This window comes from Neolewinella persica DSM 23188 (genome assembly GCF_000373105.1).
GTDB classification, from domain to species: Bacteria; Bacteroidota; Bacteroidia; order Chitinophagales; family Saprospiraceae; genus Neolewinella; species Neolewinella persica.
The window spans coordinates 1-85,278 of sequence record NZ_KB890441.1 but is presented as its reverse complement, the minus strand read 5'-3'; the positions used below and the strand labels follow the sequence as shown (position 1 = coordinate 85,278).

The 85,278-nt window shown below is 53.0% G+C and carries 60 protein-coding genes; 28 read left to right on the top strand and 32 right to left on the bottom strand.

Going from position 1 to position 85,278, the window contains the following annotated elements; all coding sequences use genetic code 11:
- A partial coding sequence (locus B036_RS32295; protein WP_455014822.1) for a M14 family zinc carboxypeptidase occupies window positions 1–2,765 on the bottom strand: 2,765 nt, incomplete at its 3' end.
- Between the two features lie 1,129 nt (window positions 2,766–3,894).
- Window positions 3,895–5,106: a sterol desaturase family protein gene (locus tag B036_RS29875; protein ID WP_020570070.1), complete on the bottom strand. Its 1,212-nt coding sequence runs from the start codon at window positions 5,104–5,106 to the stop codon at window positions 3,895–3,897.
- Between the two features lie 573 nt (window positions 5,107–5,679).
- On the opposite strand from B036_RS29875, the gene B036_RS0117690 reads away from it, so the two are divergent.
- Window positions 5,680–6,360 (top strand): transposase, encoded by a 681-nt coding sequence (locus B036_RS0117690; protein WP_157472201.1) that lies wholly within the window; start codon window positions 5,680–5,682, stop codon window positions 6,358–6,360.
- 214 nt (window positions 6,361–6,574) lie between these two features.
- Here B036_RS0117690 and B036_RS0117685 read toward each other — a convergent pair whose 3' ends face one another.
- From B036_RS0117685 to B036_RS0117670, 4 genes are all read right to left on the bottom strand, one after another.
- A complete protein-coding gene (locus tag B036_RS0117685) occupies window positions 6,575–9,115 on the bottom strand; it encodes a ribonucleoside-diphosphate reductase subunit alpha (RefSeq protein WP_020570068.1) in 2,541 nt (846 codons plus the stop codon).
- Window positions 9,116–9,415: 300 nt separating this feature from the next.
- Window positions 9,416–10,393, bottom strand: a complete 978-nt coding sequence (locus B036_RS0117680) for a ribonucleotide-diphosphate reductase subunit beta (protein WP_020570067.1) — start codon at window positions 10,391–10,393, stop codon at window positions 9,416–9,418.
- A gap of 598 nt (window positions 10,394–10,991) precedes the next feature.
- Window positions 10,992–12,038 (bottom strand): Gfo/Idh/MocA family protein, encoded by a 1,047-nt coding sequence (locus B036_RS29870; protein WP_020570066.1) that lies wholly within the window; start codon window positions 12,036–12,038, stop codon window positions 10,992–10,994.
- 114 nt (window positions 12,039–12,152) lie between these two features.
- Window positions 12,153–12,584 (bottom strand): hypothetical protein, encoded by a 432-nt coding sequence (locus B036_RS0117670; RefSeq protein ID WP_020570065.1) that lies wholly within the window; start codon window positions 12,582–12,584, stop codon window positions 12,153–12,155.
- A gap of 105 nt (window positions 12,585–12,689) precedes the next feature.
- Between B036_RS0117670 and B036_RS0117665 the strand changes: the two genes are divergently transcribed.
- The gene (locus tag B036_RS0117665) at window positions 12,690–13,031 is read left to right on the top strand and encodes a hypothetical protein (protein WP_157472200.1); all 342 of its coding nucleotides are present in this window, start codon (window positions 12,690–12,692) and stop codon (window positions 13,029–13,031) included.
- A 327-nt stretch (window positions 13,032–13,358) separates the two neighbouring features.
- On the opposite strand, the gene B036_RS0117660 is transcribed toward B036_RS0117665, so the two are convergent.
- The 12 genes from B036_RS0117660 to B036_RS0117605 all read right to left on the bottom strand — a co-directional run bounded on the left by B036_RS0117660 (window position 13,359) and on the right by B036_RS0117605 (window position 27,129).
- Window positions 13,359–14,654: a T9SS type A sorting domain-containing protein gene (locus tag B036_RS0117660; protein ID WP_020570063.1), complete on the bottom strand. Its 1,296-nt coding sequence runs from the start codon at window positions 14,652–14,654 to the stop codon at window positions 13,359–13,361.
- 215 nt (window positions 14,655–14,869) lie between these two features.
- Complete coding sequence (gene tsf, locus B036_RS0117655) at window positions 14,870–15,700, bottom strand: translation elongation factor Ts (protein ID WP_020570062.1); 831 nt, start codon at window positions 15,698–15,700, stop codon at window positions 14,870–14,872.
- Between the two features lie 92 nt (window positions 15,701–15,792).
- The gene (gene rpsB, locus B036_RS0117650) at window positions 15,793–16,566 is read right to left on the bottom strand and encodes a 30S ribosomal protein S2 (protein WP_020570061.1); all 774 of its coding nucleotides are present in this window, start codon (window positions 16,564–16,566) and stop codon (window positions 15,793–15,795) included.
- A 145-nt stretch (window positions 16,567–16,711) separates the two neighbouring features.
- Window positions 16,712–17,101, bottom strand: coding sequence for a 30S ribosomal protein S9 (rpsI, locus tag B036_RS0117645; protein ID WP_020570060.1), 390 nt, complete (start codon window positions 17,099–17,101; stop codon window positions 16,712–16,714).
- A gap of 147 nt (window positions 17,102–17,248) precedes the next feature.
- A complete protein-coding gene (gene rplM, locus B036_RS0117640; protein ID WP_020570059.1) occupies window positions 17,249–17,689 on the bottom strand; it encodes a 50S ribosomal protein L13 in 441 nt (146 codons plus the stop codon).
- Window positions 17,690–18,033: 344 nt separating this feature from the next.
- Entirely contained in the window at window positions 18,034–20,136 is a 2,103-nt protein-coding gene (locus B036_RS0117635) for a 3-hydroxyacyl-CoA dehydrogenase NAD-binding domain-containing protein (protein ID WP_020570058.1), read from the bottom strand.
- A 123-nt stretch (window positions 20,137–20,259) separates the two neighbouring features.
- Window positions 20,260–21,471 carry an acetyl-CoA C-acyltransferase gene (locus B036_RS0117630; RefSeq protein WP_020570057.1) on the bottom strand — a complete coding sequence of 404 codons (1,212 nt, stop codon included), beginning with the start codon at window positions 21,469–21,471 and terminating at the stop codon, window positions 20,260–20,262.
- A 460-nt stretch (window positions 21,472–21,931) separates the two neighbouring features.
- Window positions 21,932–22,171 (bottom strand): CDGSH iron-sulfur domain-containing protein, encoded by a 240-nt coding sequence (locus B036_RS0117625; RefSeq protein ID WP_020570056.1) that lies wholly within the window; start codon window positions 22,169–22,171, stop codon window positions 21,932–21,934.
- Between the two features lie 735 nt (window positions 22,172–22,906).
- Window positions 22,907–24,694: a translation elongation factor 4 gene (lepA, locus tag B036_RS0117620; RefSeq protein WP_020570055.1), complete on the bottom strand. Its 1,788-nt coding sequence runs from the start codon at window positions 24,692–24,694 to the stop codon at window positions 22,907–22,909.
- 206 nt (window positions 24,695–24,900) lie between these two features.
- The gene (locus tag B036_RS0117615) at window positions 24,901–25,482 is read right to left on the bottom strand and encodes a hypothetical protein (RefSeq protein ID WP_026232085.1); all 582 of its coding nucleotides are present in this window, start codon (window positions 25,480–25,482) and stop codon (window positions 24,901–24,903) included.
- 172 nt (window positions 25,483–25,654) lie between these two features.
- A complete protein-coding gene (locus B036_RS0117610) occupies window positions 25,655–26,260 on the bottom strand; it encodes a hypothetical protein (protein ID WP_020570053.1) in 606 nt (201 codons plus the stop codon).
- A gap of 284 nt (window positions 26,261–26,544) precedes the next feature.
- Window positions 26,545–27,129, bottom strand: a complete 585-nt coding sequence (locus tag B036_RS0117605) for a DUF6992 family protein (RefSeq protein ID WP_020570052.1) — start codon at window positions 27,127–27,129, stop codon at window positions 26,545–26,547.
- A 344-nt stretch (window positions 27,130–27,473) separates the two neighbouring features.
- Here B036_RS0117605 and B036_RS0117595 point away from each other — a divergent pair, with 344 nt between their 5' ends.
- From B036_RS0117595 to B036_RS0117535, 13 genes are all read left to right on the top strand, one after another.
- Window positions 27,474–29,087 (top strand): patatin-like phospholipase family protein, encoded by a 1,614-nt coding sequence (locus B036_RS0117595; protein WP_020570051.1) that lies wholly within the window; start codon window positions 27,474–27,476, stop codon window positions 29,085–29,087.
- A 177-nt stretch (window positions 29,088–29,264) separates the two neighbouring features.
- Window positions 29,265–30,866 carry a CotH kinase family protein gene (locus B036_RS0117590; RefSeq protein ID WP_083926246.1) on the top strand — a complete coding sequence of 534 codons (1,602 nt, stop codon included), beginning with the start codon at window positions 29,265–29,267 and terminating at the stop codon, window positions 30,864–30,866.
- Window positions 30,867–30,874: 8 nt separating this feature from the next.
- Window positions 30,875–31,081: a hypothetical protein gene (locus tag B036_RS0117585; RefSeq protein ID WP_020570049.1), complete on the top strand. Its 207-nt coding sequence runs from the start codon at window positions 30,875–30,877 to the stop codon at window positions 31,079–31,081.
- Between the two features lie 54 nt (window positions 31,082–31,135).
- Window positions 31,136–32,074, top strand: a complete 939-nt coding sequence (locus B036_RS0117580; protein WP_020570048.1) for a YheT family hydrolase — start codon at window positions 31,136–31,138, stop codon at window positions 32,072–32,074.
- 306 nt (window positions 32,075–32,380) lie between these two features.
- Window positions 32,381–33,874, top strand: a complete 1,494-nt coding sequence (locus tag B036_RS32290; protein WP_020570047.1) for a DUF6503 family protein — start codon at window positions 32,381–32,383, stop codon at window positions 33,872–33,874.
- A gap of 171 nt (window positions 33,875–34,045) precedes the next feature.
- The gene (purD, locus tag B036_RS0117570; RefSeq protein ID WP_020570046.1) at window positions 34,046–35,317 is read left to right on the top strand and encodes a phosphoribosylamine--glycine ligase; all 1,272 of its coding nucleotides are present in this window, start codon (window positions 34,046–34,048) and stop codon (window positions 35,315–35,317) included.
- A gap of 316 nt (window positions 35,318–35,633) precedes the next feature.
- Window positions 35,634–36,305 (top strand): ribulose-phosphate 3-epimerase, encoded by a 672-nt coding sequence (gene rpe / locus B036_RS0117565; protein ID WP_020570045.1) that lies wholly within the window; start codon window positions 35,634–35,636, stop codon window positions 36,303–36,305.
- 254 nt (window positions 36,306–36,559) lie between these two features.
- Entirely contained in the window at window positions 36,560–37,837 is a 1,278-nt protein-coding gene (locus B036_RS0117560; RefSeq protein WP_020570044.1) for a M16 family metallopeptidase, read from the top strand.
- A gap of 806 nt (window positions 37,838–38,643) precedes the next feature.
- Window positions 38,644–39,681: a rod shape-determining protein gene (locus tag B036_RS0117555; RefSeq protein ID WP_020570043.1), complete on the top strand. Its 1,038-nt coding sequence runs from the start codon at window positions 38,644–38,646 to the stop codon at window positions 39,679–39,681.
- 370 nt (window positions 39,682–40,051) lie between these two features.
- On the top strand, window positions 40,052–40,867 hold the full coding sequence (mreC, locus tag B036_RS0117550; RefSeq protein WP_020570042.1) for a rod shape-determining protein MreC: 816 nt from the start codon (window positions 40,052–40,054) through the stop codon (window positions 40,865–40,867).
- Between the two features lie 5 nt (window positions 40,868–40,872).
- Window positions 40,873–41,397 carry a hypothetical protein gene (locus tag B036_RS0117545; protein WP_020570041.1) on the top strand — a complete coding sequence of 175 codons (525 nt, stop codon included), beginning with the start codon at window positions 40,873–40,875 and terminating at the stop codon, window positions 41,395–41,397.
- Window positions 41,398–41,402: 5 nt separating this feature from the next.
- The gene (gene mrdA / locus B036_RS0117540; RefSeq protein WP_020570040.1) at window positions 41,403–43,283 is read left to right on the top strand and encodes a penicillin-binding protein 2; all 1,881 of its coding nucleotides are present in this window, start codon (window positions 41,403–41,405) and stop codon (window positions 43,281–43,283) included.
- Between the two features lie 329 nt (window positions 43,284–43,612).
- Window positions 43,613–45,100 carry a bifunctional ADP-dependent NAD(P)H-hydrate dehydratase/NAD(P)H-hydrate epimerase gene (locus tag B036_RS0117535; protein WP_026232082.1) on the top strand — a complete coding sequence of 496 codons (1,488 nt, stop codon included), beginning with the start codon at window positions 43,613–43,615 and terminating at the stop codon, window positions 45,098–45,100.
- A gap of 154 nt (window positions 45,101–45,254) precedes the next feature.
- On the opposite strand, the gene B036_RS0117530 is transcribed toward B036_RS0117535, so the two are convergent.
- Window positions 45,255–46,583 (bottom strand): T9SS type A sorting domain-containing protein, encoded by a 1,329-nt coding sequence (locus B036_RS0117530; protein WP_020570038.1) that lies wholly within the window; start codon window positions 46,581–46,583, stop codon window positions 45,255–45,257.
- 283 nt (window positions 46,584–46,866) lie between these two features.
- On the opposite strand from B036_RS0117530, the gene B036_RS0117525 reads away from it, so the two are divergent.
- Genes B036_RS0117525 through B036_RS0117515 form a run of 3 tightly spaced genes read left to right on the top strand, consistent with a single transcriptional unit; the run spans window position 46,867 to window position 49,371 of the window.
- On the top strand, window positions 46,867–47,400 hold the full coding sequence (locus tag B036_RS0117525) for a hypothetical protein (RefSeq protein ID WP_020570037.1): 534 nt from the start codon (window positions 46,867–46,869) through the stop codon (window positions 47,398–47,400).
- A 14-nt stretch (window positions 47,401–47,414) separates the two neighbouring features.
- Window positions 47,415–47,978, top strand: coding sequence for an RNA polymerase sigma factor (locus B036_RS29860; RefSeq protein ID WP_020570036.1), 564 nt, complete (start codon window positions 47,415–47,417; stop codon window positions 47,976–47,978).
- Window positions 47,971–49,371 (top strand): hypothetical protein, encoded by a 1,401-nt coding sequence (locus tag B036_RS0117515; RefSeq protein WP_020570035.1) that lies wholly within the window; start codon window positions 47,971–47,973, stop codon window positions 49,369–49,371. Before B036_RS29860 ends, B036_RS0117515 begins: the two co-directional genes overlap by 8 nt.
- Before the next feature lie 143 nt (window positions 49,372–49,514).
- Here B036_RS0117515 and B036_RS0117510 read toward each other — a convergent pair whose 3' ends face one another.
- The 3 genes from B036_RS0117510 to B036_RS0117500 form a co-directional block, all read right to left on the bottom strand.
- Window positions 49,515–52,244, bottom strand: a complete 2,730-nt coding sequence (locus tag B036_RS0117510) for a M16 family metallopeptidase (protein WP_020570034.1) — start codon at window positions 52,242–52,244, stop codon at window positions 49,515–49,517.
- Window positions 52,245–52,379: 135 nt separating this feature from the next.
- Entirely contained in the window at window positions 52,380–52,835 is a 456-nt protein-coding gene (locus B036_RS0117505) for a GNAT family N-acetyltransferase (RefSeq protein ID WP_020570033.1), read from the bottom strand.
- Window positions 52,832–53,989 carry a TlpA disulfide reductase family protein gene (locus tag B036_RS0117500; RefSeq protein ID WP_026232081.1) on the bottom strand — a complete coding sequence of 386 codons (1,158 nt, stop codon included), beginning with the start codon at window positions 53,987–53,989 and terminating at the stop codon, window positions 52,832–52,834. Before B036_RS0117500 ends, B036_RS0117505 begins: the two co-directional genes overlap by 4 nt.
- Window positions 53,990–54,239: 250 nt before the next feature.
- Here B036_RS0117500 and B036_RS0117495 point away from each other — a divergent pair, with 250 nt between their 5' ends.
- Together B036_RS0117495 and B036_RS0117490 are read left to right on the top strand one after the other, a co-directional pair.
- Window positions 54,240–55,727 (top strand): Na+/H+ antiporter NhaC family protein, encoded by a 1,488-nt coding sequence (locus B036_RS0117495; protein ID WP_020570031.1) that lies wholly within the window; start codon window positions 54,240–54,242, stop codon window positions 55,725–55,727.
- A 388-nt stretch (window positions 55,728–56,115) separates the two neighbouring features.
- Window positions 56,116–56,682: a RidA family protein gene (locus tag B036_RS0117490; protein WP_020570030.1), complete on the top strand. Its 567-nt coding sequence runs from the start codon at window positions 56,116–56,118 to the stop codon at window positions 56,680–56,682.
- Between the two features lie 24 nt (window positions 56,683–56,706).
- Here the strand turns inward: B036_RS0117490 and B036_RS0117485 are convergent, their stop codons facing one another.
- The gene (locus B036_RS0117485; protein WP_020570029.1) at window positions 56,707–58,203 is read right to left on the bottom strand and encodes a leucine-rich repeat domain-containing protein; all 1,497 of its coding nucleotides are present in this window, start codon (window positions 58,201–58,203) and stop codon (window positions 56,707–56,709) included.
- A gap of 147 nt (window positions 58,204–58,350) precedes the next feature.
- Between B036_RS0117485 and B036_RS0117480 the strand changes: the two genes are divergently transcribed.
- The gene (locus B036_RS0117480) at window positions 58,351–59,517 is read left to right on the top strand and encodes a cytochrome-c peroxidase (RefSeq protein ID WP_020570028.1); all 1,167 of its coding nucleotides are present in this window, start codon (window positions 58,351–58,353) and stop codon (window positions 59,515–59,517) included.
- Between the two features lie 208 nt (window positions 59,518–59,725).
- Here B036_RS0117480 and B036_RS0117475 read toward each other — a convergent pair whose 3' ends face one another.
- From B036_RS0117475 to B036_RS0117445, 7 genes are all read right to left on the bottom strand, one after another.
- Window positions 59,726–62,002, bottom strand: a complete 2,277-nt coding sequence (locus B036_RS0117475; RefSeq protein ID WP_020570027.1) for a T9SS type B sorting domain-containing protein — start codon at window positions 62,000–62,002, stop codon at window positions 59,726–59,728.
- A 234-nt stretch (window positions 62,003–62,236) separates the two neighbouring features.
- Window positions 62,237–63,457: a glycosyltransferase family 4 protein gene (locus tag B036_RS0117470; protein ID WP_020570026.1), complete on the bottom strand. Its 1,221-nt coding sequence runs from the start codon at window positions 63,455–63,457 to the stop codon at window positions 62,237–62,239.
- Between the two features lie 304 nt (window positions 63,458–63,761).
- Complete coding sequence (locus tag B036_RS0117465) at window positions 63,762–65,597, bottom strand: M1 family metallopeptidase (protein WP_020570025.1); 1,836 nt, start codon at window positions 65,595–65,597, stop codon at window positions 63,762–63,764.
- 182 nt (window positions 65,598–65,779) lie between these two features.
- Window positions 65,780–66,874, bottom strand: coding sequence for an ABC transporter substrate-binding protein (locus tag B036_RS0117460; RefSeq protein WP_020570024.1), 1,095 nt, complete (start codon window positions 66,872–66,874; stop codon window positions 65,780–65,782).
- A 45-nt stretch (window positions 66,875–66,919) separates the two neighbouring features.
- Window positions 66,920–68,779, bottom strand: a complete 1,860-nt coding sequence (locus B036_RS0117455; RefSeq protein WP_020570023.1) for a T9SS C-terminal target domain-containing protein — start codon at window positions 68,777–68,779, stop codon at window positions 66,920–66,922.
- Window positions 68,780–68,935: 156 nt separating this feature from the next.
- The gene (locus tag B036_RS0117450; RefSeq protein ID WP_020570022.1) at window positions 68,936–70,039 is read right to left on the bottom strand and encodes a glycosyltransferase; all 1,104 of its coding nucleotides are present in this window, start codon (window positions 70,037–70,039) and stop codon (window positions 68,936–68,938) included.
- Window positions 70,040–70,339: 300 nt separating this feature from the next.
- Window positions 70,340–70,828, bottom strand: a complete 489-nt coding sequence (locus B036_RS0117445; RefSeq protein ID WP_020570021.1) for a hypothetical protein — start codon at window positions 70,826–70,828, stop codon at window positions 70,340–70,342.
- A gap of 246 nt (window positions 70,829–71,074) precedes the next feature.
- Between B036_RS0117445 and B036_RS32285 the strand changes: the two genes are divergently transcribed.
- The 6 genes from B036_RS32285 (at window position 71,075) to B036_RS0117410 (ending at window position 80,860) form a co-directional block, all read left to right on the top strand.
- Complete coding sequence (locus B036_RS32285) at window positions 71,075–72,430, top strand: TlpA family protein disulfide reductase (protein ID WP_020570020.1); 1,356 nt, start codon at window positions 71,075–71,077, stop codon at window positions 72,428–72,430.
- Window positions 72,431–72,520: 90 nt separating this feature from the next.
- Window positions 72,521–73,087 (top strand): signal peptidase II, encoded by a 567-nt coding sequence (gene lspA / locus B036_RS0117435; RefSeq protein ID WP_020570019.1) that lies wholly within the window; start codon window positions 72,521–72,523, stop codon window positions 73,085–73,087.
- 15 nt (window positions 73,088–73,102) lie between these two features.
- The gene (locus B036_RS0117430; RefSeq protein ID WP_020570018.1) at window positions 73,103–75,328 is read left to right on the top strand and encodes a T9SS C-terminal target domain-containing protein; all 2,226 of its coding nucleotides are present in this window, start codon (window positions 73,103–73,105) and stop codon (window positions 75,326–75,328) included.
- A 133-nt stretch (window positions 75,329–75,461) separates the two neighbouring features.
- Window positions 75,462–77,987, top strand: coding sequence for a TonB-dependent receptor (locus B036_RS0117425; RefSeq protein WP_020570017.1), 2,526 nt, complete (start codon window positions 75,462–75,464; stop codon window positions 77,985–77,987).
- Window positions 77,988–78,220: 233 nt separating this feature from the next.
- Complete coding sequence (gene queE / locus B036_RS0117415) at window positions 78,221–78,862, top strand: 7-carboxy-7-deazaguanine synthase (RefSeq protein WP_020570016.1); 642 nt, start codon at window positions 78,221–78,223, stop codon at window positions 78,860–78,862.
- Between the two features lie 228 nt (window positions 78,863–79,090).
- Complete coding sequence (locus B036_RS0117410) at window positions 79,091–80,860, top strand: sodium:solute symporter family protein (RefSeq protein ID WP_020570015.1); 1,770 nt, start codon at window positions 79,091–79,093, stop codon at window positions 80,858–80,860.
- Between the two features lie 58 nt (window positions 80,861–80,918).
- Here the strand turns inward: B036_RS0117410 and treF are convergent, their stop codons facing one another.
- On the bottom strand, window positions 80,919–82,532 hold the full coding sequence (gene treF / locus B036_RS0117405) for an alpha,alpha-trehalase TreF (protein ID WP_020570014.1): 1,614 nt from the start codon (window positions 82,530–82,532) through the stop codon (window positions 80,919–80,921).
- A gap of 314 nt (window positions 82,533–82,846) precedes the next feature.
- Here treF and B036_RS0117400 point away from each other — a divergent pair, with 314 nt between their 5' ends.
- A complete protein-coding gene (locus tag B036_RS0117400; RefSeq protein ID WP_245557484.1) occupies window positions 82,847–84,055 on the top strand; it encodes an amidohydrolase family protein in 1,209 nt (402 codons plus the stop codon).
- Between the two features lie 221 nt (window positions 84,056–84,276).
- Here the strand turns inward: B036_RS0117400 and B036_RS0117395 are convergent, their stop codons facing one another.
- Window positions 84,277–84,873 carry a hypothetical protein gene (locus tag B036_RS0117395; RefSeq protein ID WP_020570012.1) on the bottom strand — a complete coding sequence of 199 codons (597 nt, stop codon included), beginning with the start codon at window positions 84,871–84,873 and terminating at the stop codon, window positions 84,277–84,279.
- Window positions 84,874–85,278: the final 405 nt, after the last annotated feature.

Below are 85,278 nucleotides of genomic sequence, written 5' to 3'. Positions count from 1 at the left end.
CCACAGTCGACGCCCGTTTCGTTACCGTTCTGGATGCCGTCCGTACAGGTCGGACAAGCAGCACAATCAGGGCCACCACAGTCGACGCCCGTTTCATTACCATTCTGGATACCGTCGAAACAAGTTATACAGGCAGCACAATCAGGACCGCCACAGTCGACGCCCGTTTCATTGCCATTCTGGATACCGTCCGTACAGGTCGGACAAGCAGCACAGTCAGGACCGCCACAGTCGACGCCCGTCTCATTGCCATTCTGGATACCGTCCGTACAGGTCGGACAAGCAGCACAATCCGGTCCGCCACAGTCGACGCCCGTTTCATTACCATTCTGAATGCCGTCCGTACAGGTAGGACAAGCAGCACAATCAGGGCCGCCACAGTCGACGCCCGTTTCGTTACCGTTCTGGATGCCGTCCGTACAGGTAGGGCAAGCAGCACAATCAGGGCCGCCACAGTCGACGCCCGTCTCATTGCCATTCTGGATGCCATCAGAACAAGTTATACAAGCAGCACAATCCGGTCCTCCACAGTCGACGCCCGTTTCATTACCATTCTGGATACCNATACAAGCAGCACAATCCGGTCCTCCACAGTCGACGCCCGTTTCATTACCATTCTGGATACCGTCCGTACAGGTAGGGCAAGCAGCACAATCAGGGCCACCACAGTCGACGCCCGTTTCATTGCCATTCTGGATGCCATCAGAACAAGTTATACAAGCAGCACAATCCGGTCCNCAAGCAGCACAATCAGGGCCACCACAGTCGACGCCCGTTTCATTGCCATTCTGGATGCCATCAGAACAAGTTATACAAGCAGCACAATCCGGTCCGCCACAGTCGACGCCCGTTTCATTACCATTCTGGATGCCGTCCGTACAGGTCGGGCAAGCAGCACAATCAGGGCCGCCACAGTCGACGCCCGTTTCGTTACCGTTCTGGATGCCGTCCGTACAGGTAGGACAAGCGGCACAGTCGGGGCCGCCACAGTCGACGCCCGTCTCATTGCCGTTCTGAATACCGTCCGAACACGTAGGACAAGCAGCACAATCAGGGCCACCACAGTCGACGTCCGTCTCATTACCATTTTGGATACCGTCTGAACAAGTCGGAGCGGTTACATAATCCACCACTTTAAAATCGTCAAAATAAAAGCCATCCGGGTTGGTACCTCCGCCAAAATTAGCGAAACGGAACCGTACAGATTGACCTGCGAAAGAACTCAGATCTATTACCTGATAAGTCCACCGCTCATTACCAACGTAAGCAGGACCACCATTGGCGGTGCCCATTCCGGAGGCCGATAGGTTAGACCAACCGCCACCATTGACTGAAATCTGTAAGCGCGTATATTTTTGGTACATCGACCATTTTGCCGCAAATTCCAGCTGAGGATTGGTAGTTCCAGCGAGCGAGATGGCAGCGTTAGTAGAGAAATTTCTGTTTCCGGAAGCATGGCTGATGCGTGAATCAACGAAACAGCTTGAACCGGTGTAGGCATCCTCCGTAGAGGTTTGCCACGTTGATCCGCTACCACCATTACTCCATGCACCACTACCAGATTCCGCATCGTCGCTGAAAAGAATTGTTGGTGTGCCTACGGTAAGTTGGAAGGAATCCGAATCAGAAATAACACCATCCTGGCTAACGTCAACAAAGAAGGTAACCACCGTTCCCGCAGGGACGGAAGGGTCTACGTTAAAGCTGAAAGAAGAAGCGTTGGTTGCAAATGCTCTGGATGCAATATTGCCGTAAGACTGGCTACCTGCGGCAGCCGTTACACCGGCATTATCCGTCGTTACTACAACATTTACCCCTTGAGCGGTACGCGTCAAGCCTTTATTCTTGATAGTAATATCGAAATCAAGCGGGGCGACACTTGAGAGCCCCTGGCTGCTTGTCACCGTAAAGCCTTGGTAGTCAGCAAGTGCACCAGCAACCCAACAAGCATACTCGTAGGGCTTAATCTGTTCATTAACCAGTGGAAGTATTTCAGGAATAGAGGGCCAAAATCCGGTTGTACCGATTTCCGGTGTCCAGGTTAATGCGCCTAATTCTTCGTACAACCAGCCTTGCGTCGTTCCGCTTACGTAGCCCAGGATGATGTCCGCGTCTCCGTGGATGTACTCGTTTTCTTGCATACAGTCGTTCATCAACTCAGCGTGGATGGCAAAGTCAGCACGATTGTTACTAAAGTCGGGTCCCAACCAGTATCCCCCCGAAGTATGCGTTGTGTAGGCAATTGGAGCGGCTACAGACGTTGCGAAATCACGAATAGCCTGGGCTTCTGGTTCAGAAAAAGGAGCGGTTCCATGGTAGCTATCGGAACAAGGATTACTGCTTGACGCATTTGACCAATCAGTATCATAATTACGGTTAATGTCTACACCGCGGCAGGAGGACCCGGAATTGACCCGGCGATTTTTCCGCCAAAGGCCTCCCCCATTAGGGTTGGTAGAGCGGTTGTACTCATAGCCATCAGGGTTAACGACGGGGACCACAAAAATTTCCCGGTTTTCGACAATGTACTGAAGGCCAGGGTCCGTGGAGTACCCCTCCAGCAAGTGGAACATATAATTAATGACCGTAGCCATTGCTGCTGGCTCACGGGCGTGATGCAGTGCATCAAAGTATACGGGTGCTTCGGCAGCGCTTTCATCTGTGTCTGGGTTATCGGAGATTTTCACTGCCCAAATGGTACGTCCCTGACCGGAGGTACCGATGCTGAATTTATCCGTGATCAACGTAGGATAAAGTGCCTTCATTTCATCCAACTGGGCCACCACTTCAGCGTACGTGTAAAAGCCTCCCATACTGCCTAGTTCAAAACCGGAGGTAGTCTTTTCCGATTCCAGGATTGGGTTGGCGGCCAGGTAATCGAGGTTTCTACGCTCGATGGCACTCGCCATATCGTCAACCGTTACTTTGAAAGTAACGCCGTTATTCCGTAAAATCTGGAGTTCCCCCTTAGGCAGTAAGACGCGGTTAACACCAAGTTCAGGGTGGAAGTGATCCAGGTCCAGGCCTAACTGAAGGAAGGTCTCTACCTCTGATTTGTCCTGAAATACAACTTCGACCTCCGAATAAATTTCGGGGTCATTTCCAAATGCCACGTCAGCTTTTTCCACCGACCAAATCAGTGCGTCGGGGTAAACGGCGGCCGTGGCCTGAGCAGGATAATGGATGTCGCCAGCTGCTTCAAACAGGAAGGACCTTATGAGATCGTTACCGTTAAGTGCGGGAGCTAAAATGCCGCCAACAAACAGGCTAAGCAACAGGAGTTTGAGCGTCCACTGGCCTGAGCCTGTGGGATAAATAGGTAAAACTTTCTTCACGAGAGACACTGTTTTAGAGCTGCAAATAGCTCCGATTACACTAAAATAAAGACAACTAACCAAATAATTGAAAAGATAAACCTCTGATTTGCAATCACGGACGGTGTTTACACATACAGAATTACTTGCATGACCTGGACAAGGTCAAAAACAAGGTCAAATCAACCATCACAAAAAAAGAAAAGGTACCTCTGAGGACAGATTTGAGGTAATTAGGTAAGCTTAATTTTTCATGATATATGGCCAAATGCCTAAAATTCAATGATAAAAGTAACATTAAATTCCGTATCAAAAAAAGAAAAGCAGATTTCTCGGTTGATTTTAAGGTCATAGACAACAGAAAAACTTGTTTTATTTAACCTTTTCTAAAAAAATCAATGGCTACCAAAATCACTTTGGCGGGGCCGCAGGTAAAAAAGCCGGACCAGAGCGATGCGTAAAATTTCTTCTGTCAGGTCGTTAGGCGGACCAGGGATTGTTGCCCGGCTGGAAAGCGTAGCAGCAGGCCACACCTACTTTGCTCCATAACACTTTTTGCACCTGCGCGCCGTCGCCCAAATCAAACCATCAGGCGCATGCTGTAAAAGTAACTGCGAAACAGCACCAAGGCTGATGCAGCATACATTGTTGCCAAGATCATTAGGAGCACCACCGGCAAGGTTAACCAGAAGTATAGCAGGCCCAGAACCAGTAAAGTGGCCAGGAGCCGGATGACCTCGGACCACAAGATTGCCTCAATATTTCTTTCCAGGATATTCCCTACCTGTGCGGCGGTCCAAAGTACCCATATAACGCCAATGATAAGAATCGGCAGTGGTAAATCGGAACCATACCGAAGTAAGCCATAAACGGCACCGATGGCACCGCTGAACTGGGCTAAAGCATACCACCTGAGGTCTGCCTGCGGCCCCTGGTTGATGGTCGGGCTACCGCCACTGGCCTTAGGCAGGTATTCGGGTAGTTCATCAGGCCGGCCGAAGAGGACACGGCCAGCATCCGACCAGGTGCGGCTGCTGCGCAGCCAGGTAACCAGGTTGCCGTAGTAAACCAGGTTGGCCGTAATCGGATTCAGGCTCGCCGTTGCCTCAGTAGTGCCATATACCGGTTGTAATTCTTCGTCGGCAAAGGTACCGAATAGCCGGTCCCACAAAATGATCAGCGAACCGTAGTTTTTATCAAGGTGTTCCTCCCGGCAGCTGTGGTGGACCCGGTGGTGCGAGGGCGTATTGAGGACAAATTCCGCCCAGGCCGGCAGCTTCCGGACATGCTCGGTATGTAAAAAGAACTGGTAGCCCAAAGACACCGCCTTGCAGCCGATGTATACCGCCGGCGTAATGCCTAGCATGGCCATCGGTATGTAAAAGACAATATCATATAATGGGGAGCTGGAACTCAGCCTGGCGCCCGTGGTAAAGTTCATCTCCTCACTCTGGTGATGTACGATGTGCCCGGCCCACATGAAATTGACCTCGTGGCCCAGCCGGTGCTTCCAGTAATAACAGAATTCATACAGTACAAAGGCCAGCAATATGCCGGGAACATTAGCTGGCAAGGTCACTACGCTGATGTTTTCGTATTGCAATACGTAGGCAATTACAACGATGACGTGGGTCCCAACGCCAACGGCGTACTCCACCATCCCGGCATTGAGGTTGGCCAGGGCGCCCTGAAAAGTATAGGTACCGCCTCCGTGACTTCGTTCGTGCCATAGTTCCATGGCGACGAGTAATAAGAGAACCGGGATAACCATGTAGGTGGGGAAAGAAGCCATTTTATGGGTAGGAATTGGTGGTCATGTAAAAGTGATGACCTGCTCCTCTACGGTAAAATCATTTTTGCAGTGTGTCGAATATGTTTTTATTTAATATCAATTCCACAGCACTTACAATTCTCCGCAAAATGGGTTTATCATCATGGTTCGGCCCTGGATGCTGGCTTTGCTGCACGTTCACCCTGAACCTATTATTGATTAAGGACAGCTTTTATTGGGTAAGAAAGAGCAGACTCGTGGGAAAACCACGTAGATATCGGTAGTGGATTGGGTAGAAATACTCGGTTTAGATATTGTCGCGAACAGGGGCCAGGGTCAATGACTCAAATTATCTTGTATGCGGCAAGTGGCCGATTGGTTCCTGACATAGTACCTACGGGCGACGGCGCGCGGGTGCAGGAGGAAGGCTTAAAGAGCAGGGTAAATTGGCTGCAGATTGCTGGCTCCAGGGAGGGTGGTAAGGCTACCCCATCCTCCATTAAACACAAAAATGGGTTTTTAAAATTTAAAAACTTAATTTGCTTTAATATTGCTTGTAACCTACTTTCACTGAAACGCCCTAACCCATTAACCATGAGAACCCGCAAAGCTATCCGGCTCTCCGGCTACGATTACAGCCGTCCTAATGCCTTCTTCATTACCATCTGCTGTGACCAACACAGGCACCTTTTCGGACCTATTACCAACGGCATGATACACCTCAATGCTTATGGCCACTTTGCGCATGACCAATGGCTTGCCTTGGCGGCTGCTTACCCACATATTGATCTCGGCGAATTCGTGATTATGCCTAACCATATGCATGGGGTGATATATTTGGGGGAATGGGATGCTGCTGATGGGGGCGATGGGGGGCATGGCGATGGCCGCAATGGTGGCAATGGGCGCGCGCGCGATACGGCCGGCGGGGACGATGGGCGCAATGCAGGCGATGTCGATGGGGACGATAAAGCGGGAGGGGGCAAGCCCCTCCCCTACGAGATAAACGATGATGGTGGGGTATGGGAGGGGCTTACCCCTGCCCGTGATATCGCCCCCCCCCCCACCCTATCCGCCATCATCGGTGCCTACAAATCCCTGACCTACCGCGACTGCATGGCCCTCGCCAACACCAACAACGAATGCCTCGGCAAACTCTGGCACCGCAGCTTCTACGAAATCATCATCCGCACGCCGGAGGCGGCCCGGCGCATCCGGCATTACATCCGCAATAATGTGCAGACCTGGGCGCGGGATAAATTTCATGGGGGATGATTTGGGGGCTGGGCTGGGCGGGCATTGCGGGAGGGGGCAAGCCCCTCTCCTACAGGCAAAACAAATGATTGCACGTACGGGAGGGGCTTGCCCCCTCCCGCATTGCACCCGCCTCCCACATTGCGCGCGCCTCCCGCATTGCACCCGCCCAAAAAAATCCCGAAGCCAAAATCATTGGCTCCGGGATTTTTCTTCTAATCAATTTGGGCGATATCTACGCACTACAAGCAATACAATCCGGATCATCCAGACTACAAGCCTTGCCAACGTTCTCCACATCGGCAGCGGTAAGCTCCTCGAAGCCGGCGGCAGCGGGGGAAGGCTTGGCCTCCGCCTTTACTTCCGGTACTTCAGCTAAAGCGACGACGACGGCAGGTTCTGCAACCACTGCATTTGCCTGGGCATCATCACTTTGCACCTGCGGCCCCGCCTTCAGGTTACGCTTGCCTTGCTTCACTTCGCCGTTGCCTTCCTCGCCCTGCTTTGTGAGCGTCTTATCAACGGTGAACTGGATGGCATCGCGCGCAGCCTTGGTACGGAGGTAGTACATGCCGGTTTTGAGGCCCTTAGACCAGGCGTAAAAGTGCATGCTGCTAAGTTTACCGTGGTTGACGTCCTCTACGAAGAGGTTCATCGACTGGCTCTGGCAGATGTAGGCACCACGGTCAGCGGCCATGTCGATCACCACTTTCTGGCTGATCTCCCAGACCGTCTTGTACAGGTCGCGGAGGTGTTGTGGTACGTCGGTGAACGACGCGATGGAACCGTTGGATTGCATCAGGCGGTTACGCATGCTGTTATCCCAGAGGCCAAGGCCGATCAGGTCGTGCAGCAGGTGCTTATTGACGACCACAAACTCACCGGAAAGCGTCCGGCGGGTGTACATGTTGGAACTGTAAGCCTCGAAACATTCGTTGTTACCAAGGATCTGGCTGGTGGAGGCCGTCGGCATTGGTGCAACAAGCAAGCTGTTGCGCATACCGTGCTTGGCGAGGTCCTTTTTCAGACCGGCCCAGTCCCAGCGGTCGCTGGGGGTTACGCCCCAAAGATCGAACTGAAGTTCGCCCTTGCTGGCAGGACTACCGGGGTAAGTTTGGTAGTGTCCTTCTTTCTTAGCCAACTCGATGGACTCCGTACAGGCTGCAAAGTACATCGCTTCGAAGATATCCTTGTTCATCTGCCGCGCCTCCGGAGAGTCGAACGGCATGCGCATCATGATGAAGGCATCTGCCAGCCCCTGAACGCCGAGGCCGATCGGGCGGTGGCGCATGTTGGAGGTACGCGCCTCCTCGATAGGGTAGTAGTTCCGGTCAATGACCTTGTTCAGGTTACGGGTCACCACGCGGGTGATTTCCACGAGGCGATCAAAATCGTAGGTCTTGTCTTCCTTCACGTACTTGGGCAGCGCCAGGCTGGCCAGGTTACACACGGCCACCTCGTCGGGGCTGGTGTATTCCATGATCTCCGTACAGAGATTTGAGCTCCGGATGGTACCGAGGTTCTGCTGGTTGGATTTCTTGTTGGCCGCGTCCTTATATAGGATGTAAGGCGTACCGGTTTCGATCTGACTGTCGAGGATGGCCGTCCACAGGTCACGGGCCTTGACGGTCTTGACCGCCTTGCCCTCGGCTTCGTACTGGTGGTACAGGGCTTCGAATTCGCCGGAGTGCACATCGAACAAGCCTTTCGCTTCACTGGGGTCGAAGAGGCTCCAGTCGGCGTCAGCCTTGATGCGCTCCATGAACAGGTCATTCATCCACAAGGCGTAGAAGAGGTCGCGCGCGCGCATTTCTTCCTTACCGTGGTTCTTCTTCAGTTCCAGGAACTCGAACATATCAGCGTGCCATGGTTCCAGGTAAACGGCGAAGGCGCCCTTGCGCTTGCCACCACCCTGGTCAACGTAGCGCGCGGTATCGTTAAATACCTTCAGCATCGGCACGATGCCGTTGGAGGTACCACCGGTACCTTTGATGTAACTGCCCGTAGCCCGGATGTTGTGGATGCTGAGACCAATACCGCCAGCACTCTGGCTGATGCGCGCACAGCGGCGCAGTGTTTCGAAGATCCCCTCGATGCTGTCGTCCGTCATACTGAGGAGGAAGCAGGAGCTCATCTGTGGCTTTGGCGTACCTGAGTTGAACAGGGTAGGCGTAGCGTGGATGAACCACTTCTCGCTCATCAGCTGGTAAGTCTGGATGACGGAGTCAATGTCTTCCTGGTGGATGCCGACGGCAACGCGCATCAGCATTTGCTGGGGGCGTTCCACCACGGCACCGTCCATGCGCATCAGGTAGCTGCGCTCGAGGGTTTTGTAGCCAAAGTAGTCGAATTCGAAGTCGCGGTCGTAGATGATGGCCGCGTCGAGCTTCGCTTCATTGTCGCGGATCACCTGCATGGTATCGTCACCGATGAGGCCGGCAGCTTCGCCGGTCTTGGGGTCAACGTAGTTGTACAGAGCCTCCATGGTAGCGGAGAACGACTTGTCGGTTTCTTTGTGCAGGTTAGAGATCGCGATACGGGCAGCGAGTTGCGCGTAGTCGGGGTGCACGGTGCTCATACTGGCGGCCGTTTCGGCTGCGAGGTTGTCGAGCTCGACGGTGGTAACGCCGTCGTAGAGGCCCTGGATGACCTTCTTGGTTACGTTGATGTGGTCGACGAAGTTCTCGTCAAGCCCGTAACAAAGCTTCTTGATGCGGGCGGTGATTTTATCGAAGGAGACGTCCTCGGGACGGCCGGAGCGCTTGATGACTTTCATTGAGTTGGTGTGTTTTTGAGTCGCTGAGTTGGTGAGTTGCTACCGCACGAGGCAGGCGGGGCAGGTGTGAGGAGTGAGTTAGCGAGCTGTGCGTCGCTGAGTTGCTCCGCATGTGGTAGGCGGGGCAGGTGTGAGAAGTTAGGCAAGCGTTGCATTATGGGCGCGGCCGCAGGTGCAAAGTGGGTTTTTGAGTCACTGAGTTGGTGAGTTGCTGCCGTACGAGGTAGGCGAACGAGCGAAGCAAAGTGAGTGGAAGCAGCGGTAGCCACTCGGCAACTCACCAACTCAGCAATTCAATGACTAGAAGTCCTCGTCGAGGCTAAAGACCTGCTTATCCCGGTCAGAGGTAACACCAGCTTTCTGGTACTCCCCTACCCGCTTCTCGAAGAAGTTGGTCTTCCCCTGCAGGTTGATCATGTCCATCCATGGGAAAGGATTTTCAGCATTCCATACTTTCTGTTCGCCAAGTTCCACCAGAAGGCGGTCGGCAACGAACTCAATGTACTGGCACATCATGTCGGCGTTCATGCCGATCAGGTTAACTGGCAGGGAATCTGAGACAAATTCTTTTTCGATTTCCACCGCATCTTTAATGATACCGGTAACTACGCCCGGGGCCAGCTGATTAACGATGTGCTTGGTGTAGAGCAGGCAGGCAAAATCGCAGTGCATACCCTCGTCCCGGCTGATCAGTTCATTGGAGAAGGTCAGTCCTGGCATCAGGCCACGCTTCTTAAGCCAGAAGATAGAGCAGAACGATCCGGAGAAGAAGATACCCTCAACGGCGGCAAAGGCAATAATTCGCTCGGCGAAGTTGCCATTGTCGATCCAGCGCAGGGCCCATTCGGCCTTTTTCTGCACGCAGGGCATTGTTTCGATGGCGTTGAAGAGGTAGTCTTTCTCTTTAGGATCGCTGATGTAGGTATCGATCAGTAGACTATAAGTCTCGGAATGGATATTTTCCATCATGATCTGGAACCCATAGAAGAACTTGGCTTCGGTGTACTGAACTTCTGAAAGGAAGTTCTCCGCCAGATTTTCGTTCACGATGCCGTCGGAGGCAGCGAAGAAAGCCAGCACATGTTTGATGAAGTGCCGCTCGTTGTCGTTGAGTTTATTGTTCCAGTCGGCAAGGTCGGCACTGAGGTCGATCTCTTCGGCGGTCCAGAAACAAGCTTCGTTGTCTTTGTAGTATTTCCAGATGTCGTCGTGCTCGATGGGAAAGAGGACGAAACGACCATCATTTTCGGTGAGGATTGGCTCTAGCTTTGCATTCATTAGGCAGAAACAGGTAAAAAGATGATAAAAATCGAATTAAAAAATCTTGGTATCAGTAAGAAAGAACGAGCCGTCGGAAGTCTACCTGCTTCATGACCGGATGGCCAGCGGAAGAAAGAATAGTAAAAACCGAGGTCGTGAGAAAAGTGTGAATGTAGAAGCCGCAGCCAATAAGGGCTTAGGCTAACTAAGGCGGCATCCATTCCGGAGAGGGAGTATGCCGCCTTAGCCTAAGTGGTATCAGTAATAAAGAACAGCGAAGAAAAACATAAAAAATGTTGTTTTCCCTCGTACAATGGCTAAGGTAAACTAAAGATTAAGAGATTTTCACCTTAGTTTTCCACACCGTGTGGAAAAAACATGCTTTTGCGCTGATTATCAATCACTTAACATTTTATCTAATTTTATCCACAATGTGGAAAACGTTTTCAACATGTGGAAAACTCGTCTTTTAGGTGGAAAAACAGCCTAATCAACTGACTAGCACCGTGTTGATTGTAAAGGGAACGGTATCATTTCGAAAGAAAGCGGTAGGCGACCGACCTGTGGAATTCCGCCCGAAAAAAGTAAAGATCAGAAAAACAGGGTGTTTAACCCGTCAATCAGTAATGGTAAAACCGCTATCGGGGCTGGTCACCCCTACCGTTTCAATGATCTCCAGTTGCGCAATCACTTCTTCCAAGGTTACCGCAGGTTTTGCCTTGCCCGTGATCGAGTCGTACATGTTTTCAAATAAGCCCAGCCACCTACCGGCGATGGTCGGGATGGTGCTCCGAAAGACCTCATTGGCCCGCTCCGTATGCAGTATCCCATCCTGCGCTGCCGGTTCCCGGCCGAAATCTGTCGCTAAGGGAGACATACCAGCCTTTAGTTGATCTTCCTGTACGTCGATACCGTATTTGACGTAAGCACCGAGTGTTCCGTGCAGCCGATAGCGTGGAGTGGGTTCCCGTACCAGCAGGCTACAGGACAAGTCAGCGGTAAAGCCATCGTATCTCATTTGGAGGTCAAAAGCATCGGGGATGGTGGAAAATGATCGCTGTATCCAGGTCCGGCCGCTAACTTGGTCGGGAATACCAAAGCAAGCGATCGCCTGGTCAATCAGGTGAGATCCCAGATCGTAGAGCATCCCTGCACCGGGGCCGGGGGTTTCTTTCCAGGCCTTGGCGTTTGGTTCCGGTTTCCAACGATCGTAGCGGGCTTCAAAGGCAACCAACTGGCCAAGTTCTCCGCTCTTTAGTACTTGCCGTACGGTGAGAAAGTCACTGTCCCACCGCCTATTCTGGAAAACAAAAAGCTGAAGCCTACTGGCTTCCGCCAGGTCCCGCAATTCCCGTAGTTCTGCAGCCGTGGCGCAGGCAGGTTTGTCGACCAGTACGTGCTTTCCAGCTTTCAATGCTGCGCGGGCCAATTCGTAGTGGGTGGCATTAGGTGTTGCGATGGCAACCAGGTCGATGGTCTTATCAGAAAAAACCTCCTCCGCAGTTGCCGTTGGCGTGAGGTTGGAGAATACTTCGTGCAACTCCTTTGTCCGACTGGTCATTACCCTGGTTACCCGAAATCCGGAATGGGCTTTAAAAAAAGGAGCCTGCAGGTAGCGACCGGAGAGGCCGTAGCCGAGCAGGGCGACGTTAATGGTGGACATGTAAGTTAGTTGGTTGATTCCAGTAAGATAATATAGAAAGGGGGAAAAACCAGCGCCGGTTATTCCCCCTTTCAATTCTATGATACTTTCAGGTTAGCCTTAACATCCCCCCCCTTACTCAATACTAAACGACAGACCAGTATCCAGTAAGGAAAATTGAGTCGGCAAAACTTCATCGGTCAGGTAGTTGCTGAGGTCAAATTCATAGGTAGCCTGAATTTCCGCCTGGCAGGTAATGCCTCCTGCTGCGGGGTCAGTAAACAACAAGCGGGCCGCACTTTGTGTCGGTAAGCTTTCACCGATCGCACCATCGGTGACCAGGTCCAACTGCCAGGCTTGTGAACCGCATCCGGTTGCGGCAATAGTTACGGTCAGGCATTTACCCGCTACGTTGGCGTCAAGGAGAGCGAAGTTATCGGTGGCATCGTTTGCCCGGTCCGCATTGATGTCAATGGCCGGTCCGCAGCCTGGTAAGGGCGAATCAATTTCGGCTTTATCACAAGCGGTGAATAAGACCAGGAGTAAGAATAGAATCAGATGCTTCATTGTTGTTTGACAATTTGTTGATATCTTGTAAGACGTAAAATGTGAACATCTGCGTTGGCAACTTTTTCTGTATGGGCCCCGGTTTGTGGTTAAATAATTCTTAAGATGACGAGTAAATACTTTACCTGCCCCAAGTGTCATGAGAACACCCCCTTCAAGTCAATGGCCACCGACCGGGTTGAGTTGGAACGAGACAAAGGGGAGAAATTACGCGTTGCTTGTGACCACTGCTACGAGCAAATGACCGTTCACGTCAACGACATCAAAGCAGCGCCCAATAAGGTGATCGCGGGTATCGGCGTTGCTGCCGGAGTGGCCGCTACCGCAGCGCTTTGGCACCTCGGGTTCGTAGCCTGGATCGCGGGTGCGCTCCCCGTCATCATCTACGGTGCTCAGCGAAAGGCCGCAGACACCTTTAACAGCTACAGTATTCGCCGTTCCGAATAGCCATTATGCGGGGTTGTTGCCTGCAATCAACCGTTCCCTGTACCTGCGATCGCGCCTCCTGTTCCACGTTATGGTAGGAGCTACTCAACTGGCATAAAAAACGGGGTGCCACCAAATAGGCAACACCCCGTTCAAATCAAACGAATAGGATCTAGTGTTCTGTCTGGTCAATCTTGTCACATTGCCTGCGGCGTCTTTTCTCCGTTGGCTGCTTTGCTTGAATCCTCATTTAGCTACGGCTAAATTCCGGTTCAAGCGCCTTGCCAGCGGAGAAAACTCACCAGCATTCAATGCGACAGAATTGACCTGACAGAGCACTAGTGTTCATTAACGAATCACCTTTCGGCAAACTGTTTGTTCTTTTCCCGCAACCCGGATCAGGTAGGCACCTACCGGATGCTTTACCAGGTTGAGAGGAACCAGGTTATAGCCTGCCGCCAGGGTATGCTTAGTTTCGGTCAGTACCTTTCCGTTGACATCTATCACGGTTACCATCCAGTCACCTGCTTCCGTTGGATACAGTTCAATATTACTCTGCCCCGAAACTGCCGGATTAGGGAAGAGCTGCCCGGCAACATCCCGGTTCGTTTCGCCTACCAGGGTGATGTCTACGATGGAGGAATAAGCAAAAGCACCGTCGAAGTCCTCCTGACGCAGGCGGTAGTAGTACGCCTGCCCCATCCGCACGTTGCTGTCTTCAAATTCATAATTAATCTGCGTCTCCGCCTCACCGGAGCCATCAACCCAACCAATTGGCGTAAACGAACGCCCATCGGTACTACGCTCCACGGAGAAGCCCCGGTTGTCGGTTTCAGTGGCCGTTGCCCAATCGAGGACCACAGCATCTTTGCGCTGGTTGGCGGCGATATCCATGAATTCAACGGGAAGGGCAGTGCCGGCGGTGAATACGATGTTATCGATGGCAAATTCTTCCGTACTGCTATCGTTATCTACAGTGATTTTTAATTGTGCCCTACATCCTTGATAAGCAGCGAGGTTTTGTGACACAGGAAACCAGGTATCATCAGTTATTCCATTAAGATTTGTTGCTCCGCCACTACCATCTCCATTCGCAAATAGCGGGGTAAGAGTAGTTGCTGAAGGGCAGCCAGTAATTTCAATTTCAATAAGCAGCAGGTCGTTTACGCCGGAAGTCACTTCAAAACCACCGCTAACGATATAATCCATGCTAAACATTGCGTTATTCACTCCGGAGAGGTCAACCAGATCAAAAGTGAGCGTTATCTCCCCATCTGTATCTTCCATCATATATGCCTGAGCGCCTTCGGTTGGGTTTTGTCCCAAATCATCGCTAACCGTAGCGGCACCTGCATACCCGAAAAATTGCCCATCGCTGAACTCAGCAATGTTAGGTCGGGAAGGCGTAAATCTTGCGGAAAATCCCAGGGTAGTTCCTGAAGTCGGAGAAGAAACGGGGACTCCCCCAGCATCTTGAAGATCATGGGCTGAAAAGCGGCTGTCAGGGTCAACGTACTGGCAAATAACCGTAGTACAAGTCTGGGTAGTGGTCAGGTTTTCAAACCCCATAGTGGCCTGGGCCTGAACCCCCTGGCTGCCAGCTATTACAAAAGCAAAAGATATAATTAGGTAAATGTATTTCATGGCACTTGAATTAAAGTTTAGAATCAAAACTAACCAGCCCAATTCCATAAACCTTCTTTACCTCCTAATTTTCAGGTGTTTACCCATATTACAATAGGTAGAAACACCTACTTCTCTTACGATACCTTTCATACAAAAGTCCCCGCTACAGTATTTGTAACGGGGACTCTCAAGTCGTTTCGGCACAAGGCCGTACAGCTAATGTATCGGTGGTTCTAGACCAAGGTTACGTGCTTGAAACTGGTGGCCGCGAGGCCTTTCTCAGACTCCTTAAGGTATTGCGCCACGGTCTTCTTGTTGTCCTTCACGAACATCTGGTTGACCAGCGTATTTTCCTTGTAGAACTTGTTCAGCTTACCCATCGCGATCTTTTCGATCATCGCCTCTGGCTTGCCTTCCTGGCGAGCGAGGTCCTTACCGATTTCGATCTCAGTAGCAATGGTTTTTGCGTCAACGCCATCTTTATCGAGGGCGATCGGCTTCATTGCCGCCACCTGCATGGCTACGTCACGACCAGCGTCGTAGGCAGCGTCAGAAGACTTGCTCAGGCCAACCAGTACACCTGCACGGTTACCCGCGTGGATGTATTCAGCCACCAAAGGAGCTTCCACCTGCTCGTAAGCAGTGACGTTGATCTTTTCGTTGATTTTACCAACCATTTCAGTCACTTTGTCCTGGATAGTGAGGTCACCTTCCATTGGCAGAGCAAAAAGCGCGTCCATATCAGCTGGCTTATTGGCCAGTGCAATGTCTGCAACCTTGTTTGCAAAAGCGATAAAGTCTTCATTCTTAGAAACGAAGTCAGTTTCGCTGCTCAGGCGGATGATGATACCGTAATCCTTGGCATCGTTGATCTTAGCGATAACGGCACCTTCGTTGGCATCGCGATCATCGCGCTTGGCGGCTACTTTTTCGCCACGCTTGCGCAGCACTTCAATGGCCTTTTCGAAATCACCATCGGCTTCAGCCAGTGCTTTCTTACAGTCCATCATTCCGGAACCGGTCATGTCCCGCAATTTCTTTACGTCTTGGGCGGTGATTGCCATAGCGTATAATAATTTTTGTATTTCTAATTTGATTTTGGGGGGAGAATCAGGAACCAGGAGCTAATTTCTAGCTTCTGGTTCCTGATTCTACTCTACTCTGCAGTCGGAGCCGCAGGCTCTGCAGCCGGAGCTGCAGCATCAGGCTTTGCGCCTTCAGCTTTAGCATCTTTCTCTTCACTACGCTCAGCGAGACCCTGCTTAATGCATTCGGTGAGGTAGTTGATGAGGATACCGACAGACTTGCTGGCGTCGTCATTTCCTGGAATCGGGTAGTCGACGCTGCTGGGGTCGGCATTGGTATCAACGATACCGAAAGTCCGCATACCAAGCTTCTTAGCTTCGGCCACGGCGAGGTGCTCGTGTACGATGTCAACCACGAAAATGGCGTTAGGGATACGTCCCATTTCAGAAATACCGCCAAGAACTTTGCTCATCTTCTCATGCTCACGCGTGAGGGTCAGGCGTTCCTTCTTGGTTACGCTGTCCAGGGTACCGTCTGCGAGCATACGCTCGATGTTCTGCATCTTGCGAATAGAACGACGGATGGTGTTGAAGTTGGTCAACATACCACCCTGCCACCGATCGGTAACGTAAGGCATGTTTACTTCCTGGGCGCAGGCCGTAACAACGTCACGGGCTTGCTTCTTGGTAGCAACGAAAAGGATCTTCTTGCCAGCACGGGCGATCTGCCGCATTGCATTACCGGCACGGTCCATAGTGGTCAGCGTGCTGTTCAGATCAATAAGGTGAATACCGTTCTTCTCGCCGAAGATGTAGTTAGACATCTTTGGATTCCACTTGCGGCGCAGGTGGCCGAAGTGAACACCGGCTTCGAGCAGCTCCTGGTGGGTGGGCTTAGTAGCCATGGGTTATTTATTTTCGGTCCGTAGCTGCGATGGAGCTTTGGACTTGGATTAGAGATTGTTCGCCGAGAGGCGAAAATGGTTGCAGTAGTTGCAGGGGTTGCAATTGTTACGCGGCTGCAACACTTGCAACCATTGCAACAACTGTTTAACGCTTGGAGAACTGGAAGCTCTTACGTGCCTTAGGCTTACCGTACTTCTTACGTTCTACGACGCGAGCGTCACGAGTAAGCATTTTCTGGTGCTTCAGGGGTGTTTTGAAATCTTCGTTCAACTTCACCAAAGCGCGGCTGATACCCATACGGATCGCTTCCGCCTGACCTTTGATGCCGCCACCTTTTACGTTCACAGTGATGTCGTAAATGGCATTGTCCACATCAATAATCTGGAAAGGCTGGATAACCCGTGGCTGAATGTGCTTCTGAGGAAAGTGATCTTTGTAGTCCTTACCGTTTACAGTGATCTTTCCAGATCCCTGGGTAAGGTAAACGCGGGCTACGGAAGCCTTGCGTCGGCCGATGGCATTAATTTGCTCCATCTTATTGAATAATTGAATGAGTGAATAATTGAATAACCCTTTCAGGATCAGCTAATCACTCGTGGTTTTTTAATGCGGGAACGCAGGTGCAAAAGAAAGATAGATGAGCGATGCTTCATTCTCTCCTTCTCTCATTCCTCCATTCACTTACTTGAGTACCTCTGGCTTCTGCGCAGCGTGCGGGTGCTCAGCACCAGCGTAAATGTGCAGTTTCTTAACCTGTGCCCGACCAAGCTTGGTCTTAGGAAGCATACCTTTCACGGCTACTTCAATAACACGCTCTGGCTTCTTGGCGAAGAGGTCACGGGGAGTAGCCTTGCGCTGTCCACCGGGGTAACCAGTGTGGCGGAGGTATTCCTTATCCGTTAACTTCTCACCAGTAAACCGACAGAGGTGAGCATTGAGCACGATCACGTGATCGCCGTTGTCGAAGTGAGGGGTAAAGTCAGGCTTGTGCTTACCACGAAGAACGGTAGCGATCTTGCTGGCCACACGGCCAACGATCTCACCTTCCACGTCAATCACGTGCCACTTACGCTCTACCGATGCGGCATTGGCCGACTTGGTTTTGTAGCTTAGTGTATCCACTGTATTGCTTAGTTTTGTTTGCGTTATCGCCCTCACTTCGTCCTCCTGTTTCGGGGGTCATTGCTTAAGCGGCTGCAAAGGTAGCCGCATCTTTGTTCTCCTCCAAGCCTTTTACAACTTATTTTTTGCCCCGGACCTTTGTAACTAACTGAAAAACAGTCGAAATTTCGCACAAGCTTGAAAACAAGCGCTTTCCGGGGCTTTTTTAAATCCGGACGGGACGTAAAATTTCCCACACAATTGCCCACAGGTAAGCCTTTGCCACACTAAGCGCCCTGCTTTTATCTCAATGTAGATACTTGATGTATATCCTCGATCAGGCAAAACTGCCGTCATCTGAATTATTACCGCAGGTACTTAGGCACCGTGAAGCGCTGCCCATAGCGTTCCGCCAATTCCTTGGCTCGTTTTTCAAATGCCGCTCTGCCGTAGCTTTCCACGTACCGCAGTACACCACCCGTATACCCCGGAAAGCCCCAGGCATACACACTGGCCAGGTTGGCAGCGGCGGGTTCCGTAATCACTTTTTCCTGCAGGCACCAACCAGATTCGATGACCTGACTAAAAAGGAAACGGTCTTTCATTCTCCGGCGGTCGTAGTCTGTTTTGGTTACCGGAAAGTGGTCATCGATACCCGTCCAGAGGCGCGCAGTTCCATCAGCGTTATAGGCATAGAACCCAGCGCGCTTTTGCTCTCCACCCCGCCCCAGATCGTCGAGCATCGTTTTTAGCGCCGGAACTGCCGGATGTTGCTGGTATTTGTCTCCGTAGTGAGCGGCGGCCTGCTTTTCATAACGCATCACCAGGGCCAACCCAAGTTTATCGGCCAGCGCGAGGGGCCCCAGGGCCATACCTGCCTGTCGGCCCATGTTCTCCACCAGGGCGGCAGGGTACCCTTCGTTCAGCATCGTGACACCTTCCAGGATGTAGGTATTCTGTACCCGGGCGGCAAAAAATCCCCAACTGTCTTTTACGACCAGGGGAATCTTCCGGATGGTGGTGGCAAAGTCAAATGCCCGGGCGATGGTCTCCTCGCTGGTCCGCCCTCCTTTAATAACCTCCACGACGGAAGAAGTCTCCGCGGGGGAGAAGAAATGAATCCCCACGTAATTTTCTGGCCGGAGGCTCTCCTTCCCTAATTCGGTAATTGGAATGGATATTGTATTCGTTGCAAAAACGGCGAATTCATCCAGCTGCTCTTCCGCCTCACGGGTAACTTTTTGTTTAACGGCCTTGTTTTCAAACACTGCTTCTACGACCAGGTCACAACCAACAAACTCGGTGCTTTTATCTGTCGTCGTGATTCTGCTCAGAAGCTCTTCCCGCTCTGAAGGCTGGAAGGTGCCCCGCTCGATGTACTCGTCGATCCGTTCGGTCACGTAGGCTTTGCCCCGCTCTGCAATGGGCTGGCTAACGTCTTTCAACACCACTTCTAACCCGTTACGAAGGCAAAGAAAGGCGATACCCGACCCCATCCTTCCGGCACCGATCACCCCCACCCTGCGCGGGCGAAATTTACCGTAACCTTTCGGTCGGCCAAGGCCGTTAGTCCGAATGGCCTGCTTATCAAACCAGAAGGTTGAGATCATATTATTACTTACCTCTCCGGTTGCTACCCGGGCATAGTACCGGCTGTCTATACGCAGGGCCGTTTCGAAATCAACTTTCGATGCCTCGGCCAGCAGGTCAATGATGGCGCGCTGGGCGGGGTATAGATCGTAGGTATTGGCCGACAGCCTGGCGGTAAGCAGCCGGATGCGATGGCCAAGGTTGGGCTCGGCGGCGGAGCCGCCGGGAATCTCCCCATCCTCCGCATCCCAGGGCCGGTGGGTGGGCGGGTTAGAAAGCAACCAGGCTTTAGCCTTTCGGATCAGGTCTACCGGATCAGCCGCCAACTCATCCACAAGACCAACCTTGAGGGCTTCCTGGGGGCTGTACCTCCGGCCCTCCAGCAATAGCGGGTAGGCCCGTTCTATGCCCAATAGCCACATCAGGCGGATCACCGCTCCTCCACTTGGAATTAGGCCGATCCGCACCTCAGGGTGCCCCAGACGAATTTTTGGGTTTACCGTAACGATGCGCCGATGGCAAGCCAGGGCAAGCTCAAAACCTGTCCCGATAGCATCTCCGTCTATCGCCGCAACTACCGGTACGCCGGGAACTTCCAGGTCTCGCAAAAAAGCTTTGAGCAATTGGGCGGCATTAAAGGCTTCTTCAGCGTCCTTCAACTTCAGCATATAGGCCAGGTCCCCTCCCTGGAGGAAATCTTTTTTTGCCGACGAGATGATCACCCCCCGTAGCCGACCTGCAGCTTTCTCTTTTTGCAAATGCGCAATCACTGGCCGAAAAGCCGCCACCAACTCATGGTTAAGCAAATTACTTGCCCGCCCCGACATGTCAAGGATGAGGGTAACAATATCATCGGTGTCTTTGCGGTAGTTAATCATAACAGGTTGCAGGTTGCAGGTTGCAGGTTGCAAAGTCACTGTGCTCCGTTGCAGGGGTTGCAAGTTGCGGACTTTGTAGATGGCAAGAATGTAAAGGTAGTTGAGTGGGGAGGTAAATCTCCCCTATACTCGCTCAAAAATCGTTGATACCGCCAAACCAGCACCCGCATCAATCGTGAGGCTGCCCAGGGTAAAGTCCTGTCGTTCCAGTTCGTCAAGGAGGTGGCAAAGCATCATTCCACCGACGGCCCCCAGGGGTTCACCCAGGGCAATCGCCCCGCCCAGTACGTTGAAGCGGTCGTCTGCTATTCCGACTCCACGTTGGAAACGGATAGCCGGGGCAGCAAAGGATTCGTTGAATTCCCACAGGTCAATGTCTTTACGCTCAAGGCCGGCTTGTTGCAACGCAAGGTCCGCAGCATTAACACCTCCGGTTAATAAGGTGGCGTCAACGGCACTCATCGCTACGGCACGAATACGCGCTCTGGGTTTCAATCCCAGGGATTTCCCCGCCTGGTCGCTTCCAAGCAACGCAAGTGCACACCCATCGGCGGCTTTACTCGTATTGCCAAAGGAATGGAGGTGATCAACGTGGTCGACCAAAGGGAAACGATGCAGGGCCATTTCGTCGAAACCCGATAAGCCCATTTCGGCAAAGCGGGGAGGCAGATCAGCCAGGTCTTCCGTCGTAAGGTTGGGGCGGGGGATGCTATCTTCGGCCAGAATAACGAGCCCATTCGAATCCGTGATGGTTTCCAGGCTTCCCCGAAAATGTCCGGCTTTGGCTGCGGCAACGGCCTTGGCGTGGCTACCTACCGCATATTCATCCAGCTCGGCCCGGCTAAGACCGTGTGAACTGGCCACGAGATCGGCCGCTACCCCCTGCGGAATGTAATGACTGTTGATAACTGTAGCGGGGTCATTCATCATTGGTCCGCCATTGAGGTAAGTCGGCACCCGGCTCATGCACTCCAGACCGCCGGCGATCATTACTTCGCCATAGCCAGCGTGAATACGGGCAGCCGCAAGGTTGATCGCCTCCAGGCCGGAAGTGTTGAAGCGGTTGATCTGCAGACCACCACGCGCCTGCCCCCACCCTGCATTCAACAAGGCCGCCCGGGCAATATTATAGCCCTGGTCTCCGGCCGGGGTATTACATCCTATTATAAGGTCATCGATGCTGGCGGGAAGATCCTCCCTTCCGGTCCGGCGTTGAAAGGCCTTCAGGCACTGACTGAGCAAGTCAATGGGCTTCACCTCATACATATCAGCGGTGCTGCCGTCGGCACGGCCGCGGGGAGAACGTAGGGCTTGGTAAATGTAAGCTTGAGGCATATTAGTCTGGTAGTCTAGTAGTCGATAGTCTAGTAGTACCGGCACGGATGCTAGCTGCGCTCGTCGGGCAAGCGCAAACTCAGGTACTGACCTGCCGTAAAGCTAGGGCTAGTTGTTGGTATAGTGGTAGTTATTGATGGGCGGATTTAGCTGTGCCAGTACAATGCTTGACTGCTTTGGGAGATGGGCGCGGACGCAGGTGCAGAGAAAGGAACTTATAAGCAAGGAAATCACACTGGCTGAACCGCCGATGGCAGACGTAACCGCCATTGCCAGCCCCGAAGGACACAGCAACTGATGGTACACGTAGCTCTGTGCTCCCTCTGCGCCTCCCTCCGTGCGAACCTCTGTGAGAAAAATAGCTGCGTAGCAGTCCCTTGCCGCTCCGACCAAAAAGCTGTTTCTCTTTCTAAAAATTAATTAGCCGGATAGCTCAAAGGTTGAACTACGCGAAAGCTAATTAAAGGTTCTTATGCGCTCCGTCGCAAAATCCAGGATTTGCGGTCTGCTTACACTGGCACATATAAGCCGTCTTCGTCTCCTCGGCTACAAATACCTTCGGTGCAAAACCGGTCCCTTTATGGGCACCGTTGCAAAACGGTTGCTTATCTGACAACCCACAGGTACACCAGGCGTAGGTGCTACCCGCTACGAGTTCGACGGGAATGGGGTTGGGAGCAGCTACTTTGGGTAAATCCATGGATAGGTAATTCGTGAGTGAGCCAACAAGGTAGGTTCCAGCTGCTACAGATAATGTATAGACATTCAATTTGAAGAGGATCTAAATAAAAATAACCTTCCAGTTGTGGTTAGGTAAAACCAGTTGCATCTAAGATTTGGCTCCGGTAACTTAGTGGGCTGGTCGTCAAAGAAGATGCGATTTACTGCTATGCTATCCGGCGGGGCTTACGGTTGATCGGTAGTGGGCGGTTGATGGTGCGATAGGACAACGAAAACGATGGGGTGAACCCCACCGCTATAAGAAACGGCCCTCCGGGCCTGCGCACCTTTCGTCCCTTGCACCTTAAACTCTTCCTTTGCTCCTGCGGCCCCGCCAAAAAAAAATCACCCCCGCCAAGACCAGAGATCCTGAAGGGGGCGAAAACCACGTGAAGAAAAACGGGCGGCGATACAAACTGCTCTACCAACTGAGCTACCGGGGCTTAAAGTTGCCTTATCACCCGGGCAGGAATCGAACCTGCGACACGTCGATTTGGATTCGAAGAAACGCCGTTCCTGGCTATCACGTAGTATGGGTATTAATGCGCGGTCTCGTGCAAAAAGTTGCGGGTAGCAAACTTTACTTTCCTCGCTGCCTTTATCTCCTTAATGTCCTAAGCTGCGAAGCAGCCTTAATGGTTCCGCTCCCACACTTTCCCTTAGTGTAGCGCTTAGTCACCTTAATGCCTTAGTGGTTACCAAGCCTCAACCGTCATTAGTCCAGTTTCAAACACTCCAAAAACGCCTTCTGCGGCACTTCCACACTACCGAACTGACGCATCTTCCGCTTACCGGCCTTCTGCTTTTCCAGCAGCTTCCGCTTACGGCTGATGTCACCACCATAACACTTGGCGGTTACGTCCTTCCGCATGGCAGAAAGGGTTTCACGAGCAATGATCTTCCCGCCAATGGCGGCCTGAATGGCAATCATGAACTGCTGACGGGGTAGCAATTCGCGAAGTTTTTTACACATTCCGGCGCCGACGTAGCGAGCCTTGGAGCGGTGAACAAGCGCCGAGAGGGCATCTACATTTTCACCGTTTAATTTGATGTCCATCCGGACCAGGTCGGTCTCCTGGTAATCCTTCGGCTGGTAATCGAAGCTGGCGTAGCCACGGCTGATGGACTTGAGGCGATCGTAGAAATCGAAAACGATTTCGGCCAACGGCAGTACGAAGTGCAGCTCGACACGTTGGGGGCTGAGGTAGGTCTGTTTCGTAAGCGTTCCCCGCTTATTGATACAGAGGTTCATGATCGCACCGATGTATTCGGTGGTGGTGATGATCTGGGCATAAATGATGGGTTCTTCCACCATCTGCCGGTTGTTTTGCTCCGGCAGTTCGGCCGGGTTACGGATTTCGGTGACCACGCCTTTGGTGTCCGTGACCCGGTAAGTAACGTTTGGTACCGTCGTGATGACGTCCATGTTAAATTCACGGAAGAGGCGTTCCTGCACAATCTCCAGGTGGAGCATACCGAGGAAGCCACAGCGGAAACCGTAGCCGAGGGCGGCCGAAGTTTCGGCTTCGAAGACCAGGCTGGCGTCGTTGAGTTGCAGTTTTTCGAGGCTGTCGCGCAGCATCTCGAAGTCGTCATTGTCCAGCGGGAAGATACCGGCGAATACCATCGGCTTAACTTCCTCGAAGCCGGAGAGCATCTTCGCGGGGTTTTCGGCCAGGGTGACGGTGTCTCCCACCTTAATTTCTGAACTGTTCTTTACGCCGGTGATGATGTAGCCTACGCTACCGCAGCCGATCTGCCCCTGCGGTTTGGGCGTGATTTCCATAGCGCCCACCTCATTGGCGGTGTACTTCGCGCCGGTGGCAATGAACTTAACCTCCTGCAACTTTTTCAGCGTACCGTTCATGACCCGCACATAGGCGATAACACCACGGAAGGGGTTGAATACGGAGTCGAAGATCAGGGCCTGCAGTGGTGCATCCGGGTCGCCGCTTGGCGCTGGCACGCGTTCCACTACTGCGGTCATGATTTCTTGCACACCGATACCGGTTTTACCAGAAGCTTCGATGATGTCTTCACGGGCACAGCCAGTGAGTTCGATCATCTGGTCGGCCATTTCGTCGATCCGGGCCGTCTGCATATCCACCTTATTAAGGACGGGGATGATCTCCAGATCGTGCTCCAGGGCAAGGAACAGGTTAGAGATGGTCTGGGCCTGAATACCCTGGGTGGCGTCTACCAGCAGCAGCGCGCCTTCGCAGGCGGCGATGGAGCGGGAGACTTCGTAGCTGAAGTCGACGTGCCCGGGGGTATCGATCATGTTGAAGACGTACTCCGTCCCATCAGTGTGGGTGTAGTGCATCTGAATGGCGTGACTCTTGATGGTAATACCACGCTCACGCTCGAGATCCATGTCGTCAAGCTGCTGGTCCATCTTTTCGCGTTCACCCACTGATTGGGTAAAGTCGAGGAGACGGTCAGAGAGGGTACTCTTGCCATGGTCGATGTGTGCGATGACACAGAAGTTGCGGATATGCTTCATACGGGGCGCAAAGGTAAAGAGCGCACGGTCATTAAAGAGCTTTTCGGAAGACTTTTGACGTTCAAGGGAAAGTCTAATCCTCCGGGCAGGAAATGTTTCTCCTGGAATAACCTTTAATGGCCGCGCGAAGGCGGATAGCTTACTGATAATTGGAGAGTAATAAAACGGTTTAGGGAGGGAATGGTTGCAGCTCTTTCGTTTCCGAACTACTCAATGGCTGGCGGAGGTGGTGGCGGCGGCGAAGGAATGAACCATGGGCCTGCCAAACACACCTGCATTGGAAATTTTTCAAGAACTACCTCTTTTATGCTGCGTGGCAAATCAGTATAAGGCTGGCCAAATTGTTGATGGGCCTCCTCCTTCCATAGTTCATAATAAACGGCTTGGATGATGGAGACTCCTTCTTTTCTCCAGGCGGTTTCATCAGCCGAGGCATCCACCAGATTAAAGTAAGCCGAACTTGGTTTCCAGGGGTAGTTGGGCAATCGATCTGGGTTGGTGACGTAATCCAGGAGGAAATTATGGAGTTCTTCACCAATCAGCACTTCATCGAATACAAGATAACCGCCGGAATCGGGCCTGATGAAAAGGTCGTACTGTCGGTTAGGGCCACAGCCCGTATTTTCTTCCCATTTAGTTTTTTCAACTTCAAAGATGCCGTAGCCTGGATCAGCAGCAGGATCACTTAAATCGGACGTTTGCTCCGCAAAAGCACCCTCTGGAGGGCTTGAATCAGCGCGACATCCAGACCAGAGAAGAAGTGATAGCAATAGAATGAGACGATACATTAAAGTGTTTTTCAGGGCGCCCAGATAGCTATCGGGACAGCTGCAAAGTAACGGGCAGCAAGCAGGAAAGGCAGAAAATTGTTACCGACCTGTGATTAACTAAATCTACATCAAGCTTTGTTCCCCAGCGCTTTTGCCCACGGTTGGGACTTGTGCTGAGCTGTCATAAAGGCTACCGACAATCAGTAAACTTCCCCAGCCGCTTCATCGCCTTTTTCAGAGCAAAGGTTCCAAGGCCCTCCTCTGACGCTTCCAGCTCCCAGAATTGCTTATCCACATCCAGGTTGAGTCTACCGGTCACGGTGATGTTTTTGAGTTCCCCGCCGTCGGCGAGGTCATAAACAATAACCCTTACGGATGCTTCGCGGTCGGCCGTGGAAATGTTTAAGGGCTGAGGGTCATCGGTGAGCCTGCCCGGGCCAACATCGGTCAGGATCAGATAATCGAGATCGGTTTGCTCCACAAACCAGTCCAGGTTACTATCCGAAAGGTAATCGCCGTAGATAGCGGGTAGCTGAGCCAATTGGTTGAGTTGGTCTTCGGTGTAGACGACCGTATCCTCACACTTCCCAAACGTCCGTTTAAAAGTTGCGTGCAAGGTTTTACGGGCATTGACGTCTCCAAACGGGCCGCGAGGATCCAACACGCCGATTTTCTTACCGATAGCTGGTAGTTGGGCGTTGGGAAAGGATCCGCCGTAGTGGTAGTTCCCCCGGTTTATGCAGCTGGTGAACAAGAGGAAAAGGAATAGAAAAAGGACGGGTAAACGGTACAACATTGGTGTAATAGTTTTTCAGGTTGATAAACAAACGAAAAAGGGCCACCCTCCGCAGGCCAGGCAAGTCGGTTTAACGTTTAATTAGCCTTGTGTTTGGGCTAGTGGTCGAGGAACGAAATTAATATCACCCTGGCTTGCTTTTGCGAACTTCATTCCTCGACCACCAGAGGCAGGCGGCAGCTTGCAACATAAGGAACCTATTCAAGGGCTATGGCCCCGAGAGACTCCTATATTATTTTTTCAAGAGAGCTCCGCTTCCTTCTCGGGGCAAAGCCCACTTGCGCTTAGAAGATAAAACTCAATCCAATTCCGTCCGCAGTGGTGCCCAGCAGCACCGGTACCTGGCTGTCCCGACCACTGGCAATGAAATAATTCACCAAATCAAAGACGAACAGGAAAGCGCCCTGAAGCATGATGCTCTGGCCGAAGCCTTTTAGCTGGTCCTGGTTCACATCCGGCCGTTTGGCCCGTTCGGTCAGGTAGAGGCCACCGGCGATGTAGCCGATATCGAGGCCAGCGTTAAAAAGCAGGACCTTTTGGAAGGCGTGATGCTTTTGCAGGCTGGTGGCCATGTCCAGAGCGGAGGGATCGGTCTTCAGGGCGGCGAAGTAGCCCAGGCCGGCGATACCGAGGTTGACGGTATTCCAAAGTGCATTCATCCGGTGAAAATGCTTCGTGGAGCCCTCGGCATTCCCCTGGAGTGTAGCACCGAGGGCGATGTTGGTTACGGCCCATCCGCCGAGGGTCAGCATGGCTGTTTTCTGATGGTCGATACTGGCCTGGTTGAAGGCGGGGAGGTCCAGATTTTGGGCGCTGAGGTAACCGTAGAAGGTTAGGAAGATGGCCAGGGCCAGGAGGATGCGGGGCATAATTTGGGCTATTGGTCTGGTTAACGCGAATCAAGGGCTTAAGCGAGTCTTTCTACTTTACAGTTAGTCTGGGAGTCAGCGACCGCCGTAGGCAGCAGCGAAGCTAATAAATGAATTATAGAATAATTGAAGGAGAGAATAGGTTGCTGCACTAACCGTGGGAGGCTCAAAGGGTTCGTGTGCGCGTCAATAAAAATCTCGTTGCATGTCCTTTCTCTTTGATCAGGTAAAACTACCCATTAATACAGGCATTTCTACCTACTTCCTGCATCCTTTAACTATGGCCCTGTCGGAAAAGTAATAGCTTAATATGCCTTTAGACTAATTCTTGAAAAACACTCTAGATGACCCCCATTCCATTTTCCAAAATAGCCCTCTCCCTGTCTGGTGGCGGCTACCGCGCCACCACCTTTCACCTGGGCACTATGTCCTTGCTTAATTCACTGGAGTACGAAGACGACAATTTACTTAGTCGGGTCAGTATTTTGTCGACCATCTCCGGCGGAACACTGACCGGGGTCATGTACGCCCTGAAGATTGCTGAAGGTGGCACCTATTACGATTGCTTTACCAAGCTTTACGCACTTCTGCAAGAAGACAAGTTGGTGGAGCGGGCGTTGCACAAACTGAACAACCCGGATAAATGGACTAACAAGCATAAATCCCGTGACGTCATCAATGCCTTTGCTGAAGTCTATGATCAATACTTCTACGAGGGAAAGACCTTTGCGGTACTTTATGAAGGAAAAACCGGACACCTTAACGACATCATTTTCGGCGCTTCCGAATTCACCACCGGCGTTCAGTTCCGATTTCAACGGGCCCACGAAGACGAGCTATTCGGCAACGGAAATCTGAATCTGCCAAAATCTGCCTCCAGGGAGATCCGACTTGCCGATGCAGCGGCCTCTTCCAGTTGTTTCCCCGGCGGCTTCGAACCGATGGTCATGCCTAAGGACTATGGTAACGGCCCGGGAAGCGCCGTGGAAGAAGCCTGGAACGAAATGGAGCACGAACCCGTCACCGCCATTATGGACGGTGGCGTCCTGGACAACCAGGGCATTGAGGGCGTAAAGCTGGCCGAGCAGCGGCACCTGAAAGATGGGCTTCCACTGGTGGGCACCTACCTCATCTCCGACGTTTCCGGCGAAACGATGGACCCGCTGGAAGTTCCGGAGTTCAATTACAGCAGCATCGGGAATTTTTTCACCTTTCGCAGCATTAACCTGATCGCGCTACTGATCCTCGCTGTAGCGATTGGCCTGCTGTTCGTCTGGGATGCTCCGCCGTGGGACATCGTGCTGGTATCCTGCCTCGCCACACTGATTGCCGGCTGGTTCGCCCTGTTTTTCACCGTCCGAAAAATCGTGATTCAGGAGGTAAGTAAAACATTTGCTGGTGGGCAGCTGCCGGAAATCATGAAAGATTTCGGCGTACTGACCACGACTCCGATCTACATCCTGTACTACCTCGCCAAATTCCGTGCACTATCCGTGCTCAAAATGGTCATGGATATTTTTCTGCGGCGTATTCGCCAGCTGCAGATCAGTGCATTATTTGCCAGCCCGGAATGGCGTGGGCGAATCAAGAACAACAATATTTACAGTTTGAAGGGCGCGCACGTAGATGTAGTTGGATTCAAGATGTCGAAAGTGATCGCAGCGGCAAACACCATGCCGACCACCCTTTGGTTCAGTGAGGCCGAAAAGGAGCAACATATGCTCGATGACCTGATCGCCGCCGGCCAGTGTACTCTTTGTTTTAACCTGCGCAAGTACATCGACGAGCTAAAAACAAAGGAATACGAGGGGCAGAACATCTGGGCGGCTACGCCTCCGGCGCAGCAAGCCAGCATCGAGCAACTCCGCAGCAACCTGGAAGATTACTGGAGGCGGTTTCGGGAAGATCCTTATTGGTTATTGAACGAGGACAAGGCCGGGGGTGAGGTTAATGTTTAGACACGCTCCTAGTGAAGGACGCCAGAAGTCAGGGGGCTGGCTGCTCAAATAGACTTCATGGGAGGTGGACCTTATTTCAATATCTAATGTCAATCCCGAGATACCTCAACCAATAACCGTGTCGTTATCCGAAATGCATCCCTTATCTTCACGGCCAGAATTTATCTCCCCGACCGAATGAGCGTTGTATCGCGACTAATCTTCCTTGCCTTTTTAACCATTCTCTGCACCTGCGGCCCCGCCCAAATGCACGCCCAAAAGGCAAAACAGGAACTCTATGAACTCGACCGCGTGGTGGAGATAGAACTGGAGATGCACGATCCAAACTGGAAACGCAAGTTGAATGCCTGGAAGAAACAGTTCCAAAAAGCCAGGATATCCGCTACCCTCAAAGTTGATGGCGTCACCTACGACAGCGTGGGTGTTCGGCTGAAGGGCAACAGTTCCTATTTTGCTCCGGCTCAGGAGGAAAAAAAGAAGTTGCCGTTCAACATCAAAGTCAGTGAGTACATTAAAAATCAGCGGGTAGACGGAAAATACAAGACCCTTAAACTCAGTAACCTGTTCCGTGACCCCAGCTACCTGCGGGAAACCCTCAGCTACCAAATTGCCCGCGACTACGTCTCCGCCTCCGAATGCAATTACGCACGTCTTACCGTTGACGGCGATTACTTCGGGCTGTACAACCTTACTGAATCCGTGGACGAGAATTTTTGGGAGGAGGAGTTCGACGCCAAAGATGGGGTAATGTTTAAATGCGACCCCGAAAGTAAAGATCCGCCACCAGCATTCTGTCCTCCCGGTACGGGCGCTAACCTGGCTTACCTGGGGGAAGATTCCATCTGTTACGCCAGCCGCTACGAGCTTAAAAAATCAGACTACGGCTGGGAAGAACTCGTGAGCCTCACCAAAGCAATTAAGGATGAAGAAGCTGATCTAAGTCAGATTCTTAACGTTGATGAGGCCCTGTGGATGCTCGCTTTCGACAATGCACTGAGCAACCTTGATAGTTATCTTGGGGCTTTCTGCCATAATTTTTATCTCTTTAAGGACGAAACCGGAATCTGGCGGTCCATCATCTGGGATTTAAACCTGAGCATGGGTGGATTCAGGCTCGTAGACAAGACGAAAATCCTGACCGATGAGCAACTGATCACGCTCAGTCCTTTCCTCCACTTCTCTGACCGTAATCAGGAAAGGCCATTGGTGCTTCGACTATTCGACCGGCCATTATTCCGTAAAATGTACGTAGCTCATCTGCGCACGATCTACGAAGAGCAATTTGCCTCCGGATTGTACAAAGAGCGCGCGGAGAAGATCCGTAGCATCATCACACCACACGTAATCCAGGAGCCGAACCCCCTCTACCCTACCGAAACGTATACCCTCAATTATCACCAAACTGTAGATGTAACCGGCGGCAAGGTTATTGGGATTGAAGAGTTCTTCGAAAAGCGGGGGAACTACCTCCGTGATCACCCACTGTACAAGCAACCAACGCCCGAGATTGCGGATCATACCGCCGTTAAGAACGATGAGGAAGTCTCCATTTCTGTCTCCCTTACTGAGGGAGAATCTGGCCATCCCGTTTGGGTGGCACACCGGGTTAAAGGACACGGAACTTTTCAGTACTCCAAGTTGAAGGCAGAAGCAGATGGCAACTATTCCATCACCCTGTCAACCTCCGAAGTCGAGGAATATTTCCTGGTCGCCGAAGGCAAAATATCTGCTACCGTACTCCCGGCCCGGTCGGGAAGAGAATGGTTTGAGGTAAAGTAAGCACCATCATGCAAGAACTACCCGATAACCTGTTGTGGCTCGTTGACGCCGACCAAAGCCGCTATATCCATAAATACGAACGACAACCATTCGCCCTCGGAGACGTTGCCACTTTCTATACCTACGACCCGGAAGGGCACCTCGATTACGACTCCGCAATAACCTGCCGGGTGGTAGAAGACGAAGTACTTGGGGTCATTGGCCGATTGGTGTAATTCCGCTCCAATAGCCTAACAAACCAATAGACCAATAGACCAATAGACCAAAATATGCTTTCCCGCCTAAAGGCCCACTACCAGACGATTGTCCCCAACCTTTTCCAAAAAATACCGGTCAGTTACCGCCGTGAGCGCATTGATACGCCCGACGGTGATTTTCTGGACCTGGACTGGCTTGATCATGAGGACAGTCGGCGGCTGGTGGTTCTGAGTCATGGTTTGGAGGGTGATAGCAGTCGGGTCTACGTCGCGAGCGCTGCGAGGTTTTTCCACCAACGCGGCTGGCAGGTGCTGGCGTGGAATTGCCGGTCTTGTTCCGGAGAAATGAACCGCACGAAAAAGCTGTACAGCCATGGCCAAAGCGAAGACCTTGAGTTGGTGATCAACCATGCACTGGCTGGTGGAAAGTTAGACCGTGTGGTCCTGGTCGGCTACAGTATGGGCGGAAACCTGACCCTGAAATATATGGGAACGATGGGCAACGACCGGCCGGCCGAAGTAACCCATGGCGTCGCCTTTTCGGCACCGGTATTTATCGAGCACAGTGCGGACAGCCTTGACCTGTCGGAGAACTGGATCTACCGCTCCAAGTTCCGTCGTGCACTAACGGCCAAGATTCGGGCCAAGGAAGCTCAATTCCCGGGCCGCGTTGATTTTTCCAAACTAAAAGACATACAGGTTTGGCGGGATTTTGACCGGCACTTCTCGGCCAGGATCGGGGGCTACGACAATCTGGACGATTACTACGCTTACCTGTCTTCGGGCAATTTCGTGGGAGGGACCACCGCCCCGGTGCTCATTGTAAATGCTAAAAATGACCCCATCGTTCCTGACGCCTGTAACCCCCACGATTTGGCGAAGAAGCATCCACTGATCAACCTGGAGACCCCTGATTGGGGTGGTCATGTAGGGTTTGCGCTGAAGGGCAAAAGCTGGAACTGGATGGACGAGCGGGCAATGGATTTTTTTGCAGTAGGTAGTCGCAAATAAGCCGGGCGGCGGCGCGCAGGTGCAAGGAAAAGAAACTAAGCGCATTGATTGCAGTGGCGTTGTAAACAAAGCGTCAGTTTTCGCGTATGGGAAAGCCTCAAGAAATGAACGTGAAGGCTTCCCACCGCTGTTTGTAAAACAAACTACCGCCAGGCAAGCTTACGCGGCACTTGCCTGTCGGCAGGGTAAGTTGGGTACGGCTTTGTCTAAAAAACACTCACCCCGGTGAACTAAAACCAGGGAACGGACGGTTTTGATGAGTAAGCGGTAGATTTACACTTTATTCCGGCACACAGTATTTTATTTATGAAGCCATTCCTATTACTCCTGACCCTACTCCCTTTTTTGGTAAAAGCACAGTTTGTGGCTCCCGATGCGAGCCCGGCGGCGACCAACGCCACTAACGCTGGGTACACGGAGTTGTCCGTCAACTATCATCGCCCTGACGTTCGGGCCAGGGTTATTTTTGGAGGACTGCAGCCCTGGGGAACGCTTTGGCGCGCTGGTGCAAACGAAAACACCTTACTTACTGTAGATGGCCCGGTAACCATAGGTGAGACTAACCTTGAAAAAGGTACATATTCTATCTACCTCATTCCGGAAAATAAAGGAGATTGGACCTGGATCATCAATCGGGCCACCAACAACTGGGGTACTAATGACTATACCCAGAGTCGTGACCTGGTACGCCAAAAAGGCAAAGCCAAACGGTTACCCGAACGCATCGAAACGTTGGAGTACCGCTGGATGAACCTGAGCCCTCAATCCGTGGACCTGGTGATGGAGTGGGAGTGGTACCGAGTTACCCTTACCATTAAATTGCCAACTGACGATCAGGTTGCCGACCGTGCTGCCCTCCAACTCAATCCAGCACAGGATCCGGACGAGTACTACTCCGCTGCCCGATACTACCTCGATAACGGGCCCAACCTGCAAAAAGCGAAAGCCTGGATTGACCGCTGGGCATCTACCAGCAAAGAACAGTTTAATCGTACACGACACCAGGCCATCATAGAATACCAGATGGGCAACAAGGCAAAAGGTAAGCGGCTGATGGAAAGGAGCCTCGAGTTGGCCCGGGAAGCTAAAAACGACCATTACGTAAGGATGAACGAACAGTCGCTGCGCGACTGGACCCGCGACCGGGTAGAAATTTCTACCGACAGCATCCTCACCCGATCCATTCGCTACCATGACCCGGAAGGTACCTGGGCTAAGCGCAGTCACCTGATCCAACTTGCCGAAAGTCGACCGGACGGTACGGTGCGACAAACCAGGTTAACCTTCTATCCCGGCTCCAACGAGTTTGAAATGCAACAAACCCGCGGACGGGATAAAATACAGATGCGCTTCCTCAACAACAGCTATTCGTTCAGCCACCAGGGCAGGACGGAGATCAGCGACGAGGTGGCTAAGAAGTTTCGCCTCACGGAAGAGGGCACACAATGGGTACGTGACTACTACACCTATCTCTTCGGCCTGCCCATGAAGTTGCGGGATGAAGGCACCTTGATTCAGCCTACCGCCCATAAAGTCTGGTACGACGGGCGTGAGATGCTGGAGCTCGAAGTCCACTATACTCCGGAAACAGGGAAGGACATCTGGTTTTTCTATTTCGAACCCGAAACCTACGCATTGAGTGGCTATTCCTTCTATCACGAGAAGGATGGACCCGGTACCGGAGAGTACATCTTGCTGGAGGGCGAGGCATCCGTCGGAACGATGAAACTGCCCGCCGAGAGGCACTGGTATTTCACCAAAAATAAACTGTACTTAGGGACGGACGAGATTATTGATTAACCCATTAGCCTTCTTAATACACTTCAGGTTCCCAACAAGGCTAAATAGTTATAGTATTCTGGTTTGTGGTAAGTAGTACAGCCTAGCATTTTAGCGCGCTATCAACCATGGACCACTTACTATCGACTACATACTATTCACTACCTTCGCAGCCAACTACCAGAAAAGCAAATGAACGTCCTTCTATTAGGCGGCGGCGGCCGCGAACACGCCATGGCCTGGCGGCTCAGCCAAAGCCCTTTGTGTCAATCTCTTTTTGTGGCACCGGGCAATGCCGGCACCCGTGATTATGCGACCAACCTTGCCCTTGACCCCAATGATTTCCCTGCAGTAAAAGCAGCCGTACAGGCGCATCAGATCAGTCTGGTAATCTGCGGACCGGAGGAACCGCTGGTTCGTGGTGTTCAGGACTTCTTTAAGGCAGACGAAGCCCTTAAAAAGGTTAGGTTCATTGGGCCCAGCGCGGAAGCAGCGAAACTTGAGGGCAGCAAAGCCTACGCCAAGGAATTTATGGAGGAGTTCAATATTCCTACTGCCGGCTATCGGAACTTTTCAGCGGCTACGCTTGCTGATGGCCTGGATTATCTCGAAACCCGCCGACCGCCGATCGTCCTGAAGGCCGATGGCCTTGCGGCAGGCAAAGGCGTGGTCATCCTCAACGATGTAGGAGAAGCAAAGACCGAACTGGAAGCCATGCTGAGCGGGAAATTCGGAGCTGCCAGCGAGGAGGTAGTAGTAGAAGACTTTCTGGACGGTATTGAGTTTTCCGTTTTCGTGCTTACGGATGGAAAAGACTACCGCATCTTACCGGTTGCCAAAGATTACAAGCGTATTGGCGTCGGTGATACCGGTCCAAACACCGGAGGGATGGGCTCCGTAAGCCACCCGCCTTTTGTCGATGCCGACATGATGGCCAAGGTAGAACAGCGCATCATCAAACCGACAATGAAAGGCATCCAGGCCCGGCAACTGGACTACAAAGGATTCATCTTCATCGGCCTCATCTCCGTGGAAGGAGAGCCATTCGTAATTGAATACAATTGCCGGATGGGCGACCCAGAGACGCAATCCGTAATGGCACGCCTTGACTCCGACTTCCTACAACTTTGCCTGCAAACAGCCGACGAGGAAATTGGCCAGTCGACCATCAGTATTGATAGCCGCCAGGCCGCCACCATCGTTCTCGTGAGCGGAGGATACCCCGGTAGCTACGAAAAAGGCAAACTCATCCTTGGCCTCGATGAGATCGAAGACAGTATGGTTTTCCACGCAGGCACCAAACAAAATGAGGCGGGCGAGGTCGTCACCAATGGCGGCCGGGTACTTGCCGTAACCAGCTATGGAGAGACTTTTCAGGAAGCTCTGGCACAGAGCTATGCCAATGCCAGGAAAATTCACTTCGCCGGTTCCAACTATCGTGGAGATATCGGGTTTGATCTTTAAAGGGTTACAGGGGTTGCAATTGTTGCAGGGGTTACAACTAGACGCTCCTTTGCAACGTGAGCAAAGCAAACCCTGCAACCCCTGCAACGTGAGCGTAGCGAACCCTGCAACTCCTGCAACGTGAGCGTAGCGAACCCTGCAATTCCTGCAACGTGAGCGTAGCAAACCCTGCAATTCCTGCAACGTGAGCGTAGCAAACCCTGCAACNCCTGCAACGTGAGCGTAGCGAACCCTGCAATTCCTGCAACGTGAGCGTAGCAAACCCTGCAACTCCTGCAAAGCGAACCCTACACCAACCAAAAAACTAAAAAGTAACATGCATTTAGTCGCTCCATCCCTACTAGCCGCAGATTTCCGCCACCTCGACAAGGCCATCAGTTTCGTTAATGAGAGTGAGGCCGACTGGTTCCACCTGGACGTAATGGATGGCAACTTCGTACCGAACATTTCCTTTGGCCAGTTCATCATTGAGCAGGTAGCTAAGGATGCTACCAAATACCTTGATGTCCACCTGATGATCGACGAACCGGGTCGCTACATCGAAAGTTTTGCTAAGGCCGGTGCTCACGGAATAACCGTTCATGCTGAAGCGACCAATCACCTGCACCGGGTGGTGCAACAGATCAAGGCTGCCGGCTGCAAGGCCGGCGTCGCGCTGAACCCTGCTACGCCGGTAAGTGTCCTCGACGACATCATCGAAGACCTCGACCTGGTATTGATCATGTCGGTAAATCCGGGTTTTGGCGGGCAAAAATTTATTTACCGTAGCCTGGCTAAAATCCGCCAGGCCTATGACCTGATTACCGTTCGCAACAGTCCGGCCATCATAGAAGTAGACGGAGGTGTTGGCCTGCAAAATGCACAGAAGGTCCTCGAGGCCGGGGCACGTGTACTGGTGGCGGGTAGTGCGGTGTTTAAGGCGGAAGACCCTGCTAAAGTGGTCCGTCAACTGAAGGGTATTTCTGGCAATCCTTTGGCTATGGTTTAGGCGAAAATTGGCCAGCCCGTACTTCTACGGAAGTACGAATGGGGACCGCACAAATACTAACCCGTACTTCTACGGAAGTACAAACGGGGACCCCAGAAAACACCAACCCGTACTTCTACGGAAGTACATCCAGCCCCGAATAGTATCTTCGCCCCTTCCTTCCCTTTTTCTCCCTATCCTCTCCACCACAACCTGATTCGATCAATTTGAAATTAGCTCCCCCAAAAGTACGCCTGCCCAAAATCCCTTCGTTGATGCCTGCCCGCCATTGGACCCTGGCTAATGGCTTGCCAGTAGTGGCCATTGGCGGCGTGGAGGCGCCGGTACTCCGCGTAGAGATTATCTGGGACGCCGGCCGGCCTTTCGAAGGTAAGCGGCTGCAGGCCGGAGCTACGGCCGACATGATGATGGAAGGCACCATCCAACGACCAGCCGCAGAGCTGGAAGCCTATTTCGAGCAGTACGGCACCAACCTTTCCCAGCCAGACATGATGGATACGGGCAACCTTTCCCTCTCCACTATCCTGCGTCATGCACCAAACGTTCTTCCCGTAATGGCCGAGGCCATCGCAGAGCCGGCATTTACCGAAGCGAGTTTCGCCCGCTTCCAAAAGCGGCGGCGGCAACGGCTTCGGGAAGGCATGAGCGACAACGACACGCTGGCTTTTCGCCTCATTACTGAATCCATTTTCGGGTCCCCACACCCCTATGGCTACAACGGCTATACGGCAGATTATAACCACCTGAAGTTGAGCGATGTAAAGCAATATCATCGCTCACACTTTCATGCCGGCAACGCCACGCTGTTTGTGGCCGGACAATTAACCACCGAAGTCGAAAAATTGCTCGATGCCACCTTCGGTCAATTACCCGTAGGCCAACGGGCCAAAGTACCGGTTTTATCGTCGAAGTCCTCCGCCCCGGAAGTGCTTCAGGTGCTTCGCCCCCGGGCGCAGCAGACCATGATTCGGCGCGGGCGCCGGGGCATCCGCATTCAGGAGGAAGATTACGGCGGGCTGGTGGTACTCGACACCATTTTCGGCGGCTACTTCAGCAGCCGGCTGATGCGAAACATACGGGAGGAAAAAGGCTTCACCTACGGCATCGAAAGTGACCTGGACACCTATCGTTTCGATGGTTCCTTTGGCGTTCAGGCCGACGTTGCCAATGAAAACCTTGCCGACGTGCGGCGCGAAATCGACATTGAGATCGACAAACTATTGCAGACTCCCGTTCCTGGCCCGGAATTGGACATGGTCCGTGCTTACCTGGCCGGAAGCCTCTCCATGGAGCTGGATGGACCTTTCGGCCATGGCTACCGCCACCGCTCGGCCATCGTCAAGGGCTACGATCCCGTGCTGCTGTTGGGCCGACTCGACGATGCCGTCCGCAGCATAACGCCGGTAGAACTGCAGGATCTGGCGCAGAAATACCTCAGTCCGGGAGACGACTGGGAAGTCATCCTCGGTGGCGCACCGCAGGTGGAAGGTGCACGGGTGATCACGAAGTTGAAATCTCCGCTGGACCAGTAAAGGGAAAGGTGTAAACGAATAAAGAATCGTGGTACCTTGGTTACTCCTTTCTTGCCTTTTCCCCTTATTAAGGGCGGGGCCGCAGGTGCATAGTAATGGGATAAAAAGGGCAAGCGAGAAGCTTCAATTTCAGCCCTGAATTTTCCATTGTTATTGTCAAGAAAGTATTTTTCTTGACAATAAGTACAAAAGGCCAGGGCGATACCCTGATAATGTTCGCAGATGAAGTAGACGGTGCCGACACCTCCAAGTGGGTAGCCTCTGGTGATATTTGATAGGCGATTGGGCTACCGCTGGAAGATGCTCGCTACGCTCGTGGAATTCTCGATGCTCGATGGGCGATTTGCCTCGAAGTACTTCGTGCTATCGATTCTTGATGGAGCTACCGCGAGGATTTGCTCGCTTCGCTTGCCTGTCAGCTAAGGCTAGCTAAACCTTAGTGTAATTCCTCAGTGCCCTTAATGCCTTAGTGGTTACTCCAAACACGCCTGCTCCCCTTATCCTTAATGCCTTAGTGGTTACCCCAAACACGCCTGCTCCCCTTATCCTTAATGCCTGAATAATCTTAATGGTTGGTTATCCACCCTGCCTAAAAACCTCCACTGCACCCGCGTCCGCGCCCAAAAAAGCGCTCAAAGCAATAAAAACCCCGCCTCCCCAACAATAAAGGCCTGATTTTGCCGCTTTACGATGACTTTTCCCGACTTTTGCGGAAACCACAAGGCCGCTTGACGACGGCAATATTCAGGGGCAGCCAAGATCTGTCCAATTTGCCTCGAAACACGCCTACAGACACAACAAAATAAATGAGGTTTTTCAGCCTATTTCAGCAGAATTTAGCCATCGACCTGGGCACCGCCAACACCCTGATCATTCAGAACGGGGTAGTTGTCGTCAACGAGCCTTCGATCGTGGCCATCAACCGTAAGACCGAGGAGACCATTGCCGTCGGCCGCCGCGCCATGCAGATGCACGAGAAGACGCACGACACCATTCAAACGGTTCGCCCGTTGAAGGATGGCGTTATTGCCGATTTTCGCGCTGCAGAACATATGATCAAGGGGATGATCGACATGATCGGCACCCGCCGTTCCTTCTTTACCCACCTCAAAATGGTCATCTGTATCCCCTCCGGCATCACCGAAGTGGAAAAGCGTGCCGTTTTCGAAAGTGCCGCCCGCGTTGACTCCAAAGAAACGTACCTGATCTACGAACCCATGGCTGCCGCCCTGGGTATCGGTCTTGACGTCGAAGAGCCCATCGGTAACATGATCATCGACATAGGAGGCGGTACGACGGAGATTGCCGTCATCGCCCTTTCCGGCATCGTTTGTGACCAAAGTATCCGTACGGCCGGCGACGAGTTCACGGAGAACATCGTCAACTACATGAAGCGTACGCACAACATCCTTATCGGAGAGCGCACCGCTGAAAAAATCAAGATTGAGGTGGGCTCTGCCCTCCCCGAACTCGATGATCCTCCCCCACCCTACGCCGTCAATGGCCGCGACCTCCTCAACGGTATCCCGCGACAAATCACAGTAACCTACCAGGAAATTGCTACCGCGCTAGACGAAAGCATCGTGTCCATCGAAGAGGCCGTGATTCGTGCCCTTGAAACGACGCCGCCGGAACTCGCAAGCGACATCTACAGCACCGGCCTTTACCTCACCGGTGGCGGTGCCCTGCTCCGCGGACTGGACAAACGCCTCAGCGCAAAGACCCAGCTCCCCGTACACGTTGCAGAAGATCCGCTCTCCGCCGTAGTCCGGGGAACAAGTAAAGCACTTAGCGATACCAACCGGTTCCGGGCGATTCTTGTACCGTCCAGTAGCGTTAGCTAAAGCAGTATTCGCTGCGCTCAAGTTGCAAGGGTTGCAGTTGTTGCAATACCGCAAAATAAACGAGGTCCCTGCAACTCCTGCAACGTGAGCGTAAGTGAACCCTGCAACAACTGCAACGCGAGCGAAGCGAGTCCCTGCAACTCCTGCAACGTGAACGAAGTGAACCCTGCAACAACTGCAACGCGAGCGAAGCGAGTCCCTGCAACTCCTGCAACGCGAGCGAAGCGAACCCCGCAACCCCTGCAACGCGAGCGAAGCGAACCCCGTAACCCCTGCAACGTGAGCGAAGCGAACCCCGCAACCCCTGCAACGCGAGCGAAGCGAACCCCGCAACCCCTGCAACGTGAGCGAAGCGAACCCCGCAACCTGAATGGAACAACTCCTACGCATATTCTACAACAACGGCAGCTTCATCACCTTCGTGGGGCTGCAATTGTTGTGTATGTACCTGATCATCAACAACAACAGCCCGCAGAGCAAAATTTTTGCGGAGACGATGACGGTTAGGGGCGGCAGCGTTAACGATGCCATCAGTGGCGTCAACAGCTACCTGGACCTCGAAGAACAGAATCAGGTGCTGCAGCGGGAGATTGCCCGGCTAAAGGGTTTATTACCAGAGGCACAGTACAACACCGAAGTTGCTGTCGACAGCATCGACGACCGTACTTACTTGCAACGGTATACTTTTTTGGCGGCTAACATCGTCAACCGTTCTCCCTACCGGCCCAACAATACTTGCGTTATTGACCGTGGCACCCAGCTTGGCGTAAAACAAGGCCAGGGAGTGGTGGATAATCAGGGCCTGATCGGTATCGTAGACCTGCCGACCGAACGGCACGCCCGGGTAATCTCTATTCTTCATCGGGCGACCCGGATAAGTGCTGGCCTAAGCAACGGACACTACGGGACCTTGCTTTGGGATGGCCAGGACCCTCGCCGGATGACGGTGACGGACATTCCTGACTACGCCGAAGTTTCTCCCGGAGACACGATCTACACCACCGGCTATTCGAACGTTTTCCCTACCGGGCAAGTGATCGGCACGGTTGAAAATACCGAAATCCAACCAGGAACCGGTAGTCAGCACCTGAATATTGTGCTGGCCAATGAACCTTTAAATTCTGCCAACGCCTACGTCGTCCAGGATTTATTCAAGGAAGAACTCGAAACCCTCAAACAACGCTAAAAGGAATGAGAGGAGTCGACCCAATCAGTAACATCATCCGTTTTTTTCTGCTTGTCTTCCTGCAGGTATTCATCTTTCGGCAGGTAAACCTCGGCTGGGGAGGAGCCGACTACGTCTTCGTATTAGTTGCCCCTTTATTCGTTGCCCTACTTCCCTTGAGGACGCCCCGACCGATGGTCGTCATATTTGCTTTTCTGCTCGGCATCAGTGTAGATTTCTTCTACGAAACCCTCGGTGTCCACGCCGCCGCCGCGACGTTCACCGGTTATATCCGCCAATTCGTTTTGGCTATTCTTGCGCCAAAAGACGGTTACAAGGTAAAAGCAAGCCCGGATGGTAAGGACCTGAGTCGAACCTGGTGGATTCAATACCTGGGCTTTATCATCACCGCCTACGCCGTTTTCTATTTCAGCATGGAAGCATTCTCACCAGTTTTCTGGAAGCAAATACTGTTAAAGAGCCTCTTTACCATCCCCATTTCGTGGATGCTTTGTGGAATCTTAGTATCTTTCCTCAGGCCCCGTATTTAGTAACTATGCAAAGTGCAAAAAAAAGGCTGGACAACCGTGGTGTGGTCATTCGCGCACTCTTCATCATCGTTGCAGTATTGTTGCTGGGTAAAGTAGCACAGCTTCAGGTATTTGACGCTGACTGGAACGAGCGGGCCAACAGGGTCGGTTCAAGCAAGGTTAAACTCTATCCGGCCAGAGGCCTGATGGCCGATCGTAATGGAGACTTGCTCACCATCAATGAGCCGATGTACCAGATTGAAATGACTTATCGTGACTTTGCGGCAAAAAATGCAAACTTTGATACCCTGGGCTTCTGTAGCCTGCTAAAAATTACACCCGAATACTTTGTAGAGTGCATCCCAAAGGAATGGGGTTTCAAGTACACCAAACGCAAGCCCTTCATCTTCCTGCCCAACGTTTCCCGGCAGATGTACGCTACTTTTCAGGAGAACCTGTTCCGCTTCCCTGGCTTTTCGGCCAGTCTGCGTAGTTCCCGGGCTTACCCTCAACCCGTGGCGGCACACTTGCTTGGCTACATGAGTGAAGTGGACCAAAAAACCATCCAATCGGGAGCTGGTCGTTACGTCACGGGAGATTATCATGGCCTCTCGGGCCTGGAGTATCAGTACGAAGAAATGCTGCGGGGTGAAAAAGGGGAGAAATGGCTGTACCTCGATCGTCTTGGAAGAGATGTAGGCAACGTAAAGGCCGAGCAGGACGCCATCGTTGGTTCCAATCTGATTACAACGCTTGACCTGAAACTGCAGCAATACGGCGAAAGCCTGATGGTAAATAAAGTAGGCGCCGTAATTGCCATTGAGCCAGCCACCGGGGAGATACTCTCCATGATCTCCGCACCCACCTACAACCCAGATTGGCTAAGGATCGGCCGTGGCCGCAGCCAGGCGTTTACACAGTTACAGCGGGATACGCTGCAGCCACTGCTCAACCGGGCCATCAACGGAAAATATGCGCCGGGGTCTCCGTTCAAGACCCTGGTCTCGCTCATCGGCCTGGAAACCGGTACCCTGAACGAAAACCGGGGCATGGCCTGCAACGGTGGTTTCACCAGCGGTGGCAGAGTATTGCTGGGCTGCCACGCCCATGGCTACATCAATAATGTCCAGGAAGCAATTTCGCAAAGTTGCAATAACTATTTCGTCACTGCGTGGCTGGAAAACATTAACCGGTTTGGCAGTGATACGCCGGCAAAGGGCATCGATGCTTTTAACGATTACCTCTATCAGTTTGGGCTGGGACAAAAACTGGGCATCGACTTTCCTGGGGAGATCAGCGGCTTTGTTCCCGGCAGTGAATTCATTAGCAAAAACGAGAAGGGTGAACGCTGGAAGGCGATCTACTATCGCGCTCTGGCCATCGGCCAGGGGCAGTACGAGATGACCAGCCTCCAAATCGCCAACTTCATCGCGGCCATCGCCAACCGGGGACACTGGTATACCCCGCACCTGGTCCGGCAAGTACAGGAGGGCAATGAGGCCGTTATCCGGCCGCTCACCCCGGAACGACACGACATCGACATCGACCGTCAGCACTTTGAGGCCGTGGTCCAGGGCATGCGCCAAACCGTATTGAACGGTACTGCGCGCCGGGCAAACATTCCCAACATCGAAATTTGTGGAAAGACGGGAACCGTACAGAACCCCAATGGAGACGACCATTCTGTTTTCACAGCTTTTGCCCCGATGGACAACCCAAAAATCGCCATCCTCGTCTACATTGAAAACGGTGGTTACGGCGGCACCATCGCCGCTCCCATTGCCAGCCTGATGGTGGAACGCTACCTCAATGGCTCCATCGCCAAAAACAGGGAATATCTGGAGCAGCGCATGTTCGATACGGACATGACGGCGCGGGGAGAGAGTACTATTCGGGAAGTTAAGTAGAATTGGTCTACTGGTGCTACTGGTCTATTGGGGGACGTTAGAACGCTACTACAGTGGCAGCAACCATTCAGGGCAGTAAGGTGAATTTTAAGAATATTGGGACCTGGTTCCTGTATCAGACCCCTGAAAATTCCATTCTGAATACTTCTTTGGGCGCGGCCGCAGGATGCAAAAACGGCTGGAGGAGCAAAGGGATAACCATACCGCCTTCAGCCACGGGCGAGCACACAGATAAGGGTGTACCCCACCCAAACTACCATAACACAATCCTTTTATCAGGCAGAGAGAACCAGCATTCTGCCCTAACCGTTCTCAGAAAAAGCCAGGTAATGTACCTCCTCCCTAAGCTCCCAACCGTTGCCCAGACCCGTGCTGCTGACATGTATACGATCAAGCATCACTTCCCTTCTTCCCTTGCGTTGATGGAAAGCGCCGCCAATGCTTTTGTGAAAGCTTTTCTGGAGGAAGACATTGCAAACGACCAACGGATCCTCATCGTCTGCGGCCCGGGCAACAACGGTGGAGACGGCCTTGCCGTAGCTCGGCTCTTACGCGAGCGCAGCTATTTGGTTGACGTCGTCCTTATGGGTTCCGAAGACCGCCTCAGCCCCGACGCGCAGGCCAACCTCCAGCGCCTCGGGCATCAGGTCACCTACCTGAAAAACGATGATGCTGACGTAGACCTCCCCTCGGCAGACATCATCATCGACGCGCTCTTCGGCACCGGACTCAACCGACCGGTAACGGGCCTGGCCGCCAGCGTCATCGAAGCCATCAACGCTGCCGACGCGCCGGTGTATTCCATTGACTTGCCTTCTGGGTTATTTGCCGACGGGTTACCGCCCAAAGGTGCCATCGTCCGGGCGGAGTTGGTGATAAGTTTTCAGCGGCCTAAACCGGCTTTCTTCCTACCGGAGAACAACGACTACCTGCGCCGCTGGCGCAGCGTGGACATCGGCCTCGACGAAGACTTTCTCCAAAGCCTGCAGGGGCAGGATTTTGTTTTGGATAAAACCGTAAGCCAGCTGGTAAAACGCCGCTCCCGTTACTCGCATAAAGGTACTTACGGGCACGCGCTGTTGCTGGCCGGGAGCAGGGGCAAAATCGGGGCAGCAGTACTTTGCGCCCGCGCCTGCCTGCGTGCCGGCGCCGGCTTGCTTACTGCCCAAGTACCTGGGTGTGGGTATGACATCTTCCAGTCTGGCATACCCGAAGCAATGTGCCTTATTGATGCCAATGCAGACCAGCTTACCGAGTTGCCTCCGTTGCATCCATATTCGGTAGTGGCCATCGGGCCGGGTATCGGGCAGTCAGTTGCAACCGCTGATCTGCTCCGAAGCCTCTTGACAACTACGGACAAACCTATAGTAATTGATGCAGACGCGCTAAATCTGTTGGCCACTGACCGCACCCTGTTGGCCTTGTTGCCCCCCGGTGCTATCCTCACCCCGCACATCAAAGAATTCGCCCGCCTCACGGGCGCAGCCGCGAACGGAGAGGATCGCTACGACCAAGCGCGAGACTTTGCCCGCCAGCACCAGTGCATCGTAGTTTTGAAAGACGCCCATACCTGCATCACCGCGCCCTCCGGCGAGCGATACTTCAACACTTCGGGAAACCCCGGGATGGCCACAGGAGGGATGGGGGATGTGCTTACGGGCATCATTACCGGTCTGTTGGCCCAGGGGTACGAGCCACTCGAAGCCGCCTTGATTGGCGTGTACTTCCATGGCCGGGCCGGGGATGCCGTGGCGGAGTACAGAGGTCAGGCAGCTCTTCTTGCTTCAGACGTAGCACAAGCGTTGCGAATTGAATGAAGCTGAGGCTGAATTGATTTGCTTTTTAAGCTCCCCTTGCACCTGCGGCCGCGCCATAAAAGAACCATTTAGCCGCAAAGAAAATGACCTCACCCAACGAATCGCTGAAGGAGGTTGCGTTTCCTTTACTGCTAAAAGTGCAGCGTCTACCCCATCAGTTCACAATCACTTTTCGCGCCACCACGCCCTCCGCAGTGGTCAGCCTGACGATGTAAACGCCGGGCGGTAGATGGCTGACGTCAAACTCATGGCGATATTGCAAACCAGCGACTGCCATACGCTGATGAACTTTGCCCGTAAAATCCATTAAATCAATACCAGTTACCGTCCCGTCCCAGGTGATCGCGACCCGCTCCGATGCCGGGTTCGGGAAAACGCGCAGGTCTTCAACCCCAACCGGCCGGGCACAAACCAAACCGGCACAAGCTTTTAGATCAGTGGTGTAGACAGCATAGGGAATTCGCTCTCGATTAGTACCGGAACCTAAGGTGATGGAATCCTCACTTATGGTGACGAAACTCTTTACGTTGCGGTGGGCCTCCGTAACCGGATACCGACTCATGAAACTTTCATAGCCCTCAGATTCGAACCCTCCGGTCTTGTCAAGCGACGTAAAGTAGTATAGATAAGCAAACCCAGGGCGTGGACTATATTCAAAACTTCCGTTATAATAGACGCACCGATTATCCCCTCGCAGGATAACGCTAATCGTGTCTCCGGCCTGCGTCAGGTTCCCTGTTTCCTGATTCATGATCCTGAAATCGGCCACCAACGCCCGGCGACCCCGCGAACTACTCGTGAATTGGGATCCTAAAAGCTCCATTCTTACCAAATTGAGATTGACCGGGTCTTGCCCGCTAACAATTTCCGTTAGTTGATCGCACATACTCATCCTATCCCGGGTGCATTCCTCCATGGGTTCCTGGGGAACGGCTACACACAGGAATTCATCGGAGGTAAACGCTTCCAGGCTCATGCTGTCCACACCTGAGGCAATCGGCCCGTAAACTACGCCATCGATGAGCGGGAGAAAGGTCGGACCACAGTTCTGCAGGGTAGTAATCTGATGACGGGTAAAAATGGAGTCGGTTACTCCATCTAAATCATAATCAACCCCACTGCTGTATAGCCTTCGGAAAAAGAATACCTGTTCGGAAAGGGTATCGATCTGGCTCGGCCAAACCGCACAGTTTACCCCGTTGTGCAACAAAAATGTAATGGTGTCACCGGGGGCGGTTAGCCCGCCCCGCAGATTACGGGTGATGACCACATCGAACAGCGGCTGCACATACACCGAACCAACGTAATTGAAGTTGTAGGTACGCAGTGGACGGGCGGTTACGATCTGGGATGGGCCCCAGGATTCGTGCTTGTAATCTCCGGCCATGGCGCAGAAGGTGTCGTAGGGATCGCAGGAGCAAGCGGCCAGGGAACCATTGCACAGCATTAGGAGCATTAAGAGGGGAAAGGTCAGGTATTTCATTGTATAGGGTAGTCGGAGAGTGCTTTCCTAAAGTTATGTTTCCGTTTCAACTAGTCAGCTAATTTCCGGAAGCCTGTCTTTTCTCCGACTAAATACCTTGGCTACCTTGGGTTGCCTTACTCCCACAGAGCCACTACCGCTTGCTTCAACCTCCCCTGCACCTGCGGCCCCGCCCAAAAATGCTCCAGAGAAAACCTTCAGGAGAAAATATATTTCCGCCTTCGGCAGCGTTATAGCACCTATGCTACGTCAGTGTATTTATCGTCAATTAAATCACGATATTATGAATGCACGAATCTTATTTGGAACCGTATTCTTATTCACCTTCGCCAGCTTATTCCAGGGTTGCGCCTCGAAGGAAACGATCACCCTTGCGGGTGCGAATGACCAATTCATCTCCATTGACCATGGGAATGAACAAATTTTGCTGAACAGTCCTTTGGAAACGTTCTATACCGCCAATGCAGACGGACAGGGTGCCGACAGGTTGGTGATTACCCGCCAGAGTGTTGACGGAACCCGTAAAGTCCGGCTAAGCCTGTGGGGCGCTAACCTGAAGGAACGGCGACTTCCCAAAGCCTTCGGTCTGGCTGGTGGTCCCGATGCACCTATTGGAGAAAAGGTTGATATTGATTACACCTCCTACCTGCTTAACGACGATCCGGTTTGCCCACATCTTGCGGGCGAAACATCAGCCCTTCGCGGGACCATTTTCATCGACAGCTGGACATCGGCGGGTATCATGAGCGGCAGCTTTGTAACGGACCCGAACCAGGCCTTTCAGTTTACTGGAAATTTCCAGGTACTCATCCCCTAACACCAATTAACCGAATGTCAATCACCCCCCTGGAGGAGTTGTTGCACGGCTGTCATCAACGCATGCCAACCGCGCAGCAAACGCTCTATCAGCGTTACTACGCATTTGCCCGGACCATTGCGCTGCACTACGGGAAAAACGATGAGGAAGCCGAGGAGATCGTTCAAGACGCGTTTTTAAAGCTCTTTCTCGCCCTTGACCGGGAGCTGTTTTCTGGCGATTTCCAAAAATACTTTCGCAGGATTGTGGTCAATGCCGGAATCGATTATTACCGGAAGTATCGTAAGTCTCATAGCTTAATTCAGCAGCTACAGGATTACATGACGCCATCAGTCAGCAACCTGGCTTTGCACCAACTGGCGGAAGAAGATGCTCACTTATTGCTGCGCAGCCTTCCTCCCGTCGCCCGCATGGTTTTTAACCTTCATGTACTGGAAGGATTCTCCCATGCTGAAATCGCCGTTCTACTCGACGTGCAGGAAGCGACCTCTCGCTCGAACCTTACCAAGGCACGTAAAAAGCTCCAACGCCTCGCTGGCCCTTTTTTTAACCCCGCTATTCAGTTGTCCAATGCATAATCTGAAAGAATTATTTGAACGAAGCCTTGAAAACACAAGGCCAGCCTCGCCACCGCCCGGACAATGGAGTGGGATTCAGGCGCAATTAGCCAGCAGTTACGCGGCAAACACCGTTGCTGCCACGACAACCTCCTCCGTTGCGGGCTTCTACACAGGTCTGGGTGGCGGTGTACTCGTTGGTTCAGTGCTTACTACGGTCCTGCTAATGGTGGTCTTTCCGCAATATTTAACGGTGTATCAACCTGATGAGCTGCTACTCACCGAAACGAGTATTCCTCGTGCTGATGAGCAAATAACTCCGGTAAAAACGGCCCCGGAGGAACACCATTTGGTGCCAGCCTTGATGACACCGACTGGCTCCCAGGCTCAACGACCTGCTGCTTCCGGAAAGATGTCATCGCGTGCCGTTCTACATCAACACAGCCTGCCTGATTTCTCTCAATCATTCTCAAATGATTTTCGGGTACCGATCGCAACTCCCAGCGCTGCTCTTTTCAGCAGTAATCGTTCAGAAAACACAGTCTATACCGCTGCAAAAGTTGAGTCAGTAACTCCCCTGATAACGGGGTATTTTTCATCGGCGGACCTGTCACTTACCAACGTGATGGATGCCCTGGTGATTAATCCTCCCGACAGTGTGGCGCTGCGCGCCAGCGGCAGAAAAGCCCGTTGGCACTTCGAACCGACACCTGGTGGAGAAACCCCAGCTGCCCGTTGGGAGATTGGAATAAGCGCCAGCCCCTGGCTCACTTCATCCAGTTACCTGGACGGGCCGGACGAATACTCCGTCAGTGTCAACCCCGCTGATGGCTCGCCCTTCGTACTTAGTAGTGGGGAAACTGCCATCCTCACCCGTGAACGTGCCCTAGATCAGCACTTCCGCAAGCAACTCACTTATCATCAGCTGCAACTGGAAGGTGCCCGGCAATTCGAGAACGGTCTGCGCATAGGTTTCGGCCTGCTGTGGGAAAACAATAACCGCAGCGACCTTAGCCTGTTGGACAACCTTCCCGGCCTGCTTCCAGAAAATGGTTACGCCCTACTGGTTGATGAAAAATATGGTAGTCTCCATACCACACTCTCTGCTCAGTACACCTTCCGCCAGCGAAAGCGGCTCCGCTACTTCGTCGGTGTGGCAGGTGTTGGTCAGGTTTACAGTCGTTTTTCTGCCGAAAAACTTTTGTACGAACGGTCTACCGGCTTACTTCATCAGCAAGAGATTCTCGAAAACTACAATCGCCATTTTCTGCCAGTTCTCCTCATCCGTCCGCAGGTTGGTTTCCAGTATCAACTGGCCCGACAGCTCTCCCTGGGCGTGCAAATCAGTTCCGGGATCGAAGGCTTCGAGCAAGTGCCCGAATTTGGGCTGGGTGGCCGGTGGACTTTGCGGTAAGCGGGTCCGCTCTTTAAACCCTTCCCGGCACCTGCGGCCGCGCAAAAAAATGCCCCTTCCCGGTACCGAAACCTGGAAGGGGCATTCTTTAATAAGTGGTCCGTCATCTAAAGTTCAACGGCCTGACGGCCCAATAGACCAACTTAAGGCTTCTTAGCCTCCGCCTTAGCGAAGTCACCAGCCCGCATGATCACCATCTTGTCCACGTCAATGTATTTCTTGACGGCAGCATTGATCTCTTCTGGCGTTAAAGACATCATTTTGTCTTCCATTTTCTTACTCCACTGCATATCACGGTCGAGGTAAGCGTTTTCGCCTAGCGTACCGGCCATAGAACGATCCTCGGCACGTCTCATTTGCTGGCTCTGCACCCAACTTGACTTGGCTGCTTCGACTTCCTCGGGAGTGAAGCCATCTTTGCGTGCTTTCTCAATTTCTTCCTTGAAAGCTTTCTCCAGCGCTTCGCGGTTTTCCGGATTGTAAATGGCGTAGGCCATGAAGGAGCCGCGCTTATCCTCATCACTGGCATTGAACTGGGAGCCGACGCCGTAGCTCAGACCATCCTGCTGACGGATCCTGGTAGCCAGGCGGCTATTCAGGAAGCCACCGCCCAGAATGAAGTTCCCCATGTTGAGGGCAGCATAATCGGGGTGGCTGGTGCTGATCGGCATAACCTGAGCAGCCAGGAAGAAAGCATTGGCCTTATCCGGCGTTTCAAACTTTACCATATCTGGTTTTACGGCACGGTAAGGACGGGCAATCCGCTCATACTTGGTTGGACTTTTCCAATTGCCGAAGTTGCGGTCAAGTGCGGCCACTACCTTCTCTTTATCCAGGTCACCGCTGGCGGAGAAAGTCGCATCTGAGGCACCGTAGAAATCCTTGTAGAAAGCTTTTACATCATCAATGGTCATTGCCTTTAAAGTAGCAACATCTTCGTCAAAGTCACTGGCGTAGAATGGATGTCCTTTAGGGTAATCACTCGTACGTTTCTGCATTTCGGTAGAGACAATGGCCCGGGGGTCACTCCGGCTTGATTCAATACCGGTAAGTTGCTCTTTAATCATTTTGTTAAACTCCTGTTCCGGGAAGGTAGGTGTACGCAGGACTTCCCCGACCAGGTCGATCACTGCGGGCAGGTTCTCATTCTCCGTTTCGATGGAGACAAAAGCACTCGTGGCACCGCCGCCAATAAATACCCTTGCCTTGAGTTCATCAAGTTTATCCTGAATCTGTTGGCGGGTGTATTTTTCGGAGCCCATCATCAGCATTTGGCCGGCCATCTGGCCAGCATCAGCACGTCCTTTAAGTGCTTCTAAGTTACCTAAGCGGAAGGTCATGCGGGCATTGACGCTGTTTCCGCGGGTTTCCTTAGTCAGCAGGCTGTATTCAAGGTCAGTCTTACCAACTTTGCCGGTAACCGTTCTGGAATCGATGTTGTCGTAGCTAGGGTCGAATTCCTCCCCTTCAGCAATAGCCTCTCTTCCTTCGTAACCATCGGTTAGCAGGGACAGGTCCAGAACTTCCGGAATCTCCGCCCGTTCGGGATCCTCCGTAGGGAAGAAACGGCCAATCGTCCGGTTAGAAGGCATAAAATACTTATTGGCCACGCGCATCACGTCTTCCGGGGTAACCTGCTCGATACGATCGCGGTAAATGTAGCCGAGGCGCCAGTCGCCCTGGGCGATATAAGCGCTCATGTTAAGACCAACGCGGTTGGCATCGCGTTGGGCGAGTTCAAAGTTTTTCAGCTGCCCGTCCTTGGCGCGTTTTACTTCTTCGTCAGTTGGCGGGTTTTCCTGTAAATCGGCAATAGTCTTATCAAAAGTAGCTTCTACTGCTGCCAGATCGTTTTCCTTTAGCACGTTTGCTCCGAACCAGGCGAAACCAGGTTCTGCCAGGGGAGATGCAGAACCGAATACGACACTGGCATCACCTTCTTCTACCATAGACTTGTAGAGACGACCGCTGGGTCGGTCGGTCAGTACGTCCATTAAGATGGCCACCGCCGGATAGTCCGCATGGGGGCCCGCAGGAATGTGATAAGCTGCCTGAAAGACCTGCACGTCTCCCGTACGACGAAGCTCAACGAAGCGTTCACCGTCCTGCACTGGTTCTCTTGTATAGGTAGGGTAAAGGCTGCGCTCCGGACGGGGGATCTTTCCAAATTTCTCCTGGATCAATTGCAGCGTTTTTTCTTCGTTGATCTTGCCGGCCACTACCAGTACCGCGTTGTCGGGTTGGTAGTACTTGCGGTAGAAACCCTGGAGGCGCTCAATTGGCACGTTCTCCAGGTCGGCCTTGGAACCGATGGTGGACTTACCGTAGTTATGCCAGAGGTAGGCGGTACTTAGCACCCGTTCCCGCAGGATACGAATCGGGCTGTTTTCTCCGCTTTCAAATTCGTTACGGACGACGGACATTTCGCTGTCCAGGTCTTTCTTGGCGATGAAAGAGTTGACCATCCGGTCGGCCTCCATATCGAGGGCCCAATCGAGGTTCTCATCGCTGGCGGCGAAGGATTCGAAGTAGTTGGTGCGGTCGTACCAGGTGGTACCGTTGGGGCGGGCGCCGTGCTCGGTTAGTTCGGCTGGGATGTCCGGATGGTTGGGCGTGCCTTTGAAGACGAGGTGCTCCAGGAGGTGGGCCATTCCTGTTTCACCGTAGGCCTCGTGGCGGGAACCCACCTTATAGGTTACGTTGACGGTGATGTTGGGAACGGACTGGTCCGGGAAGAGCAGGACCTGCAGGCCGTTATCGAGTCGGTATTCGGTGATTCCCTCAACAGAGGTGATCTTTTCGGGGGCTTTTTGGGCCAATAGGGTGCTGCCGATGGCCAGGAAGACCAGGGCGGAAAGTAAGCGTAATCTCATGAATGATTAATTGGTTAGGTATTAAATAACTTAGTCTACAAAAAAACTAACGAAAAGACGTAGTGTTTCGGTATTTCTACCAAAGACGGTAACTAATCGACGGACGTGGCCTGGGAGGCGTCACTAAAGATTTCCTTAATCACACACTCGCCTTTCAAATTTCACCTTCCTAATTCCAATCCCGGTCTCCCATTGTTTGACCTCCCTGAAACCAAGTTTTCCATACAATTCAATGGCTGGCCCATTATCGACGCCAGTTTCAACGACAAAGATTTCAGCGTCGAATTCATCGAAAACGAATTGCACTAACTTGCTCCCTATCCCGCGCCTGAAATGCTTTGGGCACACCACCAAACTTCTAATACCCGTGCAGTCTTTATTGCGTTCAACTTCAACGACTCCTGTTAATTCATCTCCTTCAATGTATCCGAAAAACGGATTACTACACTCCAGGAAAGCCTCAAGAGGTCTTTTAAGTGGTGGAAATTCCGTGGCCTTTAACAGAGCAGCTTCAACTGCATACGATCGTTGAAATACGGAACGTATCTGGTGAGCAGTTTCTACCTCGTTGTTTTTAAGTTTTCTAATCATTTGCTATTTGCCCAAGACATTACATCTTCAACAGATTTGATGTCGACATCCACAGTTTTAAGGTCTTTGTCAAAGAGAAGTTTAAATGGGAATCCTCTTATTCCGTATTTCGTTTCCACCCCTGAATTATCTCCAACGTACAGATTCTTCCATAGTATATCATCTTGAAGTGAAGACTTCTGCCATTTTGCTCTGGAATCGTCTACGTTTACGCCGATGACCTCAATTCCTTTTGATTGTAAAATAGCATAGTTGTATTTCATTTCACGGTTAAATTTCCTACATGGATTACATTCCGTGAACCAAAAATATAGCAGCGTAAATTCATTTTCTTTTAGTAAGTCCGACATCGCGAAGTCAACGTTCTCAGCATCTGAGCTAGTAAAGTCCACAAAAGGTCTGAAGGCACTGTTGCTGTTTAATTGAAACACAGCGTTTCTCATTATTTCGTACTTATCACTGCTAATGGACGTAGAGTCTACATTATAGAACAGCCGACTAACGCTTTTTATATCAGCAATATCTATGTTCTCCTTATCGAACATCCCGCTACTATGTAGCCTTTGGATGATAATTTCTGAGAACAAAAATGAGCTCACTTCTGGCGTACCGTCTTCGAATTGAGTATCGAACAAGTTCAACGCATTCTTCCTGGCTTTCGGATAAACAAGCCTCACCATACTATCATTTTTGATACTATCCCCAATTATCCAACTGCCACCTTCTATAGCATCTTTGAACTTGTAGAAAAAGTCCAGCACTTCCTTGTTTTTATCGCCCTGCTCATAAGTAGGCGCTAAAAATCTATACTCACCTTCTTCTCCTCCAATATCAAAGTTAATAGCGACCTGACCTGGCTCTAACAACATCATACTCGTTGCATAACTTCCCCTCATCTGGATTATGTCATCTTCAAATCGCAACGTGGCGGATTTAATCCTATCCGACTTACCTTCAAATCTAAAGACACCATCTTTGACTATTGCCGTCAGTCGGTCTTCAGTACTTGAGCCTTCTGGTATCAGGGCGATTTTAACGCCCTCGGCGTTGTTCACTTTCCCGGTGATCACGAATTCGAAGTCAGTATTAGATACTTCTTCGTTTTTACAGCTTAACATACAAAGGCCGATGAAGACCATCAGAAATACTTTCATAGTTGTTTTAGGTTTACTACTTCGCTTACTTTAGCTCTCCAGAGAATATCTGCCTTTCTAGCAATTTCTCCTCAGCCTTGTAAAGATAATCGCGCTCTGCTTTCTCACAGCCTCCCCCAGCACCCGCGTCCCCGCCAAAAAAACAAAACCCCCACGAAATCCTTAGCTTGTGCCGACCTCCAAGGTGCAGTAGCCAATCGCTTATCGCATATCCCTTATTGCTTACCCCTTATCCTTTTCCTCCTTTCCCATGGCAGAATCCCTAGGTTTTCTAACTCTACTCCCGCCCGTCATCGCCATTCTGTTGGCCATCGCCACCCGGCAGGTGTTTATTTCCCTCATTGTAGGCATTTTCATGGGCTATGTGATCATGGCCGGCGGTAACCCCTGGATTGGGTTCCTGGACACGATGCAGGGCCTGGTTGATGTCTTCGCCGACGCCGGCAATACCCGTACCATCATGTTCTGCGCCCTGGTTGGTGCGCTGATCGTTTTCATGCAACGCTCGGGGGGCGTGGCCGGCTTCATTCAATTTGTGGAGCGTAAACTGAAGAAATACGAAGACCGTAAAGACGGGACGGGACGGGTCGTCGTGCAGCTGCTGGCGTGGCTTACCGGTGCGCTCATCTTCGTAGAAAGTTCCATAAGCGTACTGACGGTGGGTACGCTTTACCGCCCCATTTTCGATAAAATGGGCATCAGCCGGGAGAAACTCGCCTACATTGCCGATTCCAGTTCTGCGCCCAGTTCCATCCTCATTCCGTTCAACGGTTGGGGTGCCTTCATCATGACGCTGCTGGCGGCGGAAGGTTTTGCCGATCCATTTGGCACGATGATCAAGGCACTGGGCTATAACTTTTACGCCATTCTTGCCTTACTGTTGGTCCCCGTCATCATCCTGCTGAAGCGGGACTTCGGGCCGATGAAAAAGGCTGAAGCACGCACGGCAACGGGAAAGCTGCTCAACGACGGCGCTACCCCGGTGGTCGATACCGAGCTGACCGATATCGAAGCTAAACCCGGCATAACGCCCAACCTCTGGAACATGGTGCTGCCCATCGTGGTCATGGTCGTTTGCATGCCACTCATGCTGGCTTATACCGGATGGGGCAGCGCTCGGGAAATGGTGGGCGCGGACGCAGGTGCAGGGGAAGTTCTACTGCTGGCCATCGGTAAAGGTTCCGGCTCCACCTCAGTGCTGGTCGCCGTTACGCTTTCCATCCTCGTCAGCATGTTTTTCTATAAAGCCCAGGGTATTTTTGGTCTACGGGAAAGTGTTGATCTGGTGCTGAAAGGCATTGCCGGCCTCATTCCTCTGGCCATCCTGATGTTACTGGCCTTTGCCATTGGCTCGCTCTGTAAGCAACTGGAAACCGGCATTTACGTCGCCGATGTGGCCAAAGGCTTCCTCTCCCCCGCCCTGGTTCCATTCCTGGTCTTTGTGGTTACCTGCTTCATCGCCTTCAGTACCGGATCCAGTTGGGGTACCTTTGCCATCATGATCCCCATCGCCGTGCCGATGGCCGATCAAATGGACGCCAACGTACTGATGGCCATCGCCGCCGCCCTCGGCGGCGGGGTCTTCGGAGACCACTGCTCCCCGATTTCCGACACCACCATCCTCTCCTCCATGGCTTCCGCCACCGACCACGTGGACCACGTAAAAACTCAGTTACCTTACGCCGGATTGGCGGGCGGAATGGCGGCGTTGATGTATTTGGTGTTGGGCTTGGTTTGATCTTTAAAAAGACCCCACTGAACAGGCCTTCACAGCTGCTCTGCTCGTGCGCCTCTCCCCCGGAGAGGGGTGACCCAAGCATTGATGTTTTCAGGTAAAATGAGTGGCTTGTGGCCTTTCAACTCCAATAAGTGACCATTCCAAGCCACTAGCAGGCTGTCGGGGGACACAGCGTACCTTAGTACTCCTCTTCAGGGAGTAGAGGCAGAGATACTAAATATTCTTTAGAACTGACTGGAGTGCGGTCAAAATATAGAATGAAAATTAATGATTCTTGCTGAAAATCTCTTTCGAAGGGTCATCCCTTTCCGGGGGAGAGGGACCGAGGGAGAGGCGACTTAGGACTAGCTAAACATCAATTTCTAATTAACCACTAAAATCAACATTCATGAAAACGCTTTTCCCAGCGCTGATGCTACTACTAACCTTATCTGCCTGCACCGAGCCAGCCAGCGCACCAGCCGCCACCGGAGCAGAAACAGAAGCCCCACCCACCGAGGACATGGCAACCAAGCTTCGCACCCTCAACATCGAACTCCCCACTCTGGGTGTTCCTCAGGCCAACTATGTCCACGCCGTTCGCACCGGCAACCTCATTTTCCTGGCTGGCAAAGGACCGACCAGGGCCGACGGTTCCCGGGTCACCGGCAAACTCGGCGCGGACCTGACGGTAGAACAAGGGTATGAAGCCGCCAGGCTCGTCGGCATACAACAACTCGCCGCCCTCAAAGCAGAACTTGGCGATCTCAATCAGGTGAAACGGATTGTGAAAGTCCATGGCATGGTCAACGCAGCACCGGACTTCACCGACCATTCCAAGGTCATTAACGGCTTCTCTGACTTAATGGTCGAAGTATTCGGCGAACGGGGAAAACACGCCCGGGCAGCCATCGGAATGGGGTCCTTACCGGGAGGTATTGCGGTGGAGATTGAAGTGGTGGTGGAGGTTTATTAGTTCATAGTTCAATAGTCTATTAAACTACCAAAGCCCCTGCCAGGCAGCCCACCGCTGTTCCCCCAACGAGATCTTTTTGCGCAAATCATCCTTAAAACTTAGGTAATGATCCAATTCGTTGATCGTCTTTCCGTCGATCTGCAAGAATTGCAATGCATTCATGTAGAGGATACCGGCGGGGATTTTCTCTAGTGGATTTTGCCCCAGGTTCAGGGTCTCAAGGTGCTTAAGTACGTGGAGGTTATCGGGGATATCCGATAAACGGTTATGGCTTAAGTCGAGTTTACGCAGGCGGAAAGCATCCATGAACCCTTCCTCCACTTCCTCTATGTGGTTATGGCTGAAATCAGCCACCGTCAGCTGCGGCAATTCCCCCAGGAAGCCGTTGACGTAAGTTAGCCGACTGCTTTGAATGATGATGGATTGGAGGCCTTTACACTCGAGGATGGAGTACGGAATATCGGTAACGCCACTTTTATCGATGGTCAAAGACTGCAGGTTTTTCAACCCGCCCAGTTTTAGTGGCAGGTCTTCTAAGTCCGGAGCATTTATGATGGTCAGGTGCCGCAACTGCTTAAAGCCAGCGATGTTATTGGTAATGGCCCGCAACCCACAGGAATCGATGGTCAGATGGGTAAGCTTTGGGAATCGAAAGAAGGCAGTGGGTAGCTTCCCTTTCGGCAATTTACAGAAGCGTAGTTCCACGTGTTTTACCGACCTGGCCGGGAGCAATTCGAAAGCCTCCTCCAGAAAGGCGATGTCAGCATCTTCGATCAATACGCCATCCCTACCCTGGAGTTGAAGTCGTCCTTTGGGTTGGTTCACGCGAATTTTCTGCAAGGCTGGTTCCGCAGTTTCCAGCAGCGGCCGGAAGGCCTCTCGCTGCTTATCCTGCTCCGGCAGGAGGTCTGCCTGGCCCTTTTTGCCAAGCAGAAATCCCAGGTGATATATCTCCAGTAATTGATCGGTCCGTTTTCTAACCTGGTGATCCGCTAGTCTTCCGGGCAGCAGCTCCTCGGCTTTCTGAAAATGTTGCCAGGCCATCAGGTAAGCTTTGGCCACGTAGTAGAACTCGGCTCTCGCCCGAAGCCGAAAGAAGGTCAATTCCGTATAGGAGTAGTCGTCTTCATCCTGCCCTTTGAGCAGTTTTTCCATTTGGATGTCAACACCTTGTTGTATCCATTTTTCATCCGCACCTCCCTGGAGTTCCATCATCCCATTTTCCATTACTTTGGCAAACAGGCGCGGTAGCGGCTGGTACTCAAGGGGGGTAACCGGCAGGCCGGCCAGGGCGGTAATTATTTCGGGTATCTTCTTCCCCGATTCCCGAAACATTTCTTCCAGCACAGCCCCGGCAAAACGATGACTGACCTTTAACTCCGACTTATCCAATGGATCAAGCTCCTCAATCAGGCGCTGTACCGCTTTTGCGTAGTCTTTATGCCGCAGGCAGAAACGAATGTCCCGTTCCTCCAAGGAGAAGGTGGTAGAATCCGCAAGAAAGGAAGTATCGATGTCCATATTCGTAGTCGGCAATATAGGGAAAGGGCTACCGCGTTTTCCAACATAACGGCGGCTAAAATTACCTTTCCTTACCATTAATAGAATCATTCGTCATCAATACTCCCGGGACCTCAACTTAAATTTGTGCCTCACGAATAAACGTTCATGCCAGTGCTCAGGAATCTCATCTGCCTAATTGCCTGCCTCCTCGGCCTGGCTGGCTGTGGGCCCGAGCCCCAGCAGGTAAAGGAGAAGCTTCCCCTCCAGGTTTTCACGGCGCTACCCACCACGGTCAATGCCCCGGCCAATAACCCGATAACCCAGGAGAAAATCGCACTTGGCCGGCTGTTATTCTTTGATCCTGTTCTTTCCGGAGACAAGGACGTTTCCTGCGCCACCTGCCACCACCCCGACCAGGGGTATGCTGAATTCCGGGACATTTCCATCGGCGTCAATGGAAGCGGATTAGGCAGTAAGCGAACCTTTAAGTCTCCCAACAGCATCCCCTTTGTAAAACGGAACGCCCACACCATCCTGAATACCGCCTTCAACGGCATGGACCCATACGGCCGGTACCAGCCAGAAACCGGGGAGATGTTTTGGGACAACCGGGTAACGGGACTGGAAGAACAGGCCGTTGAGCCAATTCTCGCACTGGAAGAAATGCGGGGATTGCACTATGAAAAGGATCAAATTCTCTCCGAGGTAGTACAACGGCTCCGCAGTATTCCAGAATACCAGGACCTTTTTGAGGAGGCTTTCGGACCAGGAGACATCACCGCTGGAAAAATAGGACAGGCTATTGCTACATTTGAGCGAAGCCTCATCACGACTAACTCCCGCTTCGACCAGTTCATGCGCGGTGATCGCGACGCCATCTCCAGCGCGGAATTGGAAGGTTTCGAATTATTCAAAAAGGTGGGGTGCGGCAATTGTCATAATGGGCCAATGTTCTCCGACTATCAGCAACACGTCCTGGGGGTTCCGGAAAGCAAAAAGCTTTCCTTATCAGATAGTGGGCCTGCGGAAGATTTCGCCTTTAGGACGCCGTCCCTCCGCAACCTCCGGTTTACCGCGCCTTATATGCACAACGGTAGTTTCACCTCCCTGAAACGGGTACTGGAGTTTTATGAAGACATTTCCGGAGGCCGGGAAGAAAACCCTCATGTCTCTAAAGATCAATACGACCCACTTATCCGCAAGTTAAATATAAGGGTCCGCGATATGGCCGCCATCGTCTCTTTCCTGAACACCTTAAACGACGAGGACTTCAGCCGGGAGATTCCGGAGTCCGTGCCTAGCGGGTTGCCGGTTGGTGGGGAGATTGAGTAGCGCGATACCACACACGGGCACATAAGGTGAAATAATATTACTAGTGGGGCGACCGCAAAGGATCGCCCCTACTGGCATCATTTATTCAGGCTGCGTTCGCTGCGCGAACGCCAAATCACTTATCGATACGAGCGCAGTGAGTAGCCAAGTGTGGCAGCCAAATCGTTTATCACTATTCCCTTATCGCTTATCCCTTATCAAAAGGTTCCTACCGCACCAGCACCACCACCCCACTTTGCACCTGCGTTCGCGCCGCACCATCATCTCCTATCCCTTCCACGGTTGCCTTATAGAGATAAGATCCCGCTGCGGCAGCCTCTCCATTGACCCAGCCATCCCACTCCGGCACTTCCGGGGTCGAGGCGAACATCAAACCGCCCCACCTGTCAAAGACCTCAAGCAACGTTGAGGTAAAGTCGACGGCAAATATTCCAAAACGATCATTGATGCCGTCAGCATTCGGGCTGAAGGCTGATGACACGTAAAATCGCGTCGGGCAGAACTCATTCACCAAAATGGAGTCCACCCCGATACAACCGAATTCGTCCGTGACCGTCACCGTATAAATGCCTCCATCGATCGCCGTTAGCGGATTACGCCCTGATCCTCCGCTCCACTCATAATCTGCGTAAATACCGGCATTTAGTTGCGGTGGGTCATCGCGTCGGGCGCAAAAAACGGTGTTTCCGGTAATGGTGACCACTGGGCTCGTATCCACCGTTACCATTACGTCAGCGGGGAATGTTTCACAACCACTAATGTTACCGATGGCGGTATAAATACCGGCATCTTCCCGATCAAGAGCAGGTATGAACAGGGTTCGCGCTTCCTCCACCACGCCGTTGGGGGATATCCAGCGGTAGGTATCCTCCGGCAGTCCGAAAGCTTCCAGTAGCAATTCTGCCCCTTCACATTCCCGGGCTTCAGGAGATACATCCAGTGCCTGTCGTTGGGTAATTTGCAGGTCTCTGAAACTCGTATCGATTTGGCCCAGGCATTCATCTTCGAGGATCAGCCGAATGGGGTATTCGCCAAGTTGGTCGTAGAAGCGGGTGAAGTTCGCCCGGGTTTCCGTAGTCCCGTCTTCCAACGTCCAGGTGTGGCGGAAACGCAGGGTATCCAGGCCCGTACTAAAGGTGATGGTATCGTTGAGGCAGCCACCTTCCACGATCGGATTACTGTTGATGTTGCGAAAGGCCGCACCGCCGCTGTAAGAATAGCTTTCTACGTCTCCATAGCCGTAAACCGTCACGATAACACCGCAGCCGCCGGAGGTGATCGTATGGTTACCGGTATTAACCCTAACCCGGTAAAAACTGTATTCTCCACCAGGAACGGCTTCAAGCGGATCGGTGATCGGTGCGCCGTCGAGCAAGATACCAACCTCGTCCCCGGTCCGAAAAAGGATATTGAGGTAGTTCTCAAAAATATCCTGCAAATTAGAGTTGTACACCGTCACGGTATCCTGTGTTTGCGACACCTCGTTCAGTAAAAAGAAACTAGGATCTCCGGTACCACCGTTTGGATGACCGTTGCACTGAGACCCAAGGAGGAACTCGGCCACCAGTACTGGTTTATTACTTCGGACATTGATGGCCCCCGATTCCTGAAAATCGGTAAATTCTCCTGCATTGAGGAGTCGGGTGAAAGTACTCGTCCCGGTAACATTTACCACCGTTCCGTCTTCAGATGCCAGTACGCGGTACAGGTTGCCGGAGTTACGCAAGGTTGGGATACCCACATACCTGGTCCCCCACTGACTAATCGGGTAATTGACTTCCAGCAGGTTATCGTACAGGCCACAGGTTTGTGCAGGGACACCAGACCAGGAGGCGCCGGCGAAAACGGCTACTGGCGCAGAGCTGCTGATGCGGGTCCCCGTCAAGTCATCATTTCCGTTACTTGCCCTAACCTGATAAACCTGCCCTTCATTAAGGACTACGCTAATGTTTTGGTCGGCTGACCGGCCCCCTTCCGTTGGCGCAGCAAGTTCACTGATGCTGACCATCGTTGCATCTTCGGTGGCCACGATAGCAAAAGAAGAAGGGTAATTTACCTGCGCATCCGGTCGGCCGCTGTAGGCCATCACGTAATATTCGGTGCCCAGTGCAGGCGTTGGCAGCACCAGACTAGCCTCGGACCTATTGCGGAAATATTGATGAATATAAAGGGAGATTATGCCGTTCGCCTCTACGTGGACGGCCGTACCAGTGACCCCTTCCGACCCTTTTGTTTCCGACCCTAGCGGCAAGGTAATCTGAGCAACGTTGTTTTCCCCAACCGTAAAGTTCTGGCTCCAGTTGCTTCCCGGCACAGAAATTGTGCCACTGGTTCCCCGCCGGGCGGAAATCAGGGCAACCTTGGTATTTCCAGGATCACGGTGTTCCAGAAAGGTGAACCAAAAATCACGGCCTTCGCTATTTTGGGCGCGGCCGCAGGTGCAAAAGCACAGGATAAAAAGCAGGGTAAATAGACTACGGGGCATTGCGCAATTTACGACAGACCAAGATAATAATATGGGTATCAATACCCCATCGGGCAGACTTTTCCGTTTTCGCTCCTTGGTCGTAAATGGGAAGGCATCCGCCGGGTGGGAAAATCTGCCGTTCGACAAATTATTGGGGCCGGGCAAAGCCAGACCAAGGTTTACCTGACGGCTACAGGTTGGAAGCAGAAGCGAGATAAAATGGTATGGTCAATGAAGGTTGGTTGCGTCGGCTTACTCCGAAAGTACCGCCGCGTCCATCAGCTTATGGTAGCGCTGCAACAGCCGCTCTGCCAATACGCGCCGATCGTATTTCTTATGGAACCGGGTCGCAGCAGCGCGGCCGATCCGTTCCAGTTTACGGCCACGACTCAGGCAATCTGCGATGGCGTCGACGAATTGCTCCGGGGTGTCAGCTACGAACAGGTCCCGCCGGTGCTTGGCAGAGATACCTTCCAGGCCAATGGAACTTGAAATAACCACCCGGCCTAACGACATCGCTTCAAGAATCTTTGCCCGCATACCGCCGCCACTAAGCAATGGTACGATGCTGATGCTGTGTGCAGAAACAAAGCTACAACTACACGGTACTTCACCGTGGATGACGACATTCTTCATCCGCAGTTGCTTTAAGTATTCCGGCATATTTCGACCGGCCACGTGGAATTTCAGTTCAGGGAACCGTCGGTGAATCTCCGGCCAGACGTCGTTGAGGAACCATTGTAGCCCTTCCAGGTTCGGCAGCCAATCAAGCGAACCGATGAAATGGAGGTCGGGTGACTCGCGAAAACTGTCATAAGTGGGTTCGCCACAAACGGTATCCAGCCCGATGGGCAGTACGTGGCTGTCGCCCCGAAAGCCCATGGCCTGGAATCTTTTTTCGTCGCGCGAAGTAATCGGAAGCAGCAGGTCGTATTGATTTAGCTGCGCTTGCTCGTAATCCTTTAGTTGGCGGGTGAGGTGACGGAGATACCAACGTTTGGGTGCAAAGCGAATGTTCGTGCTGCAGCGTTCCCAAATTTCATGCTCTACGTTATGAGACCGCATGATCACCTGGGCATCACTATACCTACGAATGGTGGTCAGGTAAGGGGAGAGGTACAAAGTCTCCAGCTGGACAACGTCAAAGGTTGCCTCCTTAAGCCAGGCAGCCAATGCTATATGGTAGGCTTGCTGGTCGAAACGGCTAATGTGATAGGAAGTACCGCGTACCAGGTTGCCTAAAGCATCAATCGGGCTGATCCCATTATTGATACTAACCGTACGAACCTCGCGATAATGGGCCATTTTCTCTGGCAACTCCGTGCCGCTGAAAAAATGCTTGCTGGTGTTCATCGCCAACAGACTAACCTCGCATCCCAGTTCGCTAAGGCTCTTACTCAGTCCGTGGATGGCCTGGCTCTCACCGTCTTTCAGTGGGTAGGGAAACTTCTTGGTCAGTAGTAGAATCTTCATGCAGGGATGGCAAAAGTGGTCTCTCAAAACGCTTGGTTAGGGCGTACTCTCATGGTATTGATACGGTGGGTTGGCAAAACGTTGCCTTAGTGAGTGGGAGAATTAGTGAGTCACTGAGTGGCTACCGCAAGTACCGTTCGCAGCGCTACGCTTGCTCACCTCGGTGAACAAGCGTAGCAAACAAAGTAAGTGGTAACAGCGGTAGCCACTTAGTGACTCAACTCATTAACTCAATGGTGAGCACCCGAAGGGCAGCGAACGGCAATAGCGGAGCTACTCAGTGACTCTCTCATTCACTAACTCACTACTCTTCCCACTTATTATTCTCCACATTATTCTCAAACATCCGCCCCGTAGGATTCAGCTCAACGGATTTAATGTCTGCTTTAGCAACATCAATGGTAAATTCATAAGTAGGGTTGGTCCACGGCCAATCAGCCATCACGGTCCATTTTTTGGCGTAGGCGGGTTGAGGTTTGGTCCCCCGCAGAATACGCGGAGCAGTATAGAACCAACGCTCGTCGCCGTTTTTGAGGGTAACCAGCACCTCTACCGGCATTGGCATCCGGCCAATTTTCTCAAGCGTAACCTTCGATTGTTTCTTCTCAGCGTCTACGCTTTTCACGGCATAATCAGCGTAATCGGTCATGTACACCCAGTACTCCTTATACCAATCAAGTTCCATGCCGGAAGTTTTCTCTGCCACCCGGATAAAGTCGTTGGGGTTCGGATGCTTATACGCCCATTCGTTGAAGTAGCGGTGCAGCGTACGCTTGTGCGCTTCTTCCCCAATTATATAACGCAGTTGCTCCTGGAAAACGGCACCATTGGTGTAAGCAGCTACGCCGTAGGCAGCATTGGTCGCAAAGTGATCAGAGTGGACAGAAATTGCTTCCTGCCGGCCAGAAGTACGGAAGGCACGCAGCCCCGCATAAGTCCGCGCATGTGGGTTGTCTTGCACGTCTCCGCCGATAAGGCCTTTCTTACGCAAGTGATTCATTACTTCTGAGCTTGCCCAACTGGTGAAACCTTCATCCATCCAGGAATACAGGCTTTCGTTGGTCCCCATAAGGTGCTGGTACCAGCTGTGCATCAGTTCGTGGACGGATACGCCCACCAGGCTGGGAAAGCTCCGCTCTCCGGTAATCAGGGTAGCCATCGGGTATTCCATACCACCATCACCCCCCTGGATAAAGCTGTACTGTTCGTAGGGGTAATGACCGTAGTGTTCGTTGATAAAAGCGAAAGCCTCATCCATCACCACCGGCAAATTCTGCCAGTTAGTAGTAGTTTTCTCTCCGGGCTGGAAGAAGAAATGCATCGTCATACCGTCGGCACGCTTCAAGCTGGTGTGGCGGTAGTTTGGATCAGCTGCCCAAACGAAGTCGCCCACTTTCGGTGCCTTGAAGTGGTAGGTAATCTTCTTACCGCGCTTAGCCGGTTCTGCGGCGTAGCCGTAACCAATTTCTTCTGCGTTCTGGAGATAGCCGGTGCCACCAATCACGTAATTCCGGTCGATGGTAATCTTCACGTCAAAGTCACTCCAAACGTGGTAGAATTCCCGCCCGACGTAAGGATTAGCGTGCCAGCCCTGGTAATCGTATTCAGCCATCTTAGGGTACCACTGGGCCATGCTGTACTCAACACCTTCTTTGTTGTCCCGGCCACTTCGGCGGATCTGGAGCGGCACCTGGGCCTCCCAATCCAGTTGGAAGGTGGTCGTGGCACCAGGAAGGATCGGCTTGGCCAGATTTACTTCCATTATGGTACCCTCCACCACATAGGCTTGAGGCGTACCGTCGCGCAGCAACGCCCCAGGCTTGATGTAACCGATTTCTTTATCCGTTAATTTACTGATCCGATCGCCCACCCGGCGGTCTGCGTCGGGCAGTGTAAGGTTACGCACGTCCATCATACTTCCTGGCTGAAAAGCATTGAAGTACAAGTGGTAAAACACCTTGGTAAGTGTATCGGGAGAATTATTATAGTACTTCAAGGTCTGTTTGCCTTCGTACTGGTCCTTGTTGACGTTCATGTCAATCTCCATCGTGTATTCCGCCCGCTGTTGCCAACGATCGGGCTGGGCGATGAGGGAAGCGAAAGAGAAAAGGAAAAGAGAGAAAAGGAGGGAGAAACGCATATTGGTCAATTGGTTCGTTGGTCTTGTGGACTATTGGTTAGTTGATGTAATAACAGGTGGCCAGTTGGCCTTTTGTTCGGTTGTTAGGGCAACGATAACGTTTTGGTGCGGCCGCAGGTGCAAAAATAGTTTATAGTAAGTAGTACTGTACTACGAACTAACTACTGCGGACTATAAACTACCTACTCCGCTGCTGCTGCAGCCGCCGCGTTAATAATTCCCCACGCCGCCGGCAAACTCCGGTCAATGTCTTCTCCGCTAACCTTAAGGCCGATCTGGTCGGGGAAGCCGTAGAGGTAGGAATTAGCCTCAGCAAATGTTTGACAGGGAAACTCAAACCAGTTGTTGGTGAGCATCTCCTGGATTTCCCGTTGAAAAAGAAAATCGATCAGCCGGGCAGCCATGGCCCGGTTATTCGTGTTGGCGGGCATAGTGACGCAGGTCATGTTATAAAAATTAATGTCGGTAGCCTGGGTTCTGGGGAACTTGACCCGCCATTGCTCGGCCGCTTTGAAGTGGGTGGGGTTACCGTTAAGGAACCAACGTACCGCAGCGCCAAGGCTGACAAAGGCCATATCGAGTTCGCCGGCGAGCATCCGATCCAATTGGTCGTAGTCGTTGCCCTGCGGGCCACCGGTAGACTTGGCGTAGATCGCTTTGCCCCACAACTCTGCTGCGCCAGGGTTGATGTTGGTATATAAACCAGCCACTACACCTGCCAGCCCGGAGCTGTCGGGGTGCGCAATACCAAAGCGCATGCCTCGGGTAGTCGCTTCAAGAATCCCCCGGTAGCTGGAGGCTTCGGCGGCCGTCACGGCATTAGGGTTGAAGACGGAGGCCATCGTCCAGCGCGTCAGGCCGGCCCAGTAGCCTTCGTTATCGAGGTAGCGATCTGCCACGTCGCCATTGGTAAAGGATTCAACGAAGAAGGGTTGCAAAGCCCCGAAACCCTTTAGGCGAGCGGCGTCTTCCAACGTCGGTACCAGTAGTACGTCGGCCTGTAGCTGCTTACCCGCTACTGCGTCGGCTACGATGTCGCGCATCGGGCGGACAATGACGTCCACCTTTACCGAATATTTGTTTTGGAAGGCATTGATGACCTCTGCGTCCTGAGACAGGTAGCGCCAGGTCATTAACCGGACGGGTGTGGCCTTGGTATTGAGGTCACCGGGGCCGGCCTGTGGGCCGGCGGTACGGGCGGGCTTTTTACCGTCGCCGCAGGCGACGAAAACCAGCACCAGACACAAGGCCAGCAGGGAAAAGAAGGTATGTTTCATGGTTTTCTTTTTTGGGAAGGGGCAAAGGTAGGGTTTCGGGGCGTGTTATCGCACCAACACCACCACTCCCGAATACCGTTCCACCACCCCGTCCAGAAAAACGACCTCCGCCACGTAGGTATAAGTCCCTGGCGGAGCCGCCTCAGTATCTACCTGTCCGTCCCAACCCTGGCCCACTGCGTTGGGGGCCAGATCAATGCCTTCAAAAACCTGCCCACCCCAGCGGTCGAAGACCCGCAAGCTGGCCAGGGCCGTAACGTTGGGCGTTGCGGCGAAGAGCGTAAAACGATCGTTGACGCCATCGCCATTAGGGGAAAAGGCAGTAGGTGGGTAAACCAGACGGTCTTTTACCACAATGATGCGCAGCGAGTCTTCGCTTTCGCAGCCGGCGGGGGAGATCGCCAATAGTTTCAGCAGGGTATTTTCAGCGGGGAAGAAGGTAACACCTTCACAATCGGTGGTGCAATTGACCAGGTCTGCGGGAGTATAGACGTAGGACATTATGTCGTCGCCCGTCCCTGCGTTCAGACGGACCGATTCGCCGAGGCTAACTACCTGGTCAGGGCCCAATTCGATTTGGAACGGGTTTGGCGTCATCAGCCTTACATCACCGGAGGCGGTGCAGCCATACCGGTCGACCACCCGGTATCGGTACGCCCCCTCGCTCAGTCCGGGCAAAACGGCGCCAATGGTCCGGCTTAAGCTGTCCAGAAAATAGCCAAAGGGAGCTACCCCGTTAGTAACGTCCAGCAATTGAATACTCCCATCGTTCAGGTAGGAACAACTGGGGTCGATGAGGTCAAAAGTTGGTACGATGCCTGGGTCAGGCACCACCGTCAGCCGGAGGGTAACGATGCTGTCACAGCCCAGGGAAGAGATCAGGGTGTCCAGCGAAACGCCGGTATTGGAGTACGTCGAGGAACCTACCGCAAAGGTCAGCCCCGTACAAATGGTATCGATGATCTCATAGCGTTTCGGCACTACATAAACGGTCTTTATGTTGGAGACCACCCGGCATTTGGTGTTGGCCAGGTTCACGTCTCCATTGGCCAGCAAGTAGCGGTAGAAGTAAAAACCACTCGACCGGCCGGTATGGTCAAAGGTCATGCCGTTTTCCCCCGACAGGTCCTGCCAGGTCATCCCGTCGTCGAAGCTTTGTTGCCACTGCAGGGCCGGATTGTCGTACTGATCGCCATTGATCTCGGCGGTGAGCGTTGCCGGGCCACCGTCTTCACAAACACTGAGCGTTTCTGCGCCGGCAATGCGGGCCTCCGGCCCGCAGGCCCGGAAAGAGATGTTGTCGATCGCCAGGTCATTACCGTTCCCCCCCGGAGCATTATTGCTCAAGGCCAGCAATACAGAAGTTTGTCCGGGGTCCGTAGTAAAGGTAAAGCCATAAGTATTCCAGGTCTGTGTTTCTCCAATGGGTCCGCTGGTAAAACGGGTAATGCCATCGATGGAAAAACTGACGTTGGGCATCAGACCATTATTACCCCTTCGGAGAATATTCCTCACGTCCGCCGTGAATTGATATAAAGTATTTTCGCAAAGATCATCCACCTGCTGTTCGTAGAATTTTCCCGGAGCAAAGGCTGCGTTGACCACCATCATGTAACCGTTAGGGTCCGGGCTGTTATCGGCGAAGGCATCCCAGCCACCAAAAGTGTTGGGCCATCGGCGCATATCATTGGTGATGGTATAGAAGCCATCATTTGGTGGTGGGGTTCGCTGGTAAATAAACCCAGGTGCGATGAGTGGGTCAACGGTGACAATATTAGCAGCTCCGCTACCAAAATCCCCGGCAGTGAAGATGTTCTCCCCCAGGTTACCGGTACAGGTTTGGGAGGCAATAGGTAGAGACAACAGCAGGGCAAATGCTGCCAGAAGTGTAAGGCGGAGGTTCATGGGGTAAAATTCGGGTGCTAAGTTACTTCACGACGGTGAGGGGGGAGCAAAACATTAACATCACAATGTCTAAAAGGTGTGGGGGACGACTTTTTACGACGAATGGTACGCCTGGCCAAATATCGTTTTCATCGGCTACAGGGTGAGAAAACAGTTTTACTGTCCCCTCCCCTTCCACCCCGCCTTCACGCCCAGCAGCGCCGCTGTCCCTACCGCAACCAGGTAGAAAGGGTAAAGCAAGGCCACGGCGAAATACCACCTCAATAGGTGCCCTTGCCCGTAGTACCGGGTTACGCTGCGCAACAATAGGTAGTCAACAATAATTTTGGTACCGAAGAGAAGGAGGACCAGGCGCGGCCGCAGGTGCAGGGGAGAGATAAAAATAGCCAGGAGGATGGCCAGCGAGGTTAAATAAGCCAGTGCCTGCCCAAATTTTAGTCCGGGGTGAACATAGCTGCCCGCCTTCCCCGCCCAACGTAACCGCTGTCGCCAAAATGCCCGGTAGCCCGCAACTACCCGGGTACGGACCGGTACCCGACCGGGCACCCAGGAAGACCGAAAACCAGCCTGATTAAATTTATGTAGCAGAAGCACATCATCTCCCGAAGGCAAATGATCGACCCCGGCGTATCCACCAGCCTCCATAAATCGCTGCCGCCGGAAGGCCAAACACGCTCCGTTGGCCAGCCCCGGCGCTCCGCCGGCGACCATCGCCGCCGTATACAATTGATAGCCAGCCAGATCAAGGGCCTGAAAAGCATGCAACAGTCCATCTCCGCCACCGATCAGTACCGGGCCCAGTACAACATCCGTCGTTGGCGTAAACGCCCCGGCTACCCGGGTAAGAAGATCGGGGGGGAGCTGGCAATCTGCGTCGGTCGTTAATATCAATTCTGCCTTTGACAGGCCAATGGCGTAGGCCAGCGCCTCCTTTTTGTGAGCCACTACCGTGCGGCCAGCTAAGTGATCGGCCAGAGAAAGCAGGCGAACCTTTAGCCTGCCTGGCTCCTTTAACGCTTCCTCTGCACCTGCGGCCCCGCCTTCTGCTGAAAAAGCAGGTAGCCCCGACGAGGCTTTAGTGGATACCGGGACGCCGCCCAACTCCAGTGGCAACAACGCAGCCAGCACCTCCACCCCTGCGTCCTCCGAATGGTCGTCGATGAAGACCACTTCAAACGCTTCCACCGGGTAGTCCTGTGCCTGCAATGACCTGAGCAAAGCCGGCAGGTTCTTTGCCTCATTCCGGAAGGGGATGAGCACCGCAATGGAAGGAATGGACTTGCTTTTTTCTACTGGATTTATGCCAATGGCCTTACGCCAATACCAGTAATTACGACCCTGCCAACCAACATAAGCCAGCGCCAGGGCGATACAGGGATACAGTAGCCAACCTTCGATGAGGGAGAATTTTGAAAGTTAAAACGGACAGTCCCTAACTATCCCCCACCTCGTGGAAAGGTATTGGGACAAGGCTGCCACGTTGAATTCGAGTGTCAGCTTCGACAGGCGAAGAGGATAACTTTTGTCCTTTACGTCAGTTCCAGCGCTTTGGGAGAGGGGCTACTCAAACAACTCATCATACTCCGTATCTCCCTTATCCCTGCGCAACTGGGGTTCCGGTGCCGGAGGCAGTTCTTCATAATCGATGTCGAGGTCCATCGGCTCTTCCGGAACCTCTTCAAAGTCGGCCCATTCTCCATTGCGACGTACGTCCGCTTCCGTAGCCTTTTCTTTAAGCTTCTTTTTGAACAATGCCATGCCTAACAAGTAAGCAGAGACCAAAGGATAAAGTACCAGACTTAATACACCAAAAGCAAGACCCAGGAGCCAATTGCGCTGAAAAAGCCGCTTAAGGCTGCCAACGTAGCCCAGGAAGACCTTGTGGTCAACGATCAGCGAGGCAATAAAAATAAAAGGCCCTGCCCACCAGAGTATACTGAAAAACACCCCAGCCAGTTTAAAGAGGGCGTACAGAATAATCAGGCCGACGATGAAGCCACCAATACCGCCGAGCGGAGAACGATCAAAAGGAGAGCGGGGACTGGACATGTAATTGTTGATTGGTGATGATTAATTATTGATTGATGATTCTTGATTGCTAAATACTGAATCCTAAACACTGATACCTGAACACTGACATCTGCATACTTAAACCTATCGCAGCCGCCATCGGTTGTTTATATCGGCAAGATACCCGTTGAAAAATCGGCCAACGGCCCCGTTTTATCGCTCTACGGCTCCTTCATGACTATAATTTGGCTAACCAGACCGCCTCAATTTCGTAATTTTGTGCTAATGAAATATCTATCCATCCTCCTTTCTTTATTGTTTTCGCTTTCCATTTCCGGCCAGCAGACCAACATCGTCGTAGAAGCTAACGGTTGTCAGGCCGTCTACCTTTACGCCTTTAACGGTATTGACTTCGACGTCGTGAAGCCGCTAACGTCCACCAAAACCGGTGAGTGGGCTACGGAAATAGCCGTCCCTGACGGCCCCGTTTTTCGCTACATCGGTAGCCGGACCAGTGACGTTCTTCCAGTAGTTGTCGGGGGAGCGGATACGCTGACCATCACCGGCACCTGCGGCCAGTTCAAACAGGCGAAGACGCCAAACTCGGAGATCAATGAAGCCTACCAGGAGTTGAAACTAACCTTTCAGGCTCATAATCGTGACTTTAGCAACGGTATGCGCACGTACCAGGCCGCCGCTGCCAAGCAGGACAGCAAAATTATGGAGCAGCAACTTGCCGCCCTCGCTAACCTGGACGAAAGAAAGCGAACGCTGATTGAGAAGACCACCGCGGCCTATCCCGTCCTCGGAAAAGTAGCTACCCTCAATACCTACCTGACGTTCCTCAACGAGAACAATGGTAAGTACCAGACGGAACTGGATTACTTCGTGAATACCTACTTTCAATTTGTCAATTTTCAGGACGCTGGTTACGGAGACCTGCCCTGGACCTATGAAGGCAACCGCAACTTCGCCAACACGCTGGCAGCAGCCGTCAATAATGAACAGCTTGCCGACATCCTGATGGCAGTGTACAACCAGTGGCCGGAAGGTAGCCGCGCACGGTTGTTTGCCATGACGGGCGGCTTCGCCGCCCTCTCCCAGAAGAAGCACCCCGCCACCGTCAAACTGGCCGACGCCATCGTTGAGCAGTTCAAAGCTGACCATCCAAAAGTTACTGCGAAGGTAGCTGCTCAGGCAGCCACCATGCGCACTTTCTCTACGGGTGTGGAAGCCCCGCTTTTTGCCGGCCCTAACCCTGAGGGGGAAACCATCAGCCTGGAAAGCCTGCGTGGCAAAGTAGTCTTGCTGGACTTCTGGGCCAGCTGGTGCGGCCCCTGCCGCCGGGAGAACCCCAACGTGGTTAAACTGTACGATAAGTATAAAGAAAAAGGCTTTGAGATCCTTGGTGTCAGCCTCGATAAAACCAAGGACCGCTGGGTGAAAGCCATTGCCGATGATAAACTTACCTGGTTACACATCTCCGACCTCAAGGGCTGGCAGAGCGAGTATGGCCGCCTTTATGGCGTTTCCAGTATTCCACAAACGGTGTTGCTCGACGAAGAAGGAAAAATCATCGCTCGTAACCTGCGTGGAGCCGCGCTGGAACAAAAACTCGCCGATATTTTCTCCGTAAAGTAAACAGCATAATGGGCAACCAACTCGTTTCCCATCTGCAAACCGGTTTAAAGCCATTCCACGCCTCCGGCGATCTAGTAATAATTTCCACGAATGAAAGATTTTAAGTCACGACTAATTGCCGTAGGAACCGCAGTGGCCCTTACTGTTGGTCTCGATCAATGGACCAAACAGCTCGCCATCGAGCACTTGAAAGGCGAACCGCCGATTTACTACTTTGGTGACCTTTTCAATCTGACTTTTGCCACCAACACCGGTGCCTTTCTCTCCCTGGGAGAAGACCTCGGGCCCTGGCTGAAGCCAATTCTGCTCAATGCGCTACCCGCCCTGCTGCTCGTCGGTTTACTGGTTTTTATTTTCCGGGAGCGCAAACTTAACGGCTGGCAAACGGTAGCGCTGGCACTCATCGTTGGTGGAGGATTAAGTAACATCATTGATCGTTTGATTCACGGCCACGTAGTTGATATGCTCCACATTCAGCTGACGGACAAACTCCAAACGGGTATATTCAACGTAGCCGACATGGCCATTATGGCGGGGATGTTTATCATGCTCCCTTTCGTTTTCCGGAAAGAAAAGGAAGAAACTGAAGAAGGCCTTCCGGAAATGCCCACCGAAAATGCCGTTCCCGACCTGGGAGACGAAGGCGTTAGGGTATAGTTTAGTCTCAATGAAATGCGTGTAGTCCTCCCTTTTTGTACCCTTATTCTTGCGTTAGCGTCGACCACGCTTACCGCCCAGGCTCGCCAGGCGGAACACTGGCATTTTGGGCAAGAGCTGGCCGTCAGTTTTGCTTCCGGTTCTCCGGTACTTAATCCACCTTCGGCCATGGACGGCTTCGAAGGTGTCGTTTCGATGAGTGACACTTCCGGCAATCTACTGTTCTACACCAATGGTGGTGGACGGGTCAGCCCGGCAGGAACGGATCCGGACCTGATACAAAATACAGGTATCATCTGGAATCGTAACCATGAAGTTATGTATGACATGCGTGGCCTCGAAGGTGGTGGTTTCAGTGCCCGTCAAAGTGCCATTGCCATGCCCGCCCCTTCTGGTGAACGAGGAATTTATTACCTCTTCACGATGGAAGAGACCGAATTTAACCGCGACAGTATTGTAGCCAGCCAGCCCCTGGGGCGGGGACTCTCCTACTTTATTATTGATATGAATCTGAACGGAGGCCTCGGTGGCGTACGTACCGCCGATCAGCGCGTCTACGTTCCTGCCTACGAAGCCCTCGACGCAACACCAATGGCCGATGGCACGGGCTACTGGATCATTTGCCACAATGCCAACAGCATCAATCCACTGTTCGTCGTCGTTCCCCTTACCTCCACCGGCGTTGGTCCTCCCGTTGAATATCCTACCCGGCCAGTAGGCGGAAAATTAGAATTCTCCCCGGATGGCAGTATGCTTTTTCACCGGGGAATCCTTTTTGCTTTCGACAACGCCACTGGAGCCATCGGGGCCGAACTGGCTGAGTTTCCCGGCGTCACCGCCCAGGCAGCTTGTTTTACCCCCGACAGCCGGTTCCTTTACGCCACCGAAGACCGGCCGGTTCTTGGAGAGATCATCGTCCGGTACGACCTCAGCAACTTCACGACCCAGGCCATCGAAAGGTTACGCACTGCCACTGATCGTATTGTGATTGCCACCGCGCCGTTCCAAATCGGCCCCAACGGCAATATTTATTTTATCGAACAGACCCTCTTTCCGGACAATCAAGAACGATCGCTTTACGGCCTTAGTGAGATCAATTGTGTATCCAGCCCCGAACCGTCCGTTAATCGGTACCTCGTACCGTTCGAGCAGAACGGCCCCACCCCGTTTCAGCCCCAGACATTACCAAACTACGTGGATGCCATTTTTGCCATTCCTCCCGTGCCCGACACCATACGCTTGACACCAGACACCGTTTATGGCTGTGATACCTCACCCCTTACCCTGCGCCCAAGAGAGACAGGCCTGACCTACAGTTGGTCAGACGGTAGCAGGGCCGACACCCTGTCAGTTTCCGCAGCCGGTACTTACTGCGTCACCATCACCCAGGAATGTTCGCCGGTGATCGAATGCTGGGAGGTGCGTTACGAAAGTACGGCTACGAACCCTACGCTTACGGGATCAGAAGACCGGGGCTGTGAAGGCGTTTACTGTTTGGCAGACCTGGGGATAACCCTCAACGTGGAAGAAGTCATTGTCGTCATTTCCCGACCGAACCCGGTCGGCAGCCCAATTCCGGTTTTCCTGGATACTTTCCCCGACGGGATGGTCGCTTTCCCTAAGCCAAAAGAAGGACAGACCCTATCCTTTCTCATCCAGACCATCAACTGTGGCCCGATCATCCTCCGGCCCGCCTTTGATTTCCCCGAAGATGATCGTTTCCTCCCCGAATTTCTGCCCGTAACAGATCAGGATCCATGTAATGGCCGGGATTTCACCCTAGAGATCATCAACCCGGGTAGTCTCGCGATAGAAAGTGTACGCTGGGAAGATGGCAACACGGATAATCCACGGACCCTTACCGCCGAATTTGGGACTACCTATCCGGTAACCGTAACCAACGAATGTGGAGACTCCACCCTGCTGGTGTACGATGGCTTGGACATCGCCGAATTTTGTGAATGCGAAGGTCGGGTTCCTGAATTGATCACGCCAAATGGTGACGGTACCAACGAAAAGTTTCGTCTCTTCAGTAATTGCCCTGCGGAGAGCTATACCCTCATCATCTTCAACCGTTGGGGGCAGCAGGTTTTCACCAGCACCAACCAGGAAGAAGCGTGGGACGGCACCATTAACGGCACCTACCAGAATACGGACACCTACCTGTACCGGATGGCCTTCCGGTTCCCGGGGTCGGAAAAAGTGGAGGTTCGGGAGGGGCAGTTTTCTTTGATTCGCTGACCCTTCAAGGGTGAGGGGCTGTGCCCCGAAAGAAGGTGGTTTTCTCGGGGCACAGCCCCTCGCCCTTAGTTTAATATCAGCGATATTTGCAGTACCTTTTTAAATTTCAACCCCAACCAGGAAAGCTTCCCCCTTGCGTTTCATCCTTATTTATCTCCTGTTTTCCTCCCTGTCATGGCTCGCTGCTCAGGACACCCTTCGCATCGTTGACGAGGCCGGTGCTCCCCTGCCCTACGCCGTCGTCACATTGCTGCCCGATTCCACTTACCTCGGTAGGACGAACGATTTTGGACACCTTGCCTTACCGCCAAAGCTTCCACTAAATGCCGTAATCAGGGTTGACTACGTGGGTTATGGAGCATCTTCGAAGAGTCTTCGTCAGTTAGCAAGGGAGGGCTATGTTTTTTGGATGGATGGCGGGCAAACAGTGTTGGATATGCCGACGGTAGTGGGGCGGCGAAATGAAATTGCCGCAGAATTACCGTATCAAATTGAGACCGTTAACCAAGCCGATATTACCCGGACGCAGAGCCTCACTACAGCCGATGCCCTGGCGAATCTTAGTGGGGTTTACGTGCAGAAATCACAGTTTGGCGGCGGCAGCCCGGTGGTACGGGGCTTTGAGGCCAACCGGGTATTGCTGGTGGTGGACGGCGTCCGGATGAACAACGCCATTTTCAGGAATGGCCATTTGCAAAACACCATAACCGTTGATCCCCTGGCGCTGGACCGGTTGGAGTTGATCTACGGTGCCGGAGCCTTGGCTTATGGCAGCGATGCGCTGGGCGGAGTCGTACATTTTCGGACGCAGGAGCCCATGTTTAAGGTGGGACGGCAGGGAAATCAGGCGGGAACGCAGGATGCAAAGTGGGAGGGACAAGGAGCCATCAACTATGGCACTGCCGCCCACAGCTTCGCTCAAAGCGTCCGGTTGGCGTACAGCGCGGAGAACTTCGCTTCCCTCACCCTGCTCTCCACGACCTTCACCTCGCACCTGCGCGCCGGCGCCCAAAGAAGCGATCGCTTTGCCGACTTCGGCCTGCGTGAGGAATACGTGGAACGCCAAAACGGCGTCGATGTCGTGGTTCCTAACGACGCCCCCAACCAACAAATCGGCACCGCGTACAACCAGTACAACCTACTGCAGAAGTTCCGCTTCCGCCTAAAAGACCGATTGGAACTATCCGCCAACTTTCAACTCTCCACCACTTCTGACATCCCCCGCTACGACGCCCTGATCGAACGCCGTGCCGGCCAGTTGCGCTGGGCCCGCTGGGACTATGGTCCCCAAACCCGGGCACTGGCCGCCCTGCGCCTCGACGATCGCCGACCGACGGCCCTATATGATCTGGCGAGCTATCTGCTCTCTTATCAATTTGTAGCTGAAGACCGCATTCAACGCCTTTTCGGTGACCCTCAGGCTCAGCATGACCTGGTCGACGTTCACGCCACCAACCTGCAGGCGGACTTTACCAAATCACTGGGCAACACCACTCTGCGCTACGGCTTCGACCTCCGATACGATGCCGTGACCTCCGTGGCCTACCTTCAGAACATCGACGATGGAAGCAGGGACTTCTCCGGCATCAGCACCCGCTACCCCAGTCAGGGCTCCGGGCTGGCCTCCGGCGGAGCCTACGCAGAAGCCACCTACCCACTGAGTCGGGAATGGAAGCTGCGCGGTGGCCTTCGCTACAGCCGGCAACGGCTCAATGCCCGCTTCGGCACCGATGACCCCATCGCCTGGCCCCAGGCTTACCTGGACGGCATCAAAAATACGGAGGGTGCCACCACCGCTGCCCTCGGCCTTATCCACAAGTCCGGTCCCCACCATTGGCGAGCGCTGTTTGCTCAAGGCTTTCGCGCACCCAACATCGACGATTTTGCCAAATTCCGGGAGAACAACGGCTTCATCCAGGTTCCCAACCCAGAGTTGCAGCCCGAACGGTCCAACACCCTCGAAACAGGGTATCGTTTCCGGGCTATTAACAACCGCCTTGAACTTGGGCTGACGGCCTACCACAGTTGGTTGAACCAAGCCATCATCCGGCAAAACGGTACTTTGCCTAACGGCCAAACCTCCTTCGTCAGCCGTGGAGAGACGCTTTTTGCCCAGACCAACGTCAACGCCGAAAGCGCCCGCATCTACGGTTTAGATCTTGACGCCCGGATAACCATCGGCCGGGGCTGGCGACTCACCTCTGCCTTCCACTATCTACGTGGGCGACGGGACCAGCTGGCGCCCGATGGCTCCATACTAGACCTGCCCCAGGACCACATCCCACCACCTTACGGCCAAACGGCCCTGGGCTGGGCCAGGGAACGTTGGAACCTCAGTTGCCGTGTGCGCTATCAGCTGGCCAAAGCCCCGGAAGATTACGCCGTAGGTGCCATATTCGGTAGTGCCGACGATGGGTTCGAATTTGATCGACTCGGCACAGCCGACAATCTCGAACTTACGCCCCTAAAACAAGACATCACCTTCGCCGGCAGCCTTGCGTGGTGGACCATCAACCTCTACGCAGCCTACGACCTGAACGACCACTGGAGCCTCCGCCTGAAGGGGGAGAACCTGCTGGATCGGCACTACCGTACTTTCGCCAGTGGCGTTTCTTCAGCAGGCATTGACCTTGGTTTTGGGGTAACGGCCAAGTGGTAACTGGCGGTATTATGGGTAGGGGGATAACCATTAAGGCATTAAGGCTGCTTCGCAGTGTTGGCCATTAGGGGTCTTAAGACGGGAGTGCTCGCTTCGCTCATGGGTGGGGCAGAAGTTTCCGGTAAAATTATCGCCAGCGAGAAGGGGGCAAGCTACGCCCCCGCCTACTATCTAACGCAGGGTCATCTCCCATCTTGCCGTTTCCGTATCTTCGCGCTCCCGAAACCGTCAATATGACCAAGGAACGTACCTATAAAGTCAAGGAAGCATTTTACACCCTCCAGGGCGAAGGCGCCCAGGCAGGTCGGGCCGCCGTATTCTTACGTTTTACGGGCTGTAACCTCTGGAGTGGCCGGGAAGAAGACCGGCATGATGCCGTGTGTAAATTTTGCGATACTGATTTTATCGGCACCGACGGCAAAAATGGTGGGCGCTACACGCGGGTACAGTGTGCAGACCTGGTGCAAAGTTTGTGGCCGGGCGGTGGTAAACCCTACGTGGTTTGTACCGGAGGAGAGCCCCTCCTTCAACTCGACGAACCGCTGATCGGGGAACTACAACATCGCGGCTTTGAGGTAGCGGTAGAGACCAACGGAACAATTCCCGTCCCGGGAAGCATCGACTGGGTCTGCGTCAGTCCAAAGGCCAATGCAGACCTGGTGGTCACCAAAGGTGATGAACTAAAACTGGTATTCCCACAATCCGAGCCGCAGGCACATCCGCAATTATTCGTTGGGCTTGATTTTGCCCATTTCTTCCTGCAGCCTAAAGACGAGGCTGGAAAGGACAATACGCCGGCTACGGTGGCTTACTGTATGGCGCATCCGCAGTGGCGGGTTAGTTTGCAAACACACAAGATCATGAACATAGATTAAGCTTTGAGCTTCGCCCGAAGCTTAATCTATGTTCATGATCTGGTAGTCTGGTAGTCTACCGCAAATAGGTGTTCGCTTCGCTCGTTACCCTCCCTGTATTCATTCCCATTTTGCCCTACGAGCGTAACGGGCTGTCTTATGCGGTGGACTACAAGACCACAAGGCTATCAGACTACAAGACTATTTTCCTACCTTAACCCCTACTACACACCACTCATTTAAAGATTCATGCAACTCGAAAATCTAGACTGGGGCATTATTGCCTTATTTTTCCTGGTATCTCTGGGTATTGGCTTGTACGCTAGCCGTTCCAGTGGAGATTCCACCAAAGAATTTTTCCTCTCTGGCAGAAATATGCCCTGGTGGCTATTGGGGGTATCCATGGTCGCTACGACCTTTTCAGCGGATACGCCAAACCTGGTGACGGACATTGTCCGCAAAAATGGTGTGGCCGGCAACTGGGCCTGGTGGGCGTTTCTGCTGACGGGCATGCTAACCGTATTTGTCTACGCCCGCCTTTGGCGGCGCTCTGGGGTAATGACCGACCTTGAATTCTACGAGATGCGCTACAGCGGTAAACCTGCTCGCTTCCTTCGGCAATTCAGAGCGATTTACCTCGGGGTCTTTTTCAACGTCATGATCATGGCCACCGTTTGTCTGGCGGGCATCAAGATTGCGGGCATTTTGCTGGGTTTGGATCCCATAACAACGGTTTTACTGGTATCGGTAGTCACCGTAGCTTATTCTGCCATTGGCGGATTTAAAGGGGTGGTCATCACGGACTTCGTACAGTTTTCATTCGCGATGATTGGCGCCGTCTGGGCAGCAATATACATCTTGAACCTGCCGGAAATCGGAGGTCTAGATGCATTATTTGCCCACGCCAACGTGGCCGACAAGCTGGACCTCGTGCCTTCTTTCGATAACCCCGAAGTATACGTTCCGCTCTTCGTCGTACCGATTGCAGTGCAGTGGTGGAGTGTTTGGTACCCCGGGGCAGAACCCGGGGGTGGTGGTTATATCGCTCAGCGTATGCTTGCCGCCAAGAACGAAAAGCACGCAGTGGGCGCCACGCTTCTGTTCAACGTTTTTCATTACGCCCTTCGGCCCTGGCCCTGGATTCTCATTGCCCTGGCGTCCCTGGTTGTATTTCCGGACTTAGCAAGTATTCAGGCAGCCTTCCCTGGCGTAGACCCAAGCGTCGTTAACGATGACCTGGCCTACCCGGCTATGCTCAGCTACCTTCCCAAAGGGCTGATGGGCCTGGTCATCGCCTCGCTGATCGCGGCGCTGATGTCTACCCTCTCTACGCACCTCAATTGGGGGAGCAGCTATGTGGTTCACGATTGGTACCAGCGGTTCATCAAGCCCGAGGCTTCTGAGAAAGAACTGGTCAGCATTGGCCGGATTTCCACCGTGCTGCTCATGGTCTTCGCTGCCATCCTGGCCCTCGCCCTGTCCAATGCGTTACAGGCCTTCAACATCCTGCTCCAGATCGGTGCGGGTACTGGCCTCATCTTTATCCTGCGTTGGTTCTGGTGGCGGATCAATGCATACACAGAGATTGCCGGCATGTTCCTCTCCTTTGCGGTAGCACTCTTCCTCGAATTCGGCTACGAGCCACTCGGTTTCCCGGAACTGCTGGACTACCAGAAGCTCCTTCTCGGCATCAGCATTACCACCATTGGCTGGTTAACCGTAACCTTCATGACACCGCCGACGGATGCCGCTACCCTGGAGACCTTTTTCCGTAAAATCCACCCTTCCGGGCCAGGCTGGGCACCCGTAGCTGCAGCCATCCCTGCAGATGCAGTCGTAGCGCAAGATCAGCACCTTACCCTGCGCATCGGGGCCGTATTCATCGGTGCCATCGCCGTTTACTCAATCCTTTTCGCTACTGGTTTCTACCTCTATGGTAACCTGCTGGCTACGCTGACATCAGTAGGTATCGCGCTAGCGGGTGTTGGGTTCCTGTGGGGGAACCGCAGTAAATTGTAGTTTAGAGAATGGGGGAATGAGAGAATGCTTGAATTCTCCCATTCCCTCCTCCTTTAACTCAATTCTCCGCAGCCATACGGAGATAAACCCCGTTGCTCCACCCAAAGCCATCCTGCACCGGGTACTCTCCCCCACCCGCTTCGAGGGTAATATCTTCGACGTTGTACTTCTCCACCATCTTGTTTACGTTGGCGTAGACGCGCTCGTTATTTTCCATCCACCGCTTACGGATCTGGGCGGCAACGGAATTTTCGTTGTAGTTTTTCAGGCCTTGATAAGTCATCCACTGTAGCGGTGGCCAGCCGTTGGGGGCGTCCCATTGCTGGTCGGTATCGACCAGGCTGGTGCGGACACCGCCGGGGGCCAGGAATTTTTCGGCGATGACGTCGCCAACTGATGCGGCACGTCGTTTGTCCGTCAGGCCGACAAAAAGTGGATAGACACCGGCCAGGGTAAGGAAGTCGGTAAACTCCCCCGTCGTCCAGTTTCGGTCCTGGTAGAAACCAGCCTCCTCATCGTACAGGTATTTGTCCATCGCCACAGCGCGGGCATTAGCCGTCGCCATAAATCTTTTCTGTACCTCCATCTCGGAATGCTCAATAGAGATGATCCGTTCCAACTTCCACAGCAGGCTGTTCAGGTCCGGCGGAACGATGTCCGTGGTAACGATCGAGCTGATGTTCTTACCGTCAGCAAACCAGCGGGCGGAGTAATCCCAGCCCGATTCTGCGCCGGAGCGGAGGTGCCGGGCGACGGTTTGGCTGTCGCGACCACTCTCCCGGATAGCCATTACGTCTTCGCGATAAGACTCTGCTCTGGGGCGGTCTCCGGCGTCGTAGTAGCGGTTGAGTAAAGCGCCGTTGGGCATCCAAACAACGTGGTTTTTCGCGATTGTGTTGGGGCCAACTTCATCTTTCCCATTCATCCAAAATTCATGCTCGGCCAGCAATTGCGGCATAAACTCCTGGTAAACTTTTTTCCCTTCCATTTCTGCCAACACCTCTACCATCAAGGCAAAAAACGGTGGTTGCGAACGTGTCAGGTAATACGTCCGGTTGCCGTTCGGGATGTGGCCGACCTCTTTGATGAGATAGGCGAAGTTTTCCACCATATCCCGGACGAGTTCGCCCTTACCGGCAGTTTGCAGGCCGAGGAGGGTGAAGTAGCTGTCCCAGTAATACACCTCGCGGAAGCGGCCGCCGGGTACTACGTAGTCGTTTGGTAGCGGGAGGAGGCTTCCGGCGGCGCCTTCGTCAGCGCCGGCTTTGCGCGTCAGGATGGGCCACAGGGCGGTAATGTGTTCGGTGATGGAGCGGGTACCGTCGCTGGCCCAGCCGGAGGCGGGCTGCATGGGTGGGGCGAAGTACTTTTCCGTGAAGGCTTTCAGGTTGAAGCCCGGTTTATTCTTTTCGGCGGCAAAAGCGTTCATGATCTCCGTGGCGGAGGCTTTGGGCACCATGTCCACGAAGGTCTTGCCGTCGGCGAAGACGCGTTCCATTTGGATGCGGCGGAAGAGGTCACCGAATAATTCATCGGGGGCCTGGCGGTATTTGGCGGCTGTTTCGGAGGTGGGCGCGGGCGCAGGTACTGGGGGAGTTTCTGGAGCAGGGTCCTGGCGGCAGGCGGAGAATAGGCCCACCAGTAGGAGAACGGGGAGGAGGAGGTTTTTCATTTTTGTGCTTTTCGAGATAAGATGTCTGGTGCGGTGCGCTTGGGGCATTTTGCATTGGAGGCGCAATATAGGGGACAACTGTTTGAGGGGTACTTGGGTACGAAATGCGGATGACGTCTTCTTGCTAATTTATGGTTGCGGCTAATGGGGAGCGTACAGTTTTTCATAGTACTACTGATGGCGGGCCATAGATTAGTCAAAATAATGAGCTATCCGGCTAAAGCCGGAGCTACATGTAGCTCCGGCTTTAGCCGAGTTGCTCTTCGCCCGTCGTACCTTCACCCCCAACAGACTAACAGAACAAAAGACCAAAAGTGACCTACCACACCGCCCCCTGGATCTACCCCATCACCTCCCCCCCCATGAAAGACGGCATAGTCGCCATCGACGATAAGGGCAGAATAACGGCGGTGCTGGACCCTGCTTCTCCAACCTTCACTGCACCTGCGACCGCGCCCGAAAAACACGACGGTATCCTGATCCCGGGCTTTATCAACACCCACTGCCACCTGGAACTCAGCCACCTGGTGGGCAAAAGCCAAACGGGCAAGACGCTGCTGCCCTTCCTGATCGACGTGATCAGTATGCGGGAAACGGCCCAGGAAGCCATCGACGCCGCCATCGAAAAACACGACGCCTACATGTGGGAACAGGGCATCCAGGCGGTTGGCGACATTTGCAACAAACTGGATACTGCACCGGTAAAAAAGAAAAGTAACATCCGCTATTACAGCTTCGTGGAGATGTTTGACTTTATGCAGCCAGACCGTGCCGAGGCCAGCTACGACGGCTACAAAACGGTGTACGACGGCCAGTCGGGCGCGCTCGACGGCAACGCTAAAAGCGCCGTCCCGCACGCACCCTATACCGTCAGTAACCCGCTATACGAACACATCAACGCCCTGAACGACGGCAACGAAACGGTCTCCCTCCACAACCAGGAAACCATTGCCGAAGACCAGCTCTTCCTGACCGGCGATGGCGATTTCCTCCCCTTCTTCAAAGGCTTTGGCGCTACACTGGACCACTTCTCCCCCATCGGTAAAGGCTCCATTTTTCACGCGCTGGAACACATGGACCCGGCCAAACGCACCATCTTCGTCCATAATACCCTCACTACAGCGGAAGGCATCCGCACCGCCGAAGCCTGGGGCCAAAACGGCATTTTCTGGGCTACCTGCCCCAACGCCAACCTTTATATCGAAAACCGGCTGCCGCGCTACGACGTCTTCATAGCAGAGGGCGCGAAAATGACCGTTGGCACCGATAGCCTGACCTCCAACTGGCAGCTATCCATTCTGGAAGAACTGCGCACCATCAGCCGGTTCCAGAGCTATTTACCGTTCGAAACCCTTCTTACCTGGGCCACGATTAACGGCGCGGAGGCCCTTCAGTTTGATGATGAATTGGGGAGTTTGGAAGTGGGTAAGGCCCCGGGATTGCTGGCACTTACCGGGCTGGAAGGGCGTTCCCCGGAAGATTTTCGGATTGGGGCGGGGACGCGGGTGCAAAGGATCGTTTAGACGTCGCTGTGCGGACTCGCTGCGCTCCTATTACAGGGGTTGCAGTTTGCAGGGGTTGCAGTGTCGCTGCGCTCCGTTGCAGAGGCTCGCTTCGCTCGCGTTACAGGAGTCGCTCAACACGAGCGAAGCGAGCTACCTCATGCGGCAGCTGCAACCTGCAACGCGCCGTAGGCGCCTTGCAACAAGGAGCGAAGCGACTGGCCTGCAACGCGCCGCAGGCGCTACTCCTCAAACAACCGCCGCATCTTTACCTCCTCCATTACCTGAGCCAGGTCTTCCCTGCTGATTCGTTTTTCGAGGTAGAGACCCTGCACCATTCTGACCTGATCGTCGAGCGGGAGGAGTTCATCGATTTGTAGGAATCGTTCGCGCAGGTAACGGTCGCAGGCCACGCGCATGCTGGCGATGAATTCGTCGACGCTTTGTTCGTCTTCCGGGCGATAGTAGAAGGTAACATTGGAGTCACCGTAGAGGATTTTGAGGCGTTCCTGTTTAGCGAGTAGGAGCAGTGGATATAGTAAGGCCAGTCCAGCCAGCATGGCGGGCACATAAAACCACCAGGTGCCGCGGATGCCGGTCCAGAGGAGCCAAACGATCCAGAAAGCGAAGACGACGTTCAGGATTATGGCACCCAACAGAAAAGTCTTTCGCACGTCGAATCCACGCCCCTGCACCACGGCGTCGAAGTCGATTTCTTCCCAATCGATTTTATAGCCGTCGAATCGGCCAAGCGACTTTCGTTCCACCAGCAGGGCATTCGGTGTGATGCGAAACTTGCGGTGGTCTCGGCCTTTTTGTTGGTGAAGTTTCGCGGGCATATTGGTGTGGCTTGGTGTTCGCTGAATAACGTTGGAGACGGGTAGTTAAGTTGCTCCGTAGTGATAACGTTGTCAACTTCTCTTTTGCGGCGCGGACGCGGGTGCAAAGAATTGTTTAGGGTTCGCTGCGCTCACGTTGCAGGGTTTGCTGCGCTCACGTTGCAGGGTTCGCTGCGCTCACGTTGCAGAGTCGCTTCGCTCCGTTGCAGTTGTTGCAGAACTGGGTCGTGCTATGCTCATGCAACACTTGCAACCAGAGCGAAGCGACCCTGCAACGCCTGCAACCAGAGCGAAGCGACCCTGCAACGCCTGCAACCAGAGCGAAGCGACCCTGCAACGCCTGCAACCAGAGCAAAGCGACCCTGCAACACTTGCAACCAGAGCGAAGCGACCCTGCAACACTTG

Bases quoted from the DNA above. Each gene is read 5' to 3' on its own strand.
- B036_RS29875 (WP_020570070.1), bottom strand. From the start codon at position 5,106: ATGGCTTCTTTCCCCACCTACATGGTTATCCCGGTTCTCTTATTACTC.
- B036_RS0117585 (WP_020570049.1), top strand. From the start codon at position 30,875: ATGCAAGAACTACCCGATAACCTGTTGTGGCTCGTTGACGCCGACCAA.
- purD (WP_020570046.1), top strand. From the start codon at position 34,046: ATGAACGTCCTTCTATTAGGCGGCGGCGGCCGCGAACACGCCATGGCC.
- B036_RS29870 (WP_020570066.1), bottom strand. From the start codon at position 12,038: ATGTCCACCATTAACGTCGCCCTGCTCGGCTACGGCCTCTCCGGTCGC.
- B036_RS0117515 (WP_020570035.1), top strand. From the start codon at position 47,971: ATGCATAATCTGAAAGAATTATTTGAACGAAGCCTTGAAAACACAAGG.
- B036_RS0117510 (WP_020570034.1), bottom strand. From the start codon at position 52,244: ATGAGATTACGCTTACTTTCCGCCCTGGTCTTCCTGGCCATCGGCAGC.
- B036_RS0117605 (WP_020570052.1), bottom strand. From the start codon at position 27,129: ATGCCCCGCATCCTCCTGGCCCTGGCCATCTTCCTAACCTTCTACGGT.
- B036_RS0117670 (WP_020570065.1), bottom strand. From the start codon at position 12,584: ATGAAGCATCTGATTCTATTCTTACTCCTGGTCTTATTCACCGCTTGT.
- B036_RS0117595 (WP_020570051.1), top strand. From the start codon at position 27,474: ATGACCCCCATTCCATTTTCCAAAATAGCCCTCTCCCTGTCTGGTGGC.
- B036_RS0117665 (WP_157472200.1), top strand. From the start codon at position 12,690: ATGACGAGTAAATACTTTACCTGCCCCAAGTGTCATGAGAACACCCCC.
- B036_RS0117635 (WP_020570058.1), bottom strand. From the start codon at position 20,136: ATGATTAACTACCGCAAAGACACCGATGATATTGTTACCCTCATCCTT.
- B036_RS0117485 (WP_020570029.1), bottom strand. From the start codon at position 58,203: ATGGACATCGATACTTCCTTTCTTGCGGATTCTACCACCTTCTCCTTG.
- lepA (WP_020570055.1), bottom strand. From the start codon at position 24,694: ATGAAGCATATCCGCAACTTCTGTGTCATCGCACACATCGACCATGGC.
- B036_RS0117445 (WP_020570021.1), bottom strand. From the start codon at position 70,828: ATGTCCAGTCCCCGCTCTCCTTTTGATCGTTCTCCGCTCGGCGGTATT.
- B036_RS0117690 (WP_157472201.1), top strand. From the start codon at position 5,680: ATGAGAACCCGCAAAGCTATCCGGCTCTCCGGCTACGATTACAGCCGT.
- B036_RS0117460 (WP_020570024.1), bottom strand. From the start codon at position 66,874: ATGAAACATACCTTCTTTTCCCTGCTGGCCTTGTGTCTGGTGCTGGTT.
- B036_RS29860 (WP_020570036.1), top strand. From the start codon at position 47,415: ATGTCAATCACCCCCCTGGAGGAGTTGTTGCACGGCTGTCATCAACGC.
- B036_RS32290 (WP_020570047.1), top strand. From the start codon at position 32,381: ATGAAGCCATTCCTATTACTCCTGACCCTACTCCCTTTTTTGGTAAAA.
- B036_RS0117685 (WP_020570068.1), bottom strand. From the start codon at position 9,115: ATGAAAGTCATCAAGCGCTCCGGCCGTCCCGAGGACGTCTCCTTCGAT.
- B036_RS0117505 (WP_020570033.1), bottom strand. From the start codon at position 52,835: ATGATTAGAAAACTTAAAAACAACGAGGTAGAAACTGCTCACCAGATA.
- B036_RS0117525 (WP_020570037.1), top strand. From the start codon at position 46,867: ATGAATGCACGAATCTTATTTGGAACCGTATTCTTATTCACCTTCGCC.
- B036_RS0117500 (WP_026232081.1), bottom strand. From the start codon at position 53,989: ATGAAAGTATTTCTGATGGTCTTCATCGGCCTTTGTATGTTAAGCTGT.
- B036_RS0117490 (WP_020570030.1), top strand. From the start codon at position 56,116: ATGAAAACGCTTTTCCCAGCGCTGATGCTACTACTAACCTTATCTGCC.
- rpe (WP_020570045.1), top strand. From the start codon at position 35,634: ATGCATTTAGTCGCTCCATCCCTACTAGCCGCAGATTTCCGCCACCTC.
- B036_RS0117545 (WP_020570041.1), top strand. From the start codon at position 40,873: ATGAGAGGAGTCGACCCAATCAGTAACATCATCCGTTTTTTTCTGCTT.
- treF (WP_020570014.1), bottom strand. From the start codon at position 82,532: ATGAAAAACCTCCTCCTCCCCGTTCTCCTACTGGTGGGCCTATTCTCC.
- B036_RS0117495 (WP_020570031.1), top strand. From the start codon at position 54,240: ATGGCAGAATCCCTAGGTTTTCTAACTCTACTCCCGCCCGTCATCGCC.
- tsf (WP_020570062.1), bottom strand. From the start codon at position 15,700: ATGGCAATCACCGCCCAAGACGTAAAGAAATTGCGGGACATGACCGGT.
- B036_RS0117475 (WP_020570027.1), bottom strand. From the start codon at position 62,002: ATGCCCCGTAGTCTATTTACCCTGCTTTTTATCCTGTGCTTTTGCACC.
- B036_RS0117535 (WP_026232082.1), top strand. From the start codon at position 43,613: ATGTACCTCCTCCCTAAGCTCCCAACCGTTGCCCAGACCCGTGCTGCT.
- B036_RS0117625 (WP_020570056.1), bottom strand. From the start codon at position 22,171: ATGGATTTACCCAAAGTAGCTGCTCCCAACCCCATTCCCGTCGAACTC.
- B036_RS0117560 (WP_020570044.1), top strand. From the start codon at position 36,560: ATGCCTGCCCGCCATTGGACCCTGGCTAATGGCTTGCCAGTAGTGGCC.
- B036_RS0117470 (WP_020570026.1), bottom strand. From the start codon at position 63,457: ATGAAGATTCTACTACTGACCAAGAAGTTTCCCTACCCACTGAAAGAC.
- B036_RS0117555 (WP_020570043.1), top strand. From the start codon at position 38,644: ATGAGGTTTTTCAGCCTATTTCAGCAGAATTTAGCCATCGACCTGGGC.
- queE (WP_020570016.1), top strand. From the start codon at position 78,221: ATGACCAAGGAACGTACCTATAAAGTCAAGGAAGCATTTTACACCCTC.
- B036_RS0117590 (WP_083926246.1), top strand. From the start codon at position 29,265: ATGAGCGTTGTATCGCGACTAATCTTCCTTGCCTTTTTAACCATTCTC.
- B036_RS0117630 (WP_020570057.1), bottom strand. From the start codon at position 21,471: ATGCCTCAAGCTTACATTTACCAAGCCCTACGTTCTCCCCGCGGCCGT.
- B036_RS0117480 (WP_020570028.1), top strand. From the start codon at position 58,351: ATGCCAGTGCTCAGGAATCTCATCTGCCTAATTGCCTGCCTCCTCGGC.
- B036_RS0117580 (WP_020570048.1), top strand. From the start codon at position 31,136: ATGCTTTCCCGCCTAAAGGCCCACTACCAGACGATTGTCCCCAACCTT.
- B036_RS0117410 (WP_020570015.1), top strand. From the start codon at position 79,091: ATGCAACTCGAAAATCTAGACTGGGGCATTATTGCCTTATTTTTCCTG.
- B036_RS0117395 (WP_020570012.1), bottom strand. From the start codon at position 84,873: ATGCCCGCGAAACTTCACCAACAAAAAGGCCGAGACCACCGCAAGTTT.
- rpsB (WP_020570061.1), bottom strand. From the start codon at position 16,566: ATGGCTACTAAGCCCACCCACCAGGAGCTGCTCGAAGCCGGTGTTCAC.
- B036_RS0117455 (WP_020570023.1), bottom strand. From the start codon at position 68,779: ATGAACCTCCGCCTTACACTTCTGGCAGCATTTGCCCTGCTGTTGTCT.
- B036_RS0117680 (WP_020570067.1), bottom strand. From the start codon at position 10,393: ATGAATGCAAAGCTAGAGCCAATCCTCACCGAAAATGATGGTCGTTTC.
- B036_RS0117465 (WP_020570025.1), bottom strand. From the start codon at position 65,597: ATGCGTTTCTCCCTCCTTTTCTCTCTTTTCCTTTTCTCTTTCGCTTCC.
- B036_RS0117615 (WP_026232085.1), bottom strand. From the start codon at position 25,482: ATGTATCGTCTCATTCTATTGCTATCACTTCTTCTCTGGTCTGGATGT.
- B036_RS0117610 (WP_020570053.1), bottom strand. From the start codon at position 26,260: ATGTTGTACCGTTTACCCGTCCTTTTTCTATTCCTTTTCCTCTTGTTC.
- B036_RS0117530 (WP_020570038.1), bottom strand. From the start codon at position 46,583: ATGAAATACCTGACCTTTCCCCTCTTAATGCTCCTAATGCTGTGCAAT.
- B036_RS0117430 (WP_020570018.1), top strand. From the start codon at position 73,103: ATGCGTGTAGTCCTCCCTTTTTGTACCCTTATTCTTGCGTTAGCGTCG.
- rpsI (WP_020570060.1), bottom strand. From the start codon at position 17,101: ATGGAGCAAATTAATGCCATCGGCCGACGCAAGGCTTCCGTAGCCCGC.
- B036_RS0117660 (WP_020570063.1), bottom strand. From the start codon at position 14,654: ATGAAATACATTTACCTAATTATATCTTTTGCTTTTGTAATAGCTGGC.
- mreC (WP_020570042.1), top strand. From the start codon at position 40,052: ATGGAACAACTCCTACGCATATTCTACAACAACGGCAGCTTCATCACC.
- lspA (WP_020570019.1), top strand. From the start codon at position 72,521: ATGAAAGATTTTAAGTCACGACTAATTGCCGTAGGAACCGCAGTGGCC.
- mrdA (WP_020570040.1), top strand. From the start codon at position 41,403: ATGCAAAGTGCAAAAAAAAGGCTGGACAACCGTGGTGTGGTCATTCGC.
- B036_RS32285 (WP_020570020.1), top strand. From the start codon at position 71,075: ATGAAATATCTATCCATCCTCCTTTCTTTATTGTTTTCGCTTTCCATT.